110 protein-coding genes, 7 tRNA genes and 1 pseudogene (2 of these 118 only partly in view) are annotated in these 110,402 nt (G+C 63.4%); 60 read left to right on the forward strand and 58 right to left on the reverse strand.

Features of this window, described 5'->3' with window-relative positions; translation table 11 throughout:
* A protein-coding gene (locus AUR65_RS18430; protein ID WP_233194428.1) for a hypothetical protein crosses the window boundary here: on the reverse strand, nt 1-510 show its 5' portion. The gene continues 204 nt to the left of window position 1, outside the view; only the first 510 of its 714 coding nucleotides appear in the window; the start codon lies at nt 508-510; the stop codon falls past the left edge of the window.
* A 203-nt stretch (nt 511-713) separates the two neighbouring features.
* Between AUR65_RS18430 and AUR65_RS18435 the strand changes: the two genes are divergently transcribed.
* Complete coding sequence (locus AUR65_RS18435; RefSeq protein WP_058568569.1) at nt 714-1,196, forward strand: peroxiredoxin family protein; 483 nt, start codon at nt 714-716, stop codon at nt 1,194-1,196.
* Between the two features lie 35 nt (nt 1,197-1,231).
* Here the strand turns inward: AUR65_RS18435 and AUR65_RS18440 are convergent, their stop codons facing one another.
* Nucleotides 1,232-2,215 (reverse strand): aldo/keto reductase, encoded by a 984-nt coding sequence (locus AUR65_RS18440; protein WP_058568570.1) that lies wholly within the window; start codon nt 2,213-2,215, stop codon nt 1,232-1,234.
* A 177-nt stretch (nt 2,216-2,392) separates the two neighbouring features.
* Nucleotides 2,393-2,466 (reverse strand) — tRNA-Tyr (locus tag AUR65_RS18445).
* Nucleotides 2,467-2,578: 112 nt separating this feature from the next.
* On the opposite strand from AUR65_RS18445, the gene AUR65_RS18450 reads away from it, so the two are divergent.
* The 3 genes from AUR65_RS18450 to ftsZ all read left to right on the forward strand — a co-directional run bounded on the left by AUR65_RS18450 (nt 2,579) and on the right by ftsZ (nt 4,790).
* A complete protein-coding gene (locus tag AUR65_RS18450; RefSeq protein ID WP_058568571.1) occupies nt 2,579-3,175 on the forward strand; it encodes a double zinc ribbon domain-containing protein in 597 nt (198 codons plus the stop codon).
* A 212-nt stretch (nt 3,176-3,387) separates the two neighbouring features.
* The gene (locus tag AUR65_RS18455) at nt 3,388-3,576 is read left to right on the forward strand and encodes a ribbon-helix-helix domain-containing protein (protein ID WP_058568572.1); all 189 of its coding nucleotides are present in this window, start codon (nt 3,388-3,390) and stop codon (nt 3,574-3,576) included.
* Nucleotides 3,577-3,578: 2 nt separating this feature from the next.
* On the forward strand, nt 3,579-4,790 hold the full coding sequence (gene ftsZ, locus AUR65_RS18460) for a cell division protein FtsZ (protein ID WP_058568573.1): 1,212 nt from the start codon (nt 3,579-3,581) through the stop codon (nt 4,788-4,790).
* A 180-nt stretch (nt 4,791-4,970) separates the two neighbouring features.
* On the opposite strand, the gene ncsA is transcribed toward ftsZ, so the two are convergent.
* Nucleotides 4,971-5,936 (reverse strand): tRNA 2-thiolation protein NcsA, encoded by a 966-nt coding sequence (gene ncsA / locus AUR65_RS18465; RefSeq protein WP_058568574.1) that lies wholly within the window; start codon nt 5,934-5,936, stop codon nt 4,971-4,973.
* Between the two features lie 135 nt (nt 5,937-6,071).
* Here ncsA and AUR65_RS18470 point away from each other — a divergent pair, with 135 nt between their 5' ends.
* Nucleotides 6,072-6,719, forward strand: coding sequence for a DUF7095 family protein (locus AUR65_RS18470; RefSeq protein WP_058568575.1), 648 nt, complete (start codon nt 6,072-6,074; stop codon nt 6,717-6,719).
* A 27-nt stretch (nt 6,720-6,746) separates the two neighbouring features.
* On the opposite strand, the gene AUR65_RS18475 is transcribed toward AUR65_RS18470, so the two are convergent.
* A complete protein-coding gene (locus AUR65_RS18475) occupies nt 6,747-6,989 on the reverse strand; it encodes a hypothetical protein (RefSeq protein WP_058568576.1) in 243 nt (80 codons plus the stop codon).
* 74 nt (nt 6,990-7,063) lie between these two features.
* Between AUR65_RS18475 and AUR65_RS18480 the strand changes: the two genes are divergently transcribed.
* Nucleotides 7,064-7,279, forward strand: a complete 216-nt coding sequence (locus AUR65_RS18480) for a zinc ribbon domain-containing protein (protein WP_004973188.1) — start codon at nt 7,064-7,066, stop codon at nt 7,277-7,279.
* A gap of 18 nt (nt 7,280-7,297) precedes the next feature.
* Here AUR65_RS18480 and AUR65_RS18485 read toward each other — a convergent pair whose 3' ends face one another.
* The gene (locus AUR65_RS18485; RefSeq protein ID WP_058568577.1) at nt 7,298-7,645 is read right to left on the reverse strand and encodes a winged helix-turn-helix transcriptional regulator; all 348 of its coding nucleotides are present in this window, start codon (nt 7,643-7,645) and stop codon (nt 7,298-7,300) included.
* Between the two features lie 142 nt (nt 7,646-7,787).
* Between AUR65_RS18485 and AUR65_RS18490 the strand changes: the two genes are divergently transcribed.
* Nucleotides 7,788-8,426, forward strand: coding sequence for an NAD(P)-dependent oxidoreductase (locus tag AUR65_RS18490; protein WP_058568578.1), 639 nt, complete (start codon nt 7,788-7,790; stop codon nt 8,424-8,426).
* A gap of 49 nt (nt 8,427-8,475) precedes the next feature.
* Here the strand turns inward: AUR65_RS18490 and AUR65_RS18495 are convergent, their stop codons facing one another.
* Together AUR65_RS18495 and AUR65_RS18500 are read right to left on the reverse strand one after the other, a co-directional pair.
* A complete protein-coding gene (locus AUR65_RS18495) occupies nt 8,476-9,273 on the reverse strand; it encodes a class I SAM-dependent methyltransferase (RefSeq protein WP_332888746.1) in 798 nt (265 codons plus the stop codon).
* A 92-nt stretch (nt 9,274-9,365) separates the two neighbouring features.
* Nucleotides 9,366-10,247: a deoxyribonuclease IV gene (locus AUR65_RS18500; protein ID WP_058568740.1), complete on the reverse strand. Its 882-nt coding sequence runs from the start codon at nt 10,245-10,247 to the stop codon at nt 9,366-9,368.
* Nucleotides 10,248-10,342: 95 nt separating this feature from the next.
* Between AUR65_RS18500 and AUR65_RS18505 the strand changes: the two genes are divergently transcribed.
* Nucleotides 10,343-10,867 carry a redoxin domain-containing protein gene (locus AUR65_RS18505; RefSeq protein WP_058568579.1) on the forward strand — a complete coding sequence of 175 codons (525 nt, stop codon included), beginning with the start codon at nt 10,343-10,345 and terminating at the stop codon, nt 10,865-10,867.
* A gap of 85 nt (nt 10,868-10,952) precedes the next feature.
* Here the strand turns inward: AUR65_RS18505 and AUR65_RS18510 are convergent, their stop codons facing one another.
* Complete coding sequence (locus tag AUR65_RS18510; protein WP_058568580.1) at nt 10,953-11,774, reverse strand: lipoate--protein ligase family protein; 822 nt, start codon at nt 11,772-11,774, stop codon at nt 10,953-10,955.
* A gap of 181 nt (nt 11,775-11,955) precedes the next feature.
* Here AUR65_RS18510 and AUR65_RS18515 point away from each other — a divergent pair, with 181 nt between their 5' ends.
* Together AUR65_RS18515 and AUR65_RS18520 are read left to right on the forward strand one after the other, a co-directional pair.
* Nucleotides 11,956-12,606 carry a VOC family protein gene (locus tag AUR65_RS18515; protein ID WP_058568581.1) on the forward strand — a complete coding sequence of 217 codons (651 nt, stop codon included), beginning with the start codon at nt 11,956-11,958 and terminating at the stop codon, nt 12,604-12,606.
* Between the two features lie 48 nt (nt 12,607-12,654).
* Entirely contained in the window at nt 12,655-13,710 is a 1,056-nt protein-coding gene (locus tag AUR65_RS18520; RefSeq protein ID WP_058568582.1) for a sensor histidine kinase, read from the forward strand.
* 72 nt (nt 13,711-13,782) lie between these two features.
* On the opposite strand, the gene AUR65_RS18525 is transcribed toward AUR65_RS18520, so the two are convergent.
* Entirely contained in the window at nt 13,783-14,349 is a 567-nt protein-coding gene (locus AUR65_RS18525) for a hypothetical protein (protein ID WP_058568583.1), read from the reverse strand.
* Entirely contained in the window at nt 14,350-14,940 is a 591-nt protein-coding gene (locus tag AUR65_RS18530; protein ID WP_058568584.1) for a halocyanin domain-containing protein, read from the reverse strand. It abuts the gene before it with no gap.
* A 245-nt stretch (nt 14,941-15,185) separates the two neighbouring features.
* Between AUR65_RS18530 and AUR65_RS18535 the strand changes: the two genes are divergently transcribed.
* Entirely contained in the window at nt 15,186-16,094 is a 909-nt protein-coding gene (locus tag AUR65_RS18535) for a serine/threonine-protein kinase RIO2 (RefSeq protein WP_058568585.1), read from the forward strand.
* Between the two features lie 139 nt (nt 16,095-16,233).
* On the opposite strand, the gene AUR65_RS18540 is transcribed toward AUR65_RS18535, so the two are convergent.
* Nucleotides 16,234-16,902 (reverse strand): helix-turn-helix domain-containing protein, encoded by a 669-nt coding sequence (locus AUR65_RS18540; protein ID WP_058568586.1) that lies wholly within the window; start codon nt 16,900-16,902, stop codon nt 16,234-16,236.
* Nucleotides 16,903-17,007: 105 nt separating this feature from the next.
* Between AUR65_RS18540 and AUR65_RS18545 the strand changes: the two genes are divergently transcribed.
* Both AUR65_RS18545 and AUR65_RS18550 read left to right on the forward strand, forming a co-directional pair.
* The gene (locus AUR65_RS18545) at nt 17,008-17,208 is read left to right on the forward strand and encodes a hypothetical protein (protein WP_058568587.1); all 201 of its coding nucleotides are present in this window, start codon (nt 17,008-17,010) and stop codon (nt 17,206-17,208) included.
* 213 nt (nt 17,209-17,421) lie between these two features.
* A complete protein-coding gene (locus AUR65_RS18550) occupies nt 17,422-17,625 on the forward strand; it encodes a DUF1328 domain-containing protein (RefSeq protein ID WP_058568741.1) in 204 nt (67 codons plus the stop codon).
* Between the two features lie 39 nt (nt 17,626-17,664).
* On the opposite strand, the gene AUR65_RS18555 is transcribed toward AUR65_RS18550, so the two are convergent.
* The 3 genes from AUR65_RS18555 to AUR65_RS18565 all read right to left on the reverse strand — a co-directional run bounded on the left by AUR65_RS18555 (nt 17,665) and on the right by AUR65_RS18565 (nt 21,875).
* A complete protein-coding gene (locus AUR65_RS18555; RefSeq protein WP_058568588.1) occupies nt 17,665-18,513 on the reverse strand; it encodes a YihY/virulence factor BrkB family protein in 849 nt (282 codons plus the stop codon).
* Nucleotides 18,514-18,615: 102 nt separating this feature from the next.
* Nucleotides 18,616-19,686: a TrmB family transcriptional regulator gene (locus tag AUR65_RS18560; protein WP_199180648.1), complete on the reverse strand. Its 1,071-nt coding sequence runs from the start codon at nt 19,684-19,686 to the stop codon at nt 18,616-18,618.
* A gap of 5 nt (nt 19,687-19,691) precedes the next feature.
* The gene (locus AUR65_RS18565; protein WP_058568590.1) at nt 19,692-21,875 is read right to left on the reverse strand and encodes an alpha-amylase family glycosyl hydrolase; all 2,184 of its coding nucleotides are present in this window, start codon (nt 21,873-21,875) and stop codon (nt 19,692-19,694) included.
* Nucleotides 21,876-21,979: 104 nt separating this feature from the next.
* Here AUR65_RS18565 and AUR65_RS18570 point away from each other — a divergent pair, with 104 nt between their 5' ends.
* Nucleotides 21,980-23,989, forward strand: a complete 2,010-nt coding sequence (locus tag AUR65_RS18570) for a glycoside hydrolase family 15 protein (protein ID WP_058568591.1) — start codon at nt 21,980-21,982, stop codon at nt 23,987-23,989.
* A gap of 66 nt (nt 23,990-24,055) precedes the next feature.
* Here the strand turns inward: AUR65_RS18570 and AUR65_RS18575 are convergent, their stop codons facing one another.
* Nucleotides 24,056-25,189, reverse strand: a complete 1,134-nt coding sequence (locus tag AUR65_RS18575; RefSeq protein ID WP_058568592.1) for an ABC transporter ATP-binding protein — start codon at nt 25,187-25,189, stop codon at nt 24,056-24,058.
* A 230-nt stretch (nt 25,190-25,419) separates the two neighbouring features.
* Here AUR65_RS18575 and AUR65_RS18580 point away from each other — a divergent pair, with 230 nt between their 5' ends.
* From AUR65_RS18580 to AUR65_RS18590, 3 genes are read left to right on the forward strand one after another with little or no spacing between them, the layout of a single operon-like run.
* Nucleotides 25,420-26,712, forward strand: a complete 1,293-nt coding sequence (locus AUR65_RS18580; protein ID WP_084816532.1) for a substrate-binding domain-containing protein — start codon at nt 25,420-25,422, stop codon at nt 26,710-26,712.
* Nucleotides 26,713-26,717: 5 nt separating this feature from the next.
* Nucleotides 26,718-27,653, forward strand: coding sequence for a carbohydrate ABC transporter permease (locus AUR65_RS18585; protein ID WP_004044370.1), 936 nt, complete (start codon nt 26,718-26,720; stop codon nt 27,651-27,653).
* Complete coding sequence (locus AUR65_RS18590) at nt 27,650-28,726, forward strand: sugar ABC transporter permease (RefSeq protein WP_058568594.1); 1,077 nt, start codon at nt 27,650-27,652, stop codon at nt 28,724-28,726. The genes AUR65_RS18585 and AUR65_RS18590 overlap by 4 nt, the downstream gene beginning before the upstream one ends.
* A gap of 78 nt (nt 28,727-28,804) precedes the next feature.
* Here AUR65_RS18590 and AUR65_RS18595 read toward each other — a convergent pair whose 3' ends face one another.
* On the reverse strand, nt 28,805-29,350 hold the full coding sequence (locus AUR65_RS18595) for an ester cyclase (protein ID WP_233194429.1): 546 nt from the start codon (nt 29,348-29,350) through the stop codon (nt 28,805-28,807).
* A gap of 301 nt (nt 29,351-29,651) precedes the next feature.
* On the opposite strand from AUR65_RS18595, the gene AUR65_RS18600 reads away from it, so the two are divergent.
* Both AUR65_RS18600 and AUR65_RS18605 read left to right on the forward strand, forming a co-directional pair.
* Nucleotides 29,652-30,242: a 50S ribosomal protein L15e gene (locus AUR65_RS18600; RefSeq protein WP_058568595.1), complete on the forward strand. Its 591-nt coding sequence runs from the start codon at nt 29,652-29,654 to the stop codon at nt 30,240-30,242.
* 119 nt (nt 30,243-30,361) lie between these two features.
* Nucleotides 30,362-30,595 (forward strand): hypothetical protein, encoded by a 234-nt coding sequence (locus AUR65_RS18605; RefSeq protein WP_058568596.1) that lies wholly within the window; start codon nt 30,362-30,364, stop codon nt 30,593-30,595.
* Nucleotides 30,596-30,649: 54 nt separating this feature from the next.
* Here AUR65_RS18605 and AUR65_RS18610 read toward each other — a convergent pair whose 3' ends face one another.
* Nucleotides 30,650-31,006, reverse strand: coding sequence for a rhodanese-like domain-containing protein (locus AUR65_RS18610; protein WP_058568597.1), 357 nt, complete (start codon nt 31,004-31,006; stop codon nt 30,650-30,652).
* Between the two features lie 135 nt (nt 31,007-31,141).
* On the opposite strand from AUR65_RS18610, the gene ubaA reads away from it, so the two are divergent.
* Nucleotides 31,142-31,954 (forward strand): SAMP-activating enzyme E1, encoded by an 813-nt coding sequence (gene ubaA / locus AUR65_RS18615; RefSeq protein ID WP_058568598.1) that lies wholly within the window; start codon nt 31,142-31,144, stop codon nt 31,952-31,954.
* A gap of 46 nt (nt 31,955-32,000) precedes the next feature.
* On the opposite strand, the gene AUR65_RS18620 is transcribed toward ubaA, so the two are convergent.
* From AUR65_RS18620 to AUR65_RS18630, 3 genes are all read right to left on the reverse strand, one after another.
* Nucleotides 32,001-33,659, reverse strand: a complete 1,659-nt coding sequence (locus AUR65_RS18620; RefSeq protein ID WP_058568599.1) for a methyl-accepting chemotaxis protein — start codon at nt 33,657-33,659, stop codon at nt 32,001-32,003.
* Between the two features lie 205 nt (nt 33,660-33,864).
* A complete protein-coding gene (locus AUR65_RS18625) occupies nt 33,865-36,312 on the reverse strand; it encodes a methyl-accepting chemotaxis protein (protein ID WP_058568600.1) in 2,448 nt (815 codons plus the stop codon).
* Nucleotides 36,309-37,487, reverse strand: a complete 1,179-nt coding sequence (locus AUR65_RS18630) for an ABC transporter substrate-binding protein (protein WP_394337348.1) — start codon at nt 37,485-37,487, stop codon at nt 36,309-36,311. The genes AUR65_RS18625 and AUR65_RS18630 overlap by 4 nt, the downstream gene beginning before the upstream one ends.
* A gap of 283 nt (nt 37,488-37,770) precedes the next feature.
* On the opposite strand from AUR65_RS18630, the gene mutS reads away from it, so the two are divergent.
* The 6 genes from mutS to AUR65_RS18660 all read left to right on the forward strand — a co-directional run bounded on the left by mutS (nt 37,771) and on the right by AUR65_RS18660 (nt 46,555).
* Entirely contained in the window at nt 37,771-40,515 is a 2,745-nt protein-coding gene (mutS, locus tag AUR65_RS18635) for a DNA mismatch repair protein MutS (RefSeq protein ID WP_058568602.1), read from the forward strand.
* On the forward strand, nt 40,512-42,731 hold the full coding sequence (gene mutL / locus AUR65_RS18640) for a DNA mismatch repair endonuclease MutL (protein ID WP_058568603.1): 2,220 nt from the start codon (nt 40,512-40,514) through the stop codon (nt 42,729-42,731). The genes mutS and mutL overlap by 4 nt, the downstream gene beginning before the upstream one ends.
* 109 nt (nt 42,732-42,840) lie before the next feature.
* Nucleotides 42,841-43,143 (forward strand): hypothetical protein, encoded by a 303-nt coding sequence (locus AUR65_RS18645; protein WP_004973272.1) that lies wholly within the window; start codon nt 42,841-42,843, stop codon nt 43,141-43,143.
* An 86-nt stretch (nt 43,144-43,229) separates the two neighbouring features.
* A complete protein-coding gene (kdgK1, locus tag AUR65_RS18650) occupies nt 43,230-44,192 on the forward strand; it encodes a bifunctional 2-dehydro-3-deoxygluconokinase/2-dehydro-3-deoxygalactonokinase (protein ID WP_058568604.1) in 963 nt (320 codons plus the stop codon).
* Nucleotides 44,193-44,298: 106 nt separating this feature from the next.
* On the forward strand, nt 44,299-45,780 hold the full coding sequence (gene arcD / locus AUR65_RS18655; RefSeq protein ID WP_058568605.1) for an arginine/ornithine antiporter ArcD: 1,482 nt from the start codon (nt 44,299-44,301) through the stop codon (nt 45,778-45,780).
* A 130-nt stretch (nt 45,781-45,910) separates the two neighbouring features.
* Nucleotides 45,911-46,555, forward strand: coding sequence for a DUF6663 family protein (locus tag AUR65_RS18660; protein WP_058568606.1), 645 nt, complete (start codon nt 45,911-45,913; stop codon nt 46,553-46,555).
* Between the two features lie 51 nt (nt 46,556-46,606).
* Here AUR65_RS18660 and AUR65_RS20120 read toward each other — a convergent pair whose 3' ends face one another.
* Together AUR65_RS20120 and AUR65_RS18665 are read right to left on the reverse strand one after the other, a co-directional pair.
* Complete coding sequence (locus AUR65_RS20120; protein WP_199180650.1) at nt 46,607-46,771, reverse strand: hypothetical protein; 165 nt, start codon at nt 46,769-46,771, stop codon at nt 46,607-46,609.
* Nucleotides 46,772-46,884: 113 nt separating this feature from the next.
* Nucleotides 46,885-47,382: a DUF7344 domain-containing protein gene (locus AUR65_RS18665; RefSeq protein ID WP_058568607.1), complete on the reverse strand. Its 498-nt coding sequence runs from the start codon at nt 47,380-47,382 to the stop codon at nt 46,885-46,887.
* A 264-nt stretch (nt 47,383-47,646) separates the two neighbouring features.
* On the opposite strand from AUR65_RS18665, the gene AUR65_RS18670 reads away from it, so the two are divergent.
* The 9 genes from AUR65_RS18670 to AUR65_RS20125 all read left to right on the forward strand — a co-directional run bounded on the left by AUR65_RS18670 (nt 47,647) and on the right by AUR65_RS20125 (nt 54,420).
* Entirely contained in the window at nt 47,647-48,072 is a 426-nt protein-coding gene (locus AUR65_RS18670) for a CopG family ribbon-helix-helix protein (RefSeq protein ID WP_058568608.1), read from the forward strand.
* Between the two features lie 73 nt (nt 48,073-48,145).
* Entirely contained in the window at nt 48,146-48,406 is a 261-nt protein-coding gene (locus AUR65_RS18675) for a glutaredoxin family protein (protein WP_058568609.1), read from the forward strand.
* A 120-nt stretch (nt 48,407-48,526) separates the two neighbouring features.
* Nucleotides 48,527-48,946 (forward strand): DUF7539 family protein, encoded by a 420-nt coding sequence (locus AUR65_RS18680; RefSeq protein ID WP_058568610.1) that lies wholly within the window; start codon nt 48,527-48,529, stop codon nt 48,944-48,946.
* Nucleotides 48,947-48,956: 10 nt separating this feature from the next.
* Nucleotides 48,957-49,139 carry a hypothetical protein gene (locus AUR65_RS18685; protein WP_058568611.1) on the forward strand — a complete coding sequence of 61 codons (183 nt, stop codon included), beginning with the start codon at nt 48,957-48,959 and terminating at the stop codon, nt 49,137-49,139.
* Between the two features lie 120 nt (nt 49,140-49,259).
* Nucleotides 49,260-52,073 carry an aconitate hydratase gene (locus AUR65_RS18690; protein WP_058568612.1) on the forward strand — a complete coding sequence of 938 codons (2,814 nt, stop codon included), beginning with the start codon at nt 49,260-49,262 and terminating at the stop codon, nt 52,071-52,073.
* 155 nt (nt 52,074-52,228) lie between these two features.
* Entirely contained in the window at nt 52,229-52,678 is a 450-nt protein-coding gene (locus AUR65_RS18695; RefSeq protein WP_058568613.1) for a DUF6069 family protein, read from the forward strand.
* Between the two features lie 213 nt (nt 52,679-52,891).
* Entirely contained in the window at nt 52,892-53,704 is an 813-nt protein-coding gene (locus AUR65_RS18700; protein ID WP_058568614.1) for a DUF7260 family protein, read from the forward strand.
* Nucleotides 53,701-54,144, forward strand: a complete 444-nt coding sequence (locus tag AUR65_RS18705; RefSeq protein WP_058568615.1) for a metal-dependent transcriptional regulator — start codon at nt 53,701-53,703, stop codon at nt 54,142-54,144. The genes AUR65_RS18700 and AUR65_RS18705 overlap by 4 nt, the downstream gene beginning before the upstream one ends.
* 108 nt (nt 54,145-54,252) lie before the next feature.
* The gene (locus AUR65_RS20125) at nt 54,253-54,420 is read left to right on the forward strand and encodes a hypothetical protein (protein ID WP_199180651.1); all 168 of its coding nucleotides are present in this window, start codon (nt 54,253-54,255) and stop codon (nt 54,418-54,420) included.
* Between the two features lie 137 nt (nt 54,421-54,557).
* Here the strand turns inward: AUR65_RS20125 and dpsA are convergent, their stop codons facing one another.
* The 3 genes from dpsA to AUR65_RS18720 form a co-directional block, all read right to left on the reverse strand.
* Nucleotides 54,558-55,088, reverse strand: a complete 531-nt coding sequence (gene dpsA, locus AUR65_RS18710) for a DNA starvation/stationary phase protection protein DpsA (protein ID WP_004065235.1) — start codon at nt 55,086-55,088, stop codon at nt 54,558-54,560.
* An 818-nt stretch (nt 55,089-55,906) separates the two neighbouring features.
* Entirely contained in the window at nt 55,907-57,325 is a 1,419-nt protein-coding gene (locus AUR65_RS18715) for an argonaute/piwi family protein (protein WP_058568616.1), read from the reverse strand.
* A complete protein-coding gene (locus tag AUR65_RS18720; protein WP_058568617.1) occupies nt 57,322-58,710 on the reverse strand; it encodes a hypothetical protein in 1,389 nt (462 codons plus the stop codon). Before AUR65_RS18720 ends, AUR65_RS18715 begins: the two co-directional genes overlap by 4 nt.
* 161 nt (nt 58,711-58,871) lie before the next feature.
* Between AUR65_RS18720 and AUR65_RS18725 the strand changes: the two genes are divergently transcribed.
* Together AUR65_RS18725 and AUR65_RS18730 are read left to right on the forward strand one after the other, a co-directional pair.
* Nucleotides 58,872-59,741 carry a hypothetical protein gene (locus tag AUR65_RS18725; RefSeq protein WP_058568618.1) on the forward strand — a complete coding sequence of 290 codons (870 nt, stop codon included), beginning with the start codon at nt 58,872-58,874 and terminating at the stop codon, nt 59,739-59,741.
* Nucleotides 59,742-59,753: 12 nt separating this feature from the next.
* A complete protein-coding gene (locus AUR65_RS18730; protein WP_058568619.1) occupies nt 59,754-60,539 on the forward strand; it encodes a hypothetical protein in 786 nt (261 codons plus the stop codon).
* Between the two features lie 97 nt (nt 60,540-60,636).
* Here the strand turns inward: AUR65_RS18730 and AUR65_RS19625 are convergent, their stop codons facing one another.
* Both AUR65_RS19625 and AUR65_RS19630 read right to left on the reverse strand, forming a co-directional pair.
* Nucleotides 60,637-62,544: a hypothetical protein gene (locus tag AUR65_RS19625; RefSeq protein ID WP_146047447.1), complete on the reverse strand. Its 1,908-nt coding sequence runs from the start codon at nt 62,542-62,544 to the stop codon at nt 60,637-60,639.
* Nucleotides 62,544-63,647, reverse strand: a complete 1,104-nt coding sequence (locus tag AUR65_RS19630) for a hypothetical protein (RefSeq protein WP_146047448.1) — start codon at nt 63,645-63,647, stop codon at nt 62,544-62,546. Before AUR65_RS19630 ends, AUR65_RS19625 begins: the two co-directional genes overlap by 1 nt.
* 554 nt (nt 63,648-64,201) lie before the next feature.
* Between AUR65_RS19630 and AUR65_RS19635 the strand changes: the two genes are divergently transcribed.
* The 3 genes from AUR65_RS19635 to AUR65_RS18750 all read left to right on the forward strand — a co-directional run bounded on the left by AUR65_RS19635 (nt 64,202) and on the right by AUR65_RS18750 (nt 67,314).
* Nucleotides 64,202-65,302 carry a CRISPR-associated protein Cas4 gene (locus AUR65_RS19635; protein WP_146047449.1) on the forward strand — a complete coding sequence of 367 codons (1,101 nt, stop codon included), beginning with the start codon at nt 64,202-64,204 and terminating at the stop codon, nt 65,300-65,302.
* A gap of 495 nt (nt 65,303-65,797) precedes the next feature.
* Entirely contained in the window at nt 65,798-66,322 is a 525-nt protein-coding gene (locus AUR65_RS18745) for a hypothetical protein (RefSeq protein ID WP_058568622.1), read from the forward strand.
* On the forward strand, nt 66,319-67,314 hold the full coding sequence (locus tag AUR65_RS18750) for a tyrosine-type recombinase/integrase (protein ID WP_084816533.1): 996 nt from the start codon (nt 66,319-66,321) through the stop codon (nt 67,312-67,314). The genes AUR65_RS18745 and AUR65_RS18750 overlap by 4 nt, the downstream gene beginning before the upstream one ends.
* Nucleotides 67,315-67,495: 181 nt before the next feature.
* Here AUR65_RS18750 and AUR65_RS18755 read toward each other — a convergent pair whose 3' ends face one another.
* Entirely contained in the window at nt 67,496-69,823 is a 2,328-nt protein-coding gene (locus AUR65_RS18755; RefSeq protein ID WP_158250855.1) for a DUF262 domain-containing protein, read from the reverse strand.
* Between the two features lie 314 nt (nt 69,824-70,137).
* Nucleotides 70,138-70,302: pseudogene (locus AUR65_RS18760) on the reverse strand (transposase); the annotation flags it as partial.
* A gap of 156 nt (nt 70,303-70,458) precedes the next feature.
* Between AUR65_RS18760 and AUR65_RS20490 the strand changes: the two are divergent.
* The 5 genes from AUR65_RS20490 to AUR65_RS18780 are packed head-to-tail and all read left to right on the forward strand — an operon-like array spanning nt 70,459 to nt 81,266.
* Complete coding sequence (locus AUR65_RS20490; RefSeq protein WP_269844102.1) at nt 70,459-70,587, forward strand: hypothetical protein; 129 nt, start codon at nt 70,459-70,461, stop codon at nt 70,585-70,587.
* Entirely contained in the window at nt 70,584-73,826 is a 3,243-nt protein-coding gene (locus AUR65_RS18765; RefSeq protein WP_233194430.1) for an ATP-binding protein, read from the forward strand. Before AUR65_RS20490 ends, AUR65_RS18765 begins: the two co-directional genes overlap by 4 nt.
* The gene (locus tag AUR65_RS18770) at nt 73,823-74,422 is read left to right on the forward strand and encodes a DUF7680 family protein (protein ID WP_058568624.1); all 600 of its coding nucleotides are present in this window, start codon (nt 73,823-73,825) and stop codon (nt 74,420-74,422) included. Before AUR65_RS18765 ends, AUR65_RS18770 begins: the two co-directional genes overlap by 4 nt.
* A 4-nt stretch (nt 74,423-74,426) precedes the next feature.
* Nucleotides 74,427-77,321, forward strand: coding sequence for a DUF1156 domain-containing protein (locus AUR65_RS18775; RefSeq protein ID WP_084816535.1), 2,895 nt, complete (start codon nt 74,427-74,429; stop codon nt 77,319-77,321).
* A gap of 21 nt (nt 77,322-77,342) precedes the next feature.
* Nucleotides 77,343-81,266: a helicase-related protein gene (locus AUR65_RS18780; protein WP_058568625.1), complete on the forward strand. Its 3,924-nt coding sequence runs from the start codon at nt 77,343-77,345 to the stop codon at nt 81,264-81,266.
* A gap of 729 nt (nt 81,267-81,995) precedes the next feature.
* Here the strand turns inward: AUR65_RS18780 and AUR65_RS18785 are convergent.
* The 3 genes from AUR65_RS18785 to AUR65_RS18795 all read right to left on the reverse strand — a co-directional run bounded on the left by AUR65_RS18785 (nt 81,996) and on the right by AUR65_RS18795 (nt 84,788).
* The gene (locus tag AUR65_RS18785; protein ID WP_058568626.1) at nt 81,996-83,045 is read right to left on the reverse strand and encodes a tyrosine-type recombinase/integrase; all 1,050 of its coding nucleotides are present in this window, start codon (nt 83,043-83,045) and stop codon (nt 81,996-81,998) included.
* Nucleotides 83,042-83,569, reverse strand: a complete 528-nt coding sequence (locus tag AUR65_RS19640) for a helix-turn-helix domain-containing protein (protein WP_146047450.1) — start codon at nt 83,567-83,569, stop codon at nt 83,042-83,044. The genes AUR65_RS18785 and AUR65_RS19640 overlap by 4 nt, the downstream gene beginning before the upstream one ends.
* A gap of 331 nt (nt 83,570-83,900) precedes the next feature.
* Nucleotides 83,901-84,788: a tyrosine-type recombinase/integrase gene (locus tag AUR65_RS18795; protein ID WP_058568628.1), complete on the reverse strand. Its 888-nt coding sequence runs from the start codon at nt 84,786-84,788 to the stop codon at nt 83,901-83,903.
* 467 nt (nt 84,789-85,255) lie between these two features.
* Between AUR65_RS18795 and AUR65_RS19645 the strand changes: the two genes are divergently transcribed.
* The gene (locus AUR65_RS19645; protein WP_146047451.1) at nt 85,256-85,807 is read left to right on the forward strand and encodes a hypothetical protein; all 552 of its coding nucleotides are present in this window, start codon (nt 85,256-85,258) and stop codon (nt 85,805-85,807) included.
* On the opposite strand, the gene AUR65_RS18800 is transcribed toward AUR65_RS19645, so the two are convergent.
* The 3 genes from AUR65_RS18800 to AUR65_RS18810 form a co-directional block, all read right to left on the reverse strand.
* Nucleotides 85,808-86,638, reverse strand: a complete 831-nt coding sequence (locus AUR65_RS18800) for a tyrosine-type recombinase/integrase (protein ID WP_058568629.1) — start codon at nt 86,636-86,638, stop codon at nt 85,808-85,810. It lies immediately after the preceding gene.
* Nucleotides 86,639-86,769: 131 nt separating this feature from the next.
* Nucleotides 86,770-86,844 (reverse strand) — tRNA-Ile (locus AUR65_RS18805).
* A 97-nt stretch (nt 86,845-86,941) separates the two neighbouring features.
* Nucleotides 86,942-87,014 (reverse strand) — tRNA-Asn (locus tag AUR65_RS18810).
* Nucleotides 87,015-87,150: 136 nt separating this feature from the next.
* Between AUR65_RS18810 and cca the strand changes: the two genes are divergently transcribed.
* Nucleotides 87,151-88,536 carry a CCA tRNA nucleotidyltransferase gene (gene cca / locus AUR65_RS18815; protein ID WP_058568630.1) on the forward strand — a complete coding sequence of 462 codons (1,386 nt, stop codon included), beginning with the start codon at nt 87,151-87,153 and terminating at the stop codon, nt 88,534-88,536.
* Here cca and AUR65_RS18820 read toward each other — a convergent pair.
* From AUR65_RS18820 to AUR65_RS18835, 4 genes are all read right to left on the reverse strand, one after another.
* The gene (locus tag AUR65_RS18820; protein WP_058568631.1) at nt 88,515-89,528 is read right to left on the reverse strand and encodes a histone deacetylase family protein; all 1,014 of its coding nucleotides are present in this window, start codon (nt 89,526-89,528) and stop codon (nt 88,515-88,517) included. The genes cca and AUR65_RS18820 overlap by 22 nt on opposite strands.
* Nucleotides 89,528-89,959, reverse strand: coding sequence for a histone (locus AUR65_RS18825; RefSeq protein ID WP_058568632.1), 432 nt, complete (start codon nt 89,957-89,959; stop codon nt 89,528-89,530). Before AUR65_RS18825 ends, AUR65_RS18820 begins: the two co-directional genes overlap by 1 nt.
* Nucleotides 89,960-90,177: 218 nt before the next feature.
* On the reverse strand, nt 90,178-91,656 hold the full coding sequence (locus AUR65_RS18830) for a single-stranded DNA binding protein (RefSeq protein WP_058568633.1): 1,479 nt from the start codon (nt 91,654-91,656) through the stop codon (nt 90,178-90,180).
* Between the two features lie 187 nt (nt 91,657-91,843).
* Nucleotides 91,844-92,344 (reverse strand): hypothetical protein, encoded by a 501-nt coding sequence (locus tag AUR65_RS18835; protein WP_058568634.1) that lies wholly within the window; start codon nt 92,342-92,344, stop codon nt 91,844-91,846.
* A 230-nt stretch (nt 92,345-92,574) separates the two neighbouring features.
* Between AUR65_RS18835 and AUR65_RS18840 the strand changes: the two genes are divergently transcribed.
* Nucleotides 92,575-92,647, forward strand: a tRNA-Arg gene (locus tag AUR65_RS18840).
* A gap of 232 nt (nt 92,648-92,879) precedes the next feature.
* Here AUR65_RS18840 and AUR65_RS18845 read toward each other — a convergent pair.
* The gene (locus AUR65_RS18845) at nt 92,880-93,563 is read right to left on the reverse strand and encodes a rhamnogalacturonan acetylesterase (RefSeq protein ID WP_058568635.1); all 684 of its coding nucleotides are present in this window, start codon (nt 93,561-93,563) and stop codon (nt 92,880-92,882) included.
* 175 nt (nt 93,564-93,738) lie between these two features.
* Nucleotides 93,739-93,963, reverse strand: coding sequence for a DUF7564 family protein (locus AUR65_RS18850; RefSeq protein WP_084816536.1), 225 nt, complete (start codon nt 93,961-93,963; stop codon nt 93,739-93,741).
* A gap of 144 nt (nt 93,964-94,107) precedes the next feature.
* On the opposite strand from AUR65_RS18850, the gene AUR65_RS18855 reads away from it, so the two are divergent.
* Nucleotides 94,108-94,719, forward strand: a complete 612-nt coding sequence (locus AUR65_RS18855) for a DUF309 domain-containing protein (RefSeq protein WP_058568636.1) — start codon at nt 94,108-94,110, stop codon at nt 94,717-94,719.
* Between the two features lie 155 nt (nt 94,720-94,874).
* Here the strand turns inward: AUR65_RS18855 and AUR65_RS18860 are convergent, their stop codons facing one another.
* Complete coding sequence (locus tag AUR65_RS18860; RefSeq protein WP_058568637.1) at nt 94,875-95,084, reverse strand: hypothetical protein; 210 nt, start codon at nt 95,082-95,084, stop codon at nt 94,875-94,877.
* A 137-nt stretch (nt 95,085-95,221) separates the two neighbouring features.
* Nucleotides 95,222-96,010, reverse strand: a complete 789-nt coding sequence (gene azf / locus AUR65_RS18865) for an NAD-dependent glucose-6-phosphate dehydrogenase (RefSeq protein WP_058568638.1) — start codon at nt 96,008-96,010, stop codon at nt 95,222-95,224.
* A gap of 101 nt (nt 96,011-96,111) precedes the next feature.
* On the opposite strand from azf, the gene AUR65_RS18870 reads away from it, so the two are divergent.
* The 3 genes from AUR65_RS18870 to AUR65_RS18880 all read left to right on the forward strand — a co-directional run bounded on the left by AUR65_RS18870 (nt 96,112) and on the right by AUR65_RS18880 (nt 97,455).
* Nucleotides 96,112-96,453: a dihydroneopterin aldolase family protein gene (locus AUR65_RS18870; RefSeq protein WP_058568639.1), complete on the forward strand. Its 342-nt coding sequence runs from the start codon at nt 96,112-96,114 to the stop codon at nt 96,451-96,453.
* Complete coding sequence (locus tag AUR65_RS18875; RefSeq protein ID WP_058568640.1) at nt 96,450-96,920, forward strand: NUDIX domain-containing protein; 471 nt, start codon at nt 96,450-96,452, stop codon at nt 96,918-96,920. Before AUR65_RS18870 ends, AUR65_RS18875 begins: the two co-directional genes overlap by 4 nt.
* Nucleotides 96,921-97,008: 88 nt before the next feature.
* A complete protein-coding gene (locus tag AUR65_RS18880; protein WP_058568641.1) occupies nt 97,009-97,455 on the forward strand; it encodes a DUF5790 family protein in 447 nt (148 codons plus the stop codon).
* Between the two features lie 46 nt (nt 97,456-97,501).
* On the opposite strand, the gene AUR65_RS18885 is transcribed toward AUR65_RS18880, so the two are convergent.
* The 5 genes from AUR65_RS18885 to AUR65_RS18905 all read right to left on the reverse strand — a co-directional run bounded on the left by AUR65_RS18885 (nt 97,502) and on the right by AUR65_RS18905 (nt 102,134).
* Entirely contained in the window at nt 97,502-98,224 is a 723-nt protein-coding gene (locus AUR65_RS18885) for a creatininase family protein (RefSeq protein WP_058568642.1), read from the reverse strand.
* Nucleotides 98,225-98,267: 43 nt separating this feature from the next.
* Nucleotides 98,268-100,205, reverse strand: a complete 1,938-nt coding sequence (locus AUR65_RS18890; RefSeq protein ID WP_058568643.1) for an ABC transporter ATP-binding protein — start codon at nt 100,203-100,205, stop codon at nt 98,268-98,270.
* Nucleotides 100,206-100,267: 62 nt separating this feature from the next.
* Nucleotides 100,268-101,158, reverse strand: coding sequence for a NosD domain-containing protein (locus AUR65_RS18895; RefSeq protein ID WP_058568644.1), 891 nt, complete (start codon nt 101,156-101,158; stop codon nt 100,268-100,270).
* A gap of 168 nt (nt 101,159-101,326) precedes the next feature.
* On the reverse strand, nt 101,327-101,596 hold the full coding sequence (locus AUR65_RS18900; RefSeq protein ID WP_058568645.1) for a DUF7538 family protein: 270 nt from the start codon (nt 101,594-101,596) through the stop codon (nt 101,327-101,329).
* Between the two features lie 40 nt (nt 101,597-101,636).
* A complete protein-coding gene (locus tag AUR65_RS18905) occupies nt 101,637-102,134 on the reverse strand; it encodes a DUF192 domain-containing protein (RefSeq protein WP_058568646.1) in 498 nt (165 codons plus the stop codon).
* A 93-nt stretch (nt 102,135-102,227) separates the two neighbouring features.
* Between AUR65_RS18905 and AUR65_RS18910 the strand changes: the two genes are divergently transcribed.
* Nucleotides 102,228-102,301: transfer RNA gene (locus AUR65_RS18910), tRNA-Val, on the forward strand.
* Nucleotides 102,302-102,464: 163 nt separating this feature from the next.
* On the opposite strand, the gene AUR65_RS18915 is transcribed toward AUR65_RS18910, so the two are convergent.
* The gene (locus AUR65_RS18915) at nt 102,465-102,668 is read right to left on the reverse strand and encodes a hypothetical protein (RefSeq protein ID WP_058568647.1); all 204 of its coding nucleotides are present in this window, start codon (nt 102,666-102,668) and stop codon (nt 102,465-102,467) included.
* A gap of 105 nt (nt 102,669-102,773) precedes the next feature.
* Between AUR65_RS18915 and AUR65_RS18920 the strand changes: the two genes are divergently transcribed.
* From AUR65_RS18920 to AUR65_RS18950, 7 genes are all read left to right on the forward strand, one after another.
* The gene (locus tag AUR65_RS18920; protein ID WP_058568648.1) at nt 102,774-103,172 is read left to right on the forward strand and encodes a VanZ family protein; all 399 of its coding nucleotides are present in this window, start codon (nt 102,774-102,776) and stop codon (nt 103,170-103,172) included.
* A gap of 44 nt (nt 103,173-103,216) precedes the next feature.
* Nucleotides 103,217-103,885: a hypothetical protein gene (locus AUR65_RS18925; protein ID WP_058568649.1), complete on the forward strand. Its 669-nt coding sequence runs from the start codon at nt 103,217-103,219 to the stop codon at nt 103,883-103,885.
* Nucleotides 103,886-103,946: 61 nt separating this feature from the next.
* A tRNA-Phe gene (locus AUR65_RS18930) sits at nt 103,947-104,020 on the forward strand.
* A 290-nt stretch (nt 104,021-104,310) separates the two neighbouring features.
* A complete protein-coding gene (locus AUR65_RS18935; RefSeq protein ID WP_004057907.1) occupies nt 104,311-104,505 on the forward strand; it encodes a cold-shock protein in 195 nt (64 codons plus the stop codon).
* Nucleotides 104,506-104,664: 159 nt separating this feature from the next.
* Nucleotides 104,665-104,859 carry a cold-shock protein gene (locus AUR65_RS18940; RefSeq protein WP_004057909.1) on the forward strand — a complete coding sequence of 65 codons (195 nt, stop codon included), beginning with the start codon at nt 104,665-104,667 and terminating at the stop codon, nt 104,857-104,859.
* 182 nt (nt 104,860-105,041) lie between these two features.
* Nucleotides 105,042-105,767 (forward strand): DUF2270 domain-containing protein, encoded by a 726-nt coding sequence (locus AUR65_RS18945; RefSeq protein ID WP_058568650.1) that lies wholly within the window; start codon nt 105,042-105,044, stop codon nt 105,765-105,767.
* A gap of 49 nt (nt 105,768-105,816) precedes the next feature.
* Nucleotides 105,817-105,890 (forward strand) — tRNA-Phe (locus AUR65_RS18950).
* A 177-nt stretch (nt 105,891-106,067) separates the two neighbouring features.
* Here the strand turns inward: AUR65_RS18950 and AUR65_RS18955 are convergent.
* From AUR65_RS18955 to AUR65_RS18985, 8 genes are all read right to left on the reverse strand, one after another.
* Nucleotides 106,068-106,892 (reverse strand): DUF7537 family lipoprotein, encoded by an 825-nt coding sequence (locus AUR65_RS18955; RefSeq protein WP_058568651.1) that lies wholly within the window; start codon nt 106,890-106,892, stop codon nt 106,068-106,070.
* Between the two features lie 103 nt (nt 106,893-106,995).
* Nucleotides 106,996-107,388, reverse strand: a complete 393-nt coding sequence (locus AUR65_RS18960; RefSeq protein ID WP_058568652.1) for a winged helix-turn-helix domain-containing protein — start codon at nt 107,386-107,388, stop codon at nt 106,996-106,998.
* Nucleotides 107,389-107,480: 92 nt separating this feature from the next.
* Nucleotides 107,481-108,128, reverse strand: coding sequence for a helix-turn-helix domain-containing protein (locus AUR65_RS18965; protein WP_058568653.1), 648 nt, complete (start codon nt 108,126-108,128; stop codon nt 107,481-107,483).
* 86 nt (nt 108,129-108,214) lie between these two features.
* Nucleotides 108,215-108,676 (reverse strand): pyridoxamine 5'-phosphate oxidase family protein, encoded by a 462-nt coding sequence (locus AUR65_RS18970; protein WP_058568654.1) that lies wholly within the window; start codon nt 108,674-108,676, stop codon nt 108,215-108,217.
* A gap of 121 nt (nt 108,677-108,797) precedes the next feature.
* Complete coding sequence (locus AUR65_RS20130; RefSeq protein WP_199180652.1) at nt 108,798-108,944, reverse strand: DUF7560 family zinc ribbon protein; 147 nt, start codon at nt 108,942-108,944, stop codon at nt 108,798-108,800.
* Nucleotides 108,945-109,056: 112 nt separating this feature from the next.
* Nucleotides 109,057-109,218: a DUF7560 family zinc ribbon protein gene (locus AUR65_RS18975; protein WP_058568655.1), complete on the reverse strand. Its 162-nt coding sequence runs from the start codon at nt 109,216-109,218 to the stop codon at nt 109,057-109,059.
* Between the two features lie 70 nt (nt 109,219-109,288).
* Nucleotides 109,289-109,690 (reverse strand): winged helix-turn-helix domain-containing protein, encoded by a 402-nt coding sequence (locus AUR65_RS18980; protein WP_058568656.1) that lies wholly within the window; start codon nt 109,688-109,690, stop codon nt 109,289-109,291.
* Between the two features lie 56 nt (nt 109,691-109,746).
* A protein-coding gene (locus tag AUR65_RS18985) for a DUF5995 family protein (RefSeq protein WP_058568657.1) crosses the window boundary here: on the reverse strand, nt 109,747-110,402 show its 3' portion. 202 nt of this gene lie beyond the right edge of the window; 656 of the gene's 858 nt are visible here — the last part of the coding sequence; the start codon falls outside the window, past its right edge; it ends in the stop codon at nt 109,747-109,749.

Genomic DNA, 110,402 nt, shown 5'->3' on the forward strand with positions numbered 1-110,402 from the left:
CAGGCGTTCGTGTGTCGTGAGTTCCCCCGTTCGAACGAGTTCGCGTAATCGAGGGGTGGCGGCGGAAACCGCGAGTTCGTCGTAGAACGCGTGTAGTGTGACTCGCTCGGCGGTGAGCCGTACTGTCCCGTTTTCCTCATATTCGTGGAGGCGGTAGACCTCACTCACGTCTGAGATGGTACCGCCAGTCCCGACGACGGCATACCGGTGGTCGACGAGCGACCCGGGGAACGCCGCTTTCGTTCGGGACCCGTTTGCCGCCTCACGGAGTGCCGTCCGTTCCGGTCGGTCACCGGGTCCGTCGCTGGCGATGAACACCGCCGACGGCCCCGCCGGGTCGACCGTGGTGTCGTCCACGACTACCGCTGCGGCACCCTCCGGAGAGGCGGACAGTTCTCTCACCTCGTAGGTGTACGTCCTGTCGGGAGTCGTCGCATCGAGCGCAGCAGACCCGCCGATGAGCGCGACTCCAACAGCGACTGCGAGGAGGAGCATCTTGCGGGAGGGCACTACTGGGTCCGAACGTGTTGGCGGATAAGTATCTTCTGCGGGAGGGCGTCAGAGAGCCCGCCGCTGTCGAACTGCAGGTGCAGACGAACGATATCGCCGGGTGAGGAGTTCAACGGCACCGCCGACTTCAGTTCCGGGTGGTGGTGTACTCCGGTCGTCCAACCACAGCACGTATAGTTACGGCCAGTTCGTCGCTTCGAGGCATGAGCCTACAGGGAACCGAAGCACCCGACTTCACGCTCGAACGCACCGCCGGCGACGACGTCACTCTCTCCGAGACGCTGGAGACCGGGCCGACCGTCGTCCTCATCAACCGCGGGACGTGGTGTTCGTTCTGCGCCGAACAACTGCAGACGTTCGACCAGGTCGCCTACGACCTCTGGTTCAACGACGGCGTGGACGTGGTCCCGATTGTCACGAGCGACCTCGGCGACGTGGTCGAGATGCGCGACCGGTTCGACTTCGACTTCCAATTAGCCGCCGACCCGGAGGGCGAGGTCGCTGAACAGTACAGCGGGACTGAAAAGACCAGCCACGGCGTGACTGGTATCGCCGGCACCTACGTCATCGACGAAGACGGTATCGTCCAGTACGAACAAGTCGCTGACCACCCGGCCGACCGGACCTACGGAAATTGGGTTCGGTACTTCATCCGCAACGACTACGAGGACGTCTTCGAGAGCTAATCGGGGTCACAGCCCGGTATCGCTACTGGGTCCGCTCACCAGCGATGGTGAACGTGCTCGCGCGCGTACGCGTCGTACGCTTCTTCGACGCGTTCGAACTGGGCTGCCGACAGCGGCGGGAGCGACGCCGCGGCGACGTTGTCGTGGATGTGCGCCGGCGTCTTCGACCCCGGGATGATGGTGCTCACGGCGTCGAACGAGAGAATCCAGCGGAGCGTGAACTGCGCGAGCGAGACTCCCTCGGGAACGACCTCCTGTATCGAGTCCGCGGCGGCGAGGCCGTCTTCGAACGGGATTCCGGCGAACGTCTCGCCCACGTCGAACGCCTCGCCGTTTCGGTTGTAGTTCCGGTGGTCGTCCTCGCCGAACTCGGCGTCTTCGGAGAGCGCGCCCGTGAGTAGGCCCGACGCGAGCGGGACACGGACGATGACGCCGACGTTCCGGCGCTTCGCCTCCCGGAAGAACAGCTCCGCGGGTCGCTGTCGAAGCGGGTTGAAGATTATCTGTACCGTCTCCACGCCGTCGTACTCGATGGCTTTGAGGGCGTCTTCGACCTTCTCGACGCTCACGCCGTAGTGGTCTATCTTCCCGGCGTCGCGGAGGTCCGAAAGGGCGTCGAACACCTCGGGCTGGTAGTACACGTCCCGCGGCGGGCAGTGAAGTTGAACGAGGTCCAGCGAGTCCACGCCGAGGTTGTCCCGGCTTCGGTCCACGAACCGTTCGAGGTTCTCGCGGTTGTAGCCGTCCGCCTCGTGCGGGTCGAGTCGTCGCCCCGCCTTGGTGGCGACGGTGACGTCGTCGTCGCGGTCGGCGAGCACGTCGCCGATTCGTCGTTCACTATCGCCGTCGCCGTACACGTCGGCGGTGTCGAGGAAGTCGATGCCCGCGTCGAGCGCCGTCTCGATGGCGTCGTACGCTTCCTCGTCGGTCACCGGGCCCCAGCTACCGCCGAGTTGCCACGTTCCCAGCGCGACTTCTGAAACGTCGAATCCAGTCGTACCGAGCGGTCGAGAATCCATAGCGTCCGATTTCGAACAGACGGGGGTAAATGACGGGGTCCCGGCGAGATATTCGCCAATTGTTCGTGAGGGTTCGGACGAGGAGAAAATCTGACCGCTCTCCCCGATCTGAACTCACTCGCAACGCTGCGCGTTGCTCGCTGCTCAAACCGGCTCGACCGGATTTTGCAAGCAAAATCCGCTCTCCCCGATTTGAACGGGGGACAAGCCGATCTACAGTCGGCTGCTCTGCCAGGCTGAGCTAAGAGCGGTCACCGATTGCTATCCGGTCGATGCGTTTAACCATTATCATTCTCGCCGCCGCGTGTGCTGTGTGTCAGACACGTGCGAACATTGATATGCCGCCGAGATAATCCCGGAGTAATGAGTAAAATCACGTTCCGCGCCGACGACGCCCTCGTCGAGCGCTTGGACCGCCTCGACACCTCGAAGAGCGAGGTGATGCGCGAGGCGCTCCGCCAGTACCTCGACGAACTGGAACGTGACGACACCGCGGGCGACGAAGCGTCCGACACCGACGGCCTCGACGGCGCGCTCTCGGCGCGGGTCGAGGAACTCGTCGACGAGCGACTCGACGAACGACTCCCGACGCTCGTCGAGGAAGCGGCGGCGGCCCGCGAGTCCGAGCGTCCGACGCCCTCCGAGCTGAACGTCAACATCAACGTCGATGGTTCGAGCGACGAATCCAGCGTAAACGCGGGTGTAGACCGGGAAACAAACGCGAATGCGATTCGTAAGACACGAGAGAATCCGGAGGCGACGGCGGCCGACGAGTCCGAGATGAGCTGTGGCCAATGCGGCGAGTCCGTGGGCGCAGACCACGTGTACTGCCCGAATTGTGGCGAGAAAACGTCCCACCGTGTGTTCTGCGAATGCGGCGACGAACTCCGCTCCGATTGGGCGTTCTGCCCCGACTGCGGGCGTCGGACGCCCGCGGCCGACGTTCTGGAACAAGCATAACCGGCGATTAAAGCCCCCTATACGGGATATTCAGCACCTGTCTTACAATCGCCGTTACATTTATATTCTGTCCCTCTGTGGTGATTATCGCGTAAGACGGTTGTCTTACAGCCACCCGACGGCGGCCCGCAACCCGGCGTCGTCCGTCGGTTTCCGGGTGTAAGACACTCGCACACGTGTGCGGCGCGCCGTCTTACCGGGGGAATGTAAATATGGAGCGTGTGACACTACGAATTCCGAAGCAGCAAATCGAGGAGGTCGAGCGGATGGTCGAGACGGGAGAGTTCCCGAACCGATCCGAAGCCATCCGTTCTGCCGTTCGCGATATGCTCAACGAACAGACGACGACTGACAAGCGACAGCGCGAATCTACCAGCAAGCGCGGCTGGGCGAAGGTGTAACTATGCAGGATATCGTTCGCGAGGCGATGGAACGGGACGAGGCCGAGCGTCAGACGCAGTCGTCGCTCGACGACAGCGACGACCAGTTCGGCGACCCGCGAATCGTCATCGTCGGTGCCGGTGGTGCTGGCAACAACACCATCAACCGCCTGTACAACATCGGTGTCGAAGGGGCCGACACGGTCGCCATCAACACCGACAAGCAGCACCTGAAGATGATCGAAGCGGACACGAAAATCCTCGTCGGGAAGTCCCTGACGCAGGGTCTCGGCGCCGGTGGTGACCCGTCGATGGGTGAGCGCGCGACCGAGATGGCACAGGGCACGATCAAAGACGTGCTCGGCGATGCCGACCTCGTGTTCGTCACCGCGGGGATGGGCGGCGGCACCGGTACCGGTGCGGCCCCCGTCGTCGCGAAGATCGCAAAGGAGCAGGGCGCAATCGTCGTGGGCATGGTCTCGACCCCGTTCAACGTCGAGCGCGCCCGCACGGTCAAGGCCGAGGAGGGACTCGAAAACCTCCGCAACGAGGCCGACTCCATCATCGTGCTGGACAACAACCGCCTCCTCGATTACGTCCCGAACCTGCCCATCGGCAAGGCGTTCTCGGTCATGGACCAGATTATTGCCGAGACCGTCAAGGGCATCTCGGAGACGATTACCCAACCGTCGCTCATCAACCTCGACTACGCCGACATGTCGACAATCATGAACCAAGGCGGCGTCGCGGTGATGCTCGTCGGCGAGACGCAAGACAAGAACAAGACCCAAGAAGTGGTCAACGACGCGATGAACCACCCGCTTCTCGACGTGGACTACCGCGGTGCGTCCGGCGGTCTCGTCCACATCACGGGCGGCCCCGACCTCACGCTGAAGGAGGCCGAGGGAATCGCGAGCAACATCACCGAACGACTGGAAGCCGCCGCGAACGTCATTTGGGGCGCTCGCATTCAGGACGAGTACAAGGGGAAAGTCCGCGTCATGGCCATCATGACGGGCGTCCAGTCCGCGCAGGTCCTCGGCCCGACGACGCAGAAGCAGGCCGACAAGTCGCGTCAGAGCATCCAGTCGCGCGAGACGCAGCAACAACAGCAGTCGGGTTCAAGCTCGGAGTTCGATAGCTCGGAACGAGCCCAGACGGCGCAGAGCGGCACGTGGTCCGACGGCGGCCGCGACGAAGTCGAGAAGAACAACGGTCTCGACGTCATCCGGTAACGCCCTGTCTGACCCGCGCGGACGCCGCCGCGCCCGTCGGGTACGCTCGTGGGTTCTTTTTCGCTGACGTGGGTTTCTCCGACCGCAGGCCAAGTTCTGATTCGCCCAGCGCTGCCGCTCGGCCGTCAGTAGCTACTGTCCGACCCGTAAGACACGACGAAAAACGGAGTTCCGTACCGCTCAGACCGCTTCTATCGACTCGATGAGCCGGCACTTCCGACAGACGTCGCCGGCGGTCTTCGACCCGCAGCGCTCGCAGTCGTTGAGGTCGACGCGACCCTCGCCGCGGTACTCGCGGGCGGTGAGTTCGGCCAACTCCTCGTAGCCCGCCATGATGGAGTGGCGGGTGCCGGGATGGTTCTCTTCGAGTTTCAACAGCAACTGCTGAATCTCGCCGCGGTAGGCCTCCGAGGAGTGGGGGCACTCGGTGATGTGCGCCGGGAGGTCCTTCAGGTGGGCGTAGAGCGCGACTTCCTTTTCGGGCACGTCGCGCAGCGGCTTGGCTCGCGGGATGAACTCGCCGGCGTCGCGGCGCTTTTCGAAGTCGCCGATGCTGGCGTCGAAGTGCTTTGCGACCTGCTTGAGGTCGCCCTCGAAGAAGTTCATGAGCGCCGTCTGCGCCTCGTCGTCGAGGTTGTGGCCCGTGAGCAGTTTGTCCGCCCCGAGCTCGTCGGCGAAGCGTTCGAGCAGGTCGCGGCGGAACACGCCGCAGTAGGCGCAGGCGGCCATGTTCTCGGGGTCTTTCTCGACCACGTCGTCCATCTGGACGCCGAACTCGTCCTCGTAGGTGACCAGTTCGTGGTGGATGTCGAGGTCGTCGGCGAGTTCGACGCAGGCGTCGACGGACTTGTCGCGGTAGCCCTCGATGCCCTCGTGGATGGTGAGGGCGACGAGTTCGATGCGCGGGTCGCGCCCGAACGTGTCGTCGAGGATGTGTGTGAGGACGACGCTGTCTTTGCCGCCGGACAGCCCGATGACCCACGTCTGTGGGTTCTCGGGGCTGGCGTCGCGGGGGAGCATGTTGTCCTCGCGGATGCGGCGGCGCACGCGTTTCTCGACCGAGGCGCAGAAGTGGTCTTCGCAGAGATGGGCCCCGGAGTAGGCCGCGTGCATCACCGCGTCACGGCCGCACTTGTCGCACTCCATTGCCGGTCGCTTGCCCGGCGGGAGGGATACGGGTTTCGCCTCGGGGTGGGCGGCGCTCGCGCGACCGACGGGCCGGCCGCACTCGGTCACGCTCGGTCGCAACCGGTTTGACCCTCCGAACCCCACGGACAGTCGATGGACAGAGACGCCGCCCTCGACCGAGTCGACGCCGTCGTCGACGCCGTCGAGTCCGAGACGCTCCCCGTCCCGGTCCGCGAGGTGTGGGTCTACGGCGACGTGGCGCTCGGCCTCGACCCCCTCGACCGACTCGACGTGTACGTGACGAAAGACATCCTCCTCCGCGGCGACCCCGACGCGGCCGAGACGTTCGAGCGGTCCCACGGCGTGAAGGGCGTCGGCAAGAGCGTCCGCGCCGAGTGGGCGCGCGAACACCCCGACCTGCTGCGGGCCAACGCGAACGGCTACGCGGCCCCCGAGAAGTGTCTCGCCGCCCACCTGCTCCCCGACGACGACGAACCGGTCCACCTCGAAGTGTGCAACGCCTCCTTCGAGGACAACGTCACCCAGCGCCTGAAGGGCGCGGTCGCCCGCGAGGCCTACGAGCAGATTCTCGACCCCCGCGGCGTCTGCCTCTACGCCGACGGTCAGCGCTCGCCGGACGCGATGTCGAAACTCCGGAACAGCGAGTTCGCCTTCCCGACGCTCTCGGGCGCGCTGGAGATGCTCGGACTGGAGGGCGACGAGGCCGAGACGGCCGTCGAGGCGATGCGAGCCTACCGGGCCGAACAGACCGGTACGTCGGTCCGCGGCGACGTGGTCTGAGGGCGGAGCCGAATCGGAGGCGACCGGCTACCAGTCGCGGTCGTCGGTACGGTTGCGGTCGCGGGCGTCGATACGGTCGTCGGTACGGTCGGTCCCCCGGCCGCGTTGCTCGTTGTAGCGCATCCCCTCGTCGCGGGCGCGACGCTCCGCCTCCTCGCGACTCATCGTCGGCGGGTCGCTCGTCTCGCCTTGAATCGCGGCGTAGAGGGCGATTGCGGCGCCGATGCTGAGGAGGGCGAAGAGGAAGAACACGAGACCACCTGCGGGCATACGCTTACTGGCGGGCGGGACGGAGGAAACCGTTTGGGGGATGCACTTTTATCGACGTAAGTCAACTATCGAACATGAGCCCTCCACCAAGTGCCGACCGCGACGGCTGTCCGAAGTGCGGCCACTCCGAGACCGAAATCGACTCCATCGCCACCTCCGGCACCGGCCTCTCGAAGATGTTCGACATCCAGAACCGTCAGTTCACCGTCGTCTCGTGTGCGAACTGCGGCTACTCCGAACTCTACCGCGGTCAGTCGAGCGGGAACTTCGTCGACCTGTTCCTCGGATAGACTACCGGCCAGGACCGCCTACGACTCCGCGCCGGCGTCCTCGGACATCCATTTTTCGCCCCACTCGTAGATGTCGTCGAACGCCGGGAGCAGTTCCTCGCCCTTCCGCGTGAGCGAGTAGTACACCGCGATTGGACTGCCGTCTTCGACCTCTCGCTCGACGTATCCCAACTCCTGGAGGTCGTCCAGCACGCGCGAGAGCGTCTGGGAGTTCGCGCCGCTCGCGCGCTTGAGCTCGTTGAATCGGAGGTCACCCTCGCGCAGCACGTGGATGACCGTCATCCGCCACCGCGAGCCGATCTCTTCGAGCGTCTTGATGACCGGACACTGTTCGTACTTCGTTTCGAGGTTCTGGTGCGGTGACATCGACGTGACCTACTCACACCGAGGTTCGCTTAGGTATATTAAACTCACTCTCCTTGACCAAGTATGACGATGTAACCGCATCGTCGCGGCGAATCGGACGACGAACACGACTCACGAACACCACCACCCACACCATCTCATCATGAACGTACTCCTCCTCGGAGCGAGCGGCCGAATCGGCACGCGAATCGCCAACGAACTCCTGAACCGCGGGCACGCGGTGACCGGCGTCTCCCGAAGCGGCGCGGTCGACAGCATCGACGACCCCGACTTCTCGGCGGTCGCCGGCGACGCGACCGACGCCGACCAACTCGCGCAACTCGCCGCGGGACACGACGCGGTCGCCTCCGCGCTCGGCCCGAGCGACGACGAGTCGCCCGAGGTCCTCGTCGAGATGCTCGACGCCGTGGTCGACGGGATGCGCCGCGCCTCGGTCGACCGCCTCGTCTGGACCGGCGGCGCGGGCATCCTGAACGTCGGCCCCGACACGCGACTCATCGACTCGCCGGAGTTCCCCGACGAGTGGAAGCCCGTCGCCAGCGCCGCCATCGAGGCGTACGGCCTGCTCGAAGACGCCGACGACCTGCGCTGGACCTACGTCGCCCCGGCGGCGCTCATCGAACCCGGCGAGCGGACCGGCGAGTTCCGAACCGCGCTCGGCGAACTCGTCGCCGACGAGGACGGCGAGAGCCGCATCTCCATGGAGGACTTCGCAATCGCGTTCGCTGACGAACTGGAGCGCGGCGACGCCGTCCACGAACAGCTCGCGGTCGGCTACTGAACAGACGGACTCGTTTTTCGACCGTCGAGTCGGCCCGCCGACCCCCAGACTACACCCGGCCCGTCGTCACGTCGAACGGGACGACCTCGGCCCGGCGGTACTCCTCGTCTCGAATCTGCTGGACGACCTCGCGGCCCATCTTCCGCCACTCCCGTCGGACGGACTCGTAGGAGTCGTCGTCGAGTCCCCGGCGGAGGTCGGCCTCGTGGCGGTCGAGCCCCTCGCCGGTCGCCTTCTTGGCCGCGCTCCGAACGTCGTGTTCGTCGTACGGCGGTTCGGTCAGTTTTCGATGGTGGTACCGGCGGGTCCCCACGACCGATAGGCCGGCGTCGTCGAACAGCCCGCGGACGCGGTCGCCGAGCGCCACGTCGGTCGCCACGCCGTCGCGGAAGGCGTCTCTGACGCGGCGGTCGAGCGCGGCCTCGGCCTCGACGGTCGAGTCCACGCCGACGGCGGCGTTGTCGGGTTCGACCGTCGCCACGAGGTCCGACGAGACGCGGGCGAACTCGGAGAGCGCGGCCGTCGGGTCGGGGAGGTTCACGAGAAGCGCCTGACAGACGACCAAATCGAAACTGTCGGCGGCGAAGGGGAGCCGAGTCGCGTCGCCGGCGACCGTCTCGATGCCGGCGCGGTCGGCCGCGACCGAAAGCAGGTCGGTGTCGGCGTCGACGCCGACGACGCGGGCGTCCGAGGTCTCCGCGAGGACGCGCGTGAACTCGCCGGTCCCACAGCCCACGTCGAGGATGCGGGCCCGACCGTCGAGGTCGAGGTCGGCGAGGGCCGCGCGAGAGTCGTCCCACATGCCTTCTCGCGTCCGCCGGAGATACGATTCCGAGAAACGTCGCACACGCGGTGTCGGACGCGGCGACCCAAAAAACAGTCGAAACAGTCGATACGGGGGCTCAGCGACGGCCGCTGGGTCCCGTCCCGTTCGGCGTCTTACTCCGCGTCGGCGCGGAGTTCGCGGACGCGGTCGATGTTCCACGCGAAGCCCTTGCCGTCCTCGGTGGGCGTCTCCAAGACGAGCGGCACGTCGTTGTCGACGATGGCGTCGTGGTTGATGAACGCGCGCATGCCCTCCTCGCCGATGAGGCCCTCGCCGATGAGGGCGTGTTCGTCCTTGTTCGTCCCGCACTCGTGTTTCGAGTCGTTGAGGTGGACGCACTTGAGGTGCTCCAGGCCGACCTCGGCGTCGAGTTCCTCGAACGTCTCGTCGACGCCCGCGGCCGTCGAGAGGTCGTAGCCCGCGGCGAACGCGTGGGCGGTGTCGAGACAGACGTCGAGGTCCTGTTCGGACTCTTCGAGGACGTAGCCGAGGTGGGCGAAGTCGTCGCCCATCTTCGTGCCCGAGCCCGCGTCGGACTCGATGAGGACGGTGACGCCCTCGGGGATATCGAGGTCGTCGAGGACGGAGACGGCGTTGTCGAGGCCCTGCTGTTCGCCCGCGCCGGTGTGGGCCCCGAGGTGGACGTTCACGTACTCGATGCCGAGTTTGTCGGCCATGTCGACCTCCGTCTGCATCGAGTCCAGCGACTTCTGCCGGAGGCCGTCTTTGGGCGTACAGAGGTTGACGAGGTACGACGAGTGGATGACCCACGGGCCCGCCAGTTTGTCGGCGGTCTGCTCGCGGAACAGTTCGGCCTCCTCGTCGGAGATGTCGGGGTCGCGCCACACCTGCGGCGAGGTGGTGAAAATCTGCCCGCAGTTGCCGCCGAAGGCGACCTGCCGGAAGACGGCGTTGGCGACGTTACCGTGCGGTGGCGTCTCCTCGTCGGAGGAGACCTTCGAACTCGACATCGAGACGTGTGCGCCGACTTGCATGCAGAGTCCGACGGCGTAGCCGAACAAAGGGACTTCGGAGTCGCCGGGCCGGACGAAGACAGAACGGCTATCGTTCACGCGGCGAATCACGTCACATGACCGGACTTTCCGTCGGGACGACGGCACCCGAGGTGACGCAGACGCTCGTCGCGCCCGACGGGGACGTGAGCGAACGCAGCCTCTCGGACCTCGTCGCCGACAAGCCCGTCCTCCTCTGTTTCTACACCGCCGACTTCAGCCCCGACTGCACCGAAGAGTGGTGCGCGCTCCGCGACTTCGACTGGTTCACGAGCGGGAACGCGGTCCGCGTCGTCGGGTCGAGCAAGTCGGGCGTCGGGATGCACCGCCGCTTTATCGACCGGTACGACCTGCTGTTCCCGCTGTACGCCGATACCGACCTCGAACTCGCCGCGGCGTTCGACGTCGTCTACCGGACCTTCGGCGTCTCGAAGCGCTCGCGACGCTCGTGTTTCCTCATCGACGAGAACCTGACCGTCCGCTACCGCTGGCTGGGCGACCACTGGCTCGACCCCACCCGCGACGTGCCGCCCCTGACGGAGGTCTACGAGGGCGTCACGGAAGCCCTCGACCTCGACGAACCGGAGACGTTCGGCTTCTGAGTCGTGGACGACCGCGCGACTCGGCGCACGGTCTCGACCGCCCGTGTTCGGCCGCTCTGTTCTCAGTCGCCCAGTTCTCGACCGCTCACCGCGACCCCGGACGGCGGCGCACCCAGTCGTCAGCGCGGTACTTCTCGTCGACCTTCGCGCGCGCCCGGTCGAGTTCGTCGTCGGTCCACGACCCCACCTCGGCGTCGACGAACCCAGAGAGCGACTCGGTCAGCGCCGCGACGAACTCCTCGCGGGAGGCGTCTGCGAGTTCGTCGATGCCGACGACGCGCTCGCGGAACGCCTCGGGCGTCACGTCGTGACCGTCGAAGACGCCGAGGTGCGTCTCGGCGTCCACCGAGTAGGTGAGCGAGCCGTGCTGGACGACGCCGTCGCGGCGGCGGTACTGGGCGTTGCCCGCGACTTTCCGGCCCGCGGCGACCATGTCGTGAGCGGGGTGGAGCGCCCGCAGGTAGCAGGCGGGGTGCCAGATGACGGGCACGTCGTCGTCGACGAAGTCCACGTCCACGCCGACCGCGCGAATCGCGTCCAAAATCGGCTCGCACAGCAGGTGGTAGCAGTCCATGAGGTCGCCCGGGAGCTCCGATTTCGGTGCGGCGATGGAGTAGGCCACGTCGCCGTGGCGGTCGTGGTAGATGCCGCCGCCGCCGGTCTGTCGGCGAGTCACGTCGATACCCTCGCGGTCGCAGTAGTCCCAATCGACCGTCTCGGGGTCCTGTCCGTAGCCCAGCGAGAGGCAACTCGGCTCCCACGAGTAGACCCGAACGGTCCGGGGGCCGCCCGCGGCGGCCGTCTCGCCCGCGACCTCGTCGAGCGCCATCTGCATCGGTCCCGGTCGGACCTCCTCGCGGATTACCCGCCACTCGCGGTCGGCAATCGACCCCTGCGAATCGTTCATACGTCGGCTTCGTCCATCCGGGAGAAAGCGATTTCGACGCTCGGCCGCCGACGCGGGCCGCCCGGTCTCGCCGCGACGGGCACCAGACCGCCGACCGACCGCCGACCGACCACCGACCGACCGCCGACCGAGACGCCGACGCGAGCGATTCCGTTAAACCGCGTCGCGGTGACGTGAACCCATGAAGTTCAACCGCGTCGCCCTCGCCGCGACCGACCCCATCTCGCTGTGTGAGTTCTACGTCGAGACGCTCGGCTTCGCGGCCGTCCCCGGGTCACAACGCTCGGCGACCGCCGGGGAGACGACCCTGTGGTTCGAACTCGGCGACACCGACCCCGGCCACCTCGCCTTTACCGTCGCCGCCGCGGTCGACTCCGTGGTCGCGTGGCTGGACGACCGCGCGGGCGTGGACGTACTCGACACCGACGAGGGGCCGAGCGTCCGGTTCGACTTCCTCGGCTGCGACTCCGTCTACTTCGAGGACCCCGAGGGCAACGTCATCGAGTACGTCTGCTACGACGGCGACGCGACCGGCGAGTTCGACCCGGCGACGGACCTCCGCGGCGCGACCGAGGTCGGGATGGCCGTCCCCGACGTGGAGTCGTTCGTGGCGTCGCTGACCGAGGCGCTCGGCATCGAGCCGCTGGAGTCGTTCGAGGGCGGCGACCTCGTGTTCGTCGGCGACCGAGACGCCCGCTTCGTCGTCTCGCCGGTCGGCCGCCCGTGGTATCCGACCGACAGCGAGGCGACCGTCGGCCCGGTGTCGGCGCAGTGCGACGCCGACGGCGTCTTCGACCCCGAGGGGCTGCCCTACCGCGTCAACGCCGAGTGACAACTCGTTTCAAAGAAGCGTTATTACTTCTACGAGAGTCAACGAACTGTGAACGTCTCTCGTCTCGTTAGTGCGGGGTCCCTCAGTCTCACCGGAGTGGCCCTGTTCGTCATCGTCTCGAACAGCGTCGCCTCGGTCGCATCCGACCTCGCCGGCCTCGTCGCCGCGGCCTTCGGCCTCCTCATCTCGGTGCTCTTCGTCGCCGTCGGCCCCGTCGTCTACCGAAGCGACCTCAAGACCATCCACATCGCCCGCGTCGCCGGCTGGAACCTCCTCGGCGTCGTCGTCACCGTATTCGTCCTCGCGCTCATCGGGAGCTACCAGCAGGCCGCGGGCGGGACAATCAGCGAGCCGCTTTTCAGCGCGGCCGTGGTCGTCGGCGTGAGCGCCGTCGCGCACGTCCTCATCGGCCTCAACGACGTCCGCCGGATTCGGACCCGCGAGCTATCGGAGCAGTACAAGCGGTCGGCGGTCATCAACCGACTCGTCCGCCACAACCTCCGACACACCGCGCAGTTGCTCCTCGGCTGGGGCGACCAACTCGCCACCGACGGCGGCGACGACGAGACCGTCCACATCGGCGAGCGCCTGAAAGCGACCGGCGACGACCTCGGCACGATGAGCGACCAGGTCAAGACCGTCACCCAACTCGTCGACAGCGAACCCGAGGGCGAGACGGTCGACCTCCGCGCGCTCCTCGAACCGCTCGTCGACGACCGCTCGGCGGCCAACCCGGAGGCGACCATCACCGTCAGCGGCGACGGTCCAGCGACGGTCGTCGGCGGGACGAAACTGAAAATCGCGTTCCGTGAGGTCGTCGAGAACGCGCTCGAACACGCCGGCCCCGCCCCGACGGTCGAGATTACCCACGAGCGCGTCGGTGGGACGGTCGTCGTGCGAATCGCGGACGACGGGCCGGGCATCCCCGACCACCAGCGCGAACTCATCGAGCAGAACGTCGAAGAGAGCGACCTCGCCCACGGCAACGGGCTGGGCCTCTGGCTCTCGAAGTGGATTGTGGAGGCCTACGGCGGCGAACTCCGCCTCCCGAAGACCGACGACGGCGAGGGAGCGGTCGTCGAGTTCCACCTCGACGCGGCGTGAGGTCGCCGAGTGCGCTGAGCATCCCGGGCCATCACACCGGTCGCACCGGCGCGAATACCGCCAGTACCGAGGTTACCGCTCTCGCCGCCGCACGGCAATCGCGGCCAGCGGCGGGACGACGTTGAGGAGTCCGCCCGCCAAGAGAACGTACTCGTCGGGCGGCGAGAGCGCGAACAGGCCGACGAGGACCGCGAGGCTGAGCGCCCCCGACGCGAGATAGACGGTCCGTTCGGCCGAGCCGACCAGTTTGCTTTTGGGTTCGTACCGTGCTGTCGCGATGTAGCCGACCGCGTACACCGCGAACCAGGGGTGGTAGTACGCGTAGTCCTGCGCGAGCGTGAACAGCGCCGGGTCGGGGACGAGCGACGGAGTGTTGGCGACGGCGTTGACGGCGAGCGCGACCGCGGACACGACGAGCCACACTCGCCACGCCCTCGTCCGGCGCATCACCGGCGTCGTCAACCGCGGGAGCGCCCCCGCGGCGAGGAGGACCGCCCACCCGACGACGACGAGGTAGATGTCCTGCGCTATCGACAGCGTGCTCAGTTCGTCGACGAGGTAGGTGCCGCCCCAGCCGACCGCGCCGGCGACGGCAACGTAGCCGAGGAGCCGCTGTGTCCGCCGTTCCACGGCGGTCATTCAGACCACGACGACGACGCCTTTCATGCCCTTGTCTTCGTGTTCGCTACAGTTGTAGAGGAACTCGCCGGCCGTCTCGAACGTGTACGAGAACGTCTTCGTGGCGCTGTCGACCAGTTCACTCTCGAACGTGCCGTCGACCGCGACCACGTCGTGTTCGCCGCCCCGACCGGTCCACTCCCACGTCACCGTCGTCCCCGCGTCAACCGCGATTGCGGCCGGGTCGAACGCCATCCCACGGGTTCCGGCCCCGTTTTCGACCGAGAGTTCTGACTGGCCCGTGTAGTCCGCAACGCCGTCACCGTCGTAGCTCTGCGCATTGCTGAGATACTCGACCGCCTCGTCGGAGAGCGACGGCAGGTCGCCCGTCGATTGTTCGGCGTCCGTGGTCGTCGCCCCGGCGGTCGCGGTCGAGTCGGCCGTCGAGTCGCTCCCGGCGTCGGTCGTCTCGGCGGTCGAACCGCCGCCATCAGTACCGCCGGTACAGCCGGCGAGGAACCCGCCCGCGAGGAGCGCCCCGCTCGCCTTGAGGTACGTCCGCCGCGTGCTGTCGCGGGTGTCCCGACGCGTGTCGTGAGTGCGCTGAGTCATGTATTCGCCCGAATCGGCGCTCGCTCGAACGAAAAGGATTGGCCGAACTGAGGCACAAATTCGGCGGAAATCGGTCCAAAGAACGCCGGAGGACGACGCCGCGTGGCGGCGAGTCTCGCCGGGCGACCGAGTGGTGCGAGCGGCCCAGTCGCTCAACACCCCATTTCGTATCGTCGCATGTGATTTATTGCGGCGACGTTCGCCGACTCGCGGGCCTTTTACGCCTCGCCGACGGACGGACGTGCATGGTACGGAACGTCGCCGGCGTCATGGCCGAACTCGAGCCCGAGGACTTCTACCTCCTCTCGGGCGTCGAGCAGGGCATGCGCTTCAGCGAGTGGGTCAACCGAGAGAAGCTCCCGAAGAACTCGGGGCTGACCGCCGAGGAGGTCGACTACCGCATCGACCGCTGTATGACCCGCGAGCTCATCGAGCGCAAGACCATCCAGTACGAGGGGTACAAGCTCACGGTCGAGGGGTACGACGCGCTCGCCCTCCGGACGTTCGCCCAGCGAGACACCATCCAAGGGTTCGGCGCGCCCCTCGGCGTCGGCAAGGAAAGCGACGTGTTCGAGGTGCAGTCGTTCAAGCCGCTCGCGCTCAAGTTCCACCGCGAGGGGTACACCAACTTCCGCGAGGTGCGCCGCGAGCGCGACTACACCTCCGAGAACCACCACGTCTCGTGGCTCTACACCGCCCGCAAGGCGGCCGAACGCGAGTACGAGGCGCTCGAAACCCTCTTTCCGCAGGTGTCGGTGCCGCGCCCGGTCGACCACAACCGCCACGCCATCATCATGGCGAAACTCGACGGCGTCGAACTCGCCAAGGCGAAGCTCGAATCCGAGCAGGTCACGGGCGTCCTCGACCTGATTCTCTCGGAGATGGCCAACGCCTACGAGGCCGGCTACGTCCACGCCGACATGTCCGAGTACAACGTCGCAGTCGGCGAGCGCGGCGTCACGGTCTTCGACTGGCCGCAGGCCGTCCCGACCGACCACGACAACGCCCGCGAACTCCTCGCGCGCGACGCGAAGAACATCGTCGGCTACTTCCGCCGCAAGTACCCCGGCGAGATGCCCGACGACGTGGACATCGACGCGCTGTCGGCCGCCATCGCCGAAAACGAGTTCGAGAGCGTCGCGACCTACGCCTGACGGCCGCTCGCTCGGCGACACCGCTTTTCAGCGACTCCGCGCCCGTGACGAGCGTCAGCTATCGGTCTCGCTCGTGGACGACTCGGAGGATTCGGCGCCAATAAATGATATACTGCGATATGAAATCGGGTTCGGCGTCTCAGTTCCCGTAGTCGTCGGGGACCGAGCCGACGAGCAGGGAGTCTTCGACGAGGGCGTCGGTGGCTCGCCGGAGTCGCTCGGAGAGCGACTGGTGCGAGACGTTCATCTCGTCGGCCAGTTCGGAGAGCGAGGTGCGACGGGGAACTTCGAAGTAGCCATTCCGCGCCGCCGTCACGAGCGCCCGAAACTGAGCTTCCGTGAGACCGTACCGCCCGGCCGGTTCGGCGTCCATCTCGCGAATCGACTCGATTTCGAGGCTCAGACCGTGATTCTCCGCGAAGTCGTGCGTCCGCGAGAAGTCGCCGCGAGTCGGATAGAGCGCGCGGAACTGCCACTTGTCACCGTGGCCGTACGCGTCCAGAATCGTCGCGTGGGAGTTCGTTAGCATCTGCAAGAGCAGACGGACGTGGTCGACCCACGCCATCCGGTAGAGAAACTCGTCGTCGAACACCGAGAGACAGGAAACCTCGTCGACCGACGGGTCTTCCCGAAGGGCGTCGTCGATGGCCGACCGGTCGGCGTGGCGAATCCACAGCAGGGGCATCACGGTCTGTTCGCCGCTCTCGATGACGCGTTCGCACTCCACTTCGACATCCGGGAGGGCGGCGAGCGTGTGACTGAGGGCGAACTCTTCGGACGGAACCGAGCCCCGCACGATAGTTACCATGGGTTCGATAGGCAGGCGTGGCACATGTGTCTGCGGGCGGTTCGGTGCGCGGTGCAGGCGCACGCAGGCACCCCGCTTACCTCCCGTCGGGCGCTTGTTCGGAACGTGATCGGACGCCGACTACTGAACTCGAAGTGGACGAAAGCGCTGAGCGCGCTAACCTCGGTCGCCGCGGGGTGGAAGGCGCTGAGAGAGGGTCGAACCGAACGAGGGGCGCTGTTTCTGGTCGCCGGCGCGGTCTCGCTCCGGTGGAGCGGTGCCGGGGTCGCGGCCCAACTCGCCGCCGAGGTGTTGAGCCGTCGCTAAGGCGAGGTTCGGCATCAACGACTCACGTCCGCAAGGAGTCGGACCTTGCCAATACAAGGACCGGCCTCATTGTGTGCGGGCGGCAACCACGACCGCGATGAGAGACACAACTCGCGCCGACGAGACCGGTCGCACTCGCGCGCCAACCCCGCCGAACCAAGCCGGACGCCCGCGGGAGGTGAAACGCGGGGGCACGTGGCCCACCGCCGAACGATGACGCTCTCGGCGCTCGGGGTCGCCGCGCTCACGCCGCTACAGGGCGGTGGCGGCTTCCTCTATTACGCGGTCGTGTTCCTCGTATTGGCCCTCGTCGCCGGGCTCGCCGGCTTCCGCGGAATCGCGGGGCTCTCGATGAAAGTCGCGCGTATCCTCGTCGTCATCTTCCTCGTGCTGGCCATCGTCACGTTCCTCCTGTAGGGGACGACTGAACGCTTTTTTCGCGGCGACGCGCCACCGTCAACCTCGCCCGTCACACGTCGTCTCGTCACCCGTCGCCTCGTCACCGGGGTACCAGTCGGCGTCGGCATCGACCCGGTTCGCCAGCACCGCGTTGACGACGACGCCGACGAGCAGGGCCAGCGAACCGACGTACAGCCACGTCAGGATAAGCAAGACTCCGCCCGCCGCACCGTAGAGTTCGATGCTCTGCGAGACGCCGAAGTAGAGACGGAGCACCTGAAGCGACGCCGTCCACCCGAGCGCCGCGAGCGCGGCCCCCGGAACCGGTTCGAGCGGGGTGATATCGACGCCCGGGAACAGCGCGTACATCGGAACGAACAGCACGGTGAGCAACGCCCACAGGACGACCGGCGCGACGACCGACCACAGCAGGTGCGTCACCCGAAAGGAGACGACGAGCCCGGCGACGGCGATGACGCCGACACCCGCCCCGACCGTCACCATGACGAGGGCGCTGTTGAGAAATCGCCTGAGCGTCGAGACCGCTTTCCGCGTGCCGTACACCTCGCTGAACACGCTGTCCATCCCGCGAAACAGCCGGAACGAGCTCCAGAGAAAGATGCCGAGGGCGAGTGCCGCGGCGCGTAATCGACCGGCCGACTGCCCGCTCACCTGTCTGAGCGTCGATTCGAACTGCGAGAGGTCGATGCCGACGAGCAGTTCGAACGTGGGGAGCACGGACTCGACCCGACCGGACGACGTGACGAGGACGAAAAGCAGCAGCGCCAGCGGGACGAGCGAGTTGAACGCGTAGTACGCGAGACTCGCGGCCGTCACCGTGACGTTCTTCTCGCGGATGACGGCGAGCGTCCGCGCGGCGAGACGACGGGCTCCGTCGCGGTCCATGGGCGTCCAACGAGAGGCCCACGGAATAGTTCGGTGGCAGTCCCGTGAACGGACCACGTGGTCGACGGCGCTGGCGGTCTCGAAGGAACAGGAACGGGCAGGCTACTCAGCCGCCGTGAACTCCACCGCGTCGGCCTCGAAGTCCTCGACGAACGCGCCCTGGCCGCCGATGCTGTAGGTTCCTTCGTCAGTTTCGACGACGAAGGCGTTCTCGACCGGGAAGGAGTTGTTCGCGGGTTCGAGGAGACCCTGCCGGATGTCCACCACGCGGCCGTGAAGTTCGGTCGGGCCGTCGGTGTGGACCATCCGTCCGGTGACGGTCACGTCGAGGTCGACGCCCGCGCGCTCGCAGAGGGCGGCCTGCAGGACGGCGTGGCGGAAGTTGTGGTACATCGCCGGGAGCGGGTCGGGGTCGGTCGTGTACGCCTCGGCGGCCATCGGCCAGTAGTTCCCGAAGAAGGAGCCGACGATGACCGGGCCGAGGTGCGGTTGGGCGAAGACGATGGCCTGCGACTCGGAGTTCGACCGGGCGACCATCTCGCCGGGGGAGATGAGCCCCGTTCGCGAATCGACGGTGAGCATCGTGGGCATGAGTTCGTGCCAGACGCGCACGAGCGAGGCCACGCCGTCGAGCGCGAGGTCGTCGTGCGGTTCGACGCCGCTGACGACGAGCGAGACGAGGACGCCGCGCTCGCGGGCCGCCCGGAGTTCGTCTTCGACCTCGTCGAGCACGTCGTAGGGGAGCGACAGCGTGATTTCGGACTCGGCGCGGCCGACGAGTTCGGCGATGCGCTTGAGCACCGTCACGCGGGATTTGATGACCTCGAATCGCTCCTGGTCGCGGGCGGTGGCCGTGTAGCGCTCCTCCAGCGCGGGGCGCATGGACTCGACGCTCTCGGAGAGCGACTCGATGACCTCCATCGGCGGCAGGGGCCGAATCGTGGTCGGCACGACGTGGTCGTTGACCTCCACGAAGCCGCGCGATTCCAGTTCCTTGCTCACGCTGTAGACGTAGCGCTTGGAGACGCCCGCCGCGTCGGCGATTTGGCTCGCCTTCGCCTCCCCGAGTTCGAGAAGCGTCAGATACGTGTCGACGACCTTCTCTGAGAGCCCGAACTGCTCCAGGAGGTCGGCGAGTTCCCGGTCGTCCATGGTCGGACTGTCATCGACCATGATACTTAATGGCTCGAATCGCCGACGGCGCGGAGCACGACCGCGTCGGCGACGGTGACGCGGACGCCCCCATCGCCCGCGGCCGCGCCGCTCGCGCCGACTCGCTCGCCCGTCAGCAGGTCGGTCTCCGCCGTCTCCGCGCCGAGTTCGACGGTCGTCGGCGCTCCAGCGAAGTTCAGGACGACGACGAGCCGGTCGGTGCCGTCGTCGCGGGCGAACGCGACCACGCGGTCGGACTCGACGCCGTCGTCTCCGGCGGGGGCAACGCTGGCAGAGACGGGTTCGACATTGCCGACGCGGAGCGCCTCGTGCGCGTCGCGGAGGCGGGAGAGCCGCCGGTGGAAATCCACGAGGTCGGCGTCGGCGTCGTGCCAGCGCATCGTCCCGCGCTGGGCTTCGACGCCGGTCTCCTGCCCGTAGTATATCATCGGCGCGCCGGGGAGCGTGAACGTCGCGGCCGCGGCCGCCCGAAGCGCGTCGTCGCCGACTGCGCTCCGGTAGCGCTCCTCGTCGTGGTTCTCGATGTAGCGAAGTTGCACGGCGTCGTCGGGGAAGCCGTGCCAGCGGGCGTCGGCGACGGCGTCGAGGACGGCGGTCGCCGGCTTCTCGCCAGCGCCGACCTCGCGGAGCGCCCCGTACAGCGTCGTGTCGTAGTGGGCGTCGAACTCGGTTTCGTGGTACGCGGGGTCCCGCGGGATGGTCTCGTCGAGGAGCAGGAACTCGGGGTCGTCGGCCTTCACCCGCTCGCGGACCTCCTTCCAGAAGCCGTGGGGGACGCCCCACGCCACGTCGCACCGGAAGCCATCGACGACTGTTGCCCACTCGGTGACCACGTCGAGCATCCACGACCGGACCGCCGGCGAGTCGTAGTTGAGGTTCGGGATGCGCGTCCAGTTGAAGTAGTGTTCCGCCGCGCCGGGGCCGCCCCAGTCCACGTCGGATGGGTCCTCGCGCTCTGGAACGCGGGCGTAGTGGTTCTCGTAGCCGGGGACGCCGGTCGAGTGGAACTGGAAGGCCGGGTGGTCCCGCGACGTGTGGTTGATGACGAGGTCGAAGACGACGCGGATGCCGGCGTCGTGACAGCGGTCGACGAGCGCCTCGAAGTCCTCGCGCGAACCGAGGTCCGACGCGGTCTCGAAGTAGTCGGTGACGTGGTAGCCGTGGGTCGTGTGGCTCTCCAGTATCGGCGTGAGCCACAGGCAGTCGACGCCGAGGGATTCGAGGTAGGGGACGCGACGGGCGAGTTCGTCGAACGTCGGGTCGGGCGTCTCGCCGACGAACGACCGGACGAACACCTCGTAGACGGTCGCGTGGTGCGCCCACTCGGGCGCGTCGCCGGGTCGCGAGACGGCGAGCCCAGACCCGGGTTCGTCGCCGACGACATCGGGGTCCACGACCAACGTGTCGAGAACCGAGTGCCGGACGGACGACTCGCCCGACTCACTCGACTCGGTCGTCGTCTGGACCGCGACGGCGTGGACCCGAACCGGCTCCGACGAGTCGAACCCGCGGAGCGTTTCGACCGGGACGCGCAGGCTGTCGCCGCCGACCTCGCAGTCGCCCGGTTCGAGCGCGTCGCGGCCGTCGAACAGGAATTCGACGGCGAGCGTCGCCTCCCCGGCGTCGGGCGCGGGCTCCGCGTCCGCGACGACGACGAGTTCGTCGCTGTTCTCCTGCCCGACTCGCCCGTCGAGTCGAACCCGCGGGCGGCCCGGTCCGGGGACTTCGACGTCGCCGCGGACTTGCTCCGCGAGGTCGTCGTGCGGGGCGAACCCGAACGGGTGCGTGCCCGGCGGGAGGTCCACGTTGAGGACGTAGTCGTCGCCGACGCGGCGCGGTCGGTCGCGGCCGACGAGGCGGTCGTTAAACGGGCCGATGACGGACACCTCGTCCGGCGACGCGGGTTCGAGGGCGGCCGCGGGGACCGCCATCGTCGCCGGGCGGCGGTCGTCGGGGAAGGCGCGAACGGTCTGTTCGTGGCGGCCGTCGGGCGCGTCGAGTTCGAGGCGGTACGTGCCGGGAACGTCGGGGGAGAGGTGGACGACCGGGCCCGAGCCGACCGTCGCGGCGCTCTCCGCGGGGGCGTCGAGAACGCGCCAGCGGTACGTTGCGTCCCGTTCGGGGGCTCTCGGAGCGAGTTCGACGGGGCGGCCGACCGTCGTGACTCGCGGCGGACCGGGGTGGTGCATACCCCACCTCGGGTGAGCGGGGTCCTTACCGTTTCGAAACCGCATGAAAGTTTGAAGGAACATTACACCAAGATTATTATCTGCGGGGGTCCCACGACTCAGCAATGCAACTACGCGACGCGCTGGCCGACTACAAGCGGCACGCAGACCACCCGACGCGGTTCCCGGGCGAGCGACGGACGACGAGCGGCCTGTTTTCGGGGCTCGGTGACCGACTGGTCCACGTCGAGACCGACGGCTCGCTCCGCGACTTCGGCTACCCGCTGTCCGGGCTCTGGGGCGTCGAGCGCTCCCGGTTCGGCGTCCGCCCCGTCAACGACGAGGCCGGCGTCCACTGGTTCGACGAGGGCGCGAGCCAGTCGTACGCGGACGACGGCGCGCTCGTCGTCACCGACCACGAGACGCCCCACGGCGACGTGACGCAGTACGACCTCGCGGTCGGCGACGGCCACGTCAGCCGGTTCGAGACCGACGCCGACGTGGAACTCGTCGCCTTCGTCCACTTCCAGCCGGACGGCCGCGACACGCTCGTCGGGCAACTGACCCACGGCGACGCGGTGGAAGCGTACCACGCCGAGGAACACGACTTCCTCGCGTCGTCGCCGGCGTTCGAGCACGTCGAGGGGCGCGTGCCCGAGGGGTTCGACGAACTGCTCTCCGAGGGCGAGGTCGAACTGCCGCGACCCCGCACCGACGACTGCTACGAGGAGGGCCAACTGAGCGGCGCGGTCGTCGGGACCGTCCCGTTCGAGTCGGGCGCGGCCGCGGTCGGCAACCTACTCACCGACGACACCGAGACGGGCCGTGAGGACGCGCTCGAACGCGTCCGTGGCCTCGTCGCCCGCGACCTCGGCGACCTCCGCGAGCGCGCCGCGGGGCAGGTCGAAGGCACGGTGCCCGACCACCGCGAATCGGCCGCGATGCGCGCAGATATCCGCGTGCTCTCGCTGCTTTCGGGGGCGCTCGGCCTCCGCATCGCCGGTCCCGACTTCGACCCTTACTACGCCTACTCCGGCGGCTACGGCTACACGTGGTTCCGCGACGACGCCGAAATCTCGAAATTCCTCTTCGAGTCCGACGAGCGACTCGACCTCGGCCTCGACGCGTGGCACGAGCGGAGCGCCCGCGCCTACTGCCGCACCCAGCGCGAGGACGGCTCGTGGCCCCACCGCGTCTGGCCCTTCGACGGCTCGCTCGCCCCCGGCTGGGCGAACGCCCGCCTCGAATCGGGTGACGACGCGGACTATCAGGCCGACCAGACGGGGAGCGTCATCGCCTTCCTCGCGGCCTACCACGACCGCTGTGCCGACGACGACCTCCGCGCCGACATCGAGGAGACGCTCGCGCGCGCCCTCGACAGCCTCGACGACACCCTCGGCGACGACGGCCTCCCCGTGGACTGCCAGAACGCGTGGGAGAACATGACCGGCCGGTTCAGCCACACCGCGGCGACGTTCCTCGAAGCCTACGCCGCGCTCGCGCTGTCCGACCTCGATTCGGCGCTGACCGACCGGGCCGCGGAGCGCGCCCGCGAGGTGTACGAAGGTATCGACCACCTCTGGAGCGAGGGCCGCGGCTGTTACGCGCTCCGCGTCGCCGACGGCGAACTCGACGACCGCTACGACTCCGCCGCGCTCGCGCTCGCGTCGGCCCACCGGACCTACGACCGCCTCGAACCCGTCGACGACGACCGACTGGACCGGCTCGTCCGCCACGTCGAGTCCGTCTTCGACGGCCTCTGGCACGACCCCGACGACAGCGAGGTGAAGGGACTCGTCCGCTTCGAGGGCGACGACTGGCGGATGCGCGAGCAGTCCTCGGAGAAGATTTGGACCGTCTCGACCGCGTGGGGCGCGAACGCCGGCGTCGAACTCGCCGCCCTGCTGGCCGCCCACGACGACGACGACCGTGCGGGAGCGTTCGCCGACGAGGGTCGGGAACTCCTCGACCTCGTCCTCCCCGACGGCCCGCTGTGCACCGACGAAGGCTACCTCGCGGAGCAGTTCTTCGACGACGGCACGCCCGACAGCGCGACGCCGCTCGGCTGGCCGCACGCGCTCCGGCTGGCGACGCTGGCGACGCTCGACGCCGACGACGCCTTCGACGGGGAGTAAGTCGGCGGCGACGCGGCTGTCGAACAACGAGGGACCGCGAGAAAACAGCGAACTACTTCTTCACGGTTACTGCGTCGGGGCCGCCCGCCGCTTGGACTCGCGGTAGAGAAGCGATTCGCCGGTCCGCGGGTGGAAGACGTGGAGGTCCGACTCGTCGAAGGTGACGCCGACCGTCTCGCCCGTCTCGGGTTCGATGTCCGAGTCGACGCGGGCGATGAAGTCGGGGCCGATGTCGAGGTGGAGGTAGTTGTCCGAGCCGATGGGTTCGACGACGCCGACGGTCGAATCGACGACGTTCTCGCCTGACGAGGCCGTCACCACGTCTTCCGGGCGGACGCCGACGCGGAGGTCGGTCGCGTCGGTGGCCTCACGGAGCGTCGCCGAGAACGACTCCGACAAGCGGTAGGAGAACGCCCCGTCGCCGACGAGGACGAGGCGGTCGCCCTCGCGTTCGACCGACACGTCGAGGAAGTTCATCGACGGCGAGCCGACGAAGCCGCCGACGAACTCGTTGGCGGGGTTCTCGTACACGTCCTTCGGGCGGCCGACCTGCTGGAGTTTCCCGTCGTTGAGGATGACGATTTTGTCGCCCATCGTCATCGCCTCCTCCTGGTCGTGCGTGACGTACAGCGAGGTGATGCCGAGTTCGTTCTGGAGGCGCTGAATCTCGGTCCGCATCGTGGTGCGGAGCTTCGCGTCGAGGTTCGAAAGCGGCTCGTCGAACAGGAACACGTCGGGTTCGCGGACGATGGCGCGGCCGAGCGCGACGCGCTGTTTCTGCCCGCCGGAAAGCTCGTCGGGCTTGTCGTCGAGGAGGTCCTCGATGCCCATCATCGCCGCCGTCTCGCGGACGCGCTCGCGGCGCTCGTCCTTCGAGAGGTCGGTGCTCATCCGCAGGCCGAACGCCATGTTCTGCATGACGGTCTTGTGCGGGTACAGCGCGTAGTTCTGGAACACCATCGCCACGTCGCGCTTGCGGGCGTGCTGGTCCGTGACGTCCTCGCCGCCGATTCGAATCGTGCCGCCGGAGGGCGATTCGAGCCCCGCGACCATGCGGAGCGTCGTCGATTTCCCGCACCCCGAGGGACCGACGACGGTGATGAACTCGCCGTCCTCGACGTCGAGTGCGAGGTCCTCGACGGCGACGACGCGACCCCGGTCGTACTCCTTGCGAAGCGCTTCGAGCGTGAGACGTGCCATTACGTCCCGTCTGTTCCCATCGTCCATAATCGTTTTCCTATTTTCTGAATTTGTGATGCAATAGTTCGTATTGGATTTCAGAATCCTGATTTTGGCATCTACAGCCAATATTTCGGGTGATTAGGGAATCGTACTGGGGCACCGAATTGGCAATTTTCTCCGCGAATGCGGGCGTCATTCCGAACTATTAAATATATGAACACATAGTTCATCATAGATTCGTTATGCCAATGAACCGCCGCACAATCCTGAAGCAACTGGCAGGCACGACGGCCGTCGGCGCACTCGCAGGGTGCGTGGGCGTGTCGGAGACCGATTCGACGCAGACGCCCGAACAGAGCGGTGCGGAGGGCGACGACGGTGGCGAGGAGACCACCGCGGGAGCGGAGACCGAGTCCGCGGGCCCGAGCGGGACGTTCACGCTCTGGCACCAGCGCGCGGAAGCCGAGAAGAAGGCGCTCGAAGCCAACGCCGAGACGTTCACCTCGGAGACGGCCCACACGGCGAAGCCCGCCGAAATCGCCGACCTCCGGAAGAAGACGACCTCCGCCATCCCGGCCGGACAGGGCGCGGGCATGTTCGACTGGGCCCACGACTGGACCGGCGAGTACTACCAGAACGGCTTCCTCTCGGACCAGAGCGACCAACTGGACGTTGACCTCTCGGTCTACACCCGCCCCGCACAGGAGGCGGTCCAGTTCGACGGCGCGACCGTCGCGCTCCCCTACGCGGCCGAGACCGTCGGCCTCATCTACAACAAGGAGATGGTGGACGAAGCGCCCGAGACCATCGCCGACATGACGGCCATCATGGAGGAGTACCACGACCCCGAAAACGGGATGTACGGCCTCAGCTACCCGCTGAACGCCTACTTCATGAGCGCGTGGGCTCACGCCTTCGGCGGCTACTACTTCGACGAGTCGAACGTCGAACTCGGCCTGTCGAACGAGGCGACCCTCGAAGGGTTCCAGTTCATCCTCGACAACTTCGCCCCGTACCAGCCGAAGGACACGGGCTACGACCCGCAGGCGGCCGTCTTCCTCGAAGGCAACGCGCCCTTCGCCATCAACGGGCCGTGGTTCCTCGGCGACGTTCGCTCCAACGACATCGACGCCGGCATCGCCCGGCTCCCCTCGCCCGAGGGCGACGCCGAGCCCAAGCCGTACACGACGGTCAAGCAGCTCTACTTCACCTCGACGCTGGAGGGCGACGAGGCGACGGCGGCCGCGTCCCGCGCGTTCGCCGAGTGGTACACCACGAACACCGACGTGCTCTCGGCGAACGCCGAGGAATTCGGCTACATCCCGGTCCACAAGGAACTCGCTTCGAGCAGCGACCTCCCCGAGGCCGTCCAGGGCTTCTCGGAGTCCGTCTCGCTCGGCACCCCCATCCCGACCCACCCGAACATGGGCGACGTGTGGGGGCCGCTCGAAGACGCCTTCAACAGCGTGAAAAACGGCGACGCGGAGCTCGAACCCGCGTTCACGAAGGCCGAAGAGAACATCCGGTCTAACTGGGAGTAAGGACGATGAGCGTCGTCGACAGCGCCGTCGAGCGCGTCGCGGACAGCCCGGTGGTGAGCAAGGACGACCTGCCCTTGCTGTTGGTACTGCCGGGGCTGTTCGTCTTCCTCGCGTTCATGCTGTTTCCCGTCCTGTACCTGGTGTATCTCTCGTTCACCAACGCGGAGCCGGCCACGCTGTTCCAGGGCAAAGAGCAGTGGGTCGGCCTCGCCAACTACGTGACGGTCCTCTCGGACGGCCAGTTCTGGAACTCGATGGGCGTGACGTGGCTGTTCGTCGCCACGTCCGTCGCGCTCAAGGTGCTCGTCGGCCTCGGCATCGGGCTCGTGGTGACGGGCGAGCGCGTCCGCGGCAAGCGGTTCATGCGCGCGCTCATCATCATCCCGCTCGGTCTGCCGGGCATCTTCACCATCACCATCTGGCGTGGTATCTTCAGTTCGGCCGAGTTCGGCCTCGCCAACCAGTTCCTCCGGATGGCCGGCCTCGACTCCATCGCTTGGCTCTCCGAGCGGTGGATGGCCTTCCTCGCCTACAACGTCACCGAGGCGTGGCTGGCGTACCCGTTCATGGTCATCATCACCGTGAGCGCCCTGCAGGACGTCTCCGAGGAACTCCACGAGGCGGCGATGATAGACGGCGCGGGCTTCTTCGCCCGCTTCCTGCACGTGACGCTTCCCTCTATCAAGCGCCCCGTGCTGTTCGCCTCGATTCTCACGGCCGCGGCGTCGTTCCAGCAGTTCCTCATCCCGTACGTGTTCAATCAGGGCGGGCCGTCGCGGACGAACGAACTCCTCATCGTCTACGGCTACCGCGAGGCGTTCCGCTTCCAGAAGTACGGTGAGGGCGCGGCCATCATGCTGGTCGCCGTGGCCGTCATCGGCGTCTTCATGATGTTGAACGTCAAGAAAGGACAGCTCGCCGACGGGGTGGACGACGCATGAGCGTCATCTCAGATATCGCGTCCGAACTCGCCGACGACGCTCGGGCCGCCGTGATGGCACCCGTCGAGTCGGTCAAGGACGCCAAGTACACCCTCGAAGGCATCCGCGAGGGGCGCGTCAGCCCCGCGACGGTGCTGAAGACCGCCGGCATCACTCTCGGTGCCGCGGTCGTCGTCGCGCTCCTGTTGTTCCCGCTGTACTGGGTCGCCGTCGGGGCCTTCTCGGGCACCGGCGCGTCGCTGTACTCGTCGAGCGGGATTCGGCTGTGGCCGGCCGACCCGACCATCGAACCGTTCCTGTGGGTCATCGGCGACCTCATCGTCCCGAGCTACCGCATCAGCCTCGGCCTCGGCGGCTACGAGGTGTTCCTCCAGACGCCCGAACTGACGTTCCTCGACGTGTCGCAGTACGGCGTCACGGAGACCTCCGAGTTCAAGCGGTTCTTCGCGAACAGCCTCACCGTAGCGATTCCGACGGTACTGCTCGCGATGTGCCTCATCGTCCCCAGCGCGTACGCGCTGTCGCGCCGGCAGTTCATCGGCCGCTCGAAGGTGCTGTACGGCTACGTGCTGTTCACCCAAATCGGCGGCGGGCTGGGCGTCGCGCTCCTCATCGCGCTGTACGCCCTGTTCGTCCAGTTCGGCTTCAACGACAGCAAACTCGCGCTGTCGGCGTACTACGCCGCCACCGCGGTCCCGTTCAACACGTGGCTCCTCAAGACGTACATGGACGGGATTCCCGTCTCCTACGAGGAGGCCGCGATGATAGACGGCGCGCCGTCGTGGAAAATCGTCACCGAAATCATCCTGCCGCTGTCGAAGGCGGGGCTGGCGACGGTGTTCATCTTCACCTTCCTCACCGGATGGACCGAGTTCGTCGTCGCCCAGACGCTACTCTCGACGGACAACTACACCCTGCCCGTCGGGCTGTACTCGCTCGTCGGCCGGTACTCCATCCCGTGGGCCCGGTTCTCGGCGTTCGCGCTGACGTTCGCCGCGCCGATTATGCTCATCTACCTGTTCGCACAGCGCTACATCGAAGGTGGCCTGTCGTTCGGTGGGATGGAAGGCTAAACGCGGCGACTCACTCGGCTCCTTTTTTCACCGGTCGTCGACTCGGCTGGTACCAACGCGTCGTGGGAGCGACCGGTCTCACAGCCCGCCGCGGAGCTTTCCGGCGACGAGCCGCGGTGCCTGTCGAATCACCGTGGGGAACGTCAGTCCGAGTTGTTCCGCCACTTCTCGCATGTCGAAGTACGCGCGGTGTTCGCTGATGTAGTCCCCGTCGAGACGGAGCACCGAGACGACCCGAATGTCGATCATCCGGCCGGTCGGTGGGAGACCGTCGAGGGGACCGTCGTGCGTTCCCGTCAACCGGGCTTCGTACATCACGACGCCGTCGCCGGCGAGCAGTTCGAGGACCGTAATCTCGAAATCGGGATAGCCGGTCGTCACTCCCTCGACGAACTGTCGGAGACCGTCGCGCCCGTGGACCTCGCGCTTCGGTCCGGGAATTCCCTCCGCCGGGGCGGCCGGGTCGTACATCACGAACGACTCCGAGACCAGCCGCGGAATTGCGGCGTAGTTCCGGGTGTTCCACAGTTCGACGTATGCGTCCGCGAACTCGGCGGCACTCGCGCCGGGAAGCATCGGTCCCGCGTCTCTCGTCTCCGTCCTCCGCGTATCTGCGTCGGCCATGACCCCTCTCCACCGTGAATATTGATGTATGGTAGCATATGTGTTCCTGTGAGGGTCGCCACGACGCCTCGACGGTATGGAGAGGCAACAGCTGATTCCCCGACAACAGCCACGAGAACCGCGTGTGTCACTACCGCACACCAGTTTCAAATCCGAAGTCCTTAACCCTCCCCTGCCGGTAGTTCCGCCAACTCGCTGGCAATGCGGGCACGCCAGAGGGCACCCGTCACGCACGGGACGAAATGTGGTCCCAGGGGGATTCCCCGACGGACTGAATCGCAAGCGCCCGCGGTGATACACAATGGCACGAAGCTTCTATTCCCACATCAAGGAAGCGTGGAAGACCCCGAAGGAAGGCAAGCTGGCCGAACTCCAGTGGCAGCGAAAACAGGAGTGGCGCAACCAGGGCGCTATCGAGCGCATCGAGCGCCCCACCCGCCTCGACAAGGCCCGTGAGCTCGGCTACAAGGCCAAGCAGGGCATCGTCGTGGTCCGCGTCTCCGTCCGCAAGGGCGGCGCGCGCAAACAGCGCCACAAGGCCGGCCGCCGCACGAAGCGTCAGGGCGTCAACCGCATCGGCCGCCGGAAGTCCATCCCGCGCATCGCGGAGGAACGCGCCTCGCGCAAGCACCCCAACCTGCGCGTGCTGAACTCCTACGGCGTCGGACAGGACGGCTCCCAGAAGTGGCAGGAAGTCATCCTCATCGACCCCGAGCACCCGGCCATCCGGAACGACGACGACCTCAACTGGATCTGCGACGACACCCACGACGGCCGCGCCTTCCGCGGTCTCACCAACGCGGGCAAGAAGAACCGCGGTCTCCAGAACCGCGGCAAGGGTACGGAGCACATCCGTCCCTCCATCCGCTCCGGCAACGGCCGCGGCAAGTAACGCCCCGCGCACCGCGCCGATCTTCTCTCTTTATCGACCGGGGAGCGGCGGCTTCGTCCCCGTCGAAAGCGACGGCCCGTACGCTTATTCCGGCCGGCGCGGACTGCTGACACGACCACATGGTCAGTATCGAACTCAGCGGCCCGCTACTCATCGCCGCCGCGGTCCTCGGAGCGGCGTGGATATACCGGGACGCGAAGCGCCGCGCGATGGACACGGCGGACATGTGGGCCGTCGGGTTCTTCGTCGCGTTCGTCCTCCTGCCGGTGCTCGGCGGCCTCGCGGTCTTCGTCTTCTATCTGCAGAACCGAAACCGGCGGCGCGGGTCGCCCGTCACGGTGCCCGGTGAGTAGGTTCGGGCGTCGCTCGCTGGCTGTCGAAAAGCGGCCGCAAAATATCGGCGTGACTCAGAACGGCGACGTGGGACCGAGGTCCGCTTCGCCCTCGCTCTCGGTGCCGTCTTCGACCGCGCCGTCCCACGCGTCGAAGCCGCCGCGGAGACTGGACACGTCCGCGTCGACGTTGCTGTCCAGCACCGAGGCGACCTGTTTCGAACTCTTGCCGACGTAACACGAGACGACGACCTCGGCGGGCCACTCGCGGTCGAACACCTCGGGGCCGAGCGTCGCCGCCGGGAGGTTCTCCGACCCGGGGATGTGGCCGGACGTGTACGACGAGGGGTCTCGGATATCGACGACGGCGAGGTCATCGTCGTCGTCGGCCAGTTTCTCGCGTAGTTCGTCGGGCGTCGTCTCGGCGACCATACCCGACGTGACGGGCGGAGCGTCAAAGGCGCGTCGCTTCCGGCGATGTCGTCGCCAGCGGTGACGGTCCGTGGTCCGAGGAGCGGGGCGCACCCGTGCCGCGGCTTTATTCGGGGGCGACGCCAACCTCGGGATATGACGCTCTCACTCGACGCCACCCAGTTGGACCGCTACTCGCGGCACATCATCATGGACGAGGTCGGCCCGGAGGGCCAAGGGCGACTGCTCTCGGCGCGGGTCGTCGTCGTCGGCGCGGGCGGGTTGGGCGCGCCAGCCATCCAGTACCTCGCGGCGGTCGGCGTCGGCGAACTCGTCGTCGTCGACGACGACGTGGTCGAACGGAGCAACCTCCAGCGGCAGGTCATCCACCGCGACGACGACGTGGGGACGCCGAAAGCCGAGAGCGCCGCCGCGTTCGTCCGCGGCCTCAACCCCGACGTGTCGGTCGAGCCGGTCGAGGCCCGCGTGGACAAATCAAACGTCCACGAGGTCGTCGCGGGCGCGGACGTGGTGGTCGACGCCTCGGACAACTTCCCGACGCGCTACCTGCTCAACGACGTCTGTCGCTTCGAGGGAATCCCGCTGGTCCACGGCGCGATATACAAGTTCGAGGGACAGGCGACGACGCTCGTCCCCGACGGCCCGTGCTATCGGTGTCTGTTCCCCGAAGCGCCCGAGCCGGGAACCGTCCCCGACTGCGCGACGACCGGCGTCCTCGGCGTCCTCCCCGGCACGGTCGGCTGTATTCAGGCGACGGAAGCGATGAAGCTCCTCCTCGACGAGGGCGAGGTGCTCGACGGGCGGCTCCTGTTTTACGATGCGATGGACATGACGTTCGAGACGGTGCCGTACCGGAAGAACCCGGACTGCCCCGTCTGCGGCGAGGGCGGCGTCGACTCCATCGAGGACATCGACTACGTCGAAAGCTGTGCAATCAGCCTCGACTGAGGAGAGAACTCCAAACGGTATCATCGAACGCTCCGAGTCGGTCGCGCTACCGGTCGAACTGGAACCCGCCGAACTCGTCGTCCGACCCGCCGTCGGTCGCTGCGCGAACCGGGTCGGCGTCCGCGCCGTCGACCACGTCGTCGAAGTCCATCGCGTCCAGTTCTTCGACCGCCGTCGCGTCGCCGCCGACGAGGGCGTCCACCCGGTCGGCGAGCGCGTCGAGAGCGACCGTCTGGTCGGCCGTCGCGTCGGTGATGTCGGTCGTCGACGACTCGGCGGCGGTCGCGTGCTCTTGGGCCATCTGAATCGTGCTCGTGACCTCCTCGATGTTCGTCGCCTGCGAGTCGGTCGCGCGGGCGACCTCGGTGACGCCGTTGGCCGCGGAATCCGCGGCGTCCGCGATTTCGGAGAGCGAGGCGAGCACGTCCTCGATTTCGCCGGAGGCGACCTGAATCTGCTCGTGTGACTGCTCGGAGGCCAGCACCGTCTCGTCGGCCTGTTCCTGAATCTCGGCGATGCTGTCCGCGATTTCTTCGGTGTGCTCGTGGGTCTGGTTCGCGAGCTGTTTGACCTCGTCGGCGACGACCGAGAAGCCCTCGCCGGCCTCGCCGGCGCGGGCGGCCTCGATGTTCGCGTTGAGCGCGAGCAGGTTCGTCCGGTCTGCGACCTCCGCGATGACCTCGACGACCTCCTCGATGACGACCATGCGCTGTTGGAGTTCGGTCACGCTGTCGAGCAGTTCGTCGGAGATGTCGATGACCTGGTCGGTCGCGGACCGGATGCTCTGGCCGGCTTCCTGCCCGTTTTCGGCGGCCGCGCGGGCCTGATTCGCCGCCGACGCGACTTCGTCGGAGGTGGCGGCTATCTCCTCCATGCTGGCCGACAGCTCCTGCATCTCCTCGGAGCCCGTCGAGAGGAGGTCCGCCTGCTCCGTGACCTGCGACTCGATGTCGGTCGCGGCGGTCGCGGCCCGCTGAATCGCGCCGCCGAGGTCGGCGGTCGTGGCGTCGACCTCGCTGGCGAGGTGGTCGAACCGGGTCGCCATCTCGTTGAGGTCCGAGACGACCGCCAGCGTCTCGTCGTTGAGGACGCCGCGGTCGTCCGCGAACGACGCGCGGGCCGAGAGGTCGCCGGCGGTGAGGCTCCCGATGGTGGTCGAGACCTCCTCGACGAGCGCCTCGGACGCCCGCTGTTTCTCCACGGCGTCGGTCCGGTCGTGGACCGCCTCGACCACGCCGACCAGTTTCTCGCCCTCGAACAGCGGTTGGGCGGTAAAGGCGATGTGGCGCTTCGCGCCGTTTCGGTCCGTCATCGTGCTGGTGTCGCGGTAGAGTCGGCGACCCTCGTCAACCACGTCGAGTCCGTGAACCACGTCGGCGCTCCGCGGGTCGTCGAGCACTTTGTCGGCGAGCGTCTTTGCCCGCCGGCCGTCCGGGTAGAACAGTTCGCTCACGTGTTCCGACCCGAGCGCCTCCGCCGCGGGGACGCCCGTGAGCTTCGTAATCGGGTCGTTCCACGCGATGACCCGGCCGTCGGCGTCGAGGACGAACACCGGCATCCCCACGCCGTCGAGCAGGGCACCGGTGTGCAACTGCTTGGCCGCCGCCGCGACCGTCCCTCGTTCGTCAGCCTGTGCGCCACCGTCGGTCCGCGTCCGAGCCCCGACCCCCGGGACCAGCGCCGCGAGTCGCGAAAGCAGGTCCATACGTCCGTCCCCACGCGGATTGCCGGTATAACGCTACGCTCTGAACTATCATATCTGATATTGTCGTGGTACTGAATCGGTATCTTCGGCGAGCGAATACGGAAAACGAACGGTCGAGCAAAGCGGTCGTCGGGTGGGAGAGCCGAATCGGGGGACGGGTTGTTCGGAAGGCCGCGGGGCCGCCCTGCGACGGGTGGGCGCGGCGTCAGTCGAGTCTGTCGGAACGGCCGTCGTCGCCATCGAGGCCGCCGTCGGTCGCCGGCGCGTCGAATTCGGCGACTGAAGCGCCGTCGGAGTCGGCGAACGCGCTGTCGCGGTCCGCAGCGTCGTGGTCGACGGTGAACTCGGAGACGAGCGACATCAGCCGCTCGGACTGGGTTGCGAGGCGGTCCGCGCCGTCCGAGACCTCGCTGAGCGAGGCGGTCTGTTCTTCGGCCGCGGCGGCGACCGACTCGGCGCGCTCGGCGGTCTCGTCGCTGATATCGGAGACGCGGTCCATCATCGACGCGACCTCCTCGGTGGAGGCGGCCTGCTCGTCCGCGGTCCGGCTGATTTCGTCGACGCCGTCGTTCGTCTCGCGGACGTTCTCGACGATGGTGTCCAGCGAGTCGCGGGCGGTCTGAACCGCGTCGACGCCGGAGTCGACGGCGTCGCGCGTCTCGCGCATCTCGGAGACGGACGCCGCGGACTTCGCTTGGACCTCCTCGATGGTCGCCTCGATTTCCTCGGCGGAGGCCTTGGTCTCGCCGGCGAGTTCCTTGACCTCGTTGGCGACGACCGAGAAGCCCTCGCCGGCCTCGCCCGCGCGGGCGGCCTCGATGTTCGCGTTGAGCGCGAGGATGTTCGTCTGCTCTGCGATGTCGGTGATGAGTTCGACGATGTCGCCGATTTCGGCCATGTCGCCTTCGAGGTCCTCGATGCGGTCGACCGTCCGGCGGGTCTGCGTCTCGACGGTCTCGATGGTGTCGATGGCGTTGGCGGCCGCCTCGTGACCGTCCTCGCTCGCTTCGAGGGTGTGTTGGGCCGTGCGTTCGAGTTCGCTCGCCGAGGAGGCGACCTCCTCGATGGTCGCAGAGAGGTTGCTCGTCTCGCTCGTCGTCTGCCGGAGGTTTTCGCGCTGTTCGTGCGCCCCCTCGGCCATGACCTGCGTGGACTCGCTGACCTGCCGACTCGCGCGCTCTATCTCCTGGGAACTCGCGGTGACTTCCTGGCTGGCCGCGGCGACGGTCTCGGCGAACTCGACGACCTCCGCGACGGTCGCTTCGAGTTCGTCGGCCATGTCGTTGAACGACCGTGCCATCTCGTTCATCGCGTCGTTGTCGGCGTCCTCCGACATCCGGCCGGTGAGGTCGCCGTCGGCGGCGTCGGCCATCGTCTCGCTGAACTCGGCGGCCTTCGCTTCGAGTTCGGTGATGAGGGCCTCCAGTTCAGTATGCGTCTGACCCATCGACTCGCCGAACGACCCCGGAATGTCCTCGTCGAGGACGGGGTCGTCGAAGCGCTTGTCAGCGAGCGCTTCGGCCTGCCCGGCGACGGTCGTCAGGTACGACTGCATCGACTCGAAGGAGTCGTACAGCCGGCCCATCTCGTCGATTCGGGCGGTGTTCGGGAGGTCGCCGTCGACCTCGCCGTTGGCGATGTCGTCGGCGTTGCGGGCGACGACCGAGAGGGACCGCGCGGTGCCGCGTCCGATGGTCGCGCCGACGAGGAACAGCGCGCCGACGGCGAAGGCGACGAGGAGCATCACGTTCGTCGTCACCTGCGACTGGAGCGCGAACGCCCGCTCGGCCGGGACGTGGTAGGTGAGCACCCAGTCGGTGCCGGTGATGGGCGCGTACGCCATCGCGTACTCGCCGGACTCCATGCCCGTGCGGGCGGAGACGACCTCGTAGCCGGTCTGCCCGGACAGCGCGGCGTCGATGGCCTCGATGGACGAGCCGTCGGCGGCCGCGTACTGGTCGAGGATGGACGCCTTGCGGTTGTCGAACAGGATGGTCCCGGACTCGGTGACGACCTTGGTGTCGCCGGTCGCGTAGGGCGATTCGAACTGGTGGGAGCCGGCTTCGAGCGACGCCGTCAGGACGATTGCGCCGTTGGCTCCGGAGACCGGTGCCGCGAACGCGACGACCGGTTCGCCGCCGGACTCGTAGGGCGCTGAGACGGTTACGGACTGGCCCGACGCCAGCGCCGCGGCGTCGTCGGCCCACGGCGCGGACAGCGAGTCGAGCGACTGGCCGGTTGCGCTGTCGGTCGTACTGGCGACGACCGCGCCGGTGTCGGCGTCCACGTAGTGGAGCGAGCGAACGTCGCCGGGGAGCTGGATGAGCTTCCCTTCGAGCCACCGCTGGTGGTCGGCCGCCGGGGTGCCAGCCGGCTGGTCGGCGAGCGACTCGGCGAGGAACGAGACGGTGGACTCCTTCGAGGTCACCCAGTCGGAGACCGACTTCGCCTCCGTCGCCGCCGCGCCGCGAATCTGTGACTCGGTCTGCGACTCGACGACCGACTTGGTGTCGAAGTGGATGTACGCGCCCGCGCCGCCCATGACGACCACGATGAGGAGGAGCACGACGCCGAACTTCGCCGCGTAGCGCCGGCGAATCACGTTCGGAAGCGCCCGTTCGAGGAGGCTCGTCAGCCGCGAAAACGGGTTCATCGTCCACCTCCGGACTCGAAGAACTGGCGCTGGAGGAGTTCGACCTGCTCGACCGAGCCGTTGTGGACGCGCTCGACGAGGTACGAACTCAGCGGTTCGAGCGCCTCCGTGAGGTCGACCCCGCTCGACGCGCCCTGATAGTTCAGCTCGCGGCCGGCGTCGACGAGGGTCCGTACCCGGTCGAACTCGCCGACTGAGACGGTGTGGCCGGTCCCGCCCGAGACGGCCTGCAGGGCGTCTGCGATGGCCGGCCCGGTGGCCTCGCCGGCGTACTCCGCCGCCGTCGCCATGAGGAACAGGGCGTCGTAGGCGTTCGCCGCGTAGGGCTGCAGCGGCGCGATGTCGGAGAGCCGCTGAGTGAGATGGAAGTAGCCGTCCGTCCGAACCGACGACAGCGAGGCGCTGTAGAAGCCCTCGTAGTGGGGCGGAATCTCGCCGTCGAACAGGCCCGCCGAGAAGACCCACGGGGCCTCGTAGTCGGACGCGCCGTAGGCGTCGAGGACGCCTCCCTCCTGTCCGGGGACGCTGACGAAGCCGACCGCGTCGGGCGAGTCGGCGAACACCTCGTCGACGACGCCGCCGAAACCGTCCGCGCTCGGGTCGTAGCTGACCTCGGTGACGACCGCCGCGTCGAGTTGGTCGCCGAGTGCGGTGCCGAGGTCGGAGCCGAAGGCCCCCTCGACGGTGAGCACGGCGACCCGGTCGGCGTCGACGTACTGCGGCGCGTCGAGAATCTTCGCCATCGCGGTCGCCTGCAGGCTGTCGCTCGGGACGGTCCGGCCGAAGAACTTCCGGCCGTCGGCCCGCCCGGCGTCCGAGAGCCGCGGGTTCGTGCTCGCCGGGGACATCTCCATGACGGCGTCGTCCGCCGCCTTCGGAGCGAGCGCGAGCGACACGTCGCTGACGAGGCCGCCGACGAAACCGACGACGCCCGCGTCGGCCAGCGAGGCGTAGCCGTCGGTCGCGACCGACGCGGACCCCTCCGTGTCCACGGTGGTCAGTTCGACCGGCCGCCCGAGCACGCCGCCCGCCCGGTTGATGTCCTCGACCGCCTGCTCGGCGGCGCGCTTGCCGTGCGTTCCCACCTGTTCCAGCGACCCGCTGACGGGCAACATCGCCCCGAATCGAACGGGCTCCCCGGACTCCGTTCCGAACGTTCCCACGCACCCGGACAGCGAGCCGAGCCCCACCGCGCCGGCGGCCGTGCGGAGAAACGTTCGTCTATCGTACCTGACTGTCACAGATTGCCCGAGACAACTCCCGTATATAATTTTGGGCCGCCGATTATCATACGCTGTATTTTTGAGACGATTGTCCAACATCGGACACGAAAAATGGATGTGCTACCATTCGACATACAACCGGGTCGTCGCGGCGAGCGGTTTTGGCTCGGGTCGCGCGCACCCCGTCGGCCGGGGCATCGTAGCGTTTTATCCGCCGGCCCGCCCACGTGCGGACATGACTACTCAGGGAATCGTCGGACAGTTCCTCTCCTTGAAAGAGGAGACCGACGCCGACCTGCTCGCCATGCAGTGCGGCGACTTCTACGAGTTCTTCGCCGACGACGCCGAGACGGTCGGCCGCGAACTCGACCTCAAGGTCTCCCAGAAGTCCTCGCACGGGTCGTCGTATCCGATGGCGGGCGTGCCGCTGAACGACCTGACGCCCTATCTCAAGGCGCTCGTCGAGCGCGGCTACCGGGTCGCCGTCGCCGACCAGTACGAGACCGAGTCCGGCGACCTCCGCCGCGAAATCAAGCGCGTCGTCACGCCGGGGACGCTCCTCGAAACCTCCCGCGCCGACGCGCAGTTCCTCGCGGCCGTCGTGACCGACGGCGACGGCGTCGGCCTCGCGTTCGCCGACATCACGACCGGCCAGTTCCTCGTCACCGAGGCCGCGACCGTCGACGACGCCGCGGCCGAACTCTACCGCTTCGCCCCCGTCGAAGTCCTCCCCGGCCCGAACCTGCGGAGCGACGACGAGACGCTCTCGCGCCTGCGCGAGGCCACCGACGCCTCCTTCTCGCTTTTCTCAACCGAGGCGTTCGCGCCGGGTCGCGCCCGTCACGCCGTCCGCGAGCAGTTCGGCGCGTCAACCGTCGATAGCGTCGGCCTCGACTCCGACCTCGCGACCCGCGCCGCCGGCGGCGTCCTCGCCTACGTCGAGGAGACGGGCGCGGGCGTCCTCCGGTCGATGACGCGCCTGCAGGTCTACCACCCCTCGGACCTGCTCGAACTCGACGCGACCACCCAGCGCAACCTCGAACTCATCGAGACGATGCACGGCGACCGCTCGGGGTCGCTGTTCGACACGATAGACCACACCGTCACCTCGCCCGGCGGCCGCCTCCTCCGCGAGTGGCTGACTCGACCGCGGCGCGACCGCGACGAACTCGCCCGCCGCCTCGACGCGGTGCAGTCGCTCGCGTCGGCCGCCCTCGCCCGCGAGCGCGTCCGCGAAGTGCTCGACGGGGCGTACGACCTCGAACGACTCGCCTCCCGGTCGGCGTCCGGGAGCGCCGGCGCGTCCGACCTGCTGTCGGTCCGGGACACGCTCTCGGTGCTCCCCGCGCTCGCCGACGCCATCGAGGGGACCGAACTCGCGGACTCCCCGCTCGCGGAAGTCGTCTCGCGGCCCGACCGGGACGCCGCGGCCGACCTCCGAGCAGACCTCGCCGACGCGCTCGCCGAGGACCCGCCGAAGACGGTCACGCAGGGCGGCCTGTTCCAGACGGGCTACGACGACGAACTCGACGACCTCATCGAGCGCCACGAGTCGGCGAAGTCGTGGCTCGACACGCTCGCCGACCGCGAGAAGCGGGACCACGGCCTCTCGCACGTCACCGTCGACCGCAACAAGACCGACGGCTACTACATCCAAGTCGGCAAGTCGGTCGCGGACCAAGTGCCCGGCCACTACCGGCAGATAAAGACGCTCAAGAACTCCAAGCGCTTCGTCACCGAGGAGTTAGAGGAGAAAGAACGCGAGATTCTCCGGCTCGAAGAGGCCCGCGGCGACCTCGAATACGAACTGTTCGAGGACCTCCGCGAACGGGTGGCCCAGCACGCCGAACTCCTGCAGGACGTGGGTCGGACCATCGCCGAGGTGGACGCGCTGGCGTCGCTGGCGACCCACGCCGCCGGAAACGGGTGGACGCGCCCCGAACTCACCGAGGCCGGAGCGCTCGACATCGAGGCCGGTCGCCACCCGGTCGTGGAGACGACGACCGACTTCGTCCCGAACGACCTCCGCATGGACGACGAGCGCGGCTTCCTCATCGTCACCGGGCCGAACATGTCCGGGAAATCGACGTACATGCGACAGGCGGCGCTCATCACGCTCCTCGCGCAGGTGGGGAGTTTCGTCCCCGCTCGCTCGGCGACCGTCGGCGTCGTCGACGGCATCTACACCCGCGTCGGCGCGCTGGACGAACTCGCGCAGGGTCGCTCGACGTTCATGGTCGAGATGCAGGAACTCTCGAACATCCTCCACTCGGCCACCGAGGACTCGCTCGTCATCCTCGACGAAGTGGGCCGCGGGACCGCAACCTACGACGGCATCTCCATCGCGTGGGCGGCCACCGAGTACCTCCACAACGAGGTGCGCGCGAAGACGCTGTTCGCCACGCACTACCACGAACTGACGAGCCTCGCGGACCACCTCGACCGCGTCGCCAACGTCCACGTCGCCGCCGACGAGCGCGACGGCGACGTGACGTTCCTCAGAACCGTCGTCGACGGTCCGACCGACCGGAGCTACGGGATTCACGTCGCCGATTTGGCGGGGGTTCCGCGCCCGGTGGTCGACCGCGCCGCCGACGTGCTCGACCGGCTCCGCGAGGAGAAGGCAATCGAGGCCAAAGGCTCCGGCACCTCGGAGCCCGTGCAGGCCGTCTTCGACGTGGGAAGCGGACAGATGAAAGTCGCCGAGCGCGGCGGCACCGCCGGTGATTCGGCGGGCACCGGCGCGCCCGCGAACGGTGCGACTGGCAACGGGTCGGTGGACGCGGCCGCGGCCGTCGAGTCGAAGGCCGAGGCGGGCGACGCCGAGACCGAGTCCGAGTCCGAGCCCGCGCTGGATTCGGAGACAGAAGCCGTCCTCGACGAACTCCGGGCGACCGACGTGAACGACACGTCGCCGCTGGACCTGATGGCGAAGGTGCAGGCGTGGCAGTCGAAACTGGACGGCGGTGACGACGAATGAGCGACATCAAACAGCTCGACGAGAAGACCATCCAGCGCATCGCCGCCGGCGAGGTGGTCGAGCGACCGGCCTCGGTCGTCAAGGAGCTGTTCGAAAACAGCCTCGACGCGGACGCGACGCGCATCTCCGTGGCCGTCGACGCCGGCGGCGTGGAGGGCGTCCGCATCCGCGACGACGGCGTCGGCATGAGCGAGGAAGACCTCGAACTCGCCGTCCGCGAGCACACGACGAGCAAAATCGGCGACATCGAAGACCTCGAAGCCGGCGTCGGCACCCTCGGCTTCCGCGGCGAGGCGCTCCACACCATCGGCGCGGTGTCGCGGCTGACCATCCGGTCGAAGCCCCGCGGCGGCGACGTGGGCACCGAGTTGCAGTACGAGGGCGGCGAGGTCGAGTCGATTCGACCCGCAGGCTGTCCCGAGGGGACCGTCGTCGAGGTCGACGACCTGTTCTACAACACGCCCGCCCGCCGGAAGTTCCTCAAGACGACGGCGACCGAGTTCGACCACGTCAACGCGGTCGTCACGCACTACGCCCTCGCCAACCCCGACGTGGCCGTCTCGCTCGAACACGACGACCGCGAGGTGTTCGCCACGGAGGGCCGCGGCGACCTCCAGTCGACCGTGCTCTCGGTGTACGGCCGCGAGGTCGCGGAGTCGATGGTCCCGGTCGACCACGACGCCCCCGGCGTCTCCGTCTCGGGTCTCGTGAGCCACCCCGAGACGACCCGGAGCACCCGCGACTACCTCTCGACGTTCGTCAACGACCGCTACGTCACGGACCGCGTGCTCCGCGAGGCCGTCCTCGACGCCTACGGCGGCCAACTCGACGCCGACCGCTACCCCTTCGCGGTGCTGTTCGTCGAAGTCGCGCCCGACGCCGTGGACGTGAACGTCCACCCGCGGAAGATGGAGGTCCGCTGGGACGACGAAACCGGCGTCAAGCGCGAGGTGACCGACGCGGTCGAAGACGCCCTCTTGAGCGACGGCCTCGTCCGGTCGTCGGCCCCGCGAGGCCGGTCGAAAGCCGACGAGGCGGCCATCGAACCCGAGTCACCAGACGGTGACGACGCGACGCAACTGGACCCCCACGAAATCCGGGAAACGAAGCCGGACGGCGAATCTGGTGACACCAACTCCCCGTCCGTACGGGACGTGCAGTCGGCGCGGGAGGCCCGCGAATCAGATGCTCAGGCGAACCCGGACGCCGCCACCGCCGACGACGACGCCGACCCGGACACCACGCCTGCAACTGAACGCGAGACGGGCCTCGACACCGAGAATCCGACTGGTGACGACGACTCGCCCGGTTCGACCACCGAGACGCCCGTGGACTCGTCCGGCCCGACCGAGACGCCGGCATCGACACCGCCGACGCCGCCCCGCGAGTACGACCTCGCGCCGGGGCCGGAGACGACAGAGCAGTCGTCGCTGGCGACCGACGACGGGGGAGAACCGGAGTCTGCCCGGGCCGAGGCGTCGTCGGCCGAGTCGGGTGACGACAACGGGCCCCGAAGTCGGCCCTCGCGCATCGCCGCGCCGACGACCCAGCGCGACCTCTCGGGCGAGGAGGCTGACCTCTCGCCCGAGTTCGACTCGCTCCCGTCGATGCGAATCATCGGCCAACTCGCGGACACCTACATCGTCGCCGAGACCGACGAGGGGCTGGTCCTCGTCGACCAGCACGCCGCCGACGAGCGCGTGAACTACGAGCGCCTGAAGGGCGAAGTCGAAGGCGACACGCCGACGCAGGCGCTGGCCGAACCGGTCGAACTCGAACTCACCGCGCGGGAAGCGGCGCTGTTCGAGGAGTACCGCGAGGCGCTGGCGCAGGTGGGCTTCCACGCCGGGCGGACCGGCGAGCGGACCGTCTCGGTGCGGACCGTGCCGGCGGTGTTCGACGCCGCGCTCGACCCCGGACTGCTCCGCGACGCGCTGACGGCGTTCGTCCGCGAGGAGGCCGACGGCGGCCGGAAGACCGTCGACGCCGTCGCCGACGAACTGCTGTCGGACCTCGCGTGTTACCCCTCGATTACGGGCAACACGTCGCTCCGAGAGGGGTCCGTGCTCGACCTGCTCGCGGCGCTCGACGACTGTGAGAACCCCTACGCCTGCCCCCACGGCCGCCCGGTCATCGTCGAGTTCGACCGCGACGAAATCGCCTCGCGCTTCGAGCGCGACTACCCCGGCCACGGCGGGCGGCGACGCGAGGAGTAGCCGGCGCGGGTCGGTTGGCTCGGTCGCCCCGCCCGCAAGCCAGTCGCCGATTCTCTGAAGCGATAGCCGCGGCGAGGATTCAAGTCGGGGCACCGAGACGGTGGAGGCGATGAACCCGCTGGTCTTTCTGGGCATCTGCTTCGGGCCGCTGGCGCTCGTCGTCTCGTATCTCTTCACCGCGGCGACGGGGCCGAGCGTGCCGCCGTGGGCCGACGCGGCCGGGCAGGCGATTCGGCTCTACGGGACGGCGGCCGCCGTGGTCGTCGGCCCGCTGGCGCTCCACGCCGACCGACTGGACCTCGCCCGCGAGAGCGACTGGGTTCCCTCGCCCGTGTACTACCTCGTGGCGATTCCGTTCTTGAGCATCCCAATCGCGTTCATCTACCTCGTCCGGCGGTTGACGGCCGCGTGAGCAGGCGCGGGGCGACCGAATCGACCGCAGGCGTGTCATTCGACGGCAACGCCGGACGTTTATATCGCGCCCGCGAACGGCCGTCCATGACAGCACTCGTGACCTTCGGCGAGACGATGCTTCGGCTGTCGCCGCCGCGTGGCGAGCGACTCGAGACCGCCCGCGAACTCGAAGTGCAGGCGGGCGGCGCGGAGTCGAACGTCGCCGTCGCCGCCACTCGACTCGGGCGAGACGCCGCGTGGTTCTCGAAGCTCCCGGACTCGCCGCTCGGCCGGCGAATCGTCGGCGAACTCCGGAGCCACGGCGTCGACACCGACGGCGTCGTCTGGGCCGACGACGCGGACGCCCGACAGGGCGTCTACTACCTCGAACACGGGGCGTCGCCGCGCCCGACGAACGTCGTCTACGACCGCGCCGACGCGGCCGTGACGACGCTGGAGACGAGCGAGACCGACCTCGACGCCGTCCGGGACGCCGAGGTGTGTTTCACGAGCGGCATCACGCCCGCGCTCTCCGAGACGCTCCGCGAGACCACGGCCGACGTGCTCGAAGCGGCGCAGGACGCCGGGACGACGACCGCGTTCGACCTGAACTACCGGACGAAGCTCTGGTCGCCCGACGAGGCGGCCGAAGTCTACCGCGACCTGCTCGACTCCATCGACCTGTTGTTCGCCGCCGAGCGCGACGCGGCGACCGTCCTCGGGCGCGACGGCGACGCCGAGTCGGTCGCTCGCGGCCTCGCCGAAGACTACGACATCGAGACGGTCGTCGTCACCCGCGGTGAGGAAGGGTCGCTCGCGGTGTCCGACGGGGCGGTGTCCGAACAGGGCGTCTACGAGGCGGAGACGTACGACGCCATCGGCACCGGCGACGCCTTCGTCGGCGGCTATCTCGCCAAGCACCTCGACGGCGGGAGCGTGGCCGAGTCGCTGCAGTGGGCGTCGGCGACGGCGTCGTTCAAGCGGACCGTCGAGGGCGACATCGCCGTCGTCAACCCCGGGGACATCGAGCGCGTCGTCGCCGACGAGGGCGACGGCATCTCGCGGTAGCGCGCCGACTCGTCAGCGAAATCGGACGACTGACCGACGATAACGATTTTCCGTCGCAGTCGAAGAGTCAGATTCAAACCCGCCACGAAGATAACCGCTTTCGGTAATGGCAACACTCTCGTTCGAACCGCTGACGTACGACGATATCCCGGACCCCGAGCGTCCGTCGCTCTCGCAGGCGCTCGTGCCCGTCGTCGGGATGCTCGTCTTTCTGAGCGTCGGCGTCATCTGGCTCGGTCTCGACCCGCAGTTGCCGCTCCTGTGGGGAATCATCCTCACCGGGGCGGTGGGTCGCTACTGGCTGGGCCTGCCGTGGACCCGGCTCTCGGCGGGAATCCGCGACGGCATCAACATGGGGCTGTCGGCGCTCCTCATCCTGCTCGTCGTCTACATGCTCATCTCGACGTGGACCGCCGCGGGGACGATTCCCGCGCTCATCTACTACGGCCTCGACTTCCTGTCGCCGGCGGTGTTCCTCCCCGTGGCGACCCTGCTTTCGGCCGTGGTCACCTTCGCAATCGGCTCGTCGTGGACGACCGCCGCGACGCTGGGCGTCGCCTTCATCGGCATCGGCTCGGGGTTGGGTATGCCCGACGCGATGACCGCCGGCGCGGTCCTGACGGGCGCGTACACCGGCGACAAGGTGTCGCCCTTCTCCGATACGACGAACCTCGCGGCCGCCGTCACGAACACCGAACTCCTGACCCACGTCCGGACGATGCGCGTCGGGACGACCATCGCGCTGGCAATCTCGCTCGTGGCCTACGCCGCCCTCGGCCTCACGGCGAGCGGGAGCATCCCAGCCGGGCGCGTCGCCGAGATGCAGGCGGCCATCGCCGGGTCGTACGCCGTGACCCCGCTGGTGTTCGCGCCGCTCGTCGTGACGTTCGTCCTCGCGCTCCGAGGCTATCCCGCCCTGCCGTCTATCGTCGCGGGCGTGGTCGCCGGGACGCTCACCCAACTGTTCGTCCAAGGCCCCGTCGCGGTCGACACCTTCGTCGGCGCGTGGAACGTCGCCTTCGCGGGCACCGCGCCCTCGACGGGCGTCGAGACGGTCGACTCCCTTCTCGCCTCCGACGGTCTGCTCGGGTCTGCGTGGACGATGACCGTCATCCTCGCGTCGCTGTCGCTCGGCGGGATTCTCGAACGGACCGGCTGTATCGCCGTCCTCGCACACCACCTCCGTCGGGTGCTCACCTCGGTCGCCTCGCTGACGGTCGGGACGGCCGCCTCGTCGCTGGCGATGAACGCCATCGCGGCCGACCAGTACATGAGCATCGTCGTCCCCGGCATGAGTTTCCGCGGCCTCTACGACGACTTCGACCTCGAAAGCCGGAACCTCTCGCGGGCCATCGAGTCCGCGGGGACGACCACGAGCGCGCTCATCCCGTGGGGGACCGGAGGCGCGTACATGGCCGACGTGCTCGGCGTTCCGACGCTCCAGTACGCGCCCTACTACTTCCTCGGCTTCCTCTCGCCGCTCATCCTCGTGGCGATGGGACTGTCGGGCTGGCGGGTCACGAAACAGGGCTCCGACACCGACGCTGGTCTCCGCAGCGCGGTCGCGTCCTTCGGCGACGACGACTGAGCGAGCGTCGGGACGCGCCGGCGACGGTCTGTTCGTCGCCGACCCGCGGACGACGGCCCGCCGCCGACGACCCTCATGCGGTCGCCGGGCGACCGGCAGGCGTATTTCCGTTCGTCCAGTAGCCGCGAACATGGAGGTCACGACGGCCGGCCGATTCCGGGTCTACCGCAGTCCGCGCGACGGAGACGAACTCCTCTTGCTCGAACTCCCCGACGAGCGCGTCGACTGGACCGACCCGGCCGTCGAGACCGACGCCGACGACGTCTACTCGCCGACCTACGTCCCGGAGACGGGCTACGACTCCGACCTCGCAGAGCGCGTCTCGGCGCTCGAACCCGGCAACGAAATCGAGGCCACGCTGACGTGGGACGACGGCGACCCGCGCTTTGCGGACGTGTCGGTCCGCGACCGGACCCGCTTTCGATTCGTCGGGGCCGCGACGGGCCTGTTCGAGGCCGCCCGCGAGACCTGGCGGGCGACCGGCGACGGCGAGGCCATCGGCTCGTGCGTCACCTACGGCACCGACGGCGACCCGAACGCCGTGCTCTACGTCTTTGCGAAACAGCCGGGCGCGCGCGACCTGTTCGACGAGTTCGGCGACGGCGTCATCCCGCTGGACCCGCTTTTGGACCGCCTCGACGACGAGACTGACGCGCCGGACGCGCCCCGCGAGGTGTTCGTCCTGCGCCCCCTCGACGAGGAGTTCGTCCTCGTCGCCATCGCGCTCGACCGCGAGGGACTGTTCGCGCGGACGATGCGCGACACCTACTGCTGACGCGTCTCAGCGGGCCGTTCGCGCCGGCGGTGGCGGCGGCTCCGCCGCAACTCACTGGTCGCTGTCGCCGTCGCTCGACGGACGAGAACCGCACTCGGAACACCGGTAGACGGTTCGCCAGCCGCCGCCGGTGACGTACCGCCGCCGAAACGAGTGTCTCGCGCCGCACTCGCCGCAGACCGTCGGCGGCCCGTCGGGGTCGGCCGGGTCGTGCATACGTCGTGTCGTGGCGGCGGCGACCTAAATGTCACCGCCGACACTCGTCGCCGGCGGGAGAGCGTCCGGTCGAGTGCGGAGGACTCGGCAGAAAAGCGGGAGGATGAAGCGCGTCAGTTCTCTTGGGTCCAGCGCTGGTAGACCGCGGAGCCGCCGAGAGCGGCGAAGACGAGCGAGGCGAGGCCGGGCGCGCCGACGCCCGAGATGACGGGGACGCCGACGACGACGGCTATCATGAGGACGATGCCGAGCGCGGCGAGGGCGGCGTAGTACTCGCTCCACGAGAGTTCGCCCTCGGGGACGACTTCCATGTAGACCGTCACGTCGCCCGCCTCGGCCAGCGAGACGACCTTCGACTCCTCGTCGTAGTTCACGATGTCCAGTTCGGCGAGTTTGGGGATGTGGGTCTGTTGCAGCGAGACGTAGGCGCTCTGTCGGATGTTCCGCGGCGGCGGCGACTCCCCGGTCTCCGCTTCCGCGATACGCTCCGAGAGCTCGCGGAGGGTCAGGTCGCCGTCTTGGAGGAACTCGATGGCCATCCGACGGCGGTCGTTACTCAGTACCTCGTGGATTCGCGTCTCGGAGAGTCCGGGTTCGGATGTTGTCGCCATACGAGGATTCGATCGATTTGTGACTGGTCGCTTCTCCTATATCAACAGTTCGCCTCGGGTATCGCTGTCAAAAACCACGCCGGGCGGCAGAAACCGCTCGGTACCGGCGCTCTCGAAGGCGAATCGCCCGTCAGTTACGACTGATACGCGGCCAGAAGATACTTCTGTGACACGTTCGGCGCTGCGGGGGAAGTCACCGGGTGACCGGGGTGAGACCGGGGCGTGATACGAATGTTTAATAGGAAAACCGGCCGGAGTTAATATATGACCGTCGTCAGCGTCTCCATGCCGGAGGAGCTTCTGGAACGCATCGACTCGTTCGCCGGCGAACACGGCTACACCGGGCGGAGCGAGGTCGTCAGAGAGGCCGCCCGGAACCTCCTCGGCGAGTTCGAGGACAAGAAGCTCGAAGACCGCGAGCTGATGGCCGTCGTCACCGTCATCTTCGACTACGAGACGACCGCCGTCGAAGAGCGGATGATGGGCCTGCGCCACGAGTACGAGGGCCTCGTGAAGTCGAACTTCCACAACCACGTCGGCAACCACTACTGCATGGAACTGTTCGTCCTCGAAGGCCAGCTTTCGGACATCTCGACGTTCGTCGGGAAGATTCGCGCGACCCGCGACACGCTGAGCGTCGACTACTCGGTGATGCCGGTCGACGAGTTCACGGGCATCGTCGAGGAGTGACGTTTCGGGAGAAACGCCGCCACCGACGCCGCCGACGAGAAGACTCAACAGGCCGCGGCGACGACATCGGGCGATGAGCGACGCCGTCCCCATCGTCATCTACACGCGCACGGAGTGCCATCTCTGCGACGAGGCCGAAGCGACCGTCCGCGAGGTCGCAGACGAGACGGACGTCCCGGTCGATATCGACCTCGTGAACGTCGATACCGACGACGAACTCCGCGAGCAGTACGGGGAGCGCGTGCCCTACGTCTACGTCGACGACCGACCGGCGTTCAAGTTCCGGGTCGACGCCGACCGACTCAGAGAGAAACTGACCGCGGCGCGGGAGTGAGCGCCGTCACTCGGGGTCGTCGGTCTCGGCGCGGACGACGCGGACGACACGGACGACGCCGGCGTCGCGCGCTTCGAGGGCGGGCGTACGCCTATCACCTCGGCGCGCCTTTTGATACGCATGGAAGCTGACAGACGACTCCTCCGACAGGCGCGGGAGCGACTCGACGGGTGGACCTACACGGCCCGCGACCGGGCCTACCGCGAGCTGTTCGCCGGCGACGACGCCGCCGTCACGGCCGAGGAGCGGCAGCTTCTCGACGAGGTGGATGCAGAACTCGCGGGCGACGGCGACGATGGCCTCTGGGGGACGGACGAGTACGCCGTCGTCATGGGGCACCCGAAGAACCACCCGATTTCGGTCGTCTGCACCCGCCACTCGGAGATTCCGGCGTCGTGGTCGCGGGGCGGCGAGAGCCTGACCGAACCCGAGCGCGAACAGTTCAACGACCTCCTGTGGGACTACTGCGAGCGCGTCCGCCGGTACGTCCAAGACGAGGTCAACGAGTTCGTCGGGGTCGCGGGCGTCCCCGAGGAGTAGTCCGCGGCCGATGCGCGTCATCCACCCGGCGGACCATCGGCCCTGTTACCGATGCGGCGAGCGCGCCGACGTGGTCGTCGCCCGCGGTCACGACCTGCGGTACTGTTGCTGGGACTGTTCGTACTCGCTTCTCGAACACGGCGGCGTCATCGTCGCGGGCGAACTGGGGACGTCCCACCCGCGGTCTCGGTGAGCCCCGGCGGTAGCGCCCCCAAGCGTCCAGATATCGCCGCCCCGGCCCACGTTCGACCCGATTCCGATGGCGTGAGAACGAGTCCCGTATTCAAGCCCGCGGAGACCCTAACGGTCGATTATGAGTGATGTAGATACGCTGGACGCCATCCGTGAGTTCGAACACGACGGAACCACGTACAAGATGGCCGACCTGACCGTACTGGAAGAACAGGGCCTCTGCGAACTCGACCGACTACCGGTGAGCATCCGCATCCTCCTGGAGTCCGTGCTGCGAAACGTCGACGGCGACATCGTCACCGAAGACGACGTGCGAAACGCCGCCTCGTGGGAGCCGGACGTGCCGAACGTCGAAGTCCCGTTCACGCCGTCTCGCGTCGTGTTGCAGGACCTCACGGGCGTGCCCGCCGTCGTCGACCTCGCGGCGCTCCGGTCGGCCGCCGACCGCGCCGGCAAGGACCCGAAAATCGTCGAACCCGAAGTCCCCTGTGACCTCGTTATCGACCACAGCGTGCAGGTCGACTTCTTCGGCTCGCCCGACGCTTACGAGAAGAACGTCGAGTTGGAGTACGAGCGCAACGCCGAGCGCTATAAGGCGCTCAAGTGGGCGCAGAACGCCTTCGACAACTTCAGCGTCGTCCCGCCGGGCACGGGAATCGTCCACCAGGTGAACCTCGAACACCTCGGGCGCGTCGTCCACGACCGCGAGTGGCGCGGCGACCGCTGGCTCCTCCCCGACACACTCGTCGGCACCGACAGCCACACGCCGATGATAGGCGGCATCGGCGTCGTCGGCTGGGGCGTCGGCGGCATCGAGGCCGAGGCGGCGATGCTCGGCCAGCCCATCACGATGAAGCTCCCCGAGGTCGTCGGCGTCAGACTCGACGGCGAACTGCCGGAGGGCGCGACCGCGACCGACCTCGTGTTGCACGTCACCGAACAGCTCCGCGAGGTCGGCGTCGTCGACCGGTTCGTCGAGTTCTTCGGCCCCGGCGTGGGGAACCTGTCCGTCCCCGACCGGGCGACCATCTCCAACATGGCCCCCGAACAGGGGTCGACCATCAGCGTCTTCCCGGTCGACGAGGCAACGCTTGACTACCTCGAACTCACGGGCCGCGAACCCGAACACATCGAACTCGTCCGCGAGTACCTCGAATCGCAGGGCCTCTTCGGCGAGCAACACCCCGAGTACACGGAGACTGTCGACGTCGACCTCTCCGCCGTCGAGCCGAGCCTCGCCGGGCCGAAGCGCCCGCAGGACCGCGTCGCCATGGGTGACATGAAGACGCACTTCCGAAACCTGCTCTACGGTGAGTTCGAAGACGAGGTCGCCGACGTGGACGAAGAGGCCATCGTCCGCTGGCTCGGCGAGGGAGGGGGCGACCCCGACGGCGAACTCGCGGGTGACGGCGGGGCGCTGACGGAGACGCCCGAGGCGGCTCCGGAGGAACCCGACCTCGGCGAGTTGACGAAGCGCGTCGAGGTCGACCTCGGCGGCGAGACGGTCGAAATCGGCCACGGGAGCGTCGTCGTCAGCGCCATCACCTCCTGTACGAACACCTCGAACCCCTCGGTCATGGTCGCCGCGGGCCTCCTCGCGCGCAACGCGCTGGAGAAGGGCCTCGACGTGCCCGAGTACGTCAAGACGAGCCTCGCGCCGGGGAGCCGCGTCGTCACGGAGTACCTGAAGAAGGCCGACCTGCTCCCGCACCTCGAAGCGCTCGGCTACGACGTGGTCGGCTACGGCTGTACCACCTGTATCGGCAACGCCGGGCCGCTCCCGGAACCCATCGAGAACGCCATCGACGAACACGGCCTGTGGACGACGAGCGTCCTCAGCGGCAACCGCAACTTCGAGGCGCGCATCCACCCGAAGATTCGCGCGAACTACCTCGCCAGCCCGCCGCTCGTCGTCGCTTACGGCCTCGCCGGGCGGATGGACATCGACCTCGAAACCGACCCGCTCGGCACCGACGACGACGGCAACGCCGTCTACCTCGCCGACATCTGGCCGGACGCCGACGAGATACGGGAGACCATCCACGACAGCGTCGACCCGTCGATGTTCCGCGAGAAGTACGCCGAGGTGTTCGAGGGCGACGAGCGCTGGGAGGCGCTCGAAGCGCCGACCGGCGACGTGTACGACTGGGACGACGACTCGACCTACATCCGCGAGCCGCCGTTCTTCACGGACTTCCCGCTCGAAGCGCCCGGCGTCTCCGACATCGAGGACGCCCGCTGTCTCCTGACGCTCGGCGACACGGTGACGACCGACCACATCAGCCCCGCCGGGCCGTTCGGGTCGAAACTGCCGGCCGGCCAGTGGCTCATGGACCACGGCGTCGACCCCGTGGACTTCAACACCTACGGCTCCCGCCGCGGCAACCACGAGGTGATGATGCGCGGGACGTTCGCCAACGTCCGCATCGAGAACCAGATGCTCGACGACGTGGAGGGCGGCTACACGATTCACCACCCGACGGGCGAGGAGACGACCGTCTTCGAGGCCAGCCAGCGCTACCGCGAGGAGGAGACCCCGCTCGTCGTCCTCTCGGGCGTCGAGTTCGGGACCGGTTCGAGCCGCGACTGGGCGGCCAAGGGCACGGACCTCCTCGGCGTCCGCGCGACCATCGCCGAGAGCTACGAGCGCATCTACCGCGACAACCTGGTCGGCATGGGCGTCCTCCCGCTCCAGTTCGAAGACGGCGATTCGTGGGAGTCGCTCGGCCTCGACGGCTCCGAGCAGTTCGACATCCGCGGCCTCGACGACGGCCTCGAAGTCAACGACGAACTGACCGTCGTCGCCACGGCGGACGACGGGACCGAAACCGAGTTCGACGTGACCGCGCAGGTCGGCACGCCCGCCGCGGTGACGTACGTCGAAAACGGCGGCATCCTCCACTACGTCCTGCGCCGTCTGCTGACCGAGAACTGAATCAGGGGCAGAGAGACAGCGTCGGGAAACCGACTCGGGGAACCTCGCTGAGTCGGGACGACCCGACCATTTTCGACTCACGCGTCGGACTCGCTGAGAGTCACGAACCGCCGAAGACGCGTAGATTCATCAATCGTGGCGTGCTATAGCACACCATGGCAACCGTGACACCCGCGGTCCGCCCGACGTGGACGGACCTCATGCGTCGCGGAGCGGCGACCGCGGCGGTCGCAACCGTCGCGAACGCGCTCCTGTTGACGCTCGTCCTCGAAACGGGGCTCGTCGAACCGTTCGCGCCGCTTTCGTACCCGCCGGTCGTGTTTCTCTCGGCCGCCGGAGCGGTGGCGGCGACGTTCGTCTACGGCCTGCTCGCGGGCCGCGTCGCGGACGCGGACCGGACGTTCTTCAGGGTCGCCGTCGCGGTGCTCGTGGCGTCGTTCATCCCCGACATCGGTCTCCTGTACGTCGACCCCGGTGCGACGGTTCCAGGCGTCCTCGTGTTGATGGTGATGCACGTCGTCGTCGCGGCCGTCTGCGTGGCGTCGCTCACCGAACTCGGCTGGGGCGTCCCGAAAGGGAACCGCCCGGACGCGTCCGAGGAGTGAACGCCCGACGCCGGTGGGCGACGGTGGACGACGGATGACGCCGTCCGAACCGCTATCGACGCCGCGGAAGTCCACCCGCCGGCCACCGTGCAACTACTGTTTAGGAGGGCCTAAAAACCGAAGACACTATGTTGTTTTAGGTTGGCCTAAACAGTATGGCCAGAGCGGATTCGAACGGAACCACGGCGACGACATCCTCGCAGGGAGACTGAGATGGACGCCGAGCGCACCGCGGGCGTCCGGGCCGCGCTGGACCGCGTCGAGCGCGAGCGCGAACAGGTGGTGGCGAAGCGTCGGGCGGTCCAGCGGTTCGAGCGGCGCGTTCGAAAGCTCGCCGCACAGTCGGAGCGCCCGCCGGCAGGGACGGCCCGAGCGACCGCGTGCGGGGCCGCGTCAGTTCCGGCGGCGACCCGGCGAGACGACGCCGCGGGGGCGGAACGGCGGCGGGTCCGCGAGCTGTTCGCGGAGACGATACGGCCGCACAGCGTCTCCGACGTGAACGAGTCCGAGCCGCTCGCGGTGACGATTCGCGAGGAGTTCGGCCCGGAAGTCGCGACGGCGCTCTCCCCGGAGGCCGGGAGCCGCTTCACACCGGCGGTCAAGGAGGCGGTCGTCTCGGCGGCGACGAGCCGACAGCGGGGACTCGACGGGATGCGCCGGGCGCTCGACGCCGAAGAGCGGTCGCTCCGGGCGGCGCTCGCCTCGCTGGACGAGTGCGAAGACTGGCTGCTACGGGCGGACGAGACGCCGCTTTCGGGACTCGGGTTCGACGCCCTCCGACAGCGCCACGAGACGCTCGCCGACCACCGCGAGGCGTGCGACCGGGTGGTCCGCGAGCGACAGCGGCATCTCAACGGGGCGACCCACCACACCGCGGCGGTCGAAGTCGACCACCGATTCCTCGCGACGTATCTCTACGAGGACCGCGCGACCGACTATCCGGTCTTGACGGCCGCGACCCGCATGGACGGCCTCTGCGCGGACTGTCAGCGGGCCGTTCGCGACCATCTCGTCCGCCGGGTATGATCGGCGCGCCGCAGTACCTCCTCACGCTGTACATCGCCGAGCGGGAGGACGACGAGGAGACGCCGATTTCGCCGGGCTACGTCGCCGACGCGCTCGACCGCTCGCCGCCCGCGGCGACGGAGCGCCTCCAGAACCTCGACGCGAGGGGCCTCGTGAGCTACGAACCCTACGAGGGTGCGACGCTCACCGACGAGGGCCGCGACACCGCCGGAGAGCTCTACGACACCTACCGAATCCTCTCGCGGTTCTGCCGGGACGTGCTCGCCCTCGACGACCACGAGGAGGAGGCGATGCAACTGGTCGGAAACGTCAGCCCGACGGTCGCCGAGCGACTCGCGGCGACCCTGCTCCGCGGAAGCGACGACCGCGACGAAGCGACCGAGATAGACGAGGCGGCCGAATCGGCGTCACAACCCTCTCCCGACAACCCCGCGAGCTGAACAGGTCGCGGTAAATCCGCTCGAATACTGTCGTGTGTCAACAAACACCACACAAATACCGCCACAGAACCGCACCCTTTTTGTTTTAGGTTTCCCTAAACTCTCGCAATGGCCGCTGGTACGCAGTCGAATACTGAATCCGCGTCGGAGCCCGACCGACCCGACTCCCCCGAGATATCCGTCTGCAAGGGCGGGCCGGGGAAGTCGGTATTCATGGAATCGGGCAACAACGACGGCTGGATTTCGAGCGACGTGACCGTCGACGTGACGCGATAGCGTTCCGTTCGACCCGGGGTGCGCTCGAACCGCGGGCGCGGCGAGTGCAGTAGCTACGCGTCACGGGGCGTCACCGCGAGAAAAGGCGTCGAACGTCGGAACGGAAACGGTGTCCTCCGACGCGCCGGCGGCGGTACTTACTGGACGAGCGTGTCGTCTTCGAGGTAGTGGTCGATGACGTGCGCGTGCTCCTCGATTTCGATGAGTTGCTCGCGGAGCATGTGGGCGGTCGCGTGGTCGCCGAGACCCGCGGCGAGTTCGATGTGCTCGCGGTAGCTCTCGATGATGTCGCCGTACATCTCGAGGTCGTTCGACAGCGACGTGCGGATGTCGTAGACGTCCTCGTCTTCGGGTTCGACGGTCGCGGCCTCGCTCAGCGCGGGCATGCTGGCGTGGGGGACGCCGCCGATGGACTGGAGGCGCTCTGCGATTTCGTCCGCGGCCTCCTCGACTTCCTCGTAGGCCTCTTGGAGGAACTCGTGGATGCGGAGGTGTTCGGCACCTTCGACGTTCCAGTGGTGCTTGTGGAGCTGGTGGTAGAGGACGTAGGCGTCCGCGAGGTCGGTGTTCAGCGCTTCGATTATCTGTTCGGCCTTCTCGGTGTCGAGACGGACCGGGTTGTCGCCGACGCTGCCTGCTTCCTTGAGGACTGACTTTTGTGTGCTCATCGCGACTGGTAGTTGGGACTGCGAGCACTTAATACTTATCCGAGAACGAACAATTTTTCGTATAGCCTAAAACATCGTTTGTCGAAATGGGCTGATTGCTTCTAAAACGATGAATGATGCGTGTGAGAAGGACACACGGCGTAACGGGCCGAGGCCATTCGCCGGCGAGCAACGGTCGCGATATATCACATCCGTTATGATATTTCCGAATGGTCGGCGCGCGTCTCGTGAGGGGGCGAGACGAACGTTCCACCCGTTGGCTCGGTCGCCGACAGACAGGCGGTGCTAGAACGGCTCGACAACGAGATTCGCACGGAGTCGCCGAGCTACTCCCGTCGGCTCTACAGACCGCGGGACGGCGGCGGGGACCATCAAGAAACGTGTTCGAATCCAATCTGTCGGGGCGGACGGTCGCGTCTCGGATACCCGAATCAGAGCCGGTATCGTACAGAATCGGCCGATACGCTGTAGGCTCGGGTCCGTATGAAGAACGTATGGGCCCTATGGGGTTCGAACCCATGACCACCCGGTTATGAGGCGAGTCGTCTTCAGCAGCACATGGTGACAACCGAGACGTGCTCTTGGCTACCTGAGAGGGTCATTTCCCGGCAAGTGTTGTAAAGATTGCTGCGCACGGCATCGTGCCGAGTGGTGCTCAGCCCCTCTATGTCGATGACAATGATAACAGAAGTCTGATGATTCGAACCCAATATAATTTACTTCGGGACGCACCCCGTCGTGGGATTATCTAAGAGAGGGCACTCGCAGGGCGGCGGTCTACCTGTCCCCAGCAGAGATAGACTACCGCTCTCGGATTCTCACATATAGTGGTAGTAATGGATATCTAGGCGGGTGTTCTGAGCTTCGGCCTCAGCAAGTATGTTCCCCACAGCATCCGAGATCCCAATCGTGACTGGAAGCTTCGTGCAGAAGTCAGAAGTATTCCAATCCAACTTCGTGAACGCCAACATTTCACGGCACACCTTCTGCGGAGCAGAATCGCTTACCTCTGGGTCTGGCTTAACTACGATTGGCTCCGGGATATTCGAAGCCGGATACGTCGACAGTGCGGGGATGTATCCCTTCGTATATAGGTAATGCACCTCGTTGTCAGGGGCAGAGAGCATAGTGCCTCGCAGCGGCGGGTAGATCCCGGAACTCAAGGCCCGAACTGAGTGTCGTTCTCGCACCGTGACGAAGTCCATCAACTCGATGTTCCCCGCACCTTTGATGAAACCCTCACGCTCGTCTTCCCAGAATTCCGACCGCTTGTGAAGAACCAACCGTCGTGGTTCTGTCTTCTTGTGGCTACGGTAATGCCTGAGAATTTTTTTGACTAGCTGTTCGGCGTCTTCCTCTGCGAGATGATTGTTTCCTGGGCCGTGTTTTTCTCCTTCGACGGGATCGCCTCGAAGGATGAAGTTCTCACCAGTCTCAAGGAATACTTGAGCCATCGCAGTCCGAGTTCGTGATTTGTCCCCACCTCGTTCCTTGTAGAAGGAAATTCCAGCAAAGCACGTCCCATCCTCCAACTCGGTTAGCTTCCAAGGATGGCCTCGTTGCGCCTTGTAGAGTGTCCCGACCGCGATGTTCCATGCTATCTCGGATTTGTCTTGGACATCCTCACCGCGGAGGGTCTTCGGTTGTATCAGCTGCGTCGGCAACCCGACTTCCATCCCTAGTAGCTTGATCCGGTTGTGGAAGTCACTGGTTTCTGACTGCATCCGGGCATGGTCTTGGTGGGATGGAGTGCAGGCGTCCCACATCGCTTCAGGAATCGCGATGAACACGACGTCAGGCGGCGTCTCCGTGGCGTACAGGACTTCGAGGTTGATCTTGATTATCTCGACGGCCTCTTCCAATCGGTCTTCCCGGCTGCGGATCTGTTTCAAGTCCCGTATCTCGCCTCGAGTAATCGTCTGCCGCCACCGCTTCTGCGTGTTGAACGTGAAGTTCAGCGGTGACCGTTCACCGAGGCCAGGGAACGGAGGTTTCCACCGCTTCGACTGGTCTTCGTCCGCGGTGATCGCCAGCTCCATGTCGCTAAACAGTTTCTCAAGGCCGCCGAGAGACCGACCGGACCCGATGTACCCGATGTTGATAACCTGGTGCTCGGATTTGCCGGACGGTGTTCTCGGCCCGTATTTCATCAGCCCAACTCGGGGATCGGTAGCTTCCTCGCTGTCGGCGAACATCAAGCCGGGTTCGTCGAGAACCTCAGCGGTGAAACCGGTCATTGGAACTCCCCCAGCCACTTGTTCTGCATACTGCCGTCCCGTTCGTCGGTGTCTTGGGGTGGTCTTTTGTTGACTTCGAGCATCACGGGTTCTGTCCCGATGTCCAGATCGTCCTGTTTGGGGTCGCTGTAGTCCAGGATTTTCCACCAGTGGTTGATCCGGCTCCGTGTTTTCCGGTTGTTCCCGTGTCGGCTAGGGCTGAACCTGTCGTGTAACGGTTTGGCTTGTTCCCCGGTGATCCGGTTTTCTTTCCCGTTGGTGGTGAACAGGATAGCTGGTTTCAGGGTGAGGAAGTACTGTCCCGAGTATTCGAGGATGCCGATACGGAGTGAGTGGTGGCGGAAGAAGGGTGATTCGGCCTCATCGTAGTGTTTTGTGACCTGTCGCCCCTCTTCTTTCCGGACCTCCGCTTCGGGGTCTTCGTGTGGGAAGTAGAGGTGGTAGTCGCTACGATAGTTTATCGCGATGCAGCCACGGTCTTCTCCCTTGGAGAGGACAACGGCCCGGATCAGCCGTTTCCCAATATCGGCGTTCCCTTGGTCGGCTTCTACCCACGACCGGAACCCGGTCTCCTCGACCGTGTCCGGGTCAATGAACTGTTTGACCGCTCTCGGCATTTCCTCCGGCGGCAACAGGCTATACACCTTGTTCGACCTGAACCACGTCGGTACCGTGAATGGGCTTAGCTTGAATGCGACCTCTTGTGTCGCGCCCTCCACCTGGTCTCCGATATACAGCGTTTCAGGGTACTCTGTTATCTCGACGAGGTTGGTGGTCAGCTCTGACCTGTCGGTGATGGGTTCGGCTTCGCGCTGGAAGAAGTCGGGTTTGAACCGGTCGTCTTTCTCGAACTCCTCAATCTTCATCAAGAGCGAGTCGTAGTCGGCCTGGTAGACGTGGGTGTCACTCAGGAACTCCTCGAAATCGTCCATCGGATAGCTCTTAATCTTCCTTCGATGGTCGTCCGAGAGCTTGTCGTTCTCGCAGACCCGGTCGTAGAACTCCTGGATTGCCTCGTCGGTCTGCTTGGTGACGTCGAAGATCTTCCGCCACTCTTTGAAGTTCTCGAGATTCCGCCCGAAGATGGCCACGTCGAACCGTTTCTCAGGGGACCGGTCCATGTAGTGGAGAAAGTACTTCCCCATCTCCTCGAGGAATTTCTTCCCGTGACGGCGCTGGTCTGTCCACTTGAGCTCGACCCAGACCTCCCGGTCACCCCTGATCTCTGGGAGTTCGTATTTCTGGTCGACAAGCCCGCCATGGGTGGGCGATGTTTCCGTGATGTAGTACCCCATCGCCTCCATGTACTCCTGGACCTTGTCACCGTAGATCTCCGAATTTTTCGCGAGGGCTTCGCGTTCTCCTAGGAGGTTGGTGAGTGCCACTATATTGAACCTCACAATACAGTTCCTAAATCATTTCGTCGAAATGAACAGTCAATACCCGGACAGGGAACAGAATGCCCAGATGTAGTTCTGGAGTTGTACGATTCAGATTCACCTTTTTCAACACAATAATTAGATGGGCCGTTGATACTTTAGGTAGCATGACCTCTACACTGAGCGTAGGGGAGGTAACTGCCCTTCTCTTGGACGAGAGATTCTACTCAAACCCTCTACGCCCGAAAACCTTCTACAAACTGCTCTACTTTGCTGACAAGGAGCTTTCTGACGTTGAGTTGGATACAGATATCCAACATTTCTGGTACAAGTTCGGAACAATGGTGAAGACTGGAGGCTCTCCAGTCACAATAGACTGGAGTGAGGCCCCCCGAGAAGTCCGTTGCAGCCTTTCAGCTGCCCAGGTCACTCTTCCCCAAGAAGAAGAAACAAAGGCTCGTCTCGCACTCTCCCGGGCACTCAACAGGCTGTATGAACAAAACACGGAGGGACTGACCGATGAGATGTACGAGGACGCGCCTTACGACGTCCAGCGCCACTACCGGAGACTCGACAAACAACTCAGTGACGCTATCGACGACAAACCTGATTATCCTGAAGTAGACTCCAGCCAGGAAGCAGTCGTCGATACAGTCTTCGATATTATCGACACCTTCCCAGTCGACGACTACCCTTGGATTGAGCGGGACCTCGATCTCTGGTACTCGGTTCTAAGCGCTGAGCTCGACGCGGAAGAGTACAGGCCTCAAAAGGCCTTGAAAGTCTCTGACCTGTTCTGGACCATCTTTTGCATCGACTTAGCCCAACGCGAAAACACGGGCCTGGCTCCGGAAGAAATTGCTGAGGAACTCGACACTCAAGATCTCGAAGGCCGACAAGACGATATCCGGAAAGAACTCCAGCTTATCGAACGAGAACGATCCCGTCTACGCACGGACTTGGAAGAAAACGATGTAGTATCGGAGGCTGCTGATGGAGTTGCAATCGCCCTTCTCGGACTCTCAACCGCTCCTTAACTACTATTCCCTATGACTCGGTACTTCGTAGACACCAACTGCTTGCTCGGACTCACTTTCCTTAACGACCGGTGGTACCCCGACGCCAAACGTCTGTTCGACACCGACAACACAATCTATACCGGAAAGAACGCAGTCTACGAATACTGTTCAAGTACCGAACACAACAGTCGACGGAGCGCTGACATCCGACTCGAACGGGACGAAGGGCTATACGGGGAGAAACGCGCAAAGCTCCGATTGAAGCTGCGGCAGTTCGGGAAGAAGCTACAGACCTACCGTGACGATGAGCTCAATATTGAGACGGTGGTGGACGAGTACGTCGACCGCTTCGATATGAAAGAGTCCGAGGAGAAGGAAGTCCGGCCACGGCTCCAGAAGTACTTTGAATGGCACTTCGAGAGAGAAGGAGAGATTTCCCGGCGGACTGCTCGTGGGGCCGCTAGAAAGCTGAAAGATGTCTTGATGGAGAGGTCCATCAAACATAAAGATCTGATTGAGGCTCGCGTATATCTGGAGCCGATGCGTGACCGGGAGTACCCGGATGTCGAGAGGCGACTGAAGGAGTGGCCAGTACGAATGAGGAACAATGCCGATATCGCGCTGTTGTGCGATGCAATATTCCTGAAAGAAGAAGTTGGTGTCAGTCACTTCGTAACCGGCGACTTCACGGATATCTACTCGAACCAAGATTGGATTCACGAGAACCTCGGATTCAGCGTGCTGTACTTGCTGGAGACTTTCGCAGGAGAAGAATCTCCGACCGCTTCACTGGATTTGTACGATCAAACAGAGTAGCCGGCAAACTGCGTACGGGCTATGTGTGGAATATTTTTGTACAATATGAATCCCCTAAATTGAAACAACTAACCCAATAGACGTTAATTGTGGTTGTTTATCGACATACGAGTAATATGATAGCTTGAATGATCCCAAGTGAGGATATACCTAAAAGAATTGTGAGCACAACAGTGGCGGTACGGCGTGCAAGGGGAACAGTACTTGAGTACTGATGTGAGTCTCGTATGAGGAGTGCACTGGCTGGTATAGCGGAGAGAGCAGCACCGATGTACGGGGGAGCCGATGGGGAATATGCGACGAGTGACAAGGATGCGACGGCAAGCCAACCGAGTGCGAGGATTACGTAAAGTCGGTGAAGGTACTTGATTGACCAAGTGACACGAGCCTGGGCGGCAGTTACGGCTGCATTTTTTTGTTCGATATGAGTGGCGTCTGTTGAGGGAGGATTTTGATGAGTGTCTGTTGGTGAGCAGAGCCATTGGAGTTCTTTCAATAAGCTTTGCGACCCACAGGCTCCGTCTTGGAGACTGGTACGGATTGTTGCGTGTATGAGCTCCTGTTCATTATCTGCTAGTTCATATTCGTCAAGACCCGCGCGGGAGGTGTCGTATATTTTCTTGTACGTTGATCGGAAGTTGGAGATGCTTTGGTTGATATTTTTGTCTGTGTCTTTTAATTGTGCAGCCGAGATTGGGAAATAAGCAAGTAAGCCGACCGAGATAATGAAGAGAGAGAATGGTAGGGTCTGGCTGATGTTTGCCCACCGGATGATCAGAAATGTGTTGGTGATGACGGCTGCGACAAGCCCATAAATGATTGTTTTGACCTGGTTTGTAACTGACTGAGTGAGGTCTGTTAGGTCCTCTCGAAGTGCATCAACCAATTCGTACAGTTTGTCGGCTGTCTTGGTTGCTTCAGCTAATGTGTCTTGCAGTGCACCTTCTTCAAGTATATCGAAATAGGTCTCAATTTGAGTGCGATTGTTTGGAACTTCATCATACGAGTTACAACTCCGAGAAATGGCTTGCAACCAGTACTTTTGTAGGTTCTTTGTCGGAACGTTATGGAATCCACAGATCAATTGATATGTCGCTGATAATTGGTCTGGCTGTGGTGTATACTCAGTATAATCGATAACCGATGTGAGTGGTGGATCCTGGTTTGAAATCTTGTACGTCCATTTTTGGGGATTGTGTTGCGTGGGTGGTTCATCTGACAGCGCCCTGAATGCCGTGTGTAAAAAGGTGGTGGAGAATAGGTCACGAACTAGTTGGCTATTAAATAATAACGGGTGCTGTGACTGATTGAACCCATCGTCTGCCCAGTTATGTACGTAATTTGCCATTTCAATTATTGGATTGTTCGGTCGGGTATACTCGTCACAAACCGTGTTTACATCTGATAAAGGAGCAAGGGCAATCCAAGACGACTCGGTGAAGTCAATATCTTCGTTACCGATGAACAGCAAGTGTGGCTGTTCCGAGTCGACGTACTGATCTTCGATGTGCTCCGGGTTCGTAGATTCCAACCAATCAGTCAAGAGCTCTCTGGAGGTCCACACGTGGGGTTCAGCAGCAAGATCGTGAATAGTCTCAACAGACTCGTGGAGATGTCGCTTTGCTAACACACATTCGATATCGATGGATTCGCCGGTATGCACTGCGTTGGTGAAGTCATCAATAAGTGATGATACTCTGTCTTGGTCCTCCGAACCGCCGGAGAAAGGCTGGTATTGTACTGAATCGCCCGGAAGTCCATCTGACGAACGGATATCAATACCAGCAGTCCCGAGTTCAAGCTCGATATTCGATCGAGTTGCTGTGACGGTACCGCCGGGAGCGAACCAAGATGGGTACACGGCACAGGTTGTGGCCAAATCTCTAAGAAATTCCTCCACTTCGGGAGTCAATTCGGATTCGGTCTCAATTCGTATGACCGCATTTGTCTCTGAATCCAGATATGATGGAGCTTCTTCGAGAAGTCTGACCGCAGTAGAATCCATTATTGATTGTTCTCGTCCGCAAGGCCTGGAACATCATCGGGTGAGTCGTACTCGTCAAGATCTGGGAACAGGTCAATATCCTCGTCATCGGTTTCAAGCGCGTCGCTTTCGTTCACATGGATGATTTTAGGACGACCTTTGGTTATGATGACATGGTGTCGACCACCGCTGTCACGGACTAAGTGGATCCCATCTCTATCTGTGATTTCTTCGATCGTGAATCCGATAACAGATTTTTCTCCGCCCGGAGTGACTGTAACTTCTAAATCAGACAAGTCAGTGTATACGTCTGGAAGTTCGTCTACAGATTGAAGCTCAGATACGTCATCTCGAGCTTGTTTCACCTCGTCTAACCGGCCTGCATCATCCGCACTCTCATCATTGCTGTCGCCTTTCCAGAGAATTTCATTTGCCTTCAATTCTGTTTCTAACTGGGCGAATGTACTCCAATAGTTCGCATGGCTCCGTTGGTAGACTGCCGCACGGTCCTCGTTAAGATAGATCTCTTCCTCAATATCTTCGTCATCCGGTTCCCGGAGCGCCCGTGCTGGATATACCAGGCCTTTCTCCATTCGCTGCCGGACCACCTGTTCCGCTGGATCTAAGATATCATCTGCGCTCGGCCGATACGCATCCGAAAGGTGGATTTCCTGAATTACGGCGATTCGAGTTTCATCAAGACCCTGTGATTCGAAGCGAAAAAAGAACAGTACTGCGTCCAACGCGAAATTGGTCTCAGAATATCGCGTCGCCAATGCTTCGGCAGCGTCAGCAAATGAATCGCTGGTATATACCTGTTTCAACGGGTGTTTATTGTTTTCTTGTGCATCGTCATCAGAGCCCTCACCGTTTTCAGTCACCGATTCAAGGCTGTGAATGCGGGCTCGTGAATTCTCGGCCGTATGAAACTTCTTAGTCCTTAATCTTGACAGTGTTCCCGCTAGCCGTGACAAGATCTCGCTTTGTTCTATATCGCTCTCGGCATCAGAGACATCGACATCCTTCAATTTCGACTTATCAAGATGCACAATTTCGTCAACTGATTGATTGTCTTCCGACCCGGTGAGACAATTATATTCGGCAAATTCAGTGACTGTGACCATTCAATAATTGAAATCTCATCTTGTCACTAAAATGTATCCCCCATTCAATTGTCAAATGAGATAAAATGAGAACCATGCAACTTCGGTGCGAGACATGCAGCAGTACATTTACCACAGACTCTGGAAATGATATGAATAGAGTAGTTCTGGCAAGTATAGATGAACAAGTTTACTCCAAGTCCACTTTAGAAAGATCCCCCGCTAGATACCTCTCTCCTAGTTCGGTGATTCGGTACATGGCTTTCGTATCGTGTACCCGTTCAACTAGCCCATTCTCTGAGAGAATCCTGCACCGCTGGGAGATGTACCGATTGTTGTAGTCGATATTGAATGCAATCGTACTCGGGTTAGCAGCAATTCCCGCCTCGCTGAGTAACTCGAGTATAGCGTCGTCAGCTCGAGTCATCCAGTCGATTCGGGGTCGCATATCTTGGCGGTTCCCTGACCATACGTAAAGATACGCCGTTCTCACATCAGTAAATGCACAATAGTATTCTGGAAATTACGAATATGCATATTTTTATTTCTCTCCCCGACGTATCGGGGTAACAGATATGAACTCGAATTTCAGTCCGGAAGGGAACTCAGTTGTCGAATTTGTCGTCGATACCGTCGGAACAGGCCATTTCGACGACTGGCAAAATGAGCGGGAGTTCAGGGAAAACATCCGAACTGGGAAACCCTACTTCAATACCCCACCTCCGGTGAAGCCAGCGAAGCAGCACAACCCAAGTCAACTGAATCAGTGCCACCGGAAAATCTACTACCGGCAACTCAATGCTCCGGACGAAAGAGAGAGCCCAGATGGCATCTTCTGGACTGGGACCAAGTTCGAGGAGGAGGTTGCAATGCCGTATCTCGAAGCGGTTGTCCGCGGTCAGGGATACGTGCGGAATTCCATGTGGGTAGACTATACACTGGATACGGAACACGGTGACATCCGTATTCGAGGTGAAACGGACCCTGTAATCGTGGATTCAGAGAGTCGGCCACTACTGCTAACGGAAATCAAAACAAAACGTTCAGTCGACCATCTGACAGCGCCCAACGAACACCATGTAGCACAGCTATTCGCCTATATGGAAGGTCTCTCACGGGAGTGGGAGACTGAAGTCCGCGAAGGGCTTGTCATCTACGGCGACCGGACCAATCTATCGATCAAACCCTTCTTCATCCGGTTCGACTCGAAACGATGGGATGAGCTCGTCATCAGGTGGGCTGAATCGCACACGGAGTACAGACTCAACGAAGAATTGCCTCCCGCAGCGCCAGAATTCCCATGGGAGTGCGAATTCTGTTCTTACCGCCACCGGTGTGGACAGAGTGATGAAACCCACCACAAAGATCTCGGCCCAGATGGAATTCTTCCTGGCATCGATTATCCAGAAGAACGGATCGTCGAGTACCTGCGGGCGAATCCTAACTACAAATTGCTTCCCTCGCTGGCTACCGTGTTCCCTGACCTGACTGACGAATTTCAAGTACACGACTGGGTATGTGAGGCCTGTCCTTCGACGACCCCCTACGACTCACACCCAACTGGCCAGACAATGCAGCAGTGTCCTCACTGTCGGGAGAGAGGTGTCTGCGCCTCCCTTCAAGATCCAGAACCAGAGGTCCAGAAGTCGCTCGCGGCGGAGAGAAGTCATGACTAGTGGATACGACCCCAGCCCTGTCCGCGAGTCACAGATTTGTTTGACGCTGAAGCACACTCACCACGAATCGACGAAGCGTGTAGTCGGATGGGAGATGGCGGACGCAAATACCGAGAAGATTGTTCGAATGCGTCGATTTGAGCACGACGATGACTCAGAAATCGAATCCGCCGCCTTATGCACACTTCACGCCCAGCTCGACGAACGGCGCTACAAAAACCGAGTCATCATTTTCCCTTCCGAGTTGACCGTCTCTATGCTTCGCTCCAGATTCATCGAGTCACGAGCGCTATCATACCCGACGCTACGTGGTTTTCGATGGATCGCAATAGCGAGCCTCGCAAGGATGTACTTCGATGAGAGCTCGTTGTACGGCTGGGAGCAGCGTCTGAGTGAGTTACACACCGGGTGTGAAGGGTCAGCGAAGCGTCTCTGGGAACTGTTCGTTGAGATAGGGAGGCTTGTGCCTGCGCGGGAGTTGTTGGGTGCCCCACTATGAGCGAAACTGACTCGCCCGAGATAGTCCGACGGAAGTTCACTCTGACCAAGTCATTGGATGAACAACTCGTATCGGCAGCCGCAGAGAGCTACGGCGGAAATGTCAGTCTGTTCTTGAGACAGGCCATCTCGGATCATCAAAAGACGTTGGATGGTGATGGCCGACTAGCCTTGCAGCGTTTAGAACGGGAAGTGGGAGAGGTCCGGGAACAGGCGATTCGAATTTCGGCGGAGTCCAAGAGATTGAACGATTCCATCAAGCGGTTATTGTATCAACTGGAACAGCAGGCGAACGGGGTCGAATCGTTCCCCTCACTGGACGCCCGGATTGTTTTTGATTTGCTCGTTAACAGCGAAGATCCGCTAGGAGTGGAAGATATCATTGAGGAGTTGGGTATGAGGCCGCTTCGCGTACGGAGAGCACTTGAGGGACTCTGGGAAACCCATGCTATCCAGACGACAGATGGGGTTTCATTTGAGGTATCGTCCGGGAGTCTCGGAGCTACTGAGGACAGCCAATGACCAGTGATTCTCCCACTTCAGACGATGTTGTGAACGAGTACCTCGAGCATCATGTCGGGTTGATTCTCACTGAGCAGACTGGACGGAAGTATGAGGGAGTACTCCGAGAGTACTGTCGGTTCTTAGAGTCCCACGATACGTCAGTTCTAGACGCAGATTACAGAGACGTCAACAGGTTCATTGAGGGCTGCGTTCGGAGAGGGAACCGTATCTCAACGCTAGAAAATAAGTTGAGTATTGTCAATGGGTTGTACAAATATATCCATCTCTGGAGCGACTTCGGTGATAAGCTAGAACTCAATCCACTGCGCTTACAGCTTATCGACACGAAGCAGTACAATACGCCACCCGAAATCAAGCGAGTGGCTCTGAGCCGGAGGGAGTTGCGTCTCCTGTTCCGGGAGATCAAAGACTATCGAAATCGGCTGTTGGTGATCACTGGTGTGGAAACGGGGTTACGGAATTCCGACTTACGGACAATCCTAATCGACGATGTGGACCTGAATCAGCGTGAGATTCGGGTACCTCATCCGAAATTTTCGAAGCCGTACACGGTCCCGATGAGCGATGAGCTAGCTGATGAGTTGAAGCTGTGGATAACAGAAGGGAGATCTGGTTACGCTATCTCTGAGTACAGCCCGTACTTGTTTCCAGGCCGTCGGTCAGAAAAGCTGGAGTCAAATAATGCAGTAAATCAAATAATTGACCGTGCTGCGAAGAGTGCTGGAATCCAAGGAGTAATCGGTACCACAGCACTCACAGAGGCTCAGAGACGAGTCCTCAATACTGACAAGACAGAACGACAGTGGAAGCGCGTAACCGCCCACACACTACGGCATACATTTCTCACGTTGCTTGACGATGCAGGGGTGCCGCTACCATACCGCCAGTTGGTTGCTAATCATTCGTCCCCACAGACTACCCAACACTACACCCACTCGGAAGAAAACGCGTTCAAGGAGATCAGACGACGCTTCACTCCACCGAGGTAGCCAGTTCTAGAGTTATCTGATCGGGCTATCTGGCTTCTTAGAATCTGTTGAAGCCCTCAGAATTCACACCGACACCGCAAACAGGAGGACACCTATTAGCCCAGATGGAGGAGAAGTTATCCACGAAAATATCCCAAAGGATACCACTAGCGTGGATATTCCCGGCGACGAGCGGATCTGATTAGAGCGAGCGAACAGAGAGCCGCCGTTCGAACTCGTCAGCGGTCATGTCCTGAAGCTCTTGCTTCACGCGTTCTCGATCCGAGGCTAGACCGAACTCATCGGGTCTGGATTCGAAGTTGAGAGTCTCAAGGATATCCACCAAGATGGACACACGTCGATCTTTCATTGACTCGTAGGTCCAGAACGAGTTGAAGTATTCGCGCAGGTCCTCTTCAATCGTTACTGTCTCGTCTCCGTCCGGTTCTTCGTGAGATTGTAGAAGTCGCTCAAGCTTCGTGCGATTAATTGGCCCCTCGTCTGCGGTGAAGTAGCGGTTCGGGTAGATGCTGGCGAAGTCTTTCGACTTCTTGTGATACTTTGGGAGTTTCTCGACGAGGGGATTATTGCTTGCGCCAATATTGTCCTTACCTCGCAGCAGTAGGAAGTTCCCGATATCGTTGATGAACTGCTGCGTGATGAACTCCGACATATTCTCTTTCAGCCGCGCTTCTTGTTCGTTAAGATTGTCACGCTGTTCAAGATCAATGTAGTTCTGGATACTCAACGTGAGTTCGGTGTCGTCTCGGTTGAGTCGGAAGAACTCCCGTAACCATGTCGCGTCCCCCGAGCTTGAGAAGGGCTTCTGGGGGAGAACATGTTCTAGATGGAGGTTGTCAGCGTTCAGCCGCCGTTCAACATACTCGTCTTCGTTTTTGAAGTGATTGTTTGTAATCCGCCTAAAGAGGAGTTTCGCGGTACTCGTACTCCCGAGTTTCGACTGGGCGAGACCCACAAGGAACTGTTCACCGAACAGCTCAGCGTTAGACGATCGGGTTTCGTTGATGAGATACTCTATTGATGCTGCGTATGGATCACTGACGATATCCTCACTACTTGGCGAGAGACCGAGATTGTGGACTGCCTCAATGAAGACATTCTGGAAAATGTTCGGGCGTTCGGACATCAGCAGCCGACGGAAATTAAGCTTCTCGACAGTGTCGAGAAATTGGTAAAAACGGTCAGCTTGCGACTCCGACGACGCGTCGGTGTAGTAGTAGAGGGCTAATGTGAGTGGCCGCCACTGATCCATTTGCTGGCTGTTCAGTCGGAGGAGAATGTCTTGACACTCTTCTCGGTGTCCCGCGAGTTTTAGATCGGCGGCTTCAAGATTAGGATCGGTGATGTGTTGGTAATACTCCACAAGTTCATACGCGTCGCCCACAAATTCCTTGGCTTCGTCAAGATCGTAGAGCCGTGGTCGCACCTTGGAGTCGATTGCACGCGTGGCGAAAGCATTGGTGAGATTATTGCGTGCACCGCCGATTTGTTCGATTGCGTCGTCAACGATACTCAAGTAGACAGAGAGGTATTCGATAATCTGGTCTTCATCCGTCGCAAATTCAACGACAATCTGTTCCCACTTCTCGTCAACGTACTCCTCTTGATAGTCGGTATCGAAGAATGCGTTTACCACTGCGGCCCTGATACGATCAATCTCGTCGAGATCGACGCCTCTGTTGTTGAGGACCTCGAAGATCTGCATACGAAAGTCGGAGTCAGAATCTCGAATAACGTACTCACCGATGTAGTATGAGTGCTGGATATAATTGCTTACGTTCAATAGTGCTCGAACAGCGGAATCGGCGTCATCCGCGCCGTCCACAAGCTTACTGATTCGTTCTTGGAAGAATTCGTATGTGGTCAGAAGTCTATCATGAGAACTGAATAACTTGAAGAACGCTGACCGTCTCAGGCCGCTAGTGTCCAGTTCGTTGAGTTCGTTGTCATCGATACCGAACCGATCAAGACAAGTTGAGACTTGGATTGCGTTGCTATTGTTTCCGTGAATATCGAAGTCAGCAGTGTCAGTCAGGTAGGCCACTTTCTGCTTCGGGTCTCGAATCAACGCTTGGAAGAACGCTTCGTCGTGTTTGTTCAGCGTGAGCCGAGGGGACGGGGTGGAAATAGATCCGGGATCGTAGAGGATGTGCTCAAGTTGTCGCTCGCCGCGATGTTTGAATTCGATAAGGGCGTTGTCCGAAATCTCATCGCGGTCAATCGCTTGGAGGTGCTCATTCAGGACTTTAAATAGGATGTGAACAGTCGTGAGCCGCTGTTGTCCATCGATGACCTCGTAATCTCGCGTCTTTCCACGGACGGCAAAGTACATTGAACTGAAGAAGACATCGGAGACTTGCTTCTCGTCATTGAGTTCCGCAGTGACGAATTTTTCCACGTCTGACCAAAACTGTTTGAGTTGCTTCGTCTCCCAAGAATACGTCCGTTGATAGTCTGGTATATTGAAATTCTGATCGGTGAGAACACTCCAAAGCTTCTGTTTGTTCATCTCGAAGTCATCCCCCGCAGTTCGACGAATTACGCGGTCGTAAGAGACGTCTTCGTCAATCTCGAGAATATCGTCACCGTAGTTTATATATCTCGAATATAAGTTTGCGTGATTTTCTGTCACATAACCGTCGTCATCTGCACGACATTTAGTGCTACCGACCACACGAACATGAGACGGTGGTAGCATCTACTGGAGTGTGGGGACTGTCGAAGTCCGACCAGACAGTTCTTCATGAGCCTAACGCTCAGGGGTGGAGTGAGCCGTGGAGAAAATCTCGCCGGCTCTGGTGAATCGCCATATGGAGGTTGATTTCACTGTGTTGCGGCACGCTTGATGTTGTGAACGACACATTTTACGACGAGTTCACGAAATTCTCGGCACCACGTTCGCGCTCGCACAGCGTCGCCGTGCGTGCGCTTAATCGACGAGAAGACGGTCTCACACATCGACCGTTGACGGTAGCGAGGCTCATCGACTCACTAGCACTTTCGGGGAGTTTGGTCGGGGTAGCTGTTTAGGTCGGTTTTTAAAACTTATCTGTTGGCTAACCTTTAAGTGTCGCTTGGGTATACCGTCAGTGTAGAAAGAATGTACCGCGGGGAACACGGGGATGCCCCAAGGAACGCTCACCCATGCCAACAATCAAAGTCAACGACTGGACGAAAGACCAACTTGAAGACATCAAAGACGAGGAAGACCACTCCTCGTTCGACTCGGTCATCAAATCGCTCCTCAAGGAACGCCGGAGCAACGATCAATGAGTAAACAACAGACCTACCCAACAGTATTCGACGCCTGCAAGCCTCGAGACGACGTCCTCGAAGGCGAACTCGGAGAAGATCAGTTCGCTGCAAACCTCGCCTCTGTCGCATTCGACGAAGATAGCGCTGCTTCAGTCTATCGCGACCCGTCGACCTTCTTTGACAGCACCTATCCCACAGAAGGGCTTGAGGAACTACTCACCACACTCACCAGCCGCTTCCTCTACACCACCGGACGCGACCCAGAATACAAAGCTAGCATCCTCTGTCTTGACACGACCTTCGGTGGTGGGAAAACTCACGACCTCATCGCGTCCTACCATCTCGCAAAACACCCGGCGGGTATCTCCGACCTCCACCGCCATCTTGCAGACCCAGACCTAGCAGATGCCTACGAGCACGCCGTCACCGACGGTCTTTCTCCCCGAACCGCAGTGTTCGTTGGTGGCTACGTTGACGCGCAGAACGCGAAGTGTAGCAACGACCCTGACGCCCCCGAAACTAACACGATGTGGGGCGAAATCGCCTACCAGTTGTACGGACACGAAGGGTACGAACAAATCCGTGAAAAGTACGACGAAACAGGAAGCTCTCCCGGTGAGAACACGCTTCAGGACCTGTTCGCACTCTCCGACGACCCAGTCCTCATCCTAATCGACGAACTGGCACAGTACCTCGAGGACGCATCCAGTGTCAGCGTCACCGATACGACCCTCAGTAACCAAACTCTGAGCTTCGTCAAATCGCTGCTGGAGACGGCTTCAAGCACCCCACACGTCAACATCGTCTACAGTATCGCCGACACTGCGTTCACCGATGAAGCCGAAACCATCCGGCGAGAAATCAAAGAACTGGATTCCATCGAACAACGGCAGCGTCGCACCATCACCCCGACAGGCTCGTCAGAAGTCAGCTCAGTCCTCCAACACAGGCTTTTCGACGAGATAGACCAGGAGGCATCAAAGAACGTCGCCGACGCCTACTACGAATACTACCGTGACGTAGACCGAGGCCTCCCGCAAAACGTTCAGGAACCCGCCTACCGTGACCGGTTGGAATCGGACTACCCCCTTCACCCATCGATCGTCGATACTCTCACGCAGAAAATCGACTCCATCCAAGACTTCCAGAAAACTCGTGACGCGCTTCGCCTCCTCGCACGAGGCATCTACTACCTCTGGGAGAACGGGTCGAAGAACCAAGACCGGCACTTCCTCCGCCTCTACGATCTCACGCCGGCAGATGACGCTCCGAGTGGGAGTATTCGGACAAAGCTCAGTGACTCACTGTTCGAAGCAGTTGACCTCAGCGCAGCTGTCTCTGCTGACATCTATTCAAGTGACGGCACCGCGCACGGACAGCGAGAGGACGGACGGTGGCTCGACAAAGACCTCCCGGCTATCGGCTCCCACATCACCATCGTAACACTGTGGAATAGCCTCGCAGTCGGTGAACGGGCAATCGGGCTAACCCGCGACGAACTCTACGAAGCGTTAGCCCATCCCGGAATTAGTTTCGACCACTACGATTCCGCCCTGAAGAACCTGACCGGGAATGATCCTCAGTCTGGGTGTTACTACCTCTACGACCGCGACCGCCTCAAGTTCAAATCCGAAGCCAAGCTACTCTACATTATCGACCAGTACACCCGCAACACGCCGCGGAAAGAGGCGAAAGACCGATTCGAAGGGCGGCTCCGCCGAGAAATCGGAACCGGAGGTCTCCAGACTGTCCCTACAACCAACCCAGACGACTCGTTCCCTGAAGAGCCCGCAGACGTCAGCGACAACGCTGACCAACCAACACTCGTCATCCCTCACTTCGATTCAGTCACTGTGTCGGACGGGGGTGAAGAGATACCGAGCAAAATCAACACGCTGTACAACAAGACCGCCAGCAGTCACGGCGCTCCGACGCAGACGCGGAAGTACAAGAACTACGTACTCTTCCTCGTCCCGGACGCTGAACTCGTATCCACCGGCATCGAAAAAGCACGGCGGATGGAAGGGATTGAGCGGTTGCTGAACGATTCCGAAAAGAGCGCCGAACTCACCGACGATCAGTTCGAGGACCTCCGAGAGCGACGTAAAACTCACCGCGGTCTTCTCGGTGAACAGGTGCGGAACGTCTATCGGCACCTGTTCTACCCCGACCGAGGCGGCCTCGAGCATGTCGCTATCACAGCGGTCGATGCGAATGGCGACTCCTCATTCGTGAAAGCGGTTGAGGCTACGCTCGACGACCGCATCCTCCGAGACGACAGTGACGCTCGTGGTGAGGTCTGGTTCAAGCAGCGACTCTGGCAGTCAGCGAAGAACCGGATGTCGACCCAACAGCTGAAAGAACAGTTCGCCAAGAAGCCGGGTCTTCCGTTCCTCTTCAGCACGAAGCCCCTCCGGAAGACGGTCAGCCGGATGGTCACTGAAGCCGGCTACGTCTACTGGGACAACACGACCCAGACCGCGTACTGGACGGGGAGTGAGGAACCAGATAACTGGACTCACGACGGCGCCCTCACGGACTCGGAAGACGTGAAAACATCCATCAAAACAAACGATGTCCGAATCGGGGACGACTATTACCTGTACAAAGACATCGAGTCCCTCGTCGACCAGGAATCGATAACCCCGCCCACCACCGGCACCGATGACGAGACCGGTGGGAGCGGTGGGACTGGTAGTACCGGCGGGACAGACGAGACCGGTGGAACGGACGATGGTACGGGAGGTACCGACGACGGAGACACAGTAGAAACGTGGTCGCACACGTCGAACACTGCCAGTGCCAAGCGAGCGTTCAGTGAAGTCCGAGAAGAGGCACTCGCGAAAGCAGGGAACAACGCCACTCCGACGGTCGAATCCGTATCCATCGAGGTGAGTGGTGACGAGGTGCTGAAACACGCGTTCTTCCTCGCACAGACCACGCTCTCCGACTACACGGACCACACCACAGTCTCGATGATCTACCGTGCTCGTGGCGGTGATGACGAGTTCAAAGCGAATTTCAACGGGTCGCTCGCGTCGTTCAACACGCTGAATCAGCGTCTCGAAGGGTTCGCCGACAAAAGCGGCCAGCGGAACGTAGACCTCACGTTCACGCTCTCACTCCCGTCACCCGAGGAGATTAGCACCGAAGACGAGACGGACGTCTTGGCTGTATTGCGTGACAAACTCAGCGGGACAGATGTCACGCTGCAAGTAGAGGGAAGCGGTGACATCGACACGGAGGACGACGCATGAGCGTTCCTACTCAGCGTGACCAAGAAGCACAGGCGTTTGCATTCGGGTCCAGCGTGTACGGTGGCCGCCCAACGTTCGGCCTCACCCGTCGTGTCGAAGACGGTGACCCAGTGATTCGGCTCTACGAACTCCTCCCGAGAGAGCAAGCCGAATCCCGCCGACGTCGGCTGGAACGCGTAGGACGACACGTCGTCATCACCCCGATCGAAGAGACGTTCCAGTCCCTCCCGGACGGAGGCACGTACACGTGGGACGACTGGGATGCTATCAAGATCGGCCAGCTCCGCGGAGCCCGACTCAACGCAGTGCTGTCCGTCGTTCGTGAAGCACTGAACGATGCAGAACAACCCCACGACCCAATCACGTCCACCGGAGAAGGCGAAGTGTTCATCTCAGAAGTCTCGGGAGTTCGCTTGTCTCTGGCCTTCCTCGGGGTGAAACAGATGCAGCGCGTCGACCGTATCCGAGCACTGGTTCGGGGTGTCTCACGAATGAGCACCGAGGAATGCTACTACTGGTACGCGAAGTGCCGGTCCCCGAGTAGCCCGAACGGCGTCCAGTCGCTACGCGTGCTTCTCACAAATCACATCGAATAACACTATGTCTGACCACCAACCCCTCCAAGACGACGAATCGGACCTCAAGCGCCTCGCAATCGAAGGGAAGCTCCCACTGAAGACGGTCGGGATTGAGAACCTGAAAGAGGCGAACCCGCAGCACATGCCGCCGCATCGGTACATCCATCCGTGGTTCGCTCGCCGCCCCACCCCGGCGTCCAGACTCGCGATTCTCGCGTCCGTCCTCCCAGAGGGTGTGGACTCTGACACCCTGCTCAAGTGGATGCAGATCGGTCCCGACGATGTTGAATCCGGCATCGCGGACTACGTCGAAGAAAAGAAACAGAACGAGGGTGACCGAGACGGGACGCTCGGGGAGCACTACGGATACCCACGCCCGTTCCGGAATTCACCGTCGGACGAGGAGCGAGAAGACCTCCACGAGCGACTTACGGACTTCTGGGATGGTGACCTCCCGACAGTGCTCGACCCGACTGCCGGCGGCGGCGTCATCCCGTTCGAATCACTCCGATATGACCTCCCCACCGTCGCGAACGAACTCAACCCGATTCCATGGCTCATGCTGGAGCTCATGCTGGAACAAGCCCCAGCTGTCGGCTCGCTCTCCGAAGAACTCAACAAATGGGGAGATCGCATCGATGAAACCGCAGCCGAGAACCTCGAAGAATACTTCCCCTCGGCAGCACCGGGACAGACGCCCTCGCACTACGCAGGCACGTATTCGGTAACGTGCCCGGATTGCGGAGCGGATATTCCCCTCGTCAAGAAGTGGTGGCTGAAAAAGAAATCCTCGTCGAAGGGCATCGCTGCTCGCCCCCACATCTCCGAGGAAGGAGACATCTCGTACTCGTGCGTTAAACTCCCAGACCAAGTCGAAAAATCGGAATTCAACCCGCAAGACGGCCCCAAATCTCGCAGTGGTGCTGAGTGCATCCGCTGTGGTGTCGTCATGGACGATAGCGCAGTACAGGAATGTCTCGCAGAGGGAGACTTCGAGTACGAAGTCTACGGCGTGAAATACGTCAAGGAACGCGGTTCCTCCGGGTGGCGTGCCCCCACTAGTGACGACCGGGAAGCACTCAAGAAAGCCGAGGAGCGCGTTTCGACCGATATCGACCTCCACTCGCTGCTTCAGGTTGATCGGTACATCGGCGATGAAGATCGCGCCGGCCCGTACGGAGTGACGCAGTGGCGAGACGCGTTCACTCCACGGCAACTCATCACGCTCTACGAATACCAGAACGCGTTCAAAGAGAATGAAGAAGAGATCAGGGACGCATATGAAGACGAGACGAAGGTTGAGGCGCTGCTTATCCTCCTTTCGCTCACCGCGAGCAAGGCAGTAGACCGGAACAGTCGTTTCTCTCCGTTAGACACTGGGAAGGGGTATCCGGCGAACGCACTCGGCGGGAAGCACTTTACCCTCCAGTGGGCATACGTCGACAACAACCTCGCGGCCGGGAATCAAAGTTACAACGACACTCTCAGACGGATTCGAGACTCCTACGAAGAAATCCAGAGCTATCTTGAAGGAGTGGGTGAAGACAGAGCGACCGTACTCCAGGGAGATGCCGCGAACCTCGACGTTGAGGACGATTCGGTCCAGGCAGTCGTCATTGACCCGCCATACTACGACAGCATCATCTATTCAGAGCTGTCCGACATGTGTTACGTGTGGCTTCGTGAGTACCTGAGCGAGACGTATCCCTTCGCTTTCGCCGGAGAACTCTCGGAGAAGGGAAGTGAAGCAGTCGCGAACGTCGCGAAGTTCAAAGACGTCGCAGGCAACTCAAAGTCGAAAAAGAGCCTCGCCGAAGAGGACTACGAATCGAAGATGGCGGACATCTTCAGTGAACTCTACCGCGTCCTCGAACCCGGTGGAGTGATGACCGTCATGTTCACTCACAAAGAGGCAAGCGCCTGGGACACGCTCACGATGGCGCTCATCCGGTCGGGGTTCACCGTCACCAGCACTCACCCGATCACGAGCGAGATGCCACAGCGCACTGACACACGAGGTGGTGGGTCTGCGGACAGCACGCTCCTCCTCACCGGCCGGAAACCAGTCGACGAGGACGACGAAAACCCCGAACCGACGCTGTGGAGTGACGTCCAATCTGACACCCGTGAGGTCGCACAGGAAGCAGCCCGCGACTTGCTGGACTCGGGGATGAGTCTCACCAAGACCGACGTCATCATCAGTGCATTCGGCCCGACTCTCCGCGTCTTCGCTGACAGCTACCCCGTCGTCGATCCACAGGGTAACGAAATCAAGCCGCGAAAAGCACTGGAGGAGGCACGTGAGGCCGTCGCCCGTGTCCTCATCGACAGATACCTCACTCTCTCCGAAGGGAAAATCGAGTCCCTCGACAGCATCACCGAATGGTATCTGCTCTCCTGGCTCATCTACGGAGCAGACACGTTCCCCTACGACGAAGGGTACCAGCTCGGTCTCGGGCTAGGTGTCAACATCGACGACATCAAACGCAGCACCAAGGTGTGGCGGAAGAAGCGAGGAGACATTCAACTGCGTTCCCACGACGGCCGCGTTGCGAACATCAACAGTAGCTCGCCCAGTCGTTCGAAGCCCATCGACCCCGAAGACTTCTCGTTCAGCTCCGCGCTTGATAAAGTCCACGCCGCACTCCACGTCTACGACACAAGCGGAGAGAAAGCCGCGTGGGAGTGGCTCAAGGAACGGCGCTGCGACTCCGATCAGACGTTCAAGTCAACGCTAAGCGGTCTTCTCCAAGTCCTCCCGAAGGACCACGACGATTGGGAGATTGCTCGCGACCTCTCAGTCGGAGATACAGGAGAATACCTCCAACTCGATCTCTCTAACAACGTGTTCAACGACGAGGACGACGCGGACGATGACGACGACAAGCAGGGAACGTTCGGAGACTTCGACAACTAACCACTCCCCACGATTTTCACCATGCTCTCGCTGAAACACTACGACTGGCGACCTGTCTACGAGAGTCAGCCCGGCGACAGCGTTGACTATCTCGTCGAAGAGTTCTACATTCCGGCACTGGAGCGGTGCCGCCGATATGACCGGATTGCCGGGTACTTCAACAGCGGGGCATTCGCGACGGCCGCGACTGGCATTGAGTCGTTCATCGAGAACGATGGGAAGATGCGCCTGATTGTCGGGGTCGAACTTCAGGAACATGACCGTCCAGTACTGGAGGTGCTGGAAGACGGACTCAAAGACCGCCTCACAGACTTAGACAATGAAATTTTGGACAAACGTCTCCAGTTACTCGCGTGGCTACTCCAAGAAGACCGATTAGAGATTCGGGTCGCGAAACCTAAACACGGGAATTGGGGTATCTTCCACCCGAAGGTGGGGATCTTCTACGACGAGGACGAGAATTCCCTATCGTTTGAAGGGAGTATCAACGAAACTGAGAGCGGTTGGTCACACAACTACGAGCGATTCAAAGTCCACCGATCGTGGCGGACTGAAGAAGCGGCTTACGTCAACGCGGACAAAGAATCGTTCACACAATTGTGGAACGACGAACACGACTACGTCAAGGTCTACGACCTCAGTGATGCACTGAAAGAAGGAATAATCAAGTGGAAATCGCCGGACTCGGCGTATGAAGCGGAAGAAATCGCCGAACAGCTCCGGAACGGAACACCGAGTGCTGGGACAGACGACACCGGTCTTGCCGCGTTGTCCGACGAAGCACGGGTGAACGCATCTGCGAGCATCCTCCGTGACGGAGGGATGATGCCACAGGGCCTTCACGTCGCAAAGGAAGCCAGCACTATCGACCCGTGGCCACATCAGCGAGTCGTCTCTGATACGGCCGTTAACACGTATCCACAGGGGTTCCTCTTCTGCGATGAGGTTGGCCTCGGGAAGACGATTGAGATTGGCTACACGTTATCTCGACTCGGCCACACCAACGAGATTCAGAACTCGCTTCTCTTAGTCCCGGCAGGCCTGACTCGCCAGTGGCAAGAGGAACTTTGGGAGAAGTTCAATCTCTACGCGTATCGGTACGACCGTGAAACGAGTGGAGACTACGTCTTCACCGACCCCTTCGGAGAAACACACGCACCACCGGAAGCGTCAGAACTTGACCTCAGTGAAACACGCCAAGCAGAGGAATGGGCAGAGAGTCCAATCTGGCGATTCGTCCATCAACAGCAACGCGAGTCGGATCAACCGGTAGTCGTCATTATGTCGTGGCACACCGCTCGCCTCCCGAGGTACTGGGACGAAGTTGCCCCTGGAGACGAGCACTCGCTCCGAACTCGGAAGACAATTCCTGCTAGCAGTCGCGGCCGGGAACAGACTGGAAGAGACGGTGTTTGGGATAGTGTCGTCGTCGACGAGGCACACAATGCCCGTCGAACGACCCGTCTCTACCGACTCTTGGAGAATCTCAGACCCAACACGCAGTGTTACTACCTGCTGAGTGCAACTCCGATGCAGCTCCACCATTCAGAGCTGTACGATCTTCTCACCCTACTCGAGTTGCCGTCGCAGTGGGACCATCGAAAGCGATTCACCGAATTCTTCCAAACACGGCGCGGCCTCAAGACCGTCTTGAGTGAGGAAGGTCCGTCTCCTCCAACGAAGGATATCGATACCCAGCAGACGTTGGACGGCTCGTATCAGGCCGGGTTGGACACATCAACATCAACCTCGGAGTTAGTATTCCTCAATCTGAGAGAGGAATTGGACTTGGAAGACGAAGCCATCGCGCGTCAGCGACTGCTCACGGCGTGCGAACTGGCTCGATCATACGGTGCCGCATACGACGGGTACATTGATACTGTAGATGAGGTAATCCAGGAGGCAAACCTCGACGAATTCCTCGGCGAAGATCGTCAAGTGAAGGAACTCTTGTACCACGAAGAGGCTGTGCGGCAGGAGCCGTGGATTGTGAACTCAAAAGATCGTCGTCATGCGATTGAAGAACTGTCTCTTGAGGGGTGGGAAGTGCTGCAACAGGTATTCTCCAAGGCCACACCGGTGAATGCACTCCTTCACCGGAACACGAGAGATACGCTGCGAAAGTACCACCAAGCTGGCCTCTTGGATGAGACGGTTGCCGACCGTGATCCCGAGCGAAAGGACATCCCCCTGTCCAATGAAGCGTCTGCGGTGTACGAGCGTATCGACGACTACACCACGAAGTTCTACAAGAAGTCACAGGAAGCTGCTGACCAACAGACGCAGGCGCTCGGGTTCGTGATGACAACGTATCGTGAGCGCCTCACCAGTAGCGTGGCTGCGATTCAGAAGAGTCTGGAGAGGCGGTTAGAGAAGCTAGAAACTCAGCGGCAAGTTGTCGAACAACACTCCGGGCTTGGTGAGGGCAAGTCGCGAACAGCCGCAGAGAACCTGTCCGGGTTCTCTGAACAGGAGCAGCTGGAACTTGCTGAATTGGAAGACGGTGGAGAGAGTGTCCTCGGTGTTGATATTGCCGAAGTAGTGCCCGGAGGGTCTGAAGAAGGCCTTCGATTCCTTAACGAGGAGATCGAGGAACTACGCTCGTTCATTGAGGACGTGCGGAAGATTGGTCGTGATCCGAAGATTGAGCAGTTACGGAGCGACCTGCTTGAGCTCGACGAGCAGGGCCACGACCGAGTTTTAGTGTTTACTCAGTACACGGACACGCTCGACTACGTGCGGAACCACCTCAAGCAGACCCACGGCGAAAACGTCGCGACGTACTCCGGCCGGGGTGGGGAGATGTACGATGCTGACACTGATGAGTGGTACGGGGTTAGTAAAGAGGAGGTCAAGCGCGCATTTGCAGCCGAAGAGGACGGCGTTGACGTACTAGTCGGGACAGAAGCGGCTAGTGAAGGACTGAATTTGCAAGAATGCGGTGCCGTCATCAATTACGACCTACCATGGAACCCAATGAAGGTCGAACAGCGGATTGGTCGGGTTGACCGAATCGGGCAAGAGCACTCCGAAATTACCATCTACCACTACGTCTATGAGGAGACGATCGAGAACGACATCTACGATGCCCTGGACGAGCGCATCGGGATGTTTGAAGACGTAGTCGGTGACTTACAGCCGATTCTCGCAGGGGTTAGTAAGAGCATCAAGTCGGCAACGTTGGAAGGCGACACGTCCGCGGCTGAATCGCTATCCGCGCAGATGGCAGACGCGGACACTGACGACACCGTGGAAGTCGAGGACGCACTGACTGGTGTTGAGACGACTGAAACCGAGGAAGTCCTGAAGAACGCCCGTCTTGAAGCGTGGGAGTCGTTCAGACATCCAGATGTCGACGCTGTCGGGGAAGCCGAACACGAGAACGTCCCGTTCACCAGTAACGCCGTAGAGGCGTTCTTCACGGGCGCTGTCGCCGAGCATATCGACGAGTGTGAGTTGGTCTCCGTCACTGATCTCGACGACGCCGACGCGAATTTACGCCGTGGTTTGGCGGACTCTATCTATCGTCTCTCACTCCCTAATGAAGTCGAGGTCAGACATCCACCGGAACCCGGTACGGTTGCTGCTGGGCTCTGTGATGGTGAGAACTCGGTTGCAGTCACTTTCACGGGTGAATGCGTAGACGAGTACCCGTCACTCCGGTTTTTGCTCCCAGGCGATCCAATCTTCTCACAGCTCGTTGAACTGGTGCTGGAGGAGTTGGCCGATACCGGAGTCGACCGAATATACGTTGGGCGAAATATCGATGATTCGGAGGCGTGCTGTAGTAGGGACGCCTCTCACGAGGTTGTCGTGGGCGTCAGAACCAACGACGGATCGCGGCTCATTCTTGAGGACTCTGGTGAACTCATCGAACTCGATGCGGGTAGTGACGAACTTGCAGAGTGGTGTGAGCAATTCGTGAGAAATCGAATCAAGTCGTAAAACCAATCTCTATACTCCGGGTCTGCTTGAGGATTGGAATTAGAGAACCTTGTTTACCGGAATGGAATTGTCGGACTACCTCCTACTGTCGATTGTGATGCTGTTCGGCGAGAGTGGTTTCGACCCGCCGGGTTGACGCGTGTACCATTCTACGTGTGTCACTGATTCGGGAGCGATGCGTATCGTTCTCACACCGGGGTTTCGCTTGCTCTTGTCAATTTCTCGCCACTCGTCGGTCGTGGGTGCAGTATTGAGGTTCAGCAGACAGCCGCTCTTCGTTCAATCACGGGATCTCCACTAATTTCGTTTGTAGTCACTCTCATACACCGAACTTGTGAGTAGTCAACAAATAGGCTATTCAGTATGTGTTCAACTCAGATGACCACCATACTCAATGGCCACGGAGTGGCCACTGTGATTCGTAGTTAATATGTTCTACCATCTGAGATGGCCACTCCGTGGCCACCGAGGCAAGATAACCCCTCCAGCGGCTAATTATTGATAGGTATTTGTTATGTCAAAATACTCCTTCACTGACAGCCAGCAGAGGTGTTCACTAAGACACCCATGATGAATGCAGCAGAAATTAGCCGCTATACGAAACCGCAGGATGGCAAGGGTATTTTAACAGAGCTTAAAGAATGGCGTCTGGTATGATATAGGCGGATAAACGACGACTGATGCTGAAAAAGCAGCGGTTCAAATAGTATGCGTCGACGTAGAGGAGCGCTACCTACCTATGAGATCACGGATGAGGTCGTTGTAATTCTCCTCATCGTGATCATAGTTGTCCTTCGTGACGCTGGGGTGACTGTGGTTCATCGCCTTGCTACGCGTCTCCAGCGAGAGTCCGCTCTTCTTCATTTTGTGGTTGAACGTGTGCCGGAGAGCGTGAGCAGTGACCTTGTGCATGACCTTGGTGTCGTTGTCGGTGTTCATCACTTCCTTTTGTCGCTCGGTCAGGTAGATCTCACCGAGCGTATCCTGAATCCCCGCTTCTTCGGCGGCATCTTTGAGGAATCTACTCAGTCCCTCGTTCGTTTCGATCTTTCCTCCCCCGTTCTCGCTGATGAAGAGATAGTCGCACTCTTCTGCTCCGGGCCGTGCGCTACGCTCCAGTTCGATCCATTGCCGGATGTTCACTGCGAGCGCTTCGCTGATTGCGACCGTGTGCGACTTCCCTCCCTTTCCATCTCTCACGTGGAGTGTCAGTTCGTCAAGGTCGACGTCACTGATTTTTAACTCCCGGATTTCTGCGTTTCGCAGGCCGGTTTCTGCTCCGATTGTCACGATCAGCTGGTTCCGGTGCGTTTCTATCGCGTCGTACAGCTTGTTCAGTTCGTCTTCCGTCAGGGGGACCCGGTTCATTGACTCCCGGGTCTTGTACCGGAACCCTCTAATCGGGATATCCCCGACGAATTCCGGCTTGATCTTGAGCTCATCCGCTCGGTCAGAGTGCGCATGAAGGAACTTGTAAAGCGCTTTCACTGCGCTTCTCTTGTTCCGCACCGTCTCCATTCGATTACCTTTGACAGAGCACGACGCAAGGTAATCGATAATGTCCTGCTTCTCGGCCCCGATGACGGAGGTTCCCTGCTCGTCGAGGAAGGCTGTAAACAGCCGGAGGGTGCAGGCTCGTCTCCGAGTGGTCGATGGGGCGAGTTTGATTCCGCTTTCTTTCAGGAGATATTCACGGACCTGGGGGTCCGTCACCCCCCATTCGTTTAGCTGTCGTTCTTCGACTTGGTCAGGATGGTCGTAAGGGTCGTATCCCGTCATGATTCGTTAGCAGTCTCGATCGCGTACTTCGGTTCCTGTGCAGGTTGGCGAGCGACTACACCTCTATCCACGAGCTTCTCCGCAGCTAGAAGTGCGCTCTGCCTCGAGATGTCGAGCGTTTCAGCGAGATCAGAAGGACGTGCTTGATCCCGCTCCTCGATCAGGGCCTGATGGACGTCGTTGATTGGTGCGTGATGCTCCGAGTCACTCTCCTCGTTGGTGTTTTCCTGGATGTTGAGGTCGTCCAATTGCGAAGAGAGCTCATCGACCTCTTCGTGGAGACTGTTCGCGATTTGTTTGACCCGATCAACGTTGATCGCGTGCTGTCCGTTAAGCACACGTGCGTGGTCGTCGATTGCGCTTCGCATACACATCGACAGGTTTCCAGCATGATGCTCGTCGGCGCATTCTTCGAGCTTTTCTTTGTGCCGATTAGTGAGACAAACCCGGGTCCGGACGAATTCAGATTCGGAATTCTGACTTTCGTCTTCGACTCCGTCGTCTCGGTCGTTATCTTCCTTCATTGCTTGTTCTTCGCCCTGAGCGGTCGCTGGCCTCTCAGGGGGTTGTCGCTGATTCGGTCGGTTGCGTTTGTGTGCATGTGTTTGGTTGGTGGTTTGCTTCAGGCGGCGCTGATTTGGCCCCAAACCGATCGACAGACTCTCGTCTATGAGTCCGGACCGAGAGGGTTGGAGGGCGTTCAGAGGGGACCGCCGTGACGGTACGCTCCTCAGGACGTCGACCCCGTCACTGCCGGTTCACTATTGGCGAGCAGGGGACGTGCCATCTTGGCTGGTTAGAGATGCACCGTGGATGGTGGTGGCTTCGATAGGTGTGTTTCTGGTTTTGGAATCATTACAGCAGTTCGTCGGGATTGATGCCGTCAAGGAGGGCGTCGTGCTCGCTCCGAAGTTCCTCGGCGTCCATTTCTAGATAACCGAGCGTGGACCGAGTGTCACGGTGCCCCATTAGTTCCTTGATACGGTAGATGTCCGCCCCGTTCCGTCGGAGGCGATTCGCGAATGTCGCACGGAACCGATGGACGTTCACGTTGTCTACTCCCGCTCTCTCACCGAGTCGCTGGATGACTTGAAGGAGTCCACTCTTCGTGAGAACCCCCCCAGAACGTGAGGGGAAGACGGGATCTTCTGGTTCGGGATCGCGAATCTGTTTTAGTTTCTGTATGGCCTCGGCGCATCGCTGAGAGAATATGGCCGTGTACTCGTTGTGTTGCTTGGCCTCCTCGAAATGGGCGGTCCGAGCTTCGAGGTCGATGTCCTTGAACTGGAGTCTGCGGGCGGACGAATTTCGCGCACCCGAAGAGGCGAGGAAGAGTACGATAGCCTGGTCTCTGAGCGTATTCGCGTGATTGAGAATCTGACTCAGTTCTTCCTCGGTGTACGGGTTCGCTTTCTTCCGCTTTCGAGGGAGCAACGAATACTCTCCGAGCTCGTCTATATCTGCGAACTCGAAGTAGTATTCAATCGCTTTCTGGGTGTTGTTGATGTGACTATTAGAGTAGTCGTCGTCGATCATCTGAGCGCGAAACTCCATAACGTCGGCGTCGGTAGGTGACGTCGTACCGACGTCTTCGAGAAAGACTCGCGCCATCGTCACGTGCGCACGCGTAGTCTTCTGCGTGAACCCCTTCTTGATGCGGAGGAACGTCTCGAACTCGTTCATCAGCTCTTGGAGCTCTGTCTTATCGACGTTCGGTTCGGTGCCGTGGGATGTCGTACTCATTGTCCCACCCTCCGAGTTGTGGATGCGGTGCTCCCGCGTCGGGAGGCTCGTACTTGGTGCCCGACTAATGGTGTAGCAGGACAATTCGTCGATTCTGTTGCTTGTATTAGGTCGGATTTCATGCGTTGTTTGTTCTGTCGTGGGTTAGTTGCGTTCCTGTGAACGAGCGTTGGAGGGCTCGTGAGGGCGTGGGCGTCAGCGGGTTTCGTTCGCGACCACGCACCGCAAAGTCCGAGGGTTGTATATAAACATCTCCGTGATTTTCGGCATTCTGCGCGACGCGGGGAACTTCTGCATGGTGAATCCCTTGTGTTATTTATGTGATTCTTGCCGTAGAGGACAAGTCCCGAATTAGTCCTCTACGTCAGTAATAAGTGACTACGTATCACGCTTCTATCGTGATGCGGAGCCGAACTGTCGAATTGGATGAGGTACTGACTGTCATGGATGGCGGAGACGATCCGGTTATGTCCACAGCAGAAGTAGCCTCCCGACTCCCAGTCGGACGAGACCGGACACTTGACCTGCTACACGAACTCAAGAATAAAGGCGAAATTCGTTCGAAGGAGGTGGGTGCTAACGGTCTTATTTGGTGGGTGAGGCCGAAACACCCATCCCAAGCACCTCCGGCGAGCGAGGATGGAGAGGTGGAATCAGATCGAGACAGATTGCAAGTTGAGAAGAACATAGTAGCTAATGATCTCGAAGTTGTTGGCCAGATTAAGAATCTGGACATTCCAGGGACAGATTCTGTCCGTGAGTTACGCCAAATCGCGATTCAGTGGGCATGTTATTATGTGATAAATAAACACAATACCTCGCTGGACTCTGCAACTGATTACGTGTTGTCGAGGTACCCTGGAGGCTACCAGTATCGCCGCACAGAAATGAAAGACCTCCTCCGCGGGAGTTTCTCCAGACTATCGTTCATAGAAATAAAACAAGACGGCACGGTTCGCTACTCAGGTCATAAAAAAGACCGCGACAGGTACAGCGGGGTTGCCTGGAAGAAGTCCTGATTACAGGTCTTCTGCGTAGCGGTCGTACTGCTCGTCGAGTGCCTTACCGCTCAGATGCAGGTATTTCATCGTAGCTGTGATGTCCTCATGGCGCATGAGTTCCTTCACGACGGAGATGTCGGCCCCGTTTTCAATCATACTCGTCGCGAAGTAGTGTCGGAACATGTGAACAGTAACTCGCTGTTCGATGTTCGCGTCGCGCGCACGCCTACGGACGAGTTGCAGTAATCCGCTACGAGTCAAGCGCTGGTTCGTCCGGGAGAGAAATAGTGGATCATGTTCGACGGCGCGGTGAGAAAGATAGGATTCGATCGAGTCGGCACAGCTCTGTGAGATGCGCGCGACACCTCCTTTGCCGAATTTGCCTTCCTGAATCCTGAGAACCCGTTCGTCAAGATCCGCGTCAGTAACGTTCAGATCACACAACTCCGTTGCCCGGACACCGCTTGATGCGAGTGTTTTGAGTATCGCATAATCCCGGTACGTGTTGCAGGTGTACAGCATACGCCGCACCTGACTCTTCGAGATTGTCTCAGGGAGCTTCTTCGGACGCTTCAGTCGCGTGAATTCGACTTCCTCACCGTGGAATCCGAAGTAGTAGGTGACCGCTTTCATCGTGTTGTTGATGTGACTGGGAGAGTACCCGTCGTCCATCATGCGCTCCTGGAACTCTTTCGCCTCGTCGGGGGAGGGACGGATGTCCTGGTACGCGTCCAGAAAGACCGCAGCCATCATTTTGTGTTGGTTCACCGTCTTTTCTCCGAGTCCCTGGTCGATTTTGAGATAGCGCGCAAAATCGGTTAATACGTCGTCTCGCTTTGTCTCATACATTTTCGTTCACCTAGTGGTCGCCAAGAAAGCCCGGCTCGATGCCTTGTGGTCCGGTCCGGACGGACCCAAACCAGTAGTTACTGCACGAGAGACGACTATCGCACCTCTACCGGATCGTGAAGAAGCCTCGATGGGCCCTATGGGGTTCGAACCCATGACCACTCGGTTATGAGCCGAGCGCTCTGACCAGACTGAGCTAAGGGCCCTCGGTCGATTCTTTCCCGTCGTCCCTCTTATGTCTTATCAGAAGCTGTCGCCGACGAATCGGAGACGAGACGCTCGTCGGCGTGAGAAACGGAGAAGCGCCACCGCCAGGACTCGAACCTGGGACAACCTCGTTAACAGCGAGGTGCTCTACCAACTGAGCTACGGCGGCTTTCGTCTGCACTCTCTCGTATTCGATGTTTCTTGATAGGGCTTTCGTTTTTAACCGACGGCTGGCGGATGCCACCGCCTGACGCGGTCGGGGGAGCACCGTCACGCTTTCGCCCGCCCGCGGGAAACCAGCGGGCATGACGAACTCGGACCTCGACGCGGTCGTCGCCGCGGTCCGCGAGCGCATCGACCCCGACGAGGCGGAGCGTCGGGCGCTCGCGGCGGCCGCGGCGGCCCTCGAATCCCGCGTCCACGACGCCCTCGCGGACCTGCCGGTGGACGCCGACGCGCTCCAAGTCGGCAGCACCGCCCGCGGCACGTGGCTCTCGGGCGACCGCGACATCGACCTGTTCGTGCGCTTTCCCGCCGACCTCGACCGCGAGGAACTCGAGACGTACGGCCTCGAAGTCGGCCACGCCGTCCTCCCCGACGGCCACGAGGAGTACGCCGAACACCCCTACGTGAAAGGCGACTACGACGGCTTCGACGTGGACCTCGTTCCCTGTTACGACGTGCCCACCGCCTCGGACATCCGCTCGGCGGTCGACCGGACGCCGTTTCACAACGCCTACCTGACCGAGCGCCTCGACGACGACCTCGCGGCCGACGTGCGCGTCTTCAAGCGATTTCTGAAGGGTATCGGTGCGTACGGGAGCGACCTCCGAACCGAGGGCTTCTCGGGCTATCTCGCCGAACTCCTCGTCGTCGAACACGGCGGCTTCGAATCGTTGCTCCGGGCGGCCGCCGACTGGAGCCCGCAGGTCGAGTTCGACCCGGAGGACCACGGGACACGGAGCTTTTCGGACCCGCTCGTCGTCATCGACCCGACCGACCCCGAGCGGAACGTCGCCGCGGTCTGCTCGGCTGAGAACGTCGCCCGCCTCCAGCACTACGCTCGCGACCTGCTCGCTGACCCGCGCGAATCGCTCTTTTTCCGGCCTGACCCACCGGCGCTCGACGCCGACGGCGTTCGGAGCCACCTCGATCGACGCGGGACCACGGCCGTTGCCGTCGTCTTCGACTGCCCGGACCTCGTGGACGACCAGCTCTACCCACAGCTGAGAAAGTCGCTGACCGGCGTCGCCGACGGCCTCGATAGACGCGGCTTCGACGTGTTCCGGCGCGCGACGTTCGCCGACACCGAGACCGACGGCGAGGGGCAGGGCGAGGCGGTCCTCTTCGCCGAACTCTCGGTGGCCGAGCGTCCGGCGGTCGAGCGCCACGAGGGGCCGCCGGTCCACGTCCGCCAGCACGCCGAGGGGTTCTACGGCGCGTACGAGGACGGCGACGACCACTACGGACCGTTCCTCGACGGCGACCGTTACGTGGTCGAGCGCGAACGGGAGTTCACCTCGGCGACCGGCTTCCTCGAAAGCGACGCGCTGTTCGACGTGGCGCTCGGAAAACACGTGGAATCGACGCTCAAAACGGACGGCTACGACGTGCTCGTCGGCGACGACGTGGCCGCGCTCGCCGAGTCGTTCGGCGCCGAGTTGGGTCGCTACTTCGCGCCGAGACCGTGAGCGGCGCGCACCTCGTCGACTAGTTCGACGTTCTTCTCGTCGGGGTCTTCGTCGGGGTCCATCGCGATGCGGCCGTCGAACGTCTCGTGGACGGTCGCGACGCCCTCGGAGAGCGTGTCGAGGCCGTAGCCGCCTTCGAGGACGAAGGAGATGGCGGCGTCGGTCGCCTCACAGAGGTCCTGGACGCACTCGGTGAGCATCGCGTACCCCTCGGTCGAGACGCGCATCCGCGAGATGGGGTCGTGGCGGTGGGCGTCGAAGCCGGCGCTCACGATGAACAGGTCGGGGTCGAACCGCTCGACGGCGGGCGCGATGGCCTCGTCGAACGAGTAGACGTAGTCGGCGTCGCCCGCGCCGGCGTGGAGCGGGACGTTGAGAGTGGTCCCCTCGCCGTCGCCCTCGCCGGTCTCTTCGACCTCGCCCGTGCCGGGGTAGAGGCCGTCCTCGTGGATGGACGTGTAGAACACGTCGCCGCGGTCGTAGAAGATGTCCTGCGTGCCGTTGCCGTGGTGGACGTCCCAATCGAAGATGGCGACGCGCTCGGCGAGGCCGTCGTCGATGACCGCCTGCGCGGCGACGGCGGCGTTGTTGAAGAAGCAAAAGCCCATGGCGTCGTCCTCGACGGCGTGGTGGCCCGGCGGGCGACCGAGCGAGAACGGCGTGTCGCGGCCGTCGTCGCCGTCGAGCGCGGCGCGGGCGGCCCACTCCGCGAGGCCGGCGGAGGTGAGCGCGGCGTCCCACGACGCCTCGACGGCGACGGTGTCGGGGTCCCAGTTACCGCCGCCGTCGCGGCAGAAGTCGTGGAACTCGTCGACGTAGCCGTCTTCGTGGACGGCCGCAACGGTCGATTTCTCGGCGGGGGGCGCATCGACGTACTCGACGCCGTGGCGCTTCGCCAAGCCGCGCCGAATCGCGCGGAGGCGGTCGGCCGTCTCGGGGTGTCGCGGCCCGGTGTCGTGGTCGAGACACGTTTCGCTGTAGCCGAATTGCATTATTCGAAGAGGGAGAAGTAGGTCTCGATATCCTCGGATTGGACCGTCCGCCGGTCGGCGTGGTGGGCGAGTTTGACGGCGGCGCTCGCCACGTTGACGGCGTAGTCTTCGAGGATATCGGCCAGGGCGATTCGAGCGTCCATCGCGACGCGGTAGCGGTCGTCGATTCGGAGGCGGGCGATGCGGTCGATGGGGGCGATAGGGAGGAAGAGTTCGTCGCGGTCGACGACCTGCTGGACGCCGAAGTCCTCGGCCATCAACGTCTTGCGACCGTCCGCCGTCGCCCGGTCGGCGGCGTCTATCGCGAGCTCGGCGCCGTGGTCCTGAATCCGGCGGGCGAGCGCCTCGGCGGCGCCGGCGCTCACTCGCAACTCACCTGCGTTCTGCCGGATAATCGCGTCTACCGGGGCGAACGGTAGCTCGACACTCATACCCACATATCGGGTCCGTGCGGCGTATAATCCTTTCCGTCGCGGCCCCTTCTGTATTTTATCGCACGCAGGGCTCCCGAGCGGTCGGATTTCGCTCTCAGAGCCCGCCGAAACCGGACGAACGATGAGTCGGGTTCGATAGCCCGACGAGGACGGGGCGGTGGGCGACCGGCAGTCGTTTTGTCGCGTCGTCGCTCCGTCGCGTCGTCGCGTCGTCGTTACCGCTGTGCGCCGGTGTGAACTTCGACCGCTTCGGCGCTGATGCGGCCGTCGGTCTCCGTGCCGGAGACCGTTACCTCGTCGCCGAGACCGAGGTCTGCGTCGGTGTCGACGGTCTTCGTCTGCGTGCCGTCGTCGAGGATGACCGGGGTCCCGGCCTGTACGACCGTCCCGGTGAACTCGACCGCCTCGCCCGCGGACTCGGTCGTGGTCGCGTCCGACGAGGACCCGCCGTTCGCGGCGGACGTGTCGTCGGACGACCCGGATGACCCGGACGAACCGGACGACCCGCCGCCGGAGAACGCGCCGAGGCCCTGGTCGCTCGGCGGACTGGGTGCCGAATCGCCGGCGTCGGTGCCGGCCGCGCCCTCGGGGGCTTCGTCCATCACGGTGACCGACGACCGCCAGCCGGCGGAGGCTTCGAGGTCTTCCTGCCAGCCGTCTTTTATCTCCACGTCGGTGATGACGACGTAGTCCGCGAGGTCGACGTCGGCGTCGGCTTTCTCGCCCCAGAGTGCGACCCGGATGTCGCCGGTGCCGTCCTTGACGCGGATGTTTCGGACCTGCCCCTCGGAGCCGTCGTCGCGGTCGAAGGTGCGCTTGCCGTCGGCCTCGATGACGCCACCGGCGATGTCCACCGTCTGGCCGAGTTCGAGCGACTCGATATCGGTCGTCTCGGGGACGTACTCGATATCCTCGTCGATGACTTCGACCGCGCCGCGGGAGCCGACGTGGAGTTCGAGCGAGCCGTCGCGCTCGCGGACGTAGCCGTCGACGACTTCGACCGACTGGCCGGTTTCGAGTTCCTCGGCGAGGTCCGCCCGCTCGTCCCAGAGCGTGACGCGGACGCGACCGGTCGGGTCGCCGACCGAGAGGTTCGAGACGCGGCCCTCGGTGCCGTCGTTGCGGTCGAACGTCCGGACGGTCCCGGTGTCCAGAATCTTGCCTTCGAGGTTCACGTCGGAGAGGCCGAGCGCGAGGTCCTCGACGCGGTAGGTGTCGAGCACCTGCACGTCGACCTCGGCGTCGAGGTCCTCTTCGACCTTGCTCGCGCTGACTTCGACGCCGTTGTAGCCGTCTTTCGGACGACCGCCGATGCGGAGGACGGTGCCGACTTCGAGGTTCTCCTTCGCGCCGGCGGCCATCTCGTCCCACAGCGAGACGCGGATGCGGCCGGTCTCGTCGGCGACCTCGATGTTGACGACCCGCCCGTCTTCGTCCTCGCCGTCGCGTTCGAACGTCCGAACCTCGCCGATGCTGACGACCTTGGCGAGGAACTTCACGTCCTCCATGCCGGGTTCGATGTCGGCGATGCCGTTGACCTCCTCGTCGCGCAGTTCGTGGGCGATGAGCATCGCCGCCGTCTCCTCGTCGGCGAGGCCGCCCATCTGTTCGACCTTGTCGTTGACCGCCGCTTCGAACTTCTCGAACTCGACATCGGTGTCGAGGTCGTCGTAGACCTCCCGAATGACGCCCATCAGGCGTCACCTCCAGGAACGAAGCGCACGCGTCGCGGCAGACCAAACGTCGTACTCATACTATGGACGAACAGGGAAGGGTGGCGCTTAAGCGTTGTTTTCCTCCGGATTGGACCGCCGAACCGACCGCGCGAATCGAGCGACATAGCGGGGGTGGCCGCGGCCTCGAATTTGAACCTTCGGACCGTCAGGCGTCCACGTCGATGCGGGCGACCTCCCGGCGACCGTTCGCGTCGTCGTGGACGACGACCGCCCGGCCGGGAAGCCCGCTCTCGAACCGGAGCGTCGCCTCGTAGCCGCGGGCGACCGGCGATTCGGCGCAGTTCTTCGTGTCGGCCCGCTCGACGGCCTCGACGACGAGCGTGGCCGTGTCCGACTCCGCGTCGTAGTCGGCCCGCGCGAGTCGGGCGATGGAACACTCGGTCGCCCCCGAGACGCACCCGACGGCGGAGACGCCGGTCTCGGTCTCGGTCGCGAGCGCCCCGTTCGCCGGGCACGCGTCGGCGCGGACGGGCGTGAACGACCGCCCGACGAGTCGCGGACGGCGGGGCGTCTCCGTCGGCGTCGCCGACGCGGTCTCAGTCTCGGTGGTCGCGGACGACTGCTCCGCCGCGTCGTCGCCGCTCGCGCACCCCGCGAGCGAGGCGCACAGTCCGGCGGTTCCGAGGAGGAGCGCGCGTCGATTCACGTCCGGAGCTAGGCCCGCCGGCGAAAAAGTCCTTGCGTGCGGCACACGCGGTCGTCGAGGCGGCAGGGGCGGCGGAAATCAGCGCGAGAGACGACAGTTCGGTAGCGCTGGGGTCGGTGCGCGCGACCGGAGTTCGACGCCCGCCTCGTGCCGTGGTCCCGCGGTTCATTGGGAGTTCACATCGTAACCGTCTTAAGTAACCGTCGAGTACCGAAGAATGCAGCAAGACAGTCCTGATAGGGTAGTGGACTATCCTCCTGGCTTGCGGAGCCAGGGACCGGAGTTCAAATCTCCGTCAGGACGTTTCTCTCTAGAACTACACGACGAGCGAAGCGAGGAGTCCGTTCCTCGTTGAAACTCCGTCTCGGAGATTTGAACAGGGAGCGACCGCAGGGAGCGAGTGAGTTCAAATCTCCGTCAGGACGTTTCTCTCTGGGACCGACCTTCGAGAGCCGTCTGTTCTCTCGATTCGGTTCACATTCTCTACGGAAACCTGAACGGCGAGCGACTTCGCTACGAGCGGGTTCAGCGCTCGTCAGGACTCGACGTGGGCGGCCAGTCCGAGGTCCAGTTCTTCGACCCCGTCGAGCACCATGTCGGCCATGCGGCGCGCCCCATGCTCGCTGAAGTGCGTGTCGTCGGCGATTCCGTCCGGATAGTTCGGGTGTTCGCCCGGTTCCAGATGGTTGTAGAGCGCCGTCGACGCTTCGGGACCGAGTTCCGCCAAGAGCGACCGCGTCCGCTCGTCCATGTCGATGAACGGAACGTCCCGGTCGCGCGCGACGGTTCTCGTCAGGTCGGCGTACTCGCGGTGGGTGTCTTTCGGGGCGCCGTCGTCGTCGAAGTGACGGCGCGCGATGGGCGTGAGCAACACGGGTGTCGCCCCTTGCTCGCGCGTCTCGCTGACGAACTTCCCGAGGTTATCGACGAACGCCGCCTCGGTCGTGTGCTGTTCTTTCGACGGCACCTCGTCGTTGTGGCCGAACTGGACGAACACGTAGTCGGTCTCGGTCAACTGGCGGACCACCGGACGCCAGCGGCCCTCCTCTAGAAACGTGCGGGTGCTGCGACCGTTTCGGGCGTGGTTCGCCACCGTAACGGCGTCGTCGAAGCGGTCGGCGAGGGGCATTCCCCACCCGGTCTCCGGGCGTTCGTTCGCCTCTTTATCCGCCATGGTGGAGTCCCCGACGAGATGGACGGTAATCGACTCGGACGACATTTCGGTAGCGCTCGTCCGGGCGACGTATAGTGACACCGGTCGGGTCAATTGACGAGGAAAATCAGCTCCTAACCGTCGCTAACGGGAGCCTACCGGCGTCAAAATGCGAACCGCGAGGTCGGAGAAATCACGGAACGCCGAACGCTCTCGGCAGTCCTGACCGCGAAAAGCGAGTTTAGGCCTCGTCGTAGGGCGGTTCGAGGCTTGGCGACCGCTCGTCGTCCTCGCGGCGGCGGACCGACGAGGTCGTGCGCGACCGCTGTGGACGGGGACGAGGCGTCTCCTCGGACCGGGGCTTCGCGGCCCACGACCCGTGGCAGTCCCGACAGTAGTTGCCTTTGTACGCCCGTGTGAACAGATACTGCTCACCGCAGCGGATACAAACCGGGGACTGGGTCATCGTTCGACACCTCGGACGAGGGTTTCGAGGGCATTCATGTGCTATCACATCACATATGGTCCCGAGAGGGATAAGTATGCAAGGCCTACGGCTGGCGCACCCGCTCTTCGCGGACTCTTTACTCGTGGACGGCGAACGGTTTGCATGGACGATTCGCTTCGCGCAGGCGTCGCCATCTACAACGCGGGCGCGTACCGAGCGGCCCACGGCGCGTGGGAGGCGAAGTGGCTGTCGCTCGACCGCGGGGGCGACGACGAGCGGTTCCTCCACGGGCTCATCCAGTTCACCGCGGCGGTCCACCACGCCCGCGACGGCAACGACTCGGGCGCGGTCGGCCTCGCTCAGAGTGCGCGGGAGTACCTCGACGGCCTCGCAGACGACTACCGCGGCGTCGACCTCGCCGAGGTGCGGGCGTTTCTCGCGCGCCTCGAAGCCGACCCCGAAGTCGCCGCCGACCCGCTGGCGCTCCGACTCGACGGGCGGGTCGTCACGTACGACGACCTCGATTTCGACGCGGTCGCCGTCGCGGCCGAGACGCTCGCGGAGGAACTGGACGGCTACGAGGAGGATGTCGTCGCCGACGCGGTCGGGTACGCCCGCGAGGAGGTCGCCGACGGGGCGCAGACGCAGTTCACCGCGATGGTGTTCGACTTCGTGCGAAACGAAGCCCAGCGCGGGCTGGTGTTTCAGCGGTTGAGCGAGCACGTCAGCCGGCGGCGACGGCGCGAAGACGACGTGAGCGACCTGTTCGAGTGAGAAACGATGGTGGGCGTTTCGAACTCCTCAACAGGCGACGATTCGACTCTGTGCGGTCGATACAGGACGGAGACGAGGTTGCGATAGGGTTTCTCGGCGCGAGGGTGCGGGAATAAACAACGAGACGCTAGCAGCGGACTCACCCAATGAGTGGTTCAGAAATATGCCTCTTTGATTACGAGCAGTAGCCAGACTACCGGGGCGAGGGCAAGGAGCAGGCCGACGATGCCAATCAGATAGTTCCCCTCGACGAGTCCCCGAGCCCATCCCCTCCCGAGGTGAAACGTGAACAGGGCGAGGACGAGTAACACCACGGTGCGGAGCGAAACGCCCGAGCCCTCCGCACTAGAACCAGACGCGGACATATCGTACTCGTTCTTGTCGGATTTCTATAAGTATTCTCCCGTCACGTTCGCACGCCTCCTGACCGGGCGTTTCACACGAGACTCATCTGAAGAATCGGTGTTCAACGGGGCCGAAAATCGAGGTTCCGACGACGCAATCAGGCTTCGTCCAGCGGTTCGCCCTCGAAGGTGAACTCGGCGGAGTTGTCCTGCGGGTCGTAGCCGAGCACCGCGCGGGCGCGGTCGATGGAGTAGTACTTCCGGTCGTTGTCGGAGATGCCGTAGACGATTTCGTAGTCGTAGTCGGCCTCGATACAGCACTCGAAGAGGTGCGCGCAGTCGCGGTACGACAGCCACATGGCCTGCCCGCGCTCGTACTCCTTCGGCGGGTGGTGCTGGGTGAGGTTGCCGATGCGCACGTTCACGACCGAGATGTCGTGGTGGTCGTGGTAGTACCGGCCGAGCGTCTCGCCGGCGGCCTTGCTCACGCCGTAGAGGTTACTCGGGCGCGGCAGTTCCGTCCCGTCGAGTCGGAACTCGTGGTGCGGGCGGTACATGTCGGGCGTCCGGTCGGTGGTCTCGTACGCCCCGACGGCGTGGTTCGAGGAGGCGAACGCGAACTTCTCGACGCCCGCGTCGACCGCGGCGTCGAACATCTGTTGGGTGCCGTCGATGTTGTTCCGCAGGACGCTGTCCCACGGCGCTTCGGGGCGCGGGTCGCCCGCGAGGTGGATGACGGCCTCGACGCCTTCCATGGCGTTTCGCACGGCGGTCTCGTCGGTGACGTCGGCGACGTACACCTCCGTGGGGTCGACCGAGTCGGGTATCTTCTCGTCGGAGAGTGGCTCGCGGTCCAGCAGCCGCCAGTCGTAGGCGTCGCCGATGTGCCCTAGTATCGCCTGGCCGACGCGCCCGCCAGCCCCCGTCAGCAAAACCGGCTGGTCCATTCGGTTCTACGTCCGGTAAGGGAGGCTAAGTAAGGACCGGTTCGCGCTCGCGCGACCCCTCAGACCGGCGAACTTTAACCCGGAGCGACGGAGTTTCCGGTATGGTCACAGACCCGCAGACGGCCTGCTTCGAGGCGGGCATCAAGTTCGGGACGCTCTACCACCAGTTCGCCGGCACGCCGGTCTCGCCCGACAGCGCCCGGAGCCTCGAACGGGCCATGGCCGAGGCCATCGAGAACCAACCGTACTGCGAGTCGGTCTCCGTGCATATCCTCGACGACGCGCTGGAATCCGAACTCTCCGAGTCGGCCGCCGACTACACGGAACTCACGGGCCGGTTCATGGAAGTCGAGATGGAAATCGACTACGAGGGCGTCCGCGTCCGGACGCGCATGGAGATGGAAGACGGCTACCCGCTGATGAAGCTCGTCTCGGTCGAATGACTCGGCCGCGAAGCGCCGCCCGCGGACTCGTCGTCCGCGACGACGAACTCCTCACGATTCAGTACCGAACCGACGGCGAGGACTGGTATGTCGCGCCCGGCGGCGGCCAACAGCGCGGCGAGTCGCTCGCGGAGACGGTCCGCCGGGAAGTGTACGAGGAGACCGGCTACGAGGTCACCGTCGGGTCGCTCGCGTACGTCAGGGATTTCGTGCCCTCGACGCACTACGAAGACAGAGGCGACGACGACCATCAAGTGGACCACTTCTTCTGGTGCGAGCGGGTGAGCGACGAGCCGGACGACCCGACAGAGCGCGATTCGGTCCAGGTCGGCGTGCGGTGGCTCCCCCTCGACGAACTCGGGGAAGTCCGGTTCTTCCCCGGTCCGCTCGGCGACCGACTCAGCGATGGCGACCCCGACGAGCTGGGCGACGCACGCGACGGGGTCTACCTCGGCGACGTGGACTGAGAATCCGCCCGCGACGACCGCGGAGTCGTTCGATTTCACTTTCACTTTCGGGGTCGTTTTTAAACCCCCACGCGCCGAACGTGTGAGCATGAGTCAAAGCACGCTCGGCGACGACGACCTGTTCGGAGAGGCGGCGGCGGAGATGCGCGCCGACGTCGAGGAACACCTCGGCGAGGCCCGGTCGGCGCTGCCCGACCCGGACGACGTGTGGGACGCGGAGGCCGACAACGTCCTCGGCGTCCTCAACGGGCTCCGCTCCTCGCTCAACGTCGAGGGCGCGGCCGAGCACGTCCGACAGGCCAAGAAGTGGTACGTCATCGGCCAGCGCGCCGAGGCGTTCGACGACCCGGAGGACCTCGAAACAGCCATCGAAGAGCTCGAAGAACTCATCGAGATGGTCGAGGAGGCCCACGAACTCGTCGGCGACCTCACCAACACGATGCCGCAGCTCCGCGGCGCGCTCACCGACGCCGCGGAGGCGGCGGAAGCGGCCGACGCGGACGACGACGAAGGCGAAGACGAAGAAGAGGAGTAATCCGTAGACCGGCTCGCCGGTCCGGTCCTGTCCGGTCCGCGACCCGTCAGTCCAGTTGCCGGCGTTCGACCGCGTCGAGGAGCGACGCGAGCGAGTCGGCCGCGAGCGATTCCAGTTCCGCGCCGCGTTCGGCGTCACCCTCGGCGGGGTCGCCGACGACGCCGTTGCCGGTGAACTCGTCGGAGTCGTGCGCGAGGTTGACGCCCGAGACCCACTCACCCCAGCGGTCGGACCCCCCATCGCGGGCCTCGTCGATTCGGTCCTCGCGGACCAGTTCGGGGTGGGTGTGGCGGAGGAGCGCGGTTTCTAACGGGCCGCCGTGGCCCATGTCCGAGGAGTGGTCACCGACGGCGTCGAACCACGTGAACGTGACCGCGTAGACGTCGCCCGTCCGCGAGACGCGCCGACAGAGCTCCGCGAGCGCGTCGATGTTGCCGCCGTGGCCGTTGACGACGACGACGCGGTCGAAGCCGTGGTGGGCGAGCGATTCGATAGTCTCGCGGACGTACGCGCGGAAGGTGTCCGGCGAGACCCAGAGCGTGCCGTCGAAGGCGCGGTGTTCCTCGGCGACGCCGACCGGGATGGTCGGGCCGACGACGACCTCGCCATCGAACGCCTCGGCACCCGCCTCGGCGACCGATTCAGCGTTGAGCGCGTCGGTGCCGAGCGGCGCGTGCGGGCCGTGCTGTTCCGTGCTTCCAACCGGGAGGAGCGCGAGGTCGGCGTCGAGGTCAGCGACCTCGGTCCAGGTGGCTTCGGAGAGTCGCATGCGAAAAGAAGTGTCGTCCCCCTCCTTAGTGGTACGCGAAGCCTCAGTCGTCGCCGGCGTCGACCTCGGCCTGCCGACGGGCGGCGCGCTCGACGAACTCGTCGGGGAGCTGGTCGATTTCGCCGGCCTGAACCCCCCAGAGATGGGCGTAGAGGCCGTCGTCCGACAGGAGGTCGTCGTGGGTGCCGCGCTCGACGATGCGGCCGTCTTCGAGAACGAGAATCTGTTCTGCGTCCTTGATGGTCGACAGGCGGTGGGCGATGCTGAACGTCGTCCGGTCGGCCGTGAGTTCGTCCAAGGAGCGCTGGATGAGCATCTCGGTCTCGGTGTCCACGTCCGAGGTCGCCTCGTCGAGGACGAGGATGTCCGGGTCTTTCAGGATGGCGCGGGCGATGGAGACGCGCTGGCGCTGGCCGCCCGAGAGCTTCACGCCGCGCTCGCCGACCTTGGTGTCGTAGCCCTCGGGGAGGTTCGAGATGAACTCGTGGGCCTCGGCGGCCTTGGCGGCCGCGACGACCGCCTCGTCGTCGGCGTCGAACGTCCCGTAGGTGATGTTGTCGCGGACGGTCCCGTAGAACAGGAACGTCTCCTGGCTGACGTAGGCGATGGACTCGCGGAGGCTGGAGATGGTCACGTCGCGCACGTCTTGGCCGTCGATGCTGACGCTCCCTTCGTCGGGGTCGTACATACGCATCAGGAGCTTGAGAATCGTCGATTTCCCCGCGCCCGTGGGACCGACGAGCGCGAGCGTCTCGCCGCCGTCGACCTCGAAGGAGATGTCCTCGACGATGGTCTCGCCGTCGCCGTAGCCGAAGGTCACGTCGTCGTACTCGACGCGGCCCTCGGAGACGGCGAGGTCGGGCGCGTCGGGCTGTTCGGCCAGTCGCGCGGGCTCGTCCATCAGGCCGAAGATGCGGGCGCTGGAGGCGTGGGCGCGCTGGTACATGTTGATAATCTGCCCGAACTGGGCCAGCGGCCAGACGAACTGCTGGGTGAGCAGGATGAACGTGACGAACTCACCGACCGCGAGGTCTCCGGTGAAGGGGCCGGGGCCCTGCCCGTTGATGACCCACAGGCCGCCGACGACGAAGGTCAGGGTGAAGCCGATGCCCGCGAGGATTCGGAGCGCGGGGAAGAACTTGATACGGGTGTTGATGGCGTCCCAGTTGGCGTCGAAGTAGTCCATCGAGACGCCGTCGACGCGGTCGGACTCGTGAGGCTCGGCGTTGAACGTCTTGATGACTTGGATGCCGCCGAGGTTGTTCTCCAGCCGAGAGTTGAGTTTGCCGACCGACGAGCGCACGTCGGCGTACTTCGGCTGGATGATATCGACGAACTTCCACGTGAACAGCGCGATGAGCGGGACCGGCAACAGGGCGACGAGCGCGAGCTGCCAGTTGTACGACAGGAGGACGACCGCGATGGCGACGACCATCACGGAAAGGCGGAAAAACGAGTTCATCCCGTCGTTGAGGAACCGTTCGAGGCGGTTCACGTCGTTCGAGAGGATGGACATCATCTCGCCGGTCTGCTTGTCGGCGAAGAAGTCCATGTTGAGCAGTTGCATCCGGTCGTAGGTGTCGGTCCGAACGTCGTGTTGAATCTGCTGGGCGTAGGCGTTCCAGCCCCAGTTGCGGAGCCAGTGGAACAGCGCGCCGGCGGTGAAACTGAACACGATGATGCCGACGGCGAAGAAGAACTGACCGTCTCTGGCCGCGGGGACGTACGGCGCTATCCACGCCTCGGGGAGGAGAGGAAAGCCGGCCGCGAAGGACTTGTCCTGCCGGATGATGGCGTCGATGGCGAGGCCGAGGATGACCGGCGGCATGAGGTCGAGCACGCGGGCGGCGATGCTCGCGAGGACGCCCACGAGGAACTCGAACGTGTTCTCGCGGCCGTACTCGGCGAACAGCCGCCGCATCGGGTTGTCGACCCGCGCTCGCTGGTCCTCGAACGGGTCGTCGTCGGTTTCAGGGGACACGACAACGGTTCAAGGGGCGCTCGCAGTAAAGTACTCGGGTGAAGGAGCGGGCCGCCGGTAGATTAACACCGGGCGTTTCGGACCGTGTTCCGGGTCGAGCCGCCGGATTCGACGACCGGCTGTTGGCTGACACCGCAGAGGTCGTTCTGGATGAGTCGATTGCGGTGAGAGTCCTCCAGCGTGACGCCGTGGGCCGAGAGGCCGGTCGTCACGACGTTCCTGCGAAGCGCGTTGTGGTCGCTCCCCGCGAGTTCGAAGCCGGCGATGAGAATGTCCACCTCGTTCTCGACGAAGCGGTTTCGGTGGCTGTCGCGGAGTTGGAAGCCGGGACCACCGCCGTCGGCGAGGTTTCGTCGGAACACGTTTCGATTGCTTCCGACGAGTCGCACCTGAAAGTCCTCGGTCAGGAACTCGCAGTCGACGAACTCGTTTCGGTGCGAGTCCGCGAGCCTGAGCACGACGGGGCTGATGAGCGTACACGACTCGAACCGAGTCCGCGTGGTGCGTCTGAGAACGACGCCTTGCTCCCAGGTGAAAAAGCTCGTATTCCTCACCTCACAGCGCGCCGCGTCCGCGAGGACGAACTGCGAAATCGGGTCGGACTGGTCGCCCGGATGGCCGACGACGCGCGAGTCGGCAATCGTCACCCGGTTCGAACCGATGACTCGACCGCCCTTCGTCAGCACGATGTCGGTTATCGAGACGCGACTGCCCGAAATCGTCGTCTCGCCGACGACCGCGTATCCCCGGCCGTCGATGCGAACGTCGTCGGCGAGAATCTCCAGACAGTCGAGGTTGCCGTCGAGGACGTAGTTCCCCGGTTCGGTGACGCTCGCGCATCCCGAAAGCACCACCTCGTCGGTTCTCAGTTGCAACACGCCCGGCGCGAGCGCCGGAAGCGCGGCGAGGCCCAGTCCGCGAAGCGTCCTTCTCCTCGTGAGTCGAGTCGACATGACACCCGCTCAACTACAACACGTCGGCACAAATACAGATATTGTGAGATACATACCAACTACGTATCAGTATTCGTGACGTACAGCAACTCCGACTGGCGGGGCTGTGCTGTGCCAGTCCGGGTGGGGCCGGGCTGGGCTGGGCTGGGACGGGTGCGTCCGGGGCGCTCAGACGACTCGGTCTTCGACGTCGGGGTCGATGCCGGCCTCGACGAGGTCCTGTCGGACGCGCTCGCGAAGCGGGTCGGGAACCGTGTCGCGGCCGACGGGGACCGCGACTTCGCCGTCGCCTTTCACCTTCCAGTAGAGGACGCAGTCCGACGGCTCGTAGTACTCGATACTGTAGGCGTCGTCCGCCCCGCGGTAGTGGACCCGCGCGGCGAACTCCTCGGCGCGCCAGCCTTCGAGTTCGGAGAGCGCGGCGACGTGTGCTGTCATAGTGGGGTCAACGGCCGCCGGCCCTTCGGGCGTTTCGCTTCTACTCGGCTTCGACCCGGTCTCCCGCGTCGATGCCGGTCTCGTTCGTGTAGCCGTAGGGGAGTTCGAGGACGTACTTCCCGGTTCCGCGGTAGCGGGTGAGGTCGGACTCGCTCGTCCCCTCGGGGTCGAGTTCGGCGTGGTGGATTCGCGTGATGGTGCCGTTTTCGGCGACGAAGACGATGTCCAGCGGGAAGTCCATGTCGCGCATCACGTAGGCGTAGGTGCCCGAGGAGTCGTGGACGAACCACATCCCCTCGTTTTCGGCGAGCGATTCGGTGTCGCTCAGGCCGGTAAAGCGCTTGGCGCGGGTGTCGGCGACGCGGGCGTTGACTGTCGCCAGCGTCTCGCCGGTCTCGTCGTCGACGACGGTGAGCGTGGTCCGTTCGTAGTCGTCGGTCGAGCCGGGGACGACTGCGGGGTTGGAGAGGTACGCGACGCTCGCGACCGCGACGACGACGGCGACGACGAGCAGCGCGGTTCGCGCGCGAGAGGTCATTGCCAGACGTGACGGTCGCCGCGGGTCTAAGGGTTCCGGGGACCGGTCGAAACGAAAACCGTTATGAGCGCGAACCGGTTCGATTGAGTTGCAGGGCTCGTGGTCTAGTTGGTTATGACGCGGCCTTTACAAGGCTGAGGTCGGTGGTTCGAATCCGCCCGAGCCCACTTCTGCCGACACAACACGACGAGCGGAGCGAGGAGTCTATGTCGGCTGAATGGGCGACGTGGATTCGAACCCGACGAGACGAGCGTAGCGAGTCTCGGTCCGGTTCGAATCCGCCCGAAGCACCGACTGCTATGTGAGCGACCGAGTTCGAATCCGCCCGACTCACACACTCTGTTGCATCACGAACAGCGACATCGGGACGCTAGCGGCGACGAGGCCGAACGCGCCGCCGACGAGCGGTTCGACACCCAGCGACGGGGCGAGGAGGTAGCCGCCGACGAACCCGAGCGGGTCGAACACTAACGCGAGGATGACGAGCTGTGCCGCGAAGGACTTCGACGTGAACCAGCGGGGGAGTACTGACACGGTCGTCGAAAAATGTCTTCCACCTGCTATTTAGTTCCGTGTGGTCGCGTTCGGGGCCACGAGGACGCGAACCCTTTTAGCCGACGACGGACCCATCACCGAGTAGTGAACCCGGTCGCGCGACTCCGCGAAAGCCCCCGACGGGCGGCCGTCGCCCTCGGATACGCGCTCGTCGTCCTCGCGGCATCGGTCGTTCCGACGCCGCCGGGGAGCCTCGCACCGATGGGTCCGCTCGGACTCGTCGGCCTCGACAAGTGGGTTCACGCGGTCGGGTACGCCGGCCTCGGGTTCGCCTTCGCGTCCGCGGTGCGCGCGGAGGGGCGCAGAGAGGTCGTGGCGGCCGTCGTCACCGCCGGCGCGTTCGGCGCAGGCATCGAAGTCGTGCAGGCGGTGCTCCCGTACCGGTCGTTCGGCGTCGCCGACGCGGGGGCGAACCTCGCTGGCGCGGTCCTCGGCGGGGTCGTCTGGGTCGCGGCCGTCCGGGTCGCGGACGCTCGGGGGTAGGGTTATCTCACCCCCTCTCCAAGGGGGCACGAACGGTGAAGGCAATGGGCACGAGACGACTCATCCGGGCACTCGGTCTCGCGGGAATCGGCGTCGTCGGGACGTACCTCCTCGCGGTTCGACCGTGGCACAGACGCTGGGGGACGACAGACGACGAGGCGACGGGCTGGCTCCCCGGCGACGACTTCGTCGGCGACGCGGACGTCTCCTCGACGCGGGCGATTACGATTACGGCCCCCGCGCGGGCGGTCTGGCCGTGGCTCGTCCAGTTGGGGCAGGACCGCGGCGGCTTCTACAGCTACGAGCGACTGGAGAACCTGTTCGGCCTGCAGATTCACAACGCGGACCGAATCCTCCCGCAACACCAGCGGCTCGACGTGGGCGACGAGATACGACTCGGCCCGCCGGGGTCGGGCGCGCCGTCGTTCCGCGTCGCGCTGGTCGAACCCGAGCGAAGCCTCGTGTTGAGCGCGCCGGGATGGGAGACCGGAGAGAGTCCGGCGACGTGGACCTTCGCGCTGCACGAGGTGGCACCCGGTGCGACGCGGCTGGTCATCAGATTCCGCGGGCGGTCGGAGACGCTCCGCGAGCGCGCGGTGAATCGGTTGGTCGTCGAGCCGGTCCAGTTCGCCATGGAGCGGAAGATGCTCAAAGGGATTCGTTCGCGGGCGGAGCGGGCGCGGGCGAGCGCGACGGGCGGCCGGCACCGCTGACCCAGCGCCGACGGGCGATTCGAAAGTCTTTTTGATGCGGTCCGGCTTCGGAAGAGTGCGAGCCGCCTTAGCTCAGACTGGGAGAGCACTCGACTGAAGATCGAGCTGTCCCCGGTTCAAATCCGGGAGGCGGCATTTTCCTGCGAACTACCGAGGGAGCGTAGCGACCGAGTCGTGAGCAGTGAAAATGCAACCCGACCGGATTCTGAACCAGCGAGCAACGCGCAGCGTTGCGAGTGAGGTTCAAATCCGGGACAGGACTCAAGAGTCACCTTCGGTCGGCGGCACCCGAATTCTCAACGACGCAATACGAACGACGCGGAATCCGGGGGGCTCGACCCCGGAGAGCCGGCTATACCGCACTACGGGATGCCGAGGCGTGCTTCAGAAGACTTATCCGCGTGAGGTCGTTGGATTCAAAGGCAATGGCGAAAGGTAAGGTTGACTTCTTCAACGACACTGGCGGCTACGGTTTCATCTCTACTGACGACGCGGACGACGACGTGTTCTTCCACATGGAAGATGTTGGCGGTCCGGACCTCGAAGAGGGTCAGGAAATCGAATTCGACATCGAGCAGGCCCCCAAGGGCCCCCGCGCGACGAACGTCACCCGCCTCTAAGCAGGCTTCCGTTCACCGCAGTACATTCACAGACTGACGAACTTTCTTCCGTTTTTCACGCCCGCGAGCGGCGGCGCTCGGCGGTGACGATGGGCCAGACCGAGCGACACCTGCGCATGCGGAAGGGTTATCCGTTCGTAGGGTCGTTGTACAATCGCAATGGCGAAAGGTAAGGTCGACTTCTTCAACGACACTGGCGGCTACGGTTTCATCTCTACTGACGACGCGGACGACGACGTGTTCTTCCACATGGAAGATGTTGGCGGTCCGGACCTCGAAGAGGGTCAGGAAGTGGAGTTCGACATCGAACAGGCCCCCAAGGGCCCGCGCGCGACGAACGTCACGCGCCTGTAATTCGGTTTCCGAATTCAGTAACAGACGAATCGATTTCTGAGCGTTTTTTTACGCACCCCGAGCCGCGAGGCCGTGCTGTGCGAGTCCCCACCACGAGTAGACGCAGTCTCGACCGTGCGCGACGGACCCGCTGAACCCAGAAGGCTCTTATCCTCCCGTAGTTGTGCATCAAACGAACAACAATGTCCGACGACGGGGAGCTCGAACCTCCCGCAGGAATGGACGACACCCATATCGGCGCGGGCGTCTTCGACGAGACGATGGGCCCAGGTTCGTCGTTTGCTCACCTTTACCGTGGGGAAATACACCGGATGAAGTCGTGGCGGGAGCGACTCGACCGGACCAGCAACTGGGCGATTACGCTGATGGCCGGGATTCTGACGTGGTCGTTTTCCGCACAAACGCATCCACACTACATCATCCTTCTCGGGGTGGTGACGCTGAGCATCTTCCTCTGTATCGAGGCCCGGCGCTTCCGTGCGTACGACATCTGGCGCTCTCGGGTCCGGATGATTCAACAGAACGTCTGGGCGTACGCGCTCGACCCGGACGGCGGCGTCCTCGACGAGGACTGGCGGAAGAAACTCGGCGAGGACTACCGCACGCCGAACATGAAAATCCCCTTCGAGGAGGCGTTGGCCCACCGGCTCCGCCGGGTGTACCTGCCGCTGTTCCTCGTGATGCTCGTCGCGTGGGTCATTCAGCTCACGGCCTACACGGACGGGACGACGCTCGTCGGGAGCGCCGGCATCGGCGGCGTCCCCGGCAACATCATCGTCGCGTTCGTCGCCGGGTTCTACGCGACCCTGCTCGGTATCTCGTTCCGCCCGCGCGAGTGGCACGTCAACGGCGAACTCATCCCGAGCGACGTGACGGGATGGGAGGAGTCGGACTACGGCGGCTCGTAGCGTCGCAATTCGAAATGGTTTTTTCGCTCCTGCGCGTCTGTCGAATCGCGCCGCCTTAGCTCAGACTGGGAGAGCACTCGACTGAAGATCGAGCTGTCCCCGGTTCAAATCCGGGAGGCGGCATTTTCCTGCGAACTACCGAGAGAGCGAAGCGACCGAGTCGTGAGCAGTGAAACTGCGACCCGACCGGACTCTGAACCAGCGAGCAAATCTTCGATTTGCGAGTGAGGTTCAAATCCGGGAGGAAACCGTTCTCAGACTGAGTTCAAATCCGCGACAAAAACGAAACCGTCACCCCGCCTATGCCCGCGCCTCGTCGAGCCACGCGGGTTCCTCGACGGTCGTCGAGCCGACGCCCGTGAGCGAGTACTCCCACGACCCGGTCACCTCGGTCCCGTCGTCCATCCGCCCCGAGAACGCCCACGATTCGTGGCGCGAGAGGCCGTCTTCGTCGACGAGGACGGCGTACTCGAAGCTCGTGACCTCCAGATTCCCGGGCTCGCCCTGCGCCGCGGCCGAGCCGGCGAGAATCAGCGCCTCGTTCGCGTCCGACAGCTCGTAGCGCTCGACGGACACCCCGTCGAACGTCTCGGTGCCGGCGAACGTCAGGTCGTCGTCAGCGCCGTACGCGCGGGCCTGCGAGAGCGCGATGGCGGTGGCGAGAACCTCCGTCGAACCCTCGTAGGAGGTGTACGTTGCCTCGTCGTCCCCGCCGACGCGGACGTACGTCACGCCGTCGGCGACGTACTGCTCGACGCCGCCCGCGTCGGACTGGCCGTCGGTCGCCGATGTCGTGCGACTGTACGACCGCTCGGCGTCGAGGTCGGCGCGGAACTCGCGGGTGACCGCGGTTTCGGTCCCGTCCGCGTCGACACCGGTGTACGACCAACTGACGGTGAAGCTCCCGGCGTCGCGGAGGAGGCGCTCGGGGTCGCTCAACTCGAAGTCGTCGCCGTCGGTCGACTCGCCGGTATCCGCGCTGTCACCGCCGTCGGTGGGGGCGTCGGTGTCGTCGGGGTCGGTGTCGGCGGTGTCGGCGGTCGGTGCGACGTCCGCACCGCCGGCACATCCGGCGAGGAGCACGAGGACCGCGACAATCAGGACTGGAATGCGGTTGGAATACACGACAACTGTACGACGAGTAGAATCTTAAGTAGGCACAGCAAATCGCGGTCGTATCGGCGCGCCCGGCGTCGAAACTGACGACTGAAAACCGTGAGCGGAGCGTTCAGGCGGTCACCGACGCCGACTGCGGCACGTCGCGGTGCGAGACGCGGACCTCGACGCCCGACGGGGTGACGGAGACGGTCACGTCGTCGACGGTGCGTTCGTACTCTGCGGTGTGGGTGCCCGACCGGGAGATTCGGAGGCGCTTCGAGAGGAGGCCGGCGTCCACGAGCGGGTCGAGCTTTCGGTAGGTGGTCGAAAGCGGGAGGTCGCACGCCTCGGAGAGTTCGCTCGCCGAGCAAGCGACGCCGTCGGTCGCGTCGAGGATGCGTCGGCAGTCGTCGTCTTCGAGAAGCGAGAAGAGCGCGTCGACCGCGGCGTGGTCGTCGACGACGCGGGGTTCGGACGAGGCGGACGGAGAGCGGGTTGCGAAGGGGAACGAAGCCTGACTCATACTTCTGTAGAGCCACCGGACGGGGACCAACGGACAACCACGATAGCGTGGGACGTTTATATACTCCCGACGACGCGGGGGCGGCGGAGTCGCTATCCCTCTTCGAGCACGTCGCCGAGCAGTTTCGTCAGGGCGGCGGCGAGGTGCTCCGAGAACGTCGATTGGTTGATGTCGAGTTCGGCCGCGACCTCGGTCGCGTTGGCCCCGCGCGGGCGCTCGAAGTAGCCCATTCCGTAGGCGGTCTGGAGGACTTCGAGTTGGCGGGTGGTGAGCTTCCCGCGGTCGACGAAGACGCTGTCGCCGGGGGCGTCGCCGGTGGGCGAGCGCACGAGGCGCTTGATGTCGAGGCCGGGGAAGCGGTCGCGAAGCTCGCCGATGACGGCCTGTAACTGCTCGTAGTCGGCGGCGTGGAAGACGAGCGTCAGACTGCCGCGCTGGGCGAAGTAGCGGTCGACCGGACAGCCGAACTCGCCGAGACACTCGCAGGGACAGTCGGCGCTCCCGTCGTGGGTGTAGCGGTAGAGATGCTTCGAGCCGTAGGAGAAGATGGGTTCGAGCGTGGACGCCTCCGGCGGGTCGTCGGCCTCGACGACGAACTCGGAGACGCTGACGTCGCCGGGGGTGGAGACGACGCTGGTCGAGACGGAATCGACGACGGAGTCCGTCGAATGGGCGACCGAGGCGACGGGGCAGACCGACGGCGAATCGAATTCGACCGTGGCGCGAATACCGGCGGGCATGTGTTACGTGCGGGCGACTCGGGGTTCGCCGGGGGACGCGGCGACCGCCGCGACGGGGGCCGCCCCGGAGGCGACGACCGCGGGCATTACTGGTCGGACTCCGCGGGGTCCAGTTCGACGGCCCGGCCGCCGAGCGTCTCGGGGTCGAGTTCGAACAGTTGGATGTCGAGGTCGCGCTTCGTCTCGCCCCAGATTTCGAACAGCGGGCGCTTGGCCTTGCCGTACTGGACGATGCGTTCGACGGTCAACTCGTCGGGGTCGACGCGTTCGAGCGTCCCCTCGGCGATGATGCTCCGATAGCTCCCGTCGTTGGACTCGTGGACGACGAGTCGGGCCCGCGGCGACGACGTGAGGAACTGCCGCTTTTCGCTTTCGGGCGTGGAGACGAGTCGGAGATAGAAACGACCGCTCTCGCCGTCGTAGCCGTAGGAGATGGGTATCGCGTATGGTTCGTCCGCCTTCGCGAGCGAGAGGACGCCCGTCTCGTGACGGGACAGGACCTCGCGTATCTCGTCGGGCGAGAGTTCGGTCTGTTGGTCCAGAGACATCGGTTCGTACCACCAGACTCGCGGCCGACGTAATTACTGTTACTTCTCGGCGACGCCCGAGAGAGTCCAGTCGGGCGATATCGGCGGCCTCGGTCGCGACTCGGTCGCGGGCGTGAGTCGCTCAGGCGGCCGAGAAGGCGTCGGTCGTGAGCGCGGCGCTACAGATGACACAGCCGTTTTCGAGAAGGGCGTCGCGCATGGAGTCGTTGACCAGCATGGACTCCGCACACTCCGGGCAGACGAATGTGTAGTCCGCGCTGTCGCTCATATGATTCGTAGTACGCGTGGCACACGTATATGTAGCCTACTGTTTTTCGAACGCCGGGGGCGCGACGGGACGAGCGCCTCGACCGGGCGCGGGCGCGACGAAAAAGTGAGATTCACGCGGAACATGGAGCGAACGCCTCGGCCGAGGCGGGGCTCCCGCAGATGGGACAGCCGCGTTCGAGGACCGCCGCGCGCATCCCGCCGTTGACGGCGAAGCCCTCGCCGCACTGCGGACACGTGAACTCGTAGTCGTCCGTCGTCGGCGTCGCGCTCATCAGTCCACCTCCGGCGAGGCGAGCGCCGTCTCGGTTCGCTCCGTCCGCCGCCCGACGACGCGAGTCGCGGTCATCGCGACCGACCCTCCTCGCCGTCTTCGCCGCCGTCGGTGGCGACCTGCCGGAACGCGAGCGACACGCCGGCGTCGTCGAACGAAAACGAGAGCGTGTCGAAGTTGGTCGCGAACTCCCGCGGGTGGTGCGTCGCGGTCTGGATGCGGAGTCGCTCGTCGAGAAGCGACGCCTCGGTGAGCAGGTCGAGCTTCCGGTAGACCGTCGACAGCGGCACGTCACAGAGTTCGGCGCACTCCTGTGCGGTCCGCGGGGTCGCGTCGCAGGCGGCGAGGATTCGTCGGCTGTCACCGTCGCTGAGCGCCGAGAGGACCGCCGACGGCTCCGCGGCGACCTGCTGGCTTCGGTTCGGGTCGAGCGTCGATGCACCGCGGGCGGCGACTGCGGAAGAGGAGTTCATACTTCGATAGACGACCGACAACGGGAGGTATCTCCTCCCGCGCTATCCGGGGAGGTTTAAGTACTCGACCCGTCGCCGGCTTCGAGTTGCGCCAGTCTGCGACGCACCGCGGGGTTCGAACTCGGCGCGAGAATGAAGTGACCCGCGCCCATCGTGAGGCTCCGCAGGTACCAGTAGACGACGCGCTCGACCGGGCGGAACCGCCCGTCGGTCAGCGCGACCGCGCCGCGCCACGCGTTCCGGCGGCCCTCGCGGAGCGTGAAAAACGACAGCGCCTCGTCCAGCCGCCCCAGCGACTCGTCGATGTCGGCGACGCCGTCGGCGTACCGCTCGGCGATGAGGTCCTGTTCCTCGTCGACGAGGCGGCGGAGGACCCGGTTGATGCGGCGGTGGTCGTCGTACTTCGCGGGGCGGTCGGGGTCGATGCCGACCTCGTGGAGCGCCAGCGCGAGGTCGTAGTTCACGTGCGCGTTGACGCCGAGCAGCACGTCCTGCACTACGAGCGACTCTCCGGCGAGCGCCGTCTCGAACGAGAGCTGCCACGGGTCGGGCACGTCGTCGTGGTCGCCGCGTTCGAAGGCGCGGAACGCCCGACGGTAGTGGTCCGCGAAGGTGACGAGGTAGTCGGCGACCCACTCGGGGTCGGTGAACTCGTCGCCGCCGAGGCCGCGGTCGACCTCGGCGGTCACGCGGACGTAGATGGTCAGGAAGG

It is taken from the genome of Haloferax marisrubri, from assembly GCF_001469875.2.
Taxonomy (GTDB): domain Archaea; phylum Halobacteriota; class Halobacteria; order Halobacteriales; family Haloferacaceae; genus Haloferax; species Haloferax marisrubri.

Bases quoted from the DNA above. Each gene is read 5' to 3' on its own strand.
- AUR65_RS18435 (WP_058568569.1), top strand. From the start codon at position 714: ATGAGCCTACAGGGAACCGAAGCACCCGACTTCACGCTCGAACGCACC.
- AUR65_RS18440 (WP_058568570.1), bottom strand. From the start codon at position 2,215: ATGGATTCTCGACCGCTCGGTACGACTGGATTCGACGTTTCAGAAGTC.
- AUR65_RS18450 (WP_058568571.1), top strand. From the start codon at position 2,579: ATGAGTAAAATCACGTTCCGCGCCGACGACGCCCTCGTCGAGCGCTTG.
- AUR65_RS18455 (WP_058568572.1), top strand. From the start codon at position 3,388: ATGGAGCGTGTGACACTACGAATTCCGAAGCAGCAAATCGAGGAGGTC.
- ftsZ (WP_058568573.1), top strand. From the start codon at position 3,579: ATGCAGGATATCGTTCGCGAGGCGATGGAACGGGACGAGGCCGAGCGT.
- ncsA (WP_058568574.1), bottom strand. From the start codon at position 5,936: ATGGAGTGCGACAAGTGCGGCCGTGACGCGGTGATGCACGCGGCCTAC.
- AUR65_RS18470 (WP_058568575.1), top strand. From the start codon at position 6,072: ATGGACAGAGACGCCGCCCTCGACCGAGTCGACGCCGTCGTCGACGCC.
- AUR65_RS18475 (WP_058568576.1), bottom strand. From the start codon at position 6,989: ATGCCCGCAGGTGGTCTCGTGTTCTTCCTCTTCGCCCTCCTCAGCATC.
- AUR65_RS18480 (WP_004973188.1), top strand. From the start codon at position 7,064: ATGAGCCCTCCACCAAGTGCCGACCGCGACGGCTGTCCGAAGTGCGGC.
- AUR65_RS18485 (WP_058568577.1), bottom strand. From the start codon at position 7,645: ATGTCACCGCACCAGAACCTCGAAACGAAGTACGAACAGTGTCCGGTC.
- AUR65_RS18490 (WP_058568578.1), top strand. From the start codon at position 7,788: ATGAACGTACTCCTCCTCGGAGCGAGCGGCCGAATCGGCACGCGAATC.
- AUR65_RS18500 (WP_058568740.1), bottom strand. From the start codon at position 10,247: ATGCAAGTCGGCGCACACGTCTCGATGTCGAGTTCGAAGGTCTCCTCC.
- AUR65_RS18505 (WP_058568579.1), top strand. From the start codon at position 10,343: ATGACCGGACTTTCCGTCGGGACGACGGCACCCGAGGTGACGCAGACG.
- AUR65_RS18510 (WP_058568580.1), bottom strand. From the start codon at position 11,774: ATGAACGATTCGCAGGGGTCGATTGCCGACCGCGAGTGGCGGGTAATC.
- AUR65_RS18515 (WP_058568581.1), top strand. From the start codon at position 11,956: ATGAAGTTCAACCGCGTCGCCCTCGCCGCGACCGACCCCATCTCGCTG.
- AUR65_RS18525 (WP_058568583.1), bottom strand. From the start codon at position 14,349: ATGACCGCCGTGGAACGGCGGACACAGCGGCTCCTCGGCTACGTTGCC.
- AUR65_RS18530 (WP_058568584.1), bottom strand. From the start codon at position 14,940: ATGACTCAGCGCACTCACGACACGCGTCGGGACACCCGCGACAGCACG.
- AUR65_RS18535 (WP_058568585.1), top strand. From the start codon at position 15,186: ATGGTACGGAACGTCGCCGGCGTCATGGCCGAACTCGAGCCCGAGGAC.
- AUR65_RS18540 (WP_058568586.1), bottom strand. From the start codon at position 16,902: ATGGTAACTATCGTGCGGGGCTCGGTTCCGTCCGAAGAGTTCGCCCTC.
- AUR65_RS18550 (WP_058568741.1), top strand. From the start codon at position 17,422: ATGACGCTCTCGGCGCTCGGGGTCGCCGCGCTCACGCCGCTACAGGGC.
- AUR65_RS18555 (WP_058568588.1), bottom strand. From the start codon at position 18,513: ATGGACCGCGACGGAGCCCGTCGTCTCGCCGCGCGGACGCTCGCCGTC.
- AUR65_RS18560 (WP_199180648.1), bottom strand. From the start codon at position 19,686: ATGGTCGATGACAGTCCGACCATGGACGACCGGGAACTCGCCGACCTC.
- AUR65_RS18565 (WP_058568590.1), bottom strand. From the start codon at position 21,875: ATGCACCACCCCGGTCCGCCGCGAGTCACGACGGTCGGCCGCCCCGTC.
- AUR65_RS18570 (WP_058568591.1), top strand. From the start codon at position 21,980: ATGCAACTACGCGACGCGCTGGCCGACTACAAGCGGCACGCAGACCAC.
- AUR65_RS18575 (WP_058568592.1), bottom strand. From the start codon at position 25,189: ATGGCACGTCTCACGCTCGAAGCGCTTCGCAAGGAGTACGACCGGGGT.
- AUR65_RS18580 (WP_084816532.1), top strand. From the start codon at position 25,420: ATGAACCGCCGCACAATCCTGAAGCAACTGGCAGGCACGACGGCCGTC.
- AUR65_RS18585 (WP_004044370.1), top strand. From the start codon at position 26,718: ATGAGCGTCGTCGACAGCGCCGTCGAGCGCGTCGCGGACAGCCCGGTG.
- AUR65_RS18590 (WP_058568594.1), top strand. From the start codon at position 27,650: ATGAGCGTCATCTCAGATATCGCGTCCGAACTCGCCGACGACGCTCGG.
- AUR65_RS18595 (WP_233194429.1), bottom strand. From the start codon at position 29,350: ATGGCCGACGCAGATACGCGGAGGACGGAGACGAGAGACGCGGGACCG.
- AUR65_RS18600 (WP_058568595.1), top strand. From the start codon at position 29,652: ATGGCACGAAGCTTCTATTCCCACATCAAGGAAGCGTGGAAGACCCCG.
- AUR65_RS18605 (WP_058568596.1), top strand. From the start codon at position 30,362: ATGGTCAGTATCGAACTCAGCGGCCCGCTACTCATCGCCGCCGCGGTC.
- AUR65_RS18610 (WP_058568597.1), bottom strand. From the start codon at position 31,006: ATGGTCGCCGAGACGACGCCCGACGAACTACGCGAGAAACTGGCCGAC.
- ubaA (WP_058568598.1), top strand. From the start codon at position 31,142: ATGACGCTCTCACTCGACGCCACCCAGTTGGACCGCTACTCGCGGCAC.
- AUR65_RS18620 (WP_058568599.1), bottom strand. From the start codon at position 33,659: ATGGACCTGCTTTCGCGACTCGCGGCGCTGGTCCCGGGGGTCGGGGCT.
- AUR65_RS18625 (WP_058568600.1), bottom strand. From the start codon at position 36,312: ATGAACCCGTTTTCGCGGCTGACGAGCCTCCTCGAACGGGCGCTTCCG.
- mutS (WP_058568602.1), top strand. From the start codon at position 37,771: ATGACTACTCAGGGAATCGTCGGACAGTTCCTCTCCTTGAAAGAGGAG.
- mutL (WP_058568603.1), top strand. From the start codon at position 40,512: ATGAGCGACATCAAACAGCTCGACGAGAAGACCATCCAGCGCATCGCC.
- AUR65_RS18645 (WP_004973272.1), top strand. From the start codon at position 42,841: ATGAACCCGCTGGTCTTTCTGGGCATCTGCTTCGGGCCGCTGGCGCTC.
- kdgK1 (WP_058568604.1), top strand. From the start codon at position 43,230: ATGACAGCACTCGTGACCTTCGGCGAGACGATGCTTCGGCTGTCGCCG.
- arcD (WP_058568605.1), top strand. From the start codon at position 44,299: ATGGCAACACTCTCGTTCGAACCGCTGACGTACGACGATATCCCGGAC.
- AUR65_RS18660 (WP_058568606.1), top strand. From the start codon at position 45,911: ATGGAGGTCACGACGGCCGGCCGATTCCGGGTCTACCGCAGTCCGCGC.
- AUR65_RS20120 (WP_199180650.1), bottom strand. From the start codon at position 46,771: ATGCACGACCCGGCCGACCCCGACGGGCCGCCGACGGTCTGCGGCGAG.
- AUR65_RS18665 (WP_058568607.1), bottom strand. From the start codon at position 47,382: ATGGCGACAACATCCGAACCCGGACTCTCCGAGACGCGAATCCACGAG.
- AUR65_RS18670 (WP_058568608.1), top strand. From the start codon at position 47,647: ATGACCGTCGTCAGCGTCTCCATGCCGGAGGAGCTTCTGGAACGCATC.
- AUR65_RS18675 (WP_058568609.1), top strand. From the start codon at position 48,146: ATGAGCGACGCCGTCCCCATCGTCATCTACACGCGCACGGAGTGCCAT.
- AUR65_RS18680 (WP_058568610.1), top strand. From the start codon at position 48,527: ATGGAAGCTGACAGACGACTCCTCCGACAGGCGCGGGAGCGACTCGAC.
- AUR65_RS18685 (WP_058568611.1), top strand. From the start codon at position 48,957: ATGCGCGTCATCCACCCGGCGGACCATCGGCCCTGTTACCGATGCGGC.
- AUR65_RS18690 (WP_058568612.1), top strand. From the start codon at position 49,260: ATGAGTGATGTAGATACGCTGGACGCCATCCGTGAGTTCGAACACGAC.
- AUR65_RS18695 (WP_058568613.1), top strand. From the start codon at position 52,229: ATGGCAACCGTGACACCCGCGGTCCGCCCGACGTGGACGGACCTCATG.
- AUR65_RS18700 (WP_058568614.1), top strand. From the start codon at position 52,892: ATGGACGCCGAGCGCACCGCGGGCGTCCGGGCCGCGCTGGACCGCGTC.
- AUR65_RS18705 (WP_058568615.1), top strand. From the start codon at position 53,701: ATGATCGGCGCGCCGCAGTACCTCCTCACGCTGTACATCGCCGAGCGG.
- AUR65_RS20125 (WP_199180651.1), top strand. From the start codon at position 54,253: ATGGCCGCTGGTACGCAGTCGAATACTGAATCCGCGTCGGAGCCCGAC.
- dpsA (WP_004065235.1), bottom strand. From the start codon at position 55,088: ATGAGCACACAAAAGTCAGTCCTCAAGGAAGCAGGCAGCGTCGGCGAC.
- AUR65_RS18715 (WP_058568616.1), bottom strand. From the start codon at position 57,325: ATGACCGGTTTCACCGCTGAGGTTCTCGACGAACCCGGCTTGATGTTC.
- AUR65_RS18725 (WP_058568618.1), top strand. From the start codon at position 58,872: ATGACCTCTACACTGAGCGTAGGGGAGGTAACTGCCCTTCTCTTGGAC.
- AUR65_RS18730 (WP_058568619.1), top strand. From the start codon at position 59,754: ATGACTCGGTACTTCGTAGACACCAACTGCTTGCTCGGACTCACTTTC.
- AUR65_RS19625 (WP_146047447.1), bottom strand. From the start codon at position 62,544: ATGGATTCTACTGCGGTCAGACTTCTCGAAGAAGCTCCATCATATCTG.
- AUR65_RS19630 (WP_146047448.1), bottom strand. From the start codon at position 63,647: ATGGTCACAGTCACTGAATTTGCCGAATATAATTGTCTCACCGGGTCG.
- AUR65_RS19635 (WP_146047449.1), top strand. From the start codon at position 64,202: ATGAACTCGAATTTCAGTCCGGAAGGGAACTCAGTTGTCGAATTTGTC.
- AUR65_RS18745 (WP_058568622.1), top strand. From the start codon at position 65,798: ATGAGCGAAACTGACTCGCCCGAGATAGTCCGACGGAAGTTCACTCTG.
- AUR65_RS18750 (WP_084816533.1), top strand. From the start codon at position 66,319: ATGACCAGTGATTCTCCCACTTCAGACGATGTTGTGAACGAGTACCTC.
- AUR65_RS18755 (WP_158250855.1), bottom strand. From the start codon at position 69,823: ATGAACAAACAGAAGCTTTGGAGTGTTCTCACCGATCAGAATTTCAAT.
- AUR65_RS20490 (WP_269844102.1), top strand. From the start codon at position 70,459: ATGCCAACAATCAAAGTCAACGACTGGACGAAAGACCAACTTGAAGAC.
- AUR65_RS18765 (WP_233194430.1), top strand. From the start codon at position 70,584: ATGAGTAAACAACAGACCTACCCAACAGTATTCGACGCCTGCAAGCCT.
- AUR65_RS18770 (WP_058568624.1), top strand. From the start codon at position 73,823: ATGAGCGTTCCTACTCAGCGTGACCAAGAAGCACAGGCGTTTGCATTC.
- AUR65_RS18775 (WP_084816535.1), top strand. From the start codon at position 74,427: ATGTCTGACCACCAACCCCTCCAAGACGACGAATCGGACCTCAAGCGC.
- AUR65_RS18780 (WP_058568625.1), top strand. From the start codon at position 77,343: ATGCTCTCGCTGAAACACTACGACTGGCGACCTGTCTACGAGAGTCAG.
- AUR65_RS18785 (WP_058568626.1), bottom strand. From the start codon at position 83,045: ATGACGGGATACGACCCTTACGACCATCCTGACCAAGTCGAAGAACGA.
- AUR65_RS19640 (WP_146047450.1), bottom strand. From the start codon at position 83,569: ATGAAGGAAGATAACGACCGAGACGACGGAGTCGAAGACGAAAGTCAG.
- AUR65_RS18795 (WP_058568628.1), bottom strand. From the start codon at position 84,788: ATGAGTACGACATCCCACGGCACCGAACCGAACGTCGATAAGACAGAG.
- AUR65_RS19645 (WP_146047451.1), top strand. From the start codon at position 85,256: ATGTCCACAGCAGAAGTAGCCTCCCGACTCCCAGTCGGACGAGACCGG.
- AUR65_RS18800 (WP_058568629.1), bottom strand. From the start codon at position 86,638: ATGTATGAGACAAAGCGAGACGACGTATTAACCGATTTTGCGCGCTAT.
- cca (WP_058568630.1), top strand. From the start codon at position 87,151: ATGACGAACTCGGACCTCGACGCGGTCGTCGCCGCGGTCCGCGAGCGC.
- AUR65_RS18820 (WP_058568631.1), bottom strand. From the start codon at position 89,528: ATGCAATTCGGCTACAGCGAAACGTGTCTCGACCACGACACCGGGCCG.
- AUR65_RS18825 (WP_058568632.1), bottom strand. From the start codon at position 89,959: ATGAGTGTCGAGCTACCGTTCGCCCCGGTAGACGCGATTATCCGGCAG.
- AUR65_RS18830 (WP_058568633.1), bottom strand. From the start codon at position 91,656: ATGGGCGTCATTCGGGAGGTCTACGACGACCTCGACACCGATGTCGAG.
- AUR65_RS18845 (WP_058568635.1), bottom strand. From the start codon at position 93,563: ATGTCGTCCGAGTCGATTACCGTCCATCTCGTCGGGGACTCCACCATG.
- AUR65_RS18850 (WP_084816536.1), bottom strand. From the start codon at position 93,963: ATGACCCAGTCCCCGGTTTGTATCCGCTGCGGTGAGCAGTATCTGTTC.
- AUR65_RS18855 (WP_058568636.1), top strand. From the start codon at position 94,108: ATGGACGATTCGCTTCGCGCAGGCGTCGCCATCTACAACGCGGGCGCG.
- AUR65_RS18860 (WP_058568637.1), bottom strand. From the start codon at position 95,084: ATGTCCGCGTCTGGTTCTAGTGCGGAGGGCTCGGGCGTTTCGCTCCGC.
- azf (WP_058568638.1), bottom strand. From the start codon at position 96,010: ATGGACCAGCCGGTTTTGCTGACGGGGGCTGGCGGGCGCGTCGGCCAG.
- AUR65_RS18870 (WP_058568639.1), top strand. From the start codon at position 96,112: ATGGTCACAGACCCGCAGACGGCCTGCTTCGAGGCGGGCATCAAGTTC.
- AUR65_RS18875 (WP_058568640.1), top strand. From the start codon at position 96,450: ATGACTCGGCCGCGAAGCGCCGCCCGCGGACTCGTCGTCCGCGACGAC.
- AUR65_RS18880 (WP_058568641.1), top strand. From the start codon at position 97,009: ATGAGTCAAAGCACGCTCGGCGACGACGACCTGTTCGGAGAGGCGGCG.
- AUR65_RS18885 (WP_058568642.1), bottom strand. From the start codon at position 98,224: ATGCGACTCTCCGAAGCCACCTGGACCGAGGTCGCTGACCTCGACGCC.
- AUR65_RS18895 (WP_058568644.1), bottom strand. From the start codon at position 101,158: ATGTCGACTCGACTCACGAGGAGAAGGACGCTTCGCGGACTGGGCCTC.
- AUR65_RS18900 (WP_058568645.1), bottom strand. From the start codon at position 101,596: ATGACAGCACACGTCGCCGCGCTCTCCGAACTCGAAGGCTGGCGCGCC.
- AUR65_RS18905 (WP_058568646.1), bottom strand. From the start codon at position 102,134: ATGACCTCTCGCGCGCGAACCGCGCTGCTCGTCGTCGCCGTCGTCGTC.
- AUR65_RS18925 (WP_058568649.1), top strand. From the start codon at position 103,217: ATGGGCACGAGACGACTCATCCGGGCACTCGGTCTCGCGGGAATCGGC.
- AUR65_RS18935 (WP_004057907.1), top strand. From the start codon at position 104,311: ATGGCGAAAGGTAAGGTTGACTTCTTCAACGACACTGGCGGCTACGGT.
- AUR65_RS18940 (WP_004057909.1), top strand. From the start codon at position 104,665: ATGGCGAAAGGTAAGGTCGACTTCTTCAACGACACTGGCGGCTACGGT.
- AUR65_RS18945 (WP_058568650.1), top strand. From the start codon at position 105,042: ATGTCCGACGACGGGGAGCTCGAACCTCCCGCAGGAATGGACGACACC.
- AUR65_RS18960 (WP_058568652.1), bottom strand. From the start codon at position 107,388: ATGAGTCAGGCTTCGTTCCCCTTCGCAACCCGCTCTCCGTCCGCCTCG.
- AUR65_RS18965 (WP_058568653.1), bottom strand. From the start codon at position 108,128: ATGCCCGCCGGTATTCGCGCCACGGTCGAATTCGATTCGCCGTCGGTC.
- AUR65_RS18970 (WP_058568654.1), bottom strand. From the start codon at position 108,676: ATGTCTCTGGACCAACAGACCGAACTCTCGCCCGACGAGATACGCGAG.
- AUR65_RS20130 (WP_199180652.1), bottom strand. From the start codon at position 108,944: ATGAGCGACAGCGCGGACTACACATTCGTCTGCCCGGAGTGTGCGGAG.
- AUR65_RS18975 (WP_058568655.1), bottom strand. From the start codon at position 109,218: ATGAGCGCGACGCCGACGACGGACGACTACGAGTTCACGTGTCCGCAG.
- AUR65_RS18980 (WP_058568656.1), bottom strand. From the start codon at position 109,690: ATGAACTCCTCTTCCGCAGTCGCCGCCCGCGGTGCATCGACGCTCGAC.